General features: G+C 67.0%; 99 protein-coding genes, 1 tRNA gene, 1 pseudogene and 1 riboswitch (2 of these 102 cut by a window edge). Of the genes and pseudogenes, 47 read left to right on the top strand and 54 right to left on the bottom strand.

Going from position 1 to position 115343, the window contains the following annotated elements:
• Window positions 1–694, bottom strand: the 5' portion of a protein-coding gene (gene murA, locus V7S63_RS21845) for a UDP-N-acetylglucosamine 1-carboxyvinyltransferase (RefSeq protein WP_091833963.1). The gene continues 596 nt to the left of window position 1, outside the view; 694 of the gene's 1290 nt are visible here — the first part of the coding sequence; the start codon lies at window positions 692–694; its stop codon lies off the left edge, out of view.
• Between the two features lie 726 nt (window positions 695–1420).
• Here murA and V7S63_RS21840 point away from each other — a divergent pair.
• The 4 genes from V7S63_RS21840 to V7S63_RS21825 all read left to right on the top strand — a co-directional run bounded on the left by V7S63_RS21840 (window position 1421) and on the right by V7S63_RS21825 (window position 8068).
• A complete protein-coding gene (locus V7S63_RS21840; protein WP_336531755.1) occupies window positions 1421–2383 on the top strand; it encodes an enoyl-CoA hydratase-related protein in 963 nt (320 codons plus the stop codon).
• Window positions 2384–2559: 176 nt separating this feature from the next.
• On the top strand, window positions 2560–4911 hold the full coding sequence (locus tag V7S63_RS21835) for a putative bifunctional diguanylate cyclase/phosphodiesterase (protein WP_336531754.1): 2352 nt from the start codon (window positions 2560–2562) through the stop codon (window positions 4909–4911).
• 245 nt (window positions 4912–5156) lie between these two features.
• Window positions 5157–6602 (top strand): dihydrolipoyl dehydrogenase family protein, encoded by a 1446-nt coding sequence (locus V7S63_RS21830; protein ID WP_336531753.1) that lies wholly within the window; start codon window positions 5157–5159, stop codon window positions 6600–6602.
• A gap of 11 nt (window positions 6603–6613) precedes the next feature.
• A complete protein-coding gene (locus V7S63_RS21825; protein WP_100961138.1) occupies window positions 6614–8068 on the top strand; it encodes a sensor histidine kinase in 1455 nt (484 codons plus the stop codon).
• A 163-nt stretch (window positions 8069–8231) separates the two neighbouring features.
• On the opposite strand, the gene V7S63_RS21820 is transcribed toward V7S63_RS21825, so the two are convergent.
• Window positions 8232–8858 (bottom strand): S24 family peptidase, encoded by a 627-nt coding sequence (locus V7S63_RS21820; RefSeq protein WP_091833949.1) that lies wholly within the window; start codon window positions 8856–8858, stop codon window positions 8232–8234.
• A 244-nt stretch (window positions 8859–9102) separates the two neighbouring features.
• On the opposite strand from V7S63_RS21820, the gene V7S63_RS21815 reads away from it, so the two are divergent.
• The gene (locus V7S63_RS21815; protein ID WP_091833946.1) at window positions 9103–9444 is read left to right on the top strand and encodes a DUF952 domain-containing protein; all 342 of its coding nucleotides are present in this window, start codon (window positions 9103–9105) and stop codon (window positions 9442–9444) included.
• Window positions 9441–10529 (top strand): quinone-dependent dihydroorotate dehydrogenase, encoded by a 1089-nt coding sequence (locus V7S63_RS21810; RefSeq protein WP_336531752.1) that lies wholly within the window; start codon window positions 9441–9443, stop codon window positions 10527–10529. Before V7S63_RS21815 ends, V7S63_RS21810 begins: the two co-directional genes overlap by 4 nt.
• A gap of 3 nt (window positions 10530–10532) precedes the next feature.
• Here the strand turns inward: V7S63_RS21810 and V7S63_RS21805 are convergent, their stop codons facing one another.
• From V7S63_RS21805 to V7S63_RS21790, 4 genes are all read right to left on the bottom strand, one after another.
• Window positions 10533–10805 carry a DUF6460 domain-containing protein gene (locus V7S63_RS21805; protein ID WP_100961135.1) on the bottom strand — a complete coding sequence of 91 codons (273 nt, stop codon included), beginning with the start codon at window positions 10803–10805 and terminating at the stop codon, window positions 10533–10535.
• An 83-nt stretch (window positions 10806–10888) separates the two neighbouring features.
• Window positions 10889–11554: a response regulator gene (locus V7S63_RS21800; protein WP_425285432.1), complete on the bottom strand. Its 666-nt coding sequence runs from the start codon at window positions 11552–11554 to the stop codon at window positions 10889–10891.
• 115 nt (window positions 11555–11669) lie between these two features.
• Window positions 11670–13304 (bottom strand): cisplatin damage response ATP-dependent DNA ligase, encoded by a 1635-nt coding sequence (locus V7S63_RS21795; protein ID WP_336531751.1) that lies wholly within the window; start codon window positions 13302–13304, stop codon window positions 11670–11672.
• Window positions 13301–14356 carry a ligase-associated DNA damage response exonuclease gene (locus V7S63_RS21790; protein WP_336531750.1) on the bottom strand — a complete coding sequence of 352 codons (1056 nt, stop codon included), beginning with the start codon at window positions 14354–14356 and terminating at the stop codon, window positions 13301–13303. Before V7S63_RS21790 ends, V7S63_RS21795 begins: the two co-directional genes overlap by 4 nt.
• 60 nt (window positions 14357–14416) lie before the next feature.
• Between V7S63_RS21790 and V7S63_RS21785 the strand changes: the two genes are divergently transcribed.
• Complete coding sequence (locus V7S63_RS21785) at window positions 14417–15355, top strand: methyltransferase domain-containing protein (RefSeq protein ID WP_336531749.1); 939 nt, start codon at window positions 14417–14419, stop codon at window positions 15353–15355.
• Between the two features lie 21 nt (window positions 15356–15376).
• Here the strand turns inward: V7S63_RS21785 and V7S63_RS21780 are convergent, their stop codons facing one another.
• Together V7S63_RS21780 and V7S63_RS21775 are read right to left on the bottom strand one after the other, a co-directional pair.
• Complete coding sequence (locus tag V7S63_RS21780; RefSeq protein ID WP_336531806.1) at window positions 15377–16048, bottom strand: substrate binding domain-containing protein; 672 nt, start codon at window positions 16046–16048, stop codon at window positions 15377–15379.
• Between the two features lie 84 nt (window positions 16049–16132).
• Window positions 16133–16306: pseudogene (locus tag V7S63_RS21775) on the bottom strand (helix-turn-helix domain-containing protein); the annotation flags it as partial.
• Window positions 16307–16469: 163 nt separating this feature from the next.
• Between V7S63_RS21775 and V7S63_RS21770 the strand changes: the two are divergent.
• The 7 genes from V7S63_RS21770 to V7S63_RS21740 all read left to right on the top strand — a co-directional run bounded on the left by V7S63_RS21770 (window position 16470) and on the right by V7S63_RS21740 (window position 24518).
• Window positions 16470–17102, top strand: a complete 633-nt coding sequence (locus V7S63_RS21770; protein WP_442896494.1) for a L,D-transpeptidase — start codon at window positions 16470–16472, stop codon at window positions 17100–17102.
• Window positions 17103–17157: 55 nt separating this feature from the next.
• Entirely contained in the window at window positions 17158–19644 is a 2487-nt protein-coding gene (locus V7S63_RS21765) for a ligase-associated DNA damage response DEXH box helicase (protein WP_336531747.1), read from the top strand.
• A gap of 44 nt (window positions 19645–19688) precedes the next feature.
• Window positions 19689–20351, top strand: a complete 663-nt coding sequence (pdeM, locus tag V7S63_RS21760; RefSeq protein ID WP_336531805.1) for a ligase-associated DNA damage response endonuclease PdeM — start codon at window positions 19689–19691, stop codon at window positions 20349–20351.
• A gap of 195 nt (window positions 20352–20546) precedes the next feature.
• Window positions 20547–20621, top strand: a tRNA-Thr gene (locus tag V7S63_RS21755).
• Between the two features lie 526 nt (window positions 20622–21147).
• Window positions 21148–21816 (top strand): helix-turn-helix domain-containing protein, encoded by a 669-nt coding sequence (locus V7S63_RS21750; RefSeq protein WP_336531746.1) that lies wholly within the window; start codon window positions 21148–21150, stop codon window positions 21814–21816.
• A gap of 223 nt (window positions 21817–22039) precedes the next feature.
• Window positions 22040–23950, top strand: coding sequence for a molecular chaperone DnaK (dnaK, locus tag V7S63_RS21745; protein ID WP_336531745.1), 1911 nt, complete (start codon window positions 22040–22042; stop codon window positions 23948–23950).
• A complete protein-coding gene (locus tag V7S63_RS21740) occupies window positions 23931–24518 on the top strand; it encodes a nucleotide exchange factor GrpE (protein ID WP_336531744.1) in 588 nt (195 codons plus the stop codon). Before dnaK ends, V7S63_RS21740 begins: the two co-directional genes overlap by 20 nt.
• A 3-nt stretch (window positions 24519–24521) precedes the next feature.
• On the opposite strand, the gene V7S63_RS21735 is transcribed toward V7S63_RS21740, so the two are convergent.
• Both V7S63_RS21735 and V7S63_RS21730 read right to left on the bottom strand, forming a co-directional pair.
• Window positions 24522–24875 (bottom strand): chaperone modulator CbpM, encoded by a 354-nt coding sequence (locus V7S63_RS21735; protein WP_336531743.1) that lies wholly within the window; start codon window positions 24873–24875, stop codon window positions 24522–24524.
• Complete coding sequence (locus tag V7S63_RS21730; RefSeq protein ID WP_336531742.1) at window positions 24876–25787, bottom strand: J domain-containing protein; 912 nt, start codon at window positions 25785–25787, stop codon at window positions 24876–24878. It abuts the gene before it with no gap.
• Between the two features lie 190 nt (window positions 25788–25977).
• On the opposite strand from V7S63_RS21730, the gene V7S63_RS21725 reads away from it, so the two are divergent.
• The 9 genes from V7S63_RS21725 to V7S63_RS21685 all read left to right on the top strand — a co-directional run bounded on the left by V7S63_RS21725 (window position 25978) and on the right by V7S63_RS21685 (window position 32615).
• Window positions 25978–26418 (top strand): Hsp20/alpha crystallin family protein, encoded by a 441-nt coding sequence (locus V7S63_RS21725; RefSeq protein WP_091833896.1) that lies wholly within the window; start codon window positions 25978–25980, stop codon window positions 26416–26418.
• Window positions 26419–26431: 13 nt separating this feature from the next.
• Window positions 26432–26815: an Hsp20/alpha crystallin family protein gene (locus V7S63_RS21720; protein ID WP_336531741.1), complete on the top strand. Its 384-nt coding sequence runs from the start codon at window positions 26432–26434 to the stop codon at window positions 26813–26815.
• A 13-nt stretch (window positions 26816–26828) separates the two neighbouring features.
• The gene (locus V7S63_RS21715; RefSeq protein ID WP_091833890.1) at window positions 26829–27332 is read left to right on the top strand and encodes an Hsp20/alpha crystallin family protein; all 504 of its coding nucleotides are present in this window, start codon (window positions 26829–26831) and stop codon (window positions 27330–27332) included.
• Window positions 27333–27550: 218 nt separating this feature from the next.
• Window positions 27551–28204 carry a BON domain-containing protein gene (locus V7S63_RS21710; protein ID WP_091833887.1) on the top strand — a complete coding sequence of 218 codons (654 nt, stop codon included), beginning with the start codon at window positions 27551–27553 and terminating at the stop codon, window positions 28202–28204.
• Window positions 28205–28531: 327 nt separating this feature from the next.
• Window positions 28532–30232, top strand: coding sequence for a cation:proton antiporter domain-containing protein (locus V7S63_RS21705; protein WP_336531740.1), 1701 nt, complete (start codon window positions 28532–28534; stop codon window positions 30230–30232).
• 164 nt (window positions 30233–30396) lie between these two features.
• The gene (locus V7S63_RS21700; protein ID WP_091833880.1) at window positions 30397–31008 is read left to right on the top strand and encodes an HdeD family acid-resistance protein; all 612 of its coding nucleotides are present in this window, start codon (window positions 30397–30399) and stop codon (window positions 31006–31008) included.
• Window positions 31009–31030: 22 nt separating this feature from the next.
• Window positions 31031–31543 carry a redoxin domain-containing protein gene (locus V7S63_RS21695; protein WP_336531739.1) on the top strand — a complete coding sequence of 171 codons (513 nt, stop codon included), beginning with the start codon at window positions 31031–31033 and terminating at the stop codon, window positions 31541–31543.
• Window positions 31509–32051, top strand: coding sequence for a DsbA family protein (locus V7S63_RS21690; RefSeq protein WP_336531738.1), 543 nt, complete (start codon window positions 31509–31511; stop codon window positions 32049–32051). The genes V7S63_RS21695 and V7S63_RS21690 overlap by 35 nt, the downstream gene beginning before the upstream one ends.
• Before the next feature lie 135 nt (window positions 32052–32186).
• Window positions 32187–32615, top strand: coding sequence for a PRC-barrel domain-containing protein (locus V7S63_RS21685; RefSeq protein ID WP_336531737.1), 429 nt, complete (start codon window positions 32187–32189; stop codon window positions 32613–32615).
• A 66-nt stretch (window positions 32616–32681) separates the two neighbouring features.
• Here the strand turns inward: V7S63_RS21685 and V7S63_RS21680 are convergent, their stop codons facing one another.
• The 3 genes from V7S63_RS21680 to V7S63_RS21670 all read right to left on the bottom strand — a co-directional run bounded on the left by V7S63_RS21680 (window position 32682) and on the right by V7S63_RS21670 (window position 35608).
• Complete coding sequence (locus V7S63_RS21680; RefSeq protein ID WP_336531736.1) at window positions 32682–33176, bottom strand: hypothetical protein; 495 nt, start codon at window positions 33174–33176, stop codon at window positions 32682–32684.
• A 103-nt stretch (window positions 33177–33279) separates the two neighbouring features.
• Window positions 33280–33897 carry a response regulator transcription factor gene (locus tag V7S63_RS21675; protein ID WP_091833865.1) on the bottom strand — a complete coding sequence of 206 codons (618 nt, stop codon included), beginning with the start codon at window positions 33895–33897 and terminating at the stop codon, window positions 33280–33282.
• 7 nt (window positions 33898–33904) lie between these two features.
• Window positions 33905–35608 carry a PAS domain-containing sensor histidine kinase gene (locus tag V7S63_RS21670; protein ID WP_336531735.1) on the bottom strand — a complete coding sequence of 568 codons (1704 nt, stop codon included), beginning with the start codon at window positions 35606–35608 and terminating at the stop codon, window positions 33905–33907.
• 523 nt (window positions 35609–36131) lie between these two features.
• Between V7S63_RS21670 and V7S63_RS21665 the strand changes: the two genes are divergently transcribed.
• From V7S63_RS21665 to V7S63_RS21625, 9 genes are all read left to right on the top strand, one after another.
• The gene (locus tag V7S63_RS21665; protein ID WP_336531734.1) at window positions 36132–36710 is read left to right on the top strand and encodes a GAF domain-containing protein; all 579 of its coding nucleotides are present in this window, start codon (window positions 36132–36134) and stop codon (window positions 36708–36710) included.
• A complete protein-coding gene (locus V7S63_RS21660) occupies window positions 36707–37354 on the top strand; it encodes an MEDS domain-containing protein (RefSeq protein WP_336531733.1) in 648 nt (215 codons plus the stop codon). Before V7S63_RS21665 ends, V7S63_RS21660 begins: the two co-directional genes overlap by 4 nt.
• A 464-nt stretch (window positions 37355–37818) precedes the next feature.
• Window positions 37819–38118 carry a putative quinol monooxygenase gene (locus V7S63_RS21655; RefSeq protein WP_091833853.1) on the top strand — a complete coding sequence of 100 codons (300 nt, stop codon included), beginning with the start codon at window positions 37819–37821 and terminating at the stop codon, window positions 38116–38118.
• A 67-nt stretch (window positions 38119–38185) separates the two neighbouring features.
• The gene (locus tag V7S63_RS21650) at window positions 38186–39385 is read left to right on the top strand and encodes an alcohol dehydrogenase catalytic domain-containing protein (RefSeq protein ID WP_091833850.1); all 1200 of its coding nucleotides are present in this window, start codon (window positions 38186–38188) and stop codon (window positions 39383–39385) included.
• A gap of 151 nt (window positions 39386–39536) precedes the next feature.
• The gene (locus V7S63_RS21645) at window positions 39537–40106 is read left to right on the top strand and encodes a type 1 glutamine amidotransferase domain-containing protein (RefSeq protein ID WP_336531732.1); all 570 of its coding nucleotides are present in this window, start codon (window positions 39537–39539) and stop codon (window positions 40104–40106) included.
• A 97-nt stretch (window positions 40107–40203) separates the two neighbouring features.
• Complete coding sequence (locus V7S63_RS21640) at window positions 40204–41199, top strand: zinc-dependent alcohol dehydrogenase family protein (RefSeq protein ID WP_336531731.1); 996 nt, start codon at window positions 40204–40206, stop codon at window positions 41197–41199.
• Between the two features lie 24 nt (window positions 41200–41223).
• Window positions 41224–41937 (top strand): type 1 glutamine amidotransferase domain-containing protein, encoded by a 714-nt coding sequence (locus tag V7S63_RS21635; RefSeq protein ID WP_336531730.1) that lies wholly within the window; start codon window positions 41224–41226, stop codon window positions 41935–41937.
• Window positions 41938–41966: 29 nt separating this feature from the next.
• Window positions 41967–42389 (top strand): GlcG/HbpS family heme-binding protein, encoded by a 423-nt coding sequence (locus V7S63_RS21630; protein ID WP_091833844.1) that lies wholly within the window; start codon window positions 41967–41969, stop codon window positions 42387–42389.
• A 241-nt stretch (window positions 42390–42630) separates the two neighbouring features.
• Window positions 42631–45177 carry an excinuclease ABC subunit UvrA gene (locus V7S63_RS21625; protein WP_336531729.1) on the top strand — a complete coding sequence of 849 codons (2547 nt, stop codon included), beginning with the start codon at window positions 42631–42633 and terminating at the stop codon, window positions 45175–45177.
• 244 nt (window positions 45178–45421) lie between these two features.
• On the opposite strand, the gene V7S63_RS21620 is transcribed toward V7S63_RS21625, so the two are convergent.
• The 3 genes from V7S63_RS21620 to V7S63_RS21610 form a co-directional block, all read right to left on the bottom strand.
• On the bottom strand, window positions 45422–46354 hold the full coding sequence (locus tag V7S63_RS21620; protein WP_100960963.1) for a glycoside hydrolase family 16 protein: 933 nt from the start codon (window positions 46352–46354) through the stop codon (window positions 45422–45424).
• Window positions 46355–46400: 46 nt separating this feature from the next.
• Window positions 46401–47495, bottom strand: a complete 1095-nt coding sequence (locus tag V7S63_RS21615; protein WP_336531728.1) for a glycosyltransferase family 4 protein — start codon at window positions 47493–47495, stop codon at window positions 46401–46403.
• 75 nt (window positions 47496–47570) lie between these two features.
• Window positions 47571–48920 (bottom strand): FAD-dependent oxidoreductase, encoded by a 1350-nt coding sequence (locus V7S63_RS21610; RefSeq protein WP_336531727.1) that lies wholly within the window; start codon window positions 48918–48920, stop codon window positions 47571–47573.
• A 264-nt stretch (window positions 48921–49184) separates the two neighbouring features.
• Between V7S63_RS21610 and V7S63_RS21605 the strand changes: the two genes are divergently transcribed.
• The 3 genes from V7S63_RS21605 (at window position 49185) to V7S63_RS21595 (ending at window position 53876) form a co-directional block, all read left to right on the top strand.
• The gene (locus tag V7S63_RS21605; RefSeq protein WP_336531726.1) at window positions 49185–51161 is read left to right on the top strand and encodes a hydrolase; all 1977 of its coding nucleotides are present in this window, start codon (window positions 49185–49187) and stop codon (window positions 51159–51161) included.
• 94 nt (window positions 51162–51255) lie between these two features.
• Window positions 51256–52737, top strand: coding sequence for an oligosaccharide flippase family protein (locus V7S63_RS21600; protein ID WP_336531725.1), 1482 nt, complete (start codon window positions 51256–51258; stop codon window positions 52735–52737).
• Window positions 52734–53876 carry an acyltransferase family protein gene (locus tag V7S63_RS21595; RefSeq protein ID WP_336531724.1) on the top strand — a complete coding sequence of 381 codons (1143 nt, stop codon included), beginning with the start codon at window positions 52734–52736 and terminating at the stop codon, window positions 53874–53876. The genes V7S63_RS21600 and V7S63_RS21595 overlap by 4 nt, the downstream gene beginning before the upstream one ends.
• Before the next feature lie 5 nt (window positions 53877–53881).
• Here the strand turns inward: V7S63_RS21595 and V7S63_RS21590 are convergent, their stop codons facing one another.
• From V7S63_RS21590 to V7S63_RS21555, 8 genes are all read right to left on the bottom strand, one after another.
• Window positions 53882–55558 (bottom strand): exopolysaccharide biosynthesis protein, encoded by a 1677-nt coding sequence (locus tag V7S63_RS21590; protein ID WP_248307427.1) that lies wholly within the window; start codon window positions 55556–55558, stop codon window positions 53882–53884.
• The gene (locus V7S63_RS21585; protein ID WP_336531723.1) at window positions 55555–57558 is read right to left on the bottom strand and encodes a glycosyltransferase; all 2004 of its coding nucleotides are present in this window, start codon (window positions 57556–57558) and stop codon (window positions 55555–55557) included. The genes V7S63_RS21590 and V7S63_RS21585 overlap by 4 nt, the downstream gene beginning before the upstream one ends.
• The gene (locus V7S63_RS21580; protein ID WP_336531722.1) at window positions 57555–58958 is read right to left on the bottom strand and encodes a hypothetical protein; all 1404 of its coding nucleotides are present in this window, start codon (window positions 58956–58958) and stop codon (window positions 57555–57557) included. The genes V7S63_RS21585 and V7S63_RS21580 overlap by 4 nt, the downstream gene beginning before the upstream one ends.
• Before the next feature lie 64 nt (window positions 58959–59022).
• Window positions 59023–59715, bottom strand: a complete 693-nt coding sequence (locus tag V7S63_RS21575; RefSeq protein ID WP_091833811.1) for a class I SAM-dependent methyltransferase — start codon at window positions 59713–59715, stop codon at window positions 59023–59025.
• Between the two features lie 37 nt (window positions 59716–59752).
• Complete coding sequence (locus V7S63_RS21570) at window positions 59753–60910, bottom strand: glycosyltransferase (protein ID WP_336531721.1); 1158 nt, start codon at window positions 60908–60910, stop codon at window positions 59753–59755.
• 75 nt (window positions 60911–60985) lie between these two features.
• Window positions 60986–61678 carry a sugar transferase gene (locus V7S63_RS21565; RefSeq protein ID WP_091833805.1) on the bottom strand — a complete coding sequence of 231 codons (693 nt, stop codon included), beginning with the start codon at window positions 61676–61678 and terminating at the stop codon, window positions 60986–60988.
• 295 nt (window positions 61679–61973) lie between these two features.
• Window positions 61974–62597 carry a LuxR C-terminal-related transcriptional regulator gene (locus V7S63_RS21560; protein ID WP_091833802.1) on the bottom strand — a complete coding sequence of 208 codons (624 nt, stop codon included), beginning with the start codon at window positions 62595–62597 and terminating at the stop codon, window positions 61974–61976.
• A 71-nt stretch (window positions 62598–62668) separates the two neighbouring features.
• Window positions 62669–64006 (bottom strand): polysaccharide biosynthesis/export family protein, encoded by a 1338-nt coding sequence (locus V7S63_RS21555; protein WP_336531720.1) that lies wholly within the window; start codon window positions 64004–64006, stop codon window positions 62669–62671.
• Window positions 64007–64194: 188 nt separating this feature from the next.
• Between V7S63_RS21555 and V7S63_RS21550 the strand changes: the two genes are divergently transcribed.
• The 3 genes from V7S63_RS21550 to V7S63_RS21540 all read left to right on the top strand — a co-directional run bounded on the left by V7S63_RS21550 (window position 64195) and on the right by V7S63_RS21540 (window position 66763).
• A complete protein-coding gene (locus V7S63_RS21550; RefSeq protein ID WP_336531719.1) occupies window positions 64195–64425 on the top strand; it encodes a hypothetical protein in 231 nt (76 codons plus the stop codon).
• 110 nt (window positions 64426–64535) lie between these two features.
• Entirely contained in the window at window positions 64536–65300 is a 765-nt protein-coding gene (locus tag V7S63_RS21545) for a hypothetical protein (protein ID WP_336531718.1), read from the top strand.
• Window positions 65297–66763 carry a mannose-1-phosphate guanylyltransferase/mannose-6-phosphate isomerase gene (locus tag V7S63_RS21540; protein ID WP_336531717.1) on the top strand — a complete coding sequence of 489 codons (1467 nt, stop codon included), beginning with the start codon at window positions 65297–65299 and terminating at the stop codon, window positions 66761–66763. Before V7S63_RS21545 ends, V7S63_RS21540 begins: the two co-directional genes overlap by 4 nt.
• 18 nt (window positions 66764–66781) lie before the next feature.
• Here V7S63_RS21540 and V7S63_RS21535 read toward each other — a convergent pair whose 3' ends face one another.
• The gene (locus V7S63_RS21535; protein ID WP_336531716.1) at window positions 66782–67951 is read right to left on the bottom strand and encodes a glycosyltransferase; all 1170 of its coding nucleotides are present in this window, start codon (window positions 67949–67951) and stop codon (window positions 66782–66784) included.
• Window positions 67952–68096: 145 nt separating this feature from the next.
• On the opposite strand from V7S63_RS21535, the gene V7S63_RS21530 reads away from it, so the two are divergent.
• The gene (locus V7S63_RS21530) at window positions 68097–69116 is read left to right on the top strand and encodes a glycosyltransferase (RefSeq protein WP_336531715.1); all 1020 of its coding nucleotides are present in this window, start codon (window positions 68097–68099) and stop codon (window positions 69114–69116) included.
• Between the two features lie 70 nt (window positions 69117–69186).
• Here the strand turns inward: V7S63_RS21530 and V7S63_RS21525 are convergent, their stop codons facing one another.
• The 4 genes from V7S63_RS21525 to V7S63_RS21510 are packed head-to-tail and all read right to left on the bottom strand — an operon-like array spanning window position 69187 to window position 73108.
• Entirely contained in the window at window positions 69187–70581 is a 1395-nt protein-coding gene (locus tag V7S63_RS21525; RefSeq protein WP_442896493.1) for an AtzE family amidohydrolase, read from the bottom strand.
• The gene (locus V7S63_RS21520; RefSeq protein ID WP_336531714.1) at window positions 70578–70802 is read right to left on the bottom strand and encodes a DUF4089 domain-containing protein; all 225 of its coding nucleotides are present in this window, start codon (window positions 70800–70802) and stop codon (window positions 70578–70580) included. The genes V7S63_RS21525 and V7S63_RS21520 overlap by 4 nt, the downstream gene beginning before the upstream one ends.
• A complete protein-coding gene (locus tag V7S63_RS21515; RefSeq protein WP_336531713.1) occupies window positions 70799–72406 on the bottom strand; it encodes a regulator in 1608 nt (535 codons plus the stop codon). The genes V7S63_RS21520 and V7S63_RS21515 overlap by 4 nt, the downstream gene beginning before the upstream one ends.
• A gap of 15 nt (window positions 72407–72421) precedes the next feature.
• Window positions 72422–73108, bottom strand: coding sequence for a cysteine hydrolase family protein (locus V7S63_RS21510; protein ID WP_336531712.1), 687 nt, complete (start codon window positions 73106–73108; stop codon window positions 72422–72424).
• A gap of 285 nt (window positions 73109–73393) precedes the next feature.
• On the opposite strand from V7S63_RS21510, the gene atzF reads away from it, so the two are divergent.
• Window positions 73394–75193, top strand: coding sequence for an allophanate hydrolase (gene atzF, locus V7S63_RS21505; RefSeq protein ID WP_336531711.1), 1800 nt, complete (start codon window positions 73394–73396; stop codon window positions 75191–75193).
• Here the strand turns inward: atzF and V7S63_RS21500 are convergent.
• From V7S63_RS21500 to fepB, 9 genes are all read right to left on the bottom strand, one after another.
• Window positions 75190–75882: a GntR family transcriptional regulator gene (locus V7S63_RS21500; protein WP_336531710.1), complete on the bottom strand. Its 693-nt coding sequence runs from the start codon at window positions 75880–75882 to the stop codon at window positions 75190–75192. The two genes, atzF and V7S63_RS21500, sit on opposite strands and share 4 nt — an antisense overlap.
• Before the next feature lie 88 nt (window positions 75883–75970).
• A complete protein-coding gene (hpxZ, locus tag V7S63_RS21495) occupies window positions 75971–76351 on the bottom strand; it encodes an oxalurate catabolism protein HpxZ (protein ID WP_091833773.1) in 381 nt (126 codons plus the stop codon).
• 50 nt (window positions 76352–76401) lie between these two features.
• Window positions 76402–78105 (bottom strand): ABC transporter ATP-binding protein, encoded by a 1704-nt coding sequence (locus tag V7S63_RS21490; RefSeq protein ID WP_336531709.1) that lies wholly within the window; start codon window positions 78103–78105, stop codon window positions 76402–76404.
• A gap of 3 nt (window positions 78106–78108) precedes the next feature.
• The gene (locus V7S63_RS21485; RefSeq protein ID WP_199777424.1) at window positions 78109–78999 is read right to left on the bottom strand and encodes an ABC transporter permease; all 891 of its coding nucleotides are present in this window, start codon (window positions 78997–78999) and stop codon (window positions 78109–78111) included.
• A gap of 13 nt (window positions 79000–79012) precedes the next feature.
• A complete protein-coding gene (locus V7S63_RS21480) occupies window positions 79013–80026 on the bottom strand; it encodes an ABC transporter permease (RefSeq protein ID WP_100960924.1) in 1014 nt (337 codons plus the stop codon).
• A gap of 79 nt (window positions 80027–80105) precedes the next feature.
• Window positions 80106–81710, bottom strand: coding sequence for an ABC transporter substrate-binding protein (locus V7S63_RS21475; protein WP_442896499.1), 1605 nt, complete (start codon window positions 81708–81710; stop codon window positions 80106–80108).
• A 212-nt stretch (window positions 81711–81922) separates the two neighbouring features.
• Window positions 81923–82954 carry a FecCD family ABC transporter permease gene (locus V7S63_RS21470; protein ID WP_336531707.1) on the bottom strand — a complete coding sequence of 344 codons (1032 nt, stop codon included), beginning with the start codon at window positions 82952–82954 and terminating at the stop codon, window positions 81923–81925.
• On the bottom strand, window positions 82951–83955 hold the full coding sequence (locus V7S63_RS21465) for a FecCD family ABC transporter permease (protein ID WP_336531706.1): 1005 nt from the start codon (window positions 83953–83955) through the stop codon (window positions 82951–82953). The genes V7S63_RS21470 and V7S63_RS21465 overlap by 4 nt, the downstream gene beginning before the upstream one ends.
• On the bottom strand, window positions 83952–84917 hold the full coding sequence (gene fepB / locus V7S63_RS21460) for a Fe2+-enterobactin ABC transporter substrate-binding protein (protein WP_336531705.1): 966 nt from the start codon (window positions 84915–84917) through the stop codon (window positions 83952–83954). The genes V7S63_RS21465 and fepB overlap by 4 nt, the downstream gene beginning before the upstream one ends.
• A 239-nt stretch (window positions 84918–85156) precedes the next feature.
• Here fepB and V7S63_RS21455 point away from each other — a divergent pair, with 239 nt between their 5' ends.
• Window positions 85157–85996, top strand: a complete 840-nt coding sequence (locus V7S63_RS21455) for an ABC transporter ATP-binding protein (protein ID WP_442896492.1) — start codon at window positions 85157–85159, stop codon at window positions 85994–85996.
• Window positions 85993–87273, top strand: coding sequence for an NtaA/DmoA family FMN-dependent monooxygenase (locus tag V7S63_RS21450; protein ID WP_336531803.1), 1281 nt, complete (start codon window positions 85993–85995; stop codon window positions 87271–87273). Before V7S63_RS21455 ends, V7S63_RS21450 begins: the two co-directional genes overlap by 4 nt.
• A gap of 6 nt (window positions 87274–87279) precedes the next feature.
• On the opposite strand, the gene V7S63_RS21445 is transcribed toward V7S63_RS21450, so the two are convergent.
• The gene (locus V7S63_RS21445) at window positions 87280–88032 is read right to left on the bottom strand and encodes an IclR family transcriptional regulator (RefSeq protein WP_336531703.1); all 753 of its coding nucleotides are present in this window, start codon (window positions 88030–88032) and stop codon (window positions 87280–87282) included.
• Window positions 88033–88315: 283 nt separating this feature from the next.
• Between V7S63_RS21445 and V7S63_RS21440 the strand changes: the two genes are divergently transcribed.
• Entirely contained in the window at window positions 88316–90397 is a 2082-nt protein-coding gene (locus tag V7S63_RS21440) for a TonB-dependent receptor (protein WP_336531702.1), read from the top strand.
• Between the two features lie 98 nt (window positions 90398–90495).
• Window positions 90496–91533 (top strand): methyltransferase, encoded by a 1038-nt coding sequence (locus V7S63_RS21435; RefSeq protein ID WP_336531701.1) that lies wholly within the window; start codon window positions 90496–90498, stop codon window positions 91531–91533.
• A 22-nt stretch (window positions 91534–91555) separates the two neighbouring features.
• On the opposite strand, the gene V7S63_RS21430 is transcribed toward V7S63_RS21435, so the two are convergent.
• From V7S63_RS21430 to V7S63_RS21415, 4 genes are read right to left on the bottom strand one after another with little or no spacing between them, the layout of a single operon-like run.
• Window positions 91556–92275 (bottom strand): 4'-phosphopantetheinyl transferase family protein, encoded by a 720-nt coding sequence (locus V7S63_RS21430; protein WP_336531700.1) that lies wholly within the window; start codon window positions 92273–92275, stop codon window positions 91556–91558.
• Window positions 92239–93111 (bottom strand): isochorismatase, encoded by an 873-nt coding sequence (locus V7S63_RS21425; RefSeq protein ID WP_336531699.1) that lies wholly within the window; start codon window positions 93109–93111, stop codon window positions 92239–92241. The genes V7S63_RS21430 and V7S63_RS21425 overlap by 37 nt, the downstream gene beginning before the upstream one ends.
• 29 nt (window positions 93112–93140) lie before the next feature.
• Window positions 93141–94745: a (2,3-dihydroxybenzoyl)adenylate synthase gene (locus tag V7S63_RS21420; protein ID WP_336531698.1), complete on the bottom strand. Its 1605-nt coding sequence runs from the start codon at window positions 94743–94745 to the stop codon at window positions 93141–93143.
• 17 nt (window positions 94746–94762) lie between these two features.
• Entirely contained in the window at window positions 94763–95926 is a 1164-nt protein-coding gene (locus V7S63_RS21415) for an isochorismate synthase (protein WP_336531697.1), read from the bottom strand.
• Window positions 95927–96086: 160 nt separating this feature from the next.
• On the opposite strand from V7S63_RS21415, the gene V7S63_RS21410 reads away from it, so the two are divergent.
• The 3 genes from V7S63_RS21410 (at window position 96087) to V7S63_RS21400 (ending at window position 102287) form a co-directional block, all read left to right on the top strand.
• Window positions 96087–97655 carry a condensation domain-containing protein gene (locus V7S63_RS21410; protein ID WP_336531696.1) on the top strand — a complete coding sequence of 523 codons (1569 nt, stop codon included), beginning with the start codon at window positions 96087–96089 and terminating at the stop codon, window positions 97653–97655.
• Window positions 97645–100776, top strand: coding sequence for an amino acid adenylation domain-containing protein (locus tag V7S63_RS21405; protein WP_336531695.1), 3132 nt, complete (start codon window positions 97645–97647; stop codon window positions 100774–100776). The genes V7S63_RS21410 and V7S63_RS21405 overlap by 11 nt, the downstream gene beginning before the upstream one ends.
• Window positions 100777–100919: 143 nt before the next feature.
• Window positions 100920–102287 carry a condensation domain-containing protein gene (locus V7S63_RS21400; protein WP_336531694.1) on the top strand — a complete coding sequence of 456 codons (1368 nt, stop codon included), beginning with the start codon at window positions 100920–100922 and terminating at the stop codon, window positions 102285–102287.
• Window positions 102288–102415: 128 nt separating this feature from the next.
• Here the strand turns inward: V7S63_RS21400 and V7S63_RS21395 are convergent, their stop codons facing one another.
• The 11 genes from V7S63_RS21395 to V7S63_RS21345 all read right to left on the bottom strand — a co-directional run.
• Window positions 102416–105391 carry a condensation domain-containing protein gene (locus V7S63_RS21395; protein ID WP_336531693.1) on the bottom strand — a complete coding sequence of 992 codons (2976 nt, stop codon included), beginning with the start codon at window positions 105389–105391 and terminating at the stop codon, window positions 102416–102418.
• Window positions 105392–105444: 53 nt separating this feature from the next.
• On the bottom strand, window positions 105445–106278 hold the full coding sequence (locus V7S63_RS21390) for a siderophore-interacting protein (RefSeq protein WP_336531692.1): 834 nt from the start codon (window positions 106276–106278) through the stop codon (window positions 105445–105447).
• Window positions 106279–106400: 122 nt separating this feature from the next.
• Window positions 106401–106529, bottom strand: a complete 129-nt coding sequence (hemP, locus tag V7S63_RS21385; RefSeq protein ID WP_336531802.1) for a hemin uptake protein HemP — start codon at window positions 106527–106529, stop codon at window positions 106401–106403.
• Between the two features lie 291 nt (window positions 106530–106820).
• The gene (locus V7S63_RS21380; protein ID WP_336531691.1) at window positions 106821–107477 is read right to left on the bottom strand and encodes a class I SAM-dependent methyltransferase; all 657 of its coding nucleotides are present in this window, start codon (window positions 107475–107477) and stop codon (window positions 106821–106823) included.
• Window positions 107474–108253, bottom strand: a complete 780-nt coding sequence (locus tag V7S63_RS21375; RefSeq protein ID WP_336531690.1) for an ABC transporter ATP-binding protein — start codon at window positions 108251–108253, stop codon at window positions 107474–107476. The genes V7S63_RS21380 and V7S63_RS21375 overlap by 4 nt, the downstream gene beginning before the upstream one ends.
• Window positions 108250–109293, bottom strand: a complete 1044-nt coding sequence (locus V7S63_RS21370; RefSeq protein WP_336531689.1) for a FecCD family ABC transporter permease — start codon at window positions 109291–109293, stop codon at window positions 108250–108252. Before V7S63_RS21370 ends, V7S63_RS21375 begins: the two co-directional genes overlap by 4 nt.
• Window positions 109290–110318, bottom strand: coding sequence for an ABC transporter substrate-binding protein (locus tag V7S63_RS21365; protein WP_442896498.1), 1029 nt, complete (start codon window positions 110316–110318; stop codon window positions 109290–109292). Before V7S63_RS21365 ends, V7S63_RS21370 begins: the two co-directional genes overlap by 4 nt.
• A gap of 216 nt (window positions 110319–110534) precedes the next feature.
• Window positions 110535–110744, bottom strand: a riboswitch (cobalamin riboswitch).
• 40 nt (window positions 110745–110784) lie between these two features.
• Window positions 110785–112491 carry a cis-3-hydroxy-L-proline dehydratase gene (lhpI, locus tag V7S63_RS21360; protein WP_336531687.1) on the bottom strand — a complete coding sequence of 569 codons (1707 nt, stop codon included), beginning with the start codon at window positions 112489–112491 and terminating at the stop codon, window positions 110785–110787.
• A gap of 107 nt (window positions 112492–112598) precedes the next feature.
• The gene (locus tag V7S63_RS21355) at window positions 112599–113780 is read right to left on the bottom strand and encodes an enolase C-terminal domain-like protein (protein WP_336531686.1); all 1182 of its coding nucleotides are present in this window, start codon (window positions 113778–113780) and stop codon (window positions 112599–112601) included.
• 10 nt (window positions 113781–113790) lie between these two features.
• Window positions 113791–115065 (bottom strand): TRAP transporter large permease, encoded by a 1275-nt coding sequence (locus V7S63_RS21350; protein ID WP_336531685.1) that lies wholly within the window; start codon window positions 115063–115065, stop codon window positions 113791–113793.
• A 5-nt stretch (window positions 115066–115070) separates the two neighbouring features.
• Window positions 115071–115343, bottom strand: partial view of a TRAP transporter small permease gene (locus V7S63_RS21345; protein WP_091833701.1) — the 3' portion only. Its footprint extends 240 nt past the window's final position; 273 of the gene's 513 nt are visible here — the last part of the coding sequence; its start codon lies off the right edge, out of view — the gene reads right to left on this strand; its stop codon occupies window positions 115071–115073.

Here is a 115343-nt window from a genome sequence, read left to right as displayed (position 1 = left end):
GGCGCGAGACGCCGCGGATGGTGATGGTGGAGGTGCCGGCGCCCTCGATCTTGGCGCCCATCTTCTCGAGGCAGATGGCGAGATCGACCACCTCGGGCTCACGCGCCGCGTTCTCGATCACCGTGGTGCCATCGGCGAGGACAGCGGCCATCAGCGCGGTATGGGTGCCGCCGACCGTGACCTTCGGGAAGACGATCTCGGCGCCCTTCAGCCCCTTTGGTGCGCGCGCCAGAGCATAGCCGCCCTCGATGGCGATGGTGGCGCCGAGGCGCTCCAGCGCCATCAGCAGGAGATCGACGGGGCGCGTGCCGATGGCGCAGCCGCCGGGCAGCGAGACCTTGGCCTCGCCCATGCGGGCCAGGATCGGCGCGATCACCCAGAAGCTCGCCCGCATGGTCGAGACCAGCTCGTAGGGCGCGCAGGTGTCGACGATCTGGCGCGCGGTCAGCGCGACGGTCTGGCCGGTTTCGGCGCTCTGGCCGATGCGCTTGCCGGCGACCGAGCGGTCGACGCCGTGGTTGGAAAGGATGCGCGAGAGCGCACTGACGTCGGAGAGACGCGGGACATTGGTCAGCGTCAGCGTCTCGTCGGTAAGGAGGCTCGCGATCATCAGCGGCAAGGCCGCGTTCTTCGCGCCCGAGATCGGGATCACGCCATTGAGGCGCTGGCCGCCGGTGATGCGGATACGGTCCATCGGGCTCGTCCTGCAGGACGGCCGGCGGAGGCGCCGGCCGGAAAGAATGGGGATCAGGACCGGGGAGGTTCGGCCTGGGCGGGCGGTGGCGTGTCCTCGGCCGCCGTATCCGAGGCACGCCGGGCCCTTGCCTGCGCCTTGCGGCGCTTCAGGTTTTCGCGGAGGGCGGCGGCGAGGCGCGCCCTTCTCTCATCCTCGGCTTCGGTCTGGCGGCTCAAGGCGTCAGCTCGTCGGAATGCCCACAACCTTGCGGCGGCGGACGTTGGTTCATGGTTAGCCGCTGAACCCGCCCCGGACAAGACCAGCGCGGCGGCACAACATTCCTTGCACGGTCGATTGCGGCACAACTGCGGCGTCGCCGGTCTCCGGATGAAACAGCCCTGCTCCAAGCCCGCCTTCAGCCGCATCGGCCCACCCGATCGGAAAGCTGCGCCGCTCCGGCCGAGAGAGGCCGCAAGGCCCTGCTGCGATTGGTAAAATTTTTATTATCTCGGCAACCCTGACCGACGGGTGTTATGCTGGCACGCCCATTGCGTGCATCGACGGCAGCGACAGCGGCGACGGCAGAACAACCGATGGATGTGCTTCCAGACCGTGAGCCGACTTTGGCATTAACGAACAAAGCCTAACGAAATTAACCATTTCCGGCAGTTTGCGTTTACAGATTATTAACTTTCTCTACCCTCGGCGGCGTCGAGGGGTGCGGGACTAGGCGGAGACGACACGATGTTTCAGAGCTATGCACCGACGGTGGGCGGCCAGGCTGCTGCCGAGATCGCCGACGGAGAGGTGATCGAGACGATCCGCCGTCACGCCGGATTCCTGCCGGAGGTCCAGCTCGCCTATGAGCAGGAGCTGCGCCTGCTCTGGGTCACGATCAAGCCGGAGCTGAAGCCGGTCTTCACGCTGCAGCTGCTCGAAAGCCTCGGCAAGGTGCAGCAGGCGATCATCGACCTCTGGGGCACGCCCGAGCAGTATCATAGCGCGCCGGTGCGCTTCCTCGCCTTCCGCGGTACCGGGCCGTTCTTCACCCTCGGCGGCGATCTCGACTTCTATCTCGACTGCCTCGCCAAGAACGACCGCCCGGCGCTTGCGGAATACGCCCGGCTCTCGGTCGAAGGCGCGCTGCGCAATGCCAGCGGCCTCAACGGCATGGCCGTGACCCTGTCGACGATCCATGCCAAGGCGATCGGCGGCGGCATCGACGCACCGCGCTCATGCAACGTCATGATCGCCGAGGAGCAGGCCTCGTTCGTCTACCCCGAGATCAAGTTCAACCATTTCCCGATCACCGCCGTCGGCGTGCTGTCGCGCCGGATGGGCCCGCGCGCCGCCGAGCACATGCTGCAATCGGGCGAGGAGATGAGCGCGGCCGAGTTCCTGGCGGCGGGCGGGCTGGAGGCGGTGGTGCCGACCGGCACGGGCGAGGACTGGATCCGCAAATACGCCTCCGACTCGCTGCCGATCCACGCAGCCCGCACCGCGCTGTTCTCGGCCTTCAATCGCCGTGCCGGCAATCTGCGCGAAGAGCTCGAATATCTCGGCCAGCTCTGGACCGACTGCATGCTGCGCCTGCACCCGAGCGCGATCTCCAAGCTGCAGCGTATCGCCCAGACGCAGGACCGCATGCTGGCCCGCGTCTACCAGCGCGGCCCGGAGGAGGCACTCGCCAACGTCGGCGCCGCCTGAGTGGACAGCGGAAAGCCCCGGTGCGGTCGGCGTTCGCGCTGATCGCGCGACTCCGCCGCGTAACCCTCATGAAACTTTTACCTTTCCCTCTTAAAGCCGTTAGATGATGCGGCAAAGGAAGGGGTCGTTCACCCGCCTCTCCAGTGACCGTCACAAGGCAGGAGTGGATGGCGGGAGTGGCGAACCGGTTGCATAGCGCCAGCGCCGATAGAGCGATCGCAGAGCAGCCGGCCGGACACGACGGCCGGAGCGCGGTCGATCTCGCCGATTATCGCCTGCTGGTCTCCTCGCTGTTCTCCTCGCCGGGCTCGATCATCCCGGGCGGGATCGCCGGCATTCTCACGCCTTTCCTGTGCTGGATCTCGACCGGTGCCGAGCTGTTCATGGCGTTGACGATCTGCGTCGCGCTGGTCGTCGTCATGCGGATCATCACCGTGGTCCGCTATCGCCGCCTCGACCATGCCGAGGACACGCTCGCCCAGACCACGCGCTGGGACCGGGAGTATTTCTTCGGCGCGACCGTATTTAGCGCCGTGCTCGGCTTCAGCTGCTATGCCGCGCTGGCCTGGACCGACGATCCTGCCGCCCACATCACCTCGGTATCGTCGACGATCGCGCTTGCCTCCGGCTATGTCGCGCGCAATGCTGGGTGGCCGAAATTCGTCGCCGTCCAGTTGCTGACCTTCTGCGTGCCGATGGCGGTCGGCCTGATCCAGGCGCACAATCCCTACTACCAATACATCGGCTATTTCGCCTTCCTTTATGTCGTCGCCAATATCGCGATCACCAACTCGCTGCACCGCAACCTGCTTGCGCTGAGCGACGCGACCAAGCAATCCAAGGCGCTGGCGACAGCACTGCGCTCGCAGAACCTGACGCTCGACGCCGCGCTCAACACGATGATCCACGGCCTGGCGATGTTCGACCGCAAGCTCGACCTTGCGGTCTCGAACGCGCCACATGCAGCCCTTTACGGTATTCCCGAGACACTCGCCTTGCCGGGCACGCCGATCAGCGCGATCGCGCGCTTCCTGGTCGAGCGGCAAGTGATGACGCCAGAGCAGGTCCGCGACATCAAGGCAGCCCTCGACGGCGTCCAGGCGACGCAGCAGGCGGCCATCTACGAATTGCAGTCGCGTAACGGCCGCATGCTCGTCGTCACCATCGCGCCCGCGGCCGAGGGCGGCGTGCTGATGCTGACCGAAGACGCCACCGAGCGGAAGGCGACCGAAGCGCGGATCGAGCAGATGGCGCGCTTCGACGAGCTGACCGGGCTCGCCAACCGCTTCGAGTTCAATACACAGCTCGCCGAGGCTTTCCGCCGGCAGGAGCGGACCGGCGAGACCTTCGCGCTGCTCTATATCGACCTCGACGGTTTCAAGCAGGTCAACGACAATCTCGGCCACGACATCGGGGACCGGGTGCTGGTCCAGACGGCGGCGCGGCTGAAGAGCGCGATCCGCCACAACGACCTGCTCGCCCGCTTCGGCGGCGACGAGTTCGTCCTGATCCTGCCGGCGACCGATGTCGCGACGGTCAGGATGATCGCGCAGCGTATGATCGAGGCGATGGACCGCGCCTTCGAGCTCGACACCAAGACCGTCTACGTCACGGCCAGCATCGGCATCGCGCTCGCCCCAGTGGACGGCGCGATCCCGGCCGACCTGCTGCGCCATGCCGACACCGCGCTCTACAAGGCCAAGGCGGCGGGTCGCAACACTGCGACCTTCTTCGACCCGGCGATGGCCGAGGAGATGCTCGAACGCCACGAGATCGAGGTCGACCTGCGTCAGGCGACCACCGAAGGCGCGCTGGAGCTCTACTATCAGCCGATCATCGACCTGCGCACGCAGGAGATCGTGACGCGCGAGGCGCTGATGCGCTGGCGGCACCCGACCCGCGGCATGGTCCCGCCAGGCGTCTTCATCCCAATCGCCGAGCAATCCGGCCTGATCGCCGGCATGGGCGACTGGGCCATCCGCCAGGCCTGCCGCGACGCAGCGAAATGGCCGGGCGGCATCGGCGTCTCGGTCAACATCTCGCCGTTGCAGTTCCGCGAGCCGGGCCGGATCGTCGAGACCGTCAAGAATGCGCTGCTGCTCGCCCATCTCGCGCCGGGCCGCCTGACGCTCGAAGTGACGGAATCGCTGCTCATCGAGGACAACAAGACGACGCTCGACGTCATCAACGAGTTGCGCGCGATCGGCGTGAAGTTCGCGCTCGACGATTTCGGGACGGGCTATTCCTCCCTCGCCTATCTCTCGACCTACCCGTTCTCGCAGGTGAAGATCGACCAGAGCTTCAGCCGCGACGTCAACAGCGACGAGGCTTCCAAGGCGGTGATCGAGGCGGTCTGCCAGCTTGCCCGGCGCCTGTCGATGAACGTCGTCGTCGAGGGGATCGAGACCGAGGCACAGCGCATGGCGGTGCAACTGCTCGGCGCCCAGCGCGCCCAGGGCTATCTGTTCGGCCGGCCGCAGCCGGTATCGGAATTCAGCAAGGGCGACGAGCCGCGCAAGATCGCCTGAGGGCGGCTGGACCATCGTCCCGCCCGAATTGACTGCTTCCACCCGGTTATCGCAGCAACGAGCTTGATTCCGCCGCAACGGCAACGCATCTGCACGAGCAAGCTAGAGCAGGATGCGAAAAAGTGGGAACCGGTTTTTCGCATTGATCCTGCTCTAACCCTTTGATGAGAGCCGGATGATTTCAGTTGGCATCGCCTTGCGATTCCAACTGAAATCATCCGGCTCTAGCGACCGGGAGATGCGGCGTGAGCCAAACCGCCAGCCCTGCAGCCAGCAAGGAGCCGCTGACGCCGGACATCTGCGTCATCGGCGATACACCCGGCGGGCTCGCAGTCGCGACCGCGGCCGCGCTGTTCGGCGTCCGGACGGTGCTGGTCCGGCAGGGTGGGAATGCGTTTTCCCTCAACGAGGGTGCACGCGGCCAGGCCCTGCGGGCCGTGGCCCAGCACGCGCGGGACATCGCTGATGCCCAGGCCTTCGGCATCGCAGCGGAGACCAGCGAGATCGATTACGGGCGCGTGTGCGCCCATCTCGACCAGGTGTCGGCGAAACTGGCCGCGAACGACTCGGACGAACGCCTCGCCGCCCTGGGCGTGCTCGTGCTCAAGGGCGAGGCGCACTTCCAGAATCGCCGCCAGATCGCCGTGGGCGAGAGCGTGGTCAAGGCGCGCCGCTTCGTCGTCGCAACGGGATCGCTACCGGCGCTGCCCGATATTCCCGGCCTGGCCGAGCTGCCCGTCGTCACCGAGGAGAGCATCTTCGAGTTGGTCAAGCGCCCCGAGCGGCTGATCGTGCTCGGCGGCACGGCGGCTGCGGTCGAGCTGGCGCAAGCGATGCGCGCGCTCGGCAGCGAGGTCGCCCTGATCGCCCGGGACGGGCTCCTGCTGGACGAGGACCCCGAAGCGGCCGGGGTGCTCCGTCGGGCCTTGCTCAGCGACGGCATCGCCTTGCACGAAGGCCGGCCGATCCTGCGGGCCGAGAGCCATCGCCAGCGCCCTCGCCTCGTTCTCGACGGCGAGATCAGGGTCGACGGCACACATCTACTCGTCGCGAATGGGCGCAAACCCAATATCGCAGGCCTGGAACTCGACCTCGCCGGCGTGCGCAGCGACGAAGCCGGCATCGTCGTCGATGCCTCGCTGAGGACCGCCAATCGCAACATCTACGCCGTCGGCGATTGCGCCGGGGGCGCGGCCGCCGGAACGACGTCCAGCCAGGCTGCGCAGCATCAGGCCGGCCTCGTGCTCCGCAACGCCCTGTTCCGCCAGCCGACCCGCTTCAGGCGTGAATGGATCCCCCGCACGGTCCATGGCCGGCCCGAACTGGCATGCATTGGCCTGAGCGAGGCGCAGGCGCGCGCGCTGGGCGAAATCCGGGTGCTGCGCTTCCCCTATGCCGAGAGCGGACGCGCCCAGGCCGAGCGACAAACGGAAGGGCTGGTCAAGCTGATGACCGACCGCAAGGGCGGTATTCTCGGTGTCGTCATCGCCGGGGCGCAGGCGTCCGAATTGATCGTGCCCTGGGGGCTCGCCATCCAGAAGCGGATGAACGTCAAGGAGATGGCCGGATTGATCGTGCCATCTCAAAGCCTGTCGGAGCTGTCGCAGAAAGCGGCGCTCTCCTTCCAGGCGCCGCTCGCGGCAAAGCCGGGCATCCGCCGCCTCATCGGCTTCCTCAGCCGTTTCGGATAGACTGGCTGTTGATGTCAGTAAGACGGTTCGATCCCAACACCCTGTCGATCAGCGTAGCGCGCGGGCCGACGCAGCTCGGCCTCTCGGCCAAGCTGCTCGTGCTCACCATCCTGTTCGTGATGCTGGCCGAGGTGCTGATCTACCTGCCTTCGGTCGCGAACTTCCGGCGCAACTGGCTGAACGATCGGCTCGCAGCGGCGCAGATCGCCGTGCTGGTGCTCGAAAACGCCCCCGCGGAGGGCCTGCCAGAGGGCAGCGAAGAGCGGCTGCTGGCCGGCGTCGGCGCCTCCGCCATCGCGGCACGCGTCGGCGGTGCGCGCCGGCTGCTCAGCCTCGATTCGATGCCGCACGAAGTCGCCAGGACCGTCGACCTGCGCGACCAGAGCTGGATGCAGTCGATCGTCGAATCGGTGGCGACGCTGGTCAGCCCCTCGCATGAGATGCCGATCCGGGTGGTCGGACAGGCGGTCGGCGCCGCCGACTTCGTCGAGATCGTCATCGACGAGCGGCCGCTGCACCGGGCCATGCTGAAATTCTCGGTCAACCTGACGCTGGTCACGCTGATCATCTCGATCCTGACCGCCGGGCTGGTCTATCTCTCGCTGAACTGGCTTATCGTGCAGCCGATCCGGCATCTCGCCGCCAATGTGATGGAGTTCGAGCACGACCCGGAGAATCCGCGCCGTATCATCGAACCGACTGAACGCGCCGACGAGATCGGCGAGGCGCAGCGGGCGCTGGCACGCATGCAGGCGACGCTCGCCGACGACCTCAGAGCCAAGAAGCATCTCGCCGAGCTCGGGTTGGCCGTCAGCAAGATCAACCACGACCTGCGCAACATGCTGGCCGCGGCGCAATTGATGTCGGACCGGCTGACCGAGACGCGCGACCCGAAGATCCGGCGCTTCGCACCACGGCTGATCGCGACGCTCGGGCGCGCCATCGATTTCTGCCAGGCGACGCTCGCCTATGGCCGTGCCACCGAGGCGACGCCGGCGCTGCGCGATGTGGCGCTGCGACAGCTCGTCGCCGAACAGGCCGAGCTGCTCGGCCTCGGCGAGAACGGCGCGATCGGCTTCGTCAACGAGGTCCCGGCCGAGGTGGTCGCCCCCTGCGATCCCGACCAGATGGCACGGGTGCTCTCCAACCTGATGCGCAATGCGATCCAGGCGCTCGACAGCATCATGGAAGCCGGCGAGCGCAGCCCGATGCTCCGGATCAGCGCCGGCCGGCGTCATGAGGAGATCGTCCTGCGCATTGCCGACAACGGGCCCGGCGTGCCGCCGCGGGCGCGCGAGAATCTGTTCCAGGCCTTCCGCGGCTCGGTCAATCCTGGCGGCACCGGGCTCGGCCTCGCCATCGCCGCCGAGCTGGTGCGGCTGCATGGCGGCATGATCGCGCTGGAGCCGTCCGAGGTCGGCGCGGTGTTCACGGTGTCACTGCCGGCGCAGCGCATAGCTGCCTGATTTTCAACCCTCTCCGATCATCCCGGACGAGCGGCGAAGCGCCGATCCAGGATCCATTCCGGAGCCTATCCGAAAGAGGTTCCGGAACAGGTCCCTGAGCCTTCGCTTCGCTATGCTCGGGACGACCCACGCCGTTTCGGTGAGGAAGCGCCCTCGGCTGCGCCTACTGGCTCGCCCAGATCACCCGCGCCATGAAGGCGATCTCGGCGAGCGCGAGCACGCGATCTGCGTGCTCGGGATTGAGCGAGGCAAGCTCGACCGTCTTGGCGGTCTGGCGCCTGAGCTGCTTGGCCAGCACCTCGCCCTCGACGGTCTTGACCACGACCCGGTCGCCGCGGCGGATCGCAGCGCCGGGCGAGACGATGATGGTGTCGCCGTCGCGATAGAGCGGCAGCATCGAATCGCCGGCGATCTCGAGCGCATAGGCCTTCTCGTCCTGCAGGCCGGGAAAGGCGACCTCGTCCCAACCGGAGCCGACCGGAAAGCCGCCATCGTCGAAGAAGCCGCCGGAGCCGGCCTGGGCGAAGCCGATCAGCGGAATCGTATGGGCCGGCGGCATGCCGCGGCGCAGCACGTTCATGAACTCATCGAACGAGGCGCCGGTGGCGGAGAGAATCTTGGCGATCGATTCGGTCGAAGGCCAGCGCTCGCGCCCGTCAGCACTGAGCCGCTTCGAGCGGTTGAAGGTGGTGGCGTCGAGCCCGGCCTTGCGGGCGAGGCCCGACGGCGTCAGGCCATAACGCTGGGCGAGCGTGTCGATCGCACTCCAGATCTGGTCATGGGACAGCATCGCGGGGAGGCCTCGTTCCTGATGGTGCCGGCAGCGCAAAGCGGGGATTGAAATAGGAAATATCCCCTATCCTATAAGAATTCAATCTGATTTATCGCTCTGATTGGCGCGGCATGCCGCTTTTTCACTTTCAGACAGAGCGCCGACGGGCGCGGGCCGGCACCCGGCAAAGAAAACGGCGAACCGGTCCGGCGCGACACGCTTTCCCCTTTTGCCGACGGCCGTCAGGCGATATGTCCGCAACATGCCGCTCATCTACAAGATCTGTCCCGAGGCGCTCTGGCGCGAAGCCGAGGCCGTAGGCCTTTTCCAAGGAGCGCCGGTCGACCTCGCCGACGGCTTCATCCATTTCTCGACCGGCGCGCAGGCCCGCGAAACCGCTGCCAGGCATTTCGCCGGCCAGGACGGGCTGCTGCTGATCGCCATCGACGATGCCGTGCTCGGCGCGGCCCTGCGCTACGAGCCATCGCGAGGCGGGGCGCTGTTCCCGCATCTCTACGCCACGCTCGCCCCCAAGCAGGCGCGCTGGATCGCGCCGCTGCCGTTGGGCGAAGCCGGCCATGTGTTTCCGGAGGATGTCGCGTGATCGGAGCGCTGTTCGGCCTGGCGCGGCCGCTGATCCACAAGCTCGACGCGGAGCAGGCTCACCGGCTGACGATCGCGGCGCTGTCGGCCGCGCCTCCGCTGCGGCCGGCGGCCGATCCGCCGTCGCTGGCGGTCGAGGCCTTCGGACTGCGCTTTGCCAATCCGGTCGGTCTCGCCGCCGGCTTCGACAAGCATGCCGAAGCTGTCGACGGCGCGCTGGGCCTCGGCTTCGGCTTCGTCGAGGTCGGCGGGGTGACGCCGCTGCCGCAGCCGGGCAATCCACGCCCGCGCGTCTTCCGCTTGCCGGAGGACGAGGCCGTGATCAACCGCTACGGCCTCAACAGCGACGGCATGGAGGCGGTCGCGGCAAGGCTTCAAGCCCGCCGCAAGAAGAGCGGCCTCGTCGGCGTCAACCTCGGTGCCAACAAGGACTCGGTTGATCGCAGCGCCGACTACGCGGCGCTGGCCGGCCGGCTCGCCCCGCTCGCCGATTTCCTCACCGTCAACGTCTCTTCGCCGAACACGCCTGGGCTGCGCGACCTGCAGGCCGAGGACGCGCTCGACGACCTGATCGCGCGCACCCTCGCCGCCCGCGACGAGGCCGCCGCCGGGGGCAAGCCGACGCCCGTGCTGATCAAGATCGCGCCCGACCTCTCCCTGCCCGAGCTCGACGGCATGGTCGCGGTCGCCCGCCGCCGCCAGGTCGACGGCATGATCGTCTCGAACACGACGATCGCGCGGCCGGACAGCCTGCGCAGCGGCAACAAGGCCGAGACCGGCGGCCTCTCGGGCAAGCCGCTCTTTGTAGCCTCGACGCGCATCCTCGCCGAGACCTTCCTGCGCGTGGAGCGGCAATTCCCGCTGATCGGCGTCGGCGGCATCGATTCCGCGCAGACGGCCTTCGCCAAGATCCGTGCCGGGGCGAGCCTGGTGCAGTTCTATTCGGCGATGGTGTTCAAGGGCCCGGGCCTGGTCGGCGAGGTCAAGCGCGGGCTCGACATGCAAGTGCGCAAGGCCGGGCTGCCGCGCCTAGACGCGCTGATCGGGCGCGACGCGGAAGCGATCGCGCGGGGCGATGGGCTGTAGGGGCTAGCGCTTCGAGGCGAACAGCCGGCTGATCAGCCAGAGCGGCACGACGACTAGCGCACCGGCGAGCGCCCAGCCGCCGACCTCGCGGACCGCGTCGAAGCCCATATCGGTGAGCGAGCGGACGAAGCGCAGCGCCGAGTCGAAGAGGCCGCGCGGTGACAGGCCGAGGAAGGCCATCGCCGCGCCGACCAGCAGCGAGATGAAGAACAGGCGCACGAGGACGCTGAGGACGGAACCGCCCAGGAAACGCTCGGTGCCACCGCCATTGGCCATGGGAATCCCCTTCGGATCGACCGCGAGAGACAAATCAGACCCCGCTTGAACCGGGCCTGAACGCCGCCGTCAACCGCGGCGTCTCAGCTCGTCGCCGAAGCACCCTGCGCCGCCCAGCCGGCGCCGGCGATCTTGGCGGCGGCGATCACGGCCTGGGTGCGGCTGTCGACGTTGAGCTTGGTCAGGATCGCCGAGACATGCGCCTTGACCGTCGCCTCGGAGACGCCGAGCTCATAGGCGATCTGCTTGTTGAGCAGCCCTTCCGACAGCATCATCAGCACGCGCACCTGCTGCGGCGTCAGCGTCGCGAGGCGACGGACCATGTCGGCGGTCTCATGGTCGACCGGGGCGGAGAGATCGACGCCGGGCGGGGTCCAGACGCCGCCGTCGAGCACGGCCTGGATCGCCTCCCCCATCTGCGCGACCTCGGCGGTCTTGGGCAGGAAGCCGAGCGCGCCGAACTCGATGCAGCGGCGGATCACGGCGGGATCGTCATTGGCCGAGACGACGATGACCGGGATCTCGGGATAGGAGGCGCGCAGGAAGAGCAGGCCGGAAAAGCCCTGCACGCCCGGCATGGAGAGATCGAGCAGGATGAGGTCGATGTCCGAGGCTTCGGCGAGCGCCTGGCCGAGCGCCTCGAGCGAGCCGACCTCGCTGACCTCGGAGCCGGCCAGCGCATGCGAGACCGCCTGGCGCAGGGCGCCGCGGAAGAGCGGATGATCGTCCGCGATCACGATCCGTGTCATCATGCCCTCCGCGCGCCGAAGCCCGGCAAGATGCCGCGCGATTCCCCCTTGAACGTTCAAGCGCCCCCCATCTTACCCTGTCAATGCTCCAATCGCAGGGAGACACAGCGGATCGCTAATTGGCGGGGAGCAGCGCCTCCAATGTCTCGATCCGGTCGGCCTCGCCCGGCGGCTTGTCCCAGCGGATTCGGTTGATGCGGGGAAAGCGCATGGCGACGCCGGATTTGTGCCGCGTCGAGCGCTGCAGCCCCTCGAACGCCACTTCGAAGACGAGACCGCTCGCGAGCGTATGCGTGACCTCGCGCACCGGGCCGAAGCGGTTCAGCGTGTTCTTGCGGACATAGCGGTCGATCTCGATCAGTTCCTCGTCGGTGAACCCGAAATAGGCCTTGCCGACCGGCACCAGCTCGTCCGCGCCCGCCTCCCCAACCCGCCAGACGCCAAAGGTGTAGTCGGAATAGAAGGAGGAGCGTTTGCCGTGGCCGCGCTGGGCGTACATCAGCACGCAATCGACCAGCCGGGCATCGCGCTTCCATTTGTACCAGTAGCCCTTGGGGCGGCCCGGCAAGTAAGGCGAATCGAGCCGCTTCAGCATGCAGCCCTCGACCGCCTCGGCATCTGCGCCCGCCCCGGCGGAAGCCGGATCGGCACGCGCCTCGGTCAGTTCCTCCCAGCTTGCGAAGGTAATGCGCGGCGAGAGGTCGAAGCGGGCGTTGTCGAGCCTGCCGAGAAAGGCCTCGAGCCGGGTCCGCCGCTCCGTGTAGGGAAGGGCACGCAGATCATCGTCGGCTTCGGCCAGGAGATCGTAGGCGCGGATATGGGCCGGGAATTCGGCCAGCATCTTCGGCGTCACCTGCTTGCGGTTGAGCCGTTGCTGCAGCGTGTTGAAGCTCTGGACGATGCCGTCGCGCATCACCAGCAGTTCGCCGTCGATCGCGCCATCCTCGGTCAGCGCCTCGGTGAGATCGGGAAAAGCTCCGCCGATCTCCTCGCCGGTGCGGGAATAGAGGCGCACGACGCGGCTGCCATCGGGGCGCGTGCCGGCGACGGCCTGGACACGGATGCCGTCCCATTTCCATTCGGCGGCGAATTCGTCGGCGTTCAGCTTGCCGAAATCGCCGTCCTCGATCGCATGCGAGAGCATGACCGGGCGGAATGGCGCCGGATCGGTCGCCTCCGGCCGCGGCGCCCTGTCCTCCAGCCAGGCGAAGAGCGCGGTGTAGGGCGGCTCCAGCCCATGCCAGACCTGCTCGACCTCGTCGGCTGGTATGCCGCCGAGGCTCGCGGCGGCGGTCTTGGCGAGGCGGGCGGAGACGCCGATGCGGAGCGATCCGGTGATCAGCTTGAGCAGGGCCCAGCGGCCGGTCTCGTCAAGCGCGTCGAGCCAGGAGGCGATCAGGCGCGGCAGCTCGGTCTTGCCGGAGCTGCGCAGGCCGGCGACGACGTCGGGCAGATGCGGCACGTCGTTCGCACCATGCCGGGCCGGCCACATCAGCGCGACCGTCTCGGAGAGGTCGCCGACATAGTCATAGGACAGTGCGAACAGGACAGGATCGACGCGCTCGGCGATCAAGGCGCGGATCAGGCCGGGCTTGGCGTTCTGGAAGACCAGCCCGCCAGTCATCGCCGCCAGGGCACAGCCGCGATCGGGGTCGGGCGTCGTGCGCAGGTAATCGGCGATAAGCGCGAGCTTGCCGTTGCGGCGCGGCTCATAGGCGAGGCGGTCGAGCAGCCAGGCGAAGCGGTTCATGCGGACGCCTCCGCAGGCTTGGCCTCGGGTTCGGCCTCGCCCTCGTCGCCATAGCCGACGAGATGGAGCGGCATGCCCTTGAGGCCGACCGTGCCGCACCAATGCGCCAGCGCCTCGGCCTCGCCATGGGTGATCCAGATCTCGTTCGCCTGGACCTCGCGGATCGTCGCCTGCAGGTCGTCCCAATCGGCATGGTCGGAGATGATCAGCGGCAGCTCGACGCCCTTCTGGCGCGCTCGTGCCCTGACCCGCATCCAGCCCGAGGCGAAGGCAGTGACCGGATCGGGGAAGCGGCGCGACCAGAGGTCCTGGATCGCGCTCGGCGGGCAGATGACGATCTCGCCGGCGAACGCCTTGCGTCCCTCGGCCTTGCGCCCGCTCGGCTCGACCTTGCGGATTTCGCCGAGCGGGATGCCCTGCGTCTGGTAGAACTCGGTGATCTTCTCGACCGCGCCATGGATGAAGATCGGCCGCTCATAGCCGGCCTCGCGGATCAGCGCCATCAGCCGCTGCGCCTTGCCCAGCGAATAGGCTCCGACGATGTGCGTGCGATCGGGGAAGAGCCGGACGGAATCGAGCAGCTTGGCCGCCTCGGCATGGGCCGGCGGGTGGCGAAACACCGGCAGGCCGAAGGTCGCCTCGGTGATGAAGACGTCACACGGAACGGGCTCGAAGGGCGCGCAGGTCGGATCGCGCTCGCGCTTGTAGTCGCCGGAGACGACGATGCGCGGGCCCTTGTGCTCGACCACGATCTGGGCGGAGCCGAGGACATGGCCGGCCGGGACGAAGCGGAAATCGACCGCGCCGATGCGGGTTGTCTCGCCGGGAGCGGCCACCTGCTGCGAGCCGGTGAAAGCCTCGCCATAGCGCAGCGCCATGATCGCCAGCGTCTCACGCGTCGCCAGGACCGCGCCATGGCCGGCGCGGGCATGATCGGAATGGCCATGGGTGATCAGCGCCCGCGCCACCGGGCGGACCGGATCGATGTAGATATCGGCCGCCGGGCAATAGAGCCCGGCCGGCGTCGGCGTCAGCAGATCGGAAGGCTTCATCGTCTGGCCAGTGTCATCTGCCTTCGGTAAACCCGCAGCATGATCGAAAAGGGCAGCAGCGTGTACTCCGCCAGTTCCGGGGATGAACGTCTCGACCGTCGTTATGCCTGGGCCGAGGCGGCGTTGAAGGATGGCGACCCGCAGGCGGCGATCGACATCCTCGATCAAACGCTCGCCGAGAACTACGGTTTCACCGCCGCCTGGCATCTTTACGGGCTGGCCCAGGAAACGCTCGGGCACAATGAGGAGGCTGCGACCGCCTGGCGGCAATGCCTCGAACTCGACCCCAACGACCATGTCGGCGCCAAGCTCGACCTCGCCCGCATCGGCGCGCTGCCGGCCGAGCAGGCGACCTCGGAGAATTTTTCAGGCGCACTGTTCGATGCTTATGCCGAGCGCTTCGACAGCCACCTCGTCGGTGCCTTGCACTATCAGGCGCCGGCGCTGCTGAAGGAGGCGCTGGCGAGGCATTGCGTGCAGGCGGACCATCCTCTTCATTTTGGGACGGTCCTCGATCTCGGCTGCGGCACCGGGTTGATGGGCGAAGCGATCCGCGCCGAAACCGAATTCCTCGCCGGCTGCGATCTGTCGCCCCGGATGATCGCCAAGGCGCAGGCCAAGACGCGCGAGGATGGCGGAACGCTCTACGACAAGCTCGCGACCGCCGGCCTCACGGCCTTTCTGGCGAGCCGGCCCGACGCCTGCGCCGATCTCGTCATCGCCGCCGACGTCTTCGTCTATCTCGGCGATCTCGCCTCGTGCTTCCATCAGAGCGCGCGGGTGCTCAAGACAGGCGGGCTCCTCGCCTTCACCGTGCAGAGCCATGACGGCGAGGGCATCACCGTTGGGCACGACCGGCGCTTCGCCCATGCCGAGAGCTGGATCAGGGAGGCGCTTGCCGAAGCCGGGCTGAGGCCCGTATTGGTCGAGCCACGTAGCACGAGGATCGATCGCGGCCAGCCGGTGCCGGGGCTGCTGGTCATCGCCGAGCGCCACTGAGGGCACGAGGCCGGCGCCAGTCTAGGCCGCCTCCGACCGCATATCCCCGGCATCGACGCCCTCGACGGCGCGCAGGGCCGGGATGGCGAAATCAGTGAAGGCGCGCACGACCGGGCGCATGAAGCGCACCGAAGGAAAGGTCCAGAAGGCCTCGGTCGGCTTGACCTCGTAATCCGGCAGGATTCTGACGAGGTTTCCTGCCGCGAGTTCTTCCGTGACGAGCAGATGCTGGACGGGGCCGGCAGCCCGGCCGGACAGCAGGGTCGCGGTGACAGCGTCGGCGTGGTTGACACGCATGATCGGCCGCACCGGTACGTTGATGCTCTCTCCTCCTCGCTGCAGCGGGAGGCTATCGCGGGGCGATAGCAGCGTCGCAGAAGTCACGACATCGATCTCAGACAGCTGCGCCGGCGTCCCAATCGGCCCCGATCGGGCCAGGAACTGTGGGGAAGCGACAAGGATGCGGCGCACCAGGCCAAGGCGCCTGACGATCAGTTCCTGGCCATCCGGCCGGCCGTAGCGCAGCGCGAGATCGAACCCCTCATAAACCAGATCGACCGCGCGATTCTCCAGAACCAGATCGATGGTTACGCTGGGATGGCGCTCCTGAAAGGCCAGCGCGATCGGGTGGAGATGCTTGGCGCCGATGCAGGACGGCGCATGCACGCGCAACAGCCCTTCGATCGCGCCCATCTCGTGGCGAACGCCTTCCAACGCCGCATCGATTGTCGCGAGGGCGCTCCGACTGGCCTCATAGAGCGTTATGCCCTGTGCGGTCGGCCGGACCATGCGGGCTGAGCGCTCCAACAGGCGCGCTCCGACATGCCGTTCGAGATTGCGCAGCTGCTTGGTGACGGCCGGTTGCGACACCGACAGATCGCGCGCTGCGGCGGTGACCGAGCCACGTTCCACGACGTGCACGAAAGCTCTCAGGGCGGAAGCGATATCCATGCATAGCCATTGGTTATGATATCCATGACCTCATAACGGATCGACGCTGCCGCGGCAAATTGCTCTATCGCCGCACCGATCCCGTCACGCGAGCCGATAGCCTGAAATGCCCATCGACCGACGCCGCTTGCTGCTCGGCAGCCCATTCCTTTTGTCCGGCTGCGTGACGAGACCCGCGCCCGAACTTTCCAGCCAATCGCCCGCCGGACGCCTCGACACGTTCGATGCCGACTATGCCTCGATCTATGCAGCCGTCGACGGCGAGCCTTTTCCGGTGCCGGCCATCGACCTCAGCGAAATCGAGCCCGAATTCCTGCGGCGGGAGGTCAGCTATCGCACGGCCGAGCGGCCTGGAACCGTGGTCGTCGATCCTGGCGAACGCTACGCCTACCTCGTCGGCGAAGGCGGACGCGCGATCCGCTACGGCATCGGCGTCGGCAAGGAAGAAGGCTTCAATTTCCGCGGCGCCGCGACGATCGCGCGCAAGGCGCAATGGCCGCGCTGGACGCCGACGCAGGATATGATCCGCCGCGAACCGCAGCGCTATGGCCGCTATGCCGGCGGCCTGGCAGGCGGCGCCGGCAACCCGCTCGGCCCGCGCGCGCTCTACCTCTATCGCGACGGTCGCGACACGCTCTACCGGCTGCACGGCACCGTCGAGCCGTGGACGATCGGGGCGATGGTTTCGTCCGGCTGCATCCGGCTGCTGAACCAGGACATCATGGATCTTTATCGGCGCGTGCCGGTCGGCAGCAGGGTCGTCGTATTGGGATCAAGCGGCAACCCGGCCGTCTGAAAGGCGAGAGACCACCGTTCCCTTTTCGTTCGGCAGAGCCTATCTCTGTCGCTCGATGGATGCGCCCTCGCCTCTCCCGCCCGCCTTCTCCGCCTGGTTCGCCAGCCGCGGCTGGAGCGTCAGGGCGCATCAGCTCGCTCTGCTGGAGGAAGCGCGGGCGGGGCGCTCGACCCTGCTGGTGGCACCGACCGGCGCCGGCAAGACGCTCGCCGGTTTCCTGCCCTCGCTGGTCGAACTGACCCAGCGCGGCGGCGAACGCGACGGCCTGCACACGCTCTATGTCTCGCCGCTGAAGGCGCTCGCGGTCGACATCGCCCGCAATCTCGAGATGCCGATCCGCGAGATGGGGCTGTCGGTGAAGGTCGAGACGCGTACCGGCGACACCTCGCCGGCCAAGCGCGCCCGTCAGATCGAGCGGCCGCCGGATATCCTCCTGACGACGCCGGAACAGCTCGCGCTCCTGGTCTCTCACCGCGACGCCAAGCCGTTCTTCGCGAACCTACGCCGCGTCGTGCTCGACGAGTTGCATGCGCTGGTCACCTCCAAGCGCGGCGACCTGCTCTCGCTCGACCTCGCCCGTCTGCGCATGCTGGCGCCGCAGATGAGCGCCGTGGGCCTGTCGGCGACGGTGCGCGAGCCGGCGGACCTGCAAGCCTATCTGGGCGGCGCCGGCACTCCGTCCGGCCTCGTCACCGTCAAGGGCGGCGCACAAGCGCAGATCGGCATCATGCATACGAGCCGGCGGCTGCCGCTGGCGGGCCATGTCACCGCCCATGCAGTCGGCGACATCTATGCGGCGATCCAAGCGCATAAGCTGACGCTGGTCTTCGTCAACACGCGCATGCAGGCCGAGTTCATGTTCCAGGCGCTGTGGAGCGTGAACGAGGAGACGCTGCCGATCGCATTGCATCACGGCTCGCTCGATGTCGGCCAGCGCCGCAAGGTCGAGGCGGCGATGGCGGCGGGCAAGCTGAAAGCCGTCGTCTGCACCGCGACGCTCGATCTCGGCATCGACTGGGGCGATGTCGACCTCGTCGTCAATGTCGGCGCGCCGAAGGGGGCCAGCCGCCTGATGCAGCGCATCGGCCGCTCCAACCACCGCATGGACGAGCCTTCGCAGGCGCTTCTCGTGCCCTCGAACCGCTTCGAACTGCTCGAATGCTGTGCTGCGCTCGATGCCGTGGCGGAGGCGGCGCAGGATACGCCGCCGCCGCGGTTAGGGGCGCTCGACGTGCTCGCCCAGCATGTGCTGGGGGTGGCCTGCTCCGACGGTTTCGAGCCCGACGCGCTCTATCGGGAGATCCTCACAGCTTCGCCCTATGCCGGTCTCGACCGCGCCGATTTCGACGCGGTGGTCGATTTCGTCGCGACCGGCGGCTATGCGCTGAAGAGCTATGAACGCTTCGCCAAGCTGCGGCGGAGCAAGGACGGGCTCTATCGCGCCAGCAACGCCCGCGTGATCCAGCAATACCGCATGAACATCGGCACCATCGTCGAGTCGACCATGCTCAAGGTCCGGCTCGGTCGCTCCAGGCCGGCTCGTCCCGGCGGCCAGAAGATGCTCAGCCGCGGCGGGCGCGTGCTCGGCGAGCTCGAAGAGTATTTCGCCGAGACGATGACGCCGGGCGACACTTTCGTCTTCGCCGGCGAGGTGCTGCGCTTCGAGGGCATCGTCGAGAACGAGGTGGTCTGTTCGCGCACCAGCGCCGGAACCGACCCGAAGATCCCGTCCTATGCCGGCGGCAAGTTCCCGCTCTCGACCTTCCTCGCGGCGCGGGTCCGCGCCATCCTGGCGACACCGAAGGAATGGGCGAAGCTCCCCGACGAGGTCTCGTCCTGGCTGCATGCGCAAAGGCTGAAATCGCGCCTGCCCAAGCCCGGCGAACTGCTGGTCGAGACCTTCCCGCGCGCCGGGCGCTTCTTCCTCGTCGCCTACCCGTTCGAGGGCCGCCTCGCCCACCAGACGCTCGGCATGCTGCTGACGCGACGGCTGGAGCGGGCCCGGCTGAAGCCGCTGGGCTTTGTCTGCAACGACTATGGCATCGCCGTCTGGACGCTCGGCGACATGGGCGCGGCGATCGCGCGCGGGGCGCTTTCGCTCGACGATCTCTTCGCGCAGGACATGCTCGGCGACGATCTCGAGGAGTGGCTGGCCGAATCGGCGCTGATGAAGCGCACCTTCCGCTCCTGCGCCGTGATCGGCGGCCTGATCGAGCGTCGTTTCCCCGGCCAGGAGAAGAGCGGGCGGCAGGTGACAATATCGACCGACCTCGTCTACGACGTGCTGCGGCGGCACCAGCCCGACCATGTGCTCCTGCGCGCCGCGCGCGCCGACGCGGCGACGGGCTTGCTCGACATCGGCCGCCTGGGTCAGATGCTGACACGGATCAGCGGGCGAATCGTGCATCAGCCGCTCGATCACGTCTCGCCGCTCTCGGTCTCGGTCATGCTCGAGATCGGGCGCGAGGCGGTCCACGGCGAAGCGGCCGACGAGATCCTGGCGGAGGCGGAAGCGCAGATGCTCGAAGAGGCGATGGCGTGAACCTGGCGGCGAAGGAAACCGGAGAGGTGGCAGCCGAGGCGTTCATGCTCGGCCGGCTGGCTGTCGTGCCCGACCTGTCCGGCGCGCTCTATCTGCCGGACGAGCGCACGCTCGTCGTCGCCGACCTGCATCTGGAGAAGGGCTCGGCCTATGCGGCGCGCGGCGTGCTGCTGCCGCCCTATGATTCCGCCGCGACATTGCGGCTGCTCGGCGCCGCGATCCTGCGCTACCAGCCGGCACGCGTGATCGCCCTCGGCGATTCCTTCCATGACCGCGGCGCCGAGGCACGGATCGACGAAAGCTGCCTTGCGAGCTTGCGCGCCTGCCAGGCCGGCCGCGACTGGCTCTGGATGAGCGGCAACCACGACCCGATGATCTCGGCGGCGATGGGCGGCACGGTAGCCGGTGAGCTCGAGCTTCGCGGCGTCATGCTGCGGCACGAGCCAAGCCCCGCCGGTGCGCTGCCGGAGATCGCCGGGCATCTGCACCCCGCCGCCAAGGTCCGCATGCGCGGCCGGGCGCTGCGCCGGCGCTGCTTTGCGATCTCGCCGAGCCGCTGCGTCATGCCGGCGATGGGCGCCTATGCCGGCGGTCTCAATGTCCGGGACATCGCCTTCCGGCCGCTGTTCAGCCTGGGCTTTTGCGCCCATCTTCTCGGCGACGGCAGGCTCTTCCGCATCGACCCGCGCCTGCTGCTGCCGGACTGAAAACAGACCGGGGCAGCGATGTCGGGCACTCCATTGGTGATGGCATGCTCCGGCGCCCTTCATTTTCATGTGCAGGGATATGTGCGGAACAGGTTGCGTCGGGGCGGGGCTTGTGGCATCAGGACGCCGCTTCGGAACGGCGCGGCGCTTTCCAGGTCCTCGATCGACCCGAAACGCCTGCATAAGCACGGTCCTGCTGCGGTAGCTCAGTGGTAGAGCACTCCATTGGTAATGGAGAGGTCGAGAGTTCAATCCTCTCTCGCAGCACCAGCCCCACCCCCCTTATTTTGCGGAATAAGGCTGCACCAGCAAGGGTTTGGCAACCACCGAGTGGTATACTTGGTACTCTGCGTGGCCAATCCTTGGAAACATCCGAAGACCACCGCAAACGCGTCCCCAAGGACCTTGTGGACGCGGTCGTGGGCCGCACAACGTCAACGGACGTGCGCCTGACTTTCGTCCCTGGGGAAGGTATCGGCCAGTGGGTCGCTCGCGGAGTTCGTGCGCGCCGTCGTCTATCAGCCCATTGACCTCCTGGTGCCGAGGCGACTGACGCTGGCCAAGCATGGCCCTTTCCGGCCTGGGGCCGGGTGCATACAGGCTTGCGTCGTCGCGACACCCGCGAAGGACCAGGCGCGTCTTACCCCCATGACCGCCAGCCATATCGAAGGAAACGCCCCGATCAGCGGGATGCGGGATTCTACGATACGGACAGACCCCCAATTCCCCTTCGACGAAGGCTGACGAATGGTGCATGGCAAGCCTTCGCGCGCTGGCGGAGGATGGGGAGGCCACCATGCTCGACGCATCCGCGACGTCCGCGACCCTGCAACGCCTGCCAAGCGCGCCGACCGCCGAGCCGACACGGCTGCGGTCGCTGGCGCACCTGCGTCGCTTCGATCGCGAGCAGGACATCTACGGCCAGGAGGAGCGCAGCGACACCTGGTATCGTGTCATGTCCGGCTCGGCGCGCAAATTTCTGATGCGCGCCGACGGGCGCAGGCAACTGGTCGACATCTATCTGCCGGGAGATCTGTTCGGCTTCACCTCCCGCCTGCGCCATCGGTTTGCCGTCCAGGCCGTGACTGAGGGAACAGTGATCGCCTGTTACCCGCGCCAACGTGTCGAGGCGCTGGCCAGGGAAGACTCCGAGACCGCCCTCGAAATCAGAATGCAGATCCTCGAGGCATTGGAACGGCTGCAGGAGCAGCTCCTGGTGATCGGCACGATGACGGCCCAGGAAAAGGTCCGGGAATTTCTGTTCTACTTTCACCGGAGGCTTTCGGCCGACAGGGACGAGGGCATGGCGCTGCCGATCTCGCGCTACGACATCGCCGACATGCTCGGTATCTCGCCCGAAACGGTCTGCCGCGCCATTACCGATCTGCAGGCGCGCGGCGTCATCTCGCTGGAGGGTCCGCGCCGCATCAGGATCACCCGGAGGCGAGGCGGCCAGAACGGCTGAGGGCGGATGACGCGGCGCCGAACGACCTGCCATCCGTAACGTCGCCTCTCCCTTCTCCTCGAGAAAACCCGGCTCGACGGCGAGCCGCCGTCGCAGTGCAAAATCGTCAACAGGCTCGAAACTGACGACCGTCAAGGCCGGCGGCCTGGTCATCGGCAAGGCTTCGGATGCGGGCGCAGTCGCACCGGCCGCATCAGGCGCCCAATTTCGATGGAGATGGAAGATGGCAACGAAGGTGATCGGCATCGATCTGGGCACGACCAACTCCTGCGTCGCGGTGATGGAGGGGGCGCAGGCCAAGATCATCGAAAACGCGGAAGGCGGCCGCACCACCCCCTCCATCGTCGCGTTCACCAAGGATGGCGAGATTCTGGTCGGCCAGCCGGCCAAGCGGCAGGCCGTGACCAACCCGGAGAACACGATCTTCGCCGTGAAGCGCCTGATCGGGCGCCGCTACGACGATCCGGTGGTGGAGAAGGACAAGACGCTGGTCCCCTACAAGATCGTCAAGGGCGACAATGGCGATGCGTGGATCGAGGTGGCGGGAAAGAAACACAGCCCAAGCCAGATCAGCTCCCACATCCTGGTGAAGATGAAGGAGACGGCGGAGGCCTATCTCGGCGCGAAGGTGACCCAGGCCGTCATCACCGTACCGGCCTATTTCAACGACAGCCAGCGGCAGGCGACGAAGGATGCCGGCAGGATTGCAGGGCTCGACGTACTGCGCATCATCAACGAGCCGACGGCCGCCGCGCTTGCCTACGGGCTGGACAAGAAGACGGCAGGCAAGATCGCGGTCTACGATCTCGGCGGCGGCACGTTCGACATCTCGCTGCTCGATATCGGCGACGGTGTGTTCGAGGTGAAGGCCACCAATGGCGACACCTTCCTCGGCGGCGAAGACTTCGACAAGCGCGTCGTCGACTGGCTGGCGACCGAGTTCCAGAAGGACCAGGGCATCGACTTGCGACAAGACCGGCTGGCGATCCAGCGGCTGCGCGAAGCCGCCGAGAAGGCCAAGATCGAGCTTTCTTCGACCTTGGAGACAACCGTCAGCCTGCCTTTCATCACAGCCGACCAGAACGGCCCCAAGCATCTCGAGATCAAGCTCAGGCGGGCGAAGCTGGAAGATCTGGTCGACGATCTCATCCAGCGGACCGAGAGCCCCTGCCGGGCGGCGATGAAGGACGCCAAGGTTAAGACGTCGGACATTGACGAGGCTGTTCTCGTCGGCGGCATGACGCGCATGCCCAAGGTGCAGGATGTGGTCTCCGACATTTTTGGCAAGGAGCCGAACAAGAGTGTCAATCCGGACGAGGTGGTGGCGATCGGCGCCGCGATCCAGGCCGGTGTGCTGCAGGGCGACGTCAAGGACGTGCTGCTGCTCGACGTGACCCCGCTCTCGCTCGGCATCGAGACACTCGGCGGCGTATTCACGCGGCTGATCGACCGGAACACGACCATCCCGGCGACGAAGAGCCAGACCTTCTCGACGGCCGAGGATAACCAGAATGCGGTCACGATCCGCGTCTTCCAGGGCGAGCGCGAGATGGCGGCAGACAACAAGCTGCTCGGCCAGTTCGATCTCGTCGGCATTGCCCCGGCGCCGCGCGGCGTGCCGCAGATCGAGGTCACCTTCGACATCGACGCCAACGGCATCGTCCACGTCACGGCCAAGGACAAGGCCACCGGCCAGGAGCAGCAGATCAAGATCGAGGCCTCCGGCGGCCTCACGCAGTCCGATATCGACCGCATGGTGCGGGAGGCGGAGGCCAATGCGGAGGCCGACAAGCAGAGGCGTGCTCTGGTCGAAGCGCGCAACCAGGCGGATGCGCAGATCGGAACCAGCCAGAAGGCTCTGGACGAGGCGAAGGACAAGGCGCCCTCGGTGGACCGGACGACCGTCGAGAAGGCCATCCAGGAGGTCAAGTCGGCCATCGCCGGGGCCTCGGCCGACGATATCGAGACCAAGGCCAAGGCCTTGCAGGTCGCCTCGGCGGAGTTCGGCACCAAGGTGCAGGAGTCCGCAGGTGCCCCGGGCTCCGGTTCCGGCGAAGCGTCGGCCGCGGGAGACGATGTCGTCGACGCGGATTTCGAGGAGGTGAACGACAAGAATGGTCAGCGCCATGGTTGAGGCTCCCCACGGACAGAAAACTGCGGAGCCGATGCCCCAGTCACCGGACACGCCCTCCGCGCAATCTGCCGCCCCGGCCTCGCAGGCGGCGCTCGAGTTCGAGCTCGCCGATGTGAAGGACAAGCTGCTGCGCGCCCTGGCCGAGCAGCAGAACATCCGCCAGCAGATGCAGCGCCAGCGCGAGGAGGCGGTGAAGTTCGCCGCCTCGCAACTCGCTGGCGACCTCGTGGACACGCTCGACAATCTGCGCCGCGCCATCGAGAGCATGCCGCCAGGCGCAGCCGATCACGCGTCGATCGGACCGCTCCTGAAAGGCGTCGAGACCACCGAGAGCAACCTGCTGGCGACGCTGGCGCGGCATGGCATGCGACGCATCGATCCGCTCGGCGCGGCCTTCGATCCGCATATCCATCACGCCATTTTCCAGCGACCGGACGAGACAGCCGCGGACGGCACCGTCGTCGAGGTCCTGCAGCCAGGCTATACGCTTCACGACCGGGTGCTTCGCCCGGCGATGGTTGGCGTGGCGGTTCGCGAACCGCACGATGGCAGCCCGGCCGCCGGCTAGGAGTCAGCGGACAGCCGGCGATCGGCGGTAGCTCAGCGTGTAAAGCCGCCTCGGGTCGCTCACGAGGCGAGCCCGAACGCCATCAGGCTGCACCGCCAGCGTATCGATCAGATGGCCGAGGGCGGAACGCAGGCCATAGAGCTGGTCGATCAGATCCAGCACCAGATCGACGCCTTCCTCGTTCAGACCCATCCCATCGGTCAGATCCACGATCAGGGCCGCACGCGCGACATCGACGTCGCGGATCACGCGCTGACCTTCGCGAACGGGCGGCAAGATCCAGCCCCTGTCGACGAAGGCCTGCAGCGTGTCATCGTCGACAGGACGATGTCTCTTGGGTTCGAAGTGATCGAGCATCTAGACCCCCATTGCCTGCCGCGGATTGAAGTCCTTGCCGGCTGACCAGCCAACGACGAATGCCTTCAGCTCGGGATCCTGCTGTTCCGGAAGGACGATCTTGAGTGTTGCGTAGACGTCGCCCCGGCTCCCGTCCCGCCGGGCGACACCCTGTCCCTTCAGCCGCAGCGTGCGCCCGCTGGATGAATTCATCGGCACGGATACCGCTACCGTGCCTGCCGGCGTCGGCACCTTGACCTTGCCGCCGAGCACGGCCTCGCGGAGCGAGATCGGGAGATCAAGCCGGATGTCGTCGCCCTCGCGCCGATAGAAGGGATGGGCGCGCACATGGAGCTCGATCAGCGCGTCACCGGCTTTCACTCCGACGTCGCCGGCGCTGCCCTTGCCCCGCAGCCGAAGGGTCTGCCCATCGCGCGCACCGGGTGGGATCCTGACGTCCAGCGTCTGGCCTCCGGGCAGCGTCACCTGATGCGTGCCGCCGTTGACCGCCTCAAGGAAATCGATCTCCATGGAATAGCGGATGTCGCCGCCGCGCTTGCCGAACGGTCCACTCCTCTGGCGCGAGAAGAACTCGGCAAAGAGGTCGTCGCCGCCGAAATCCGCGAAGCCTTCGCCATAGGACCCTGCGCCCGCATCCGCGCCGGCAAAGTCGCGATAGTAGCGTCGTTCGGCCTTTTCGGCTCCCGTCGCTTCGATTTCGCCGCGATCGAAGCGCCCGCGCTTCGCCTCGTCGCGCAGAATCTCGTAGGCCGCCGACAGAGCCTTGAAGTCCTGCTCGGCCTTCTTGTTTCCGGGATTGAGGTCCGGGTGCAGCTTCTTGGCCCTCCGGCGATAGGCAGCCTGGATATCGCTCTGCGAGGCGTCGCGTTTGACGCCGAGGGTCTCATAGGGATCGCCGCTGCTCGTCGGCATGATCGCGGACCTGTCCTTCGCGGGCGCGGCCCCGGCGTGATGACCGCCGTTGGCGGCGTGCGTCGGGATGCTGGCAAGACCTAGCCGGAATTCAGTGCTCCCAAACTGACGGTCATCAATGCCGCCCGCGTCCAGCCGAGGCACGGTGTCCGGGACATCGGTGTCTCACGCGCGCAGAAGGACGATCGGCATGCTGCACAATCTCGACAATACGGGGCGCGGGTTTGACCCGGTACGCCAGATGCGCTTCGCCCAGAGGGATATGAGCCGGCTTTTCGACAATCTCCGTGTCGCCGCGCCTCCCGAATTTCCGCCGATGAATGTGTGGGCCGGAAGCGACGGCGCCGTGGTCACGGCCGAGATTCCCGGCGTTGTGCCCGAGGAACTCGATATCGCCGTCCATCAGAACACGGTGACGCTGCGCGGCCGCCGCACGGCCCAGCCGCCGGCGGACGACGCGGTCGTCCACCGCCAGGAACGTATCACCGGGGCTTTCGCCCGCAATCTCGTCCTGCCTTTCCGCGTCGACGGGGACCGCGTCAAGGCAACATTCCGGAACGGTGTGCTGCGGCTCGATCTGCCCAGACCCGAGGCGGACAAGCCGCACAAGATCACCGTCAGCCGCATCTGAGGACGAAGCCGCCATGAGCGACCAGCAGCCCAATGGCCTCCAACCGGCCGAAGCCACGCGCAGCGAGCCTGCTTTCACCCCGCCGACCGACATCGTCGAGACCACGGCCGGCGTCCAGGTGGTCCTCGACATGCCGGGCGCGGATCCCGACACCCTCGACGTCACCCTCGACAACCGCGTTCTGCGGATTTCGGCGCGATCCCAATCGAGCGCGCCGGACGGCTACGCCCTGGTCCATGCCGAGTATCGGGACGGCAGTTACGAGCGCAGCTTCACCGTCTCCGAGCCGATCGACGTCGGGAGGATCGAGGCGGTGCTGAAGGATGGCGTGCTCCGGTTGACCCTTCCGAAGGCCGCGCCGTCCCCAGCCGCCAAGATCAATGTCAAAGCCGACTGAGGGAGCAAGCCCGATGAAGATCACGGACCTCGTCCCATGGCGTGGCGCGGGCCGCCACGTCGCCGCCGGAACCGACGCGACGGACCCCGTCCGTGCACTGCAGCTCGATGTCGACCGCGCCTTCGACCGGTTCTGGCGCATGGTGCTGAGCCCGTTCGCCCCGGTCGGCGCCTTGGCACCAACGCAGCCTGTCAGCGTTGATGTCGCCGACAACGGCAAAGAGATCACGGTCACCGCGGAGCTGCCCGGCTTGAGCGATACGGATGTCGAGCTGTCGGTCGGTAATGGCCAGTTGACGATCCGCGGCGAGAAGAAGTCCGAGCGTGAAGCCGAGGAAAGCGGCGTTCTCGTCAGGGAGCGGGTTTACGGCGCCATCGAGCGGATCGTTCCCCTGCCAGCGGGTATCGACGCCGGCGCCGCCAAGGCCAGCTTCGACAACGGCGTGCTGACGATCGTGATTCCGAAGTCCGCAGAGGCGCAGGCCGAAACGAAACGCATTCCAGTCCAGGCGGGTTGACCTCCCTCCCCATTGCCCCGCGACCCGCCTCACTGTCCGCGACCGCCCGACGGTTGCGGACTGTTCTTGTGCAGCACCGGCGGACGGGGAGGACACGCCCTGCCTCAAAACTGATGGCCGTCAAGGCTGGCGGCGGTACGCAGACGCTAGCCTCCCATCGCTGTGCGGGGATGTCTTCGCCCAGCCCAGGCCAATCACCCGCCACGGAGGATTGCATCATGAGAGCAGACAGCGACATCAAGCGCGACGTGGAAAGCGAACTGAAATGGGATCCGGACATCGACGCTTCCGACATCGGCGTCGCGGCCAAGGATGGGGTCGTCACGCTGAGCGGCTTCGTCCGCAGCTACAGCCAGAAGTATGAGGCCGAGAAGGCGGCGAAGCGGGTCAAGGGAGTGCTCGGCATCGCCAACGACATCGAGGTCCGTCTCCCGCTGGTCCACGAAAAGCCCGATCCCGAGGTCGCCCGCGCCGTCGTCGAGGCGATCAAGAACGAGCTTCCCTATTCCCACGAGAACATCAAGGTCGTGGTCAAGAGCGGCTGGGTGACCCTCGAGGGCACGGCGGAGTGGGAGTATCAGCGCAACCGCGCGGAGGCGGCGGCGCGAAAGGTCAGGAGCGTCAAGGGCATATCGAACCTGGTGACGCTCAAGCCGCGCATCGCGCCTTCGGAGATCAAGTCCAAGATCGAGGAGGCTTTGACGCGGATGGCGGAGGTGGACGCGAAGCGCGTGACGGTCGCCACCGACGGCGGGGTCGTGACCCTCTCGGGAACGGTCCGGTCCTGGGCGGAGCGCCAGGAGGCCGAGCGCGCAGCCTGGCGGGCGCCGGGCGTCACCAAGGTCGAGAACCGCATCATCATTTCTCCGTGATGCAGCAGAGGAGGGACCAGCCGGACCTTTGGCCGGTCCGGCCGGTCACTGTCGCAGAGGAGCTTTCGACGTGAACCACACGTGGGCGCGCAAACCTGATCTGCCCGAGACCGTAGGTCCCGACCCGGTCGAGCAAGCCAGTCTGGACTCGTTTCCTGCGAGCGACCCGCCTTCGTGGGCGCCCTTGCATGTCGGCCGCCGCTCGACAGCGCAGCCGTCGGACACTGCCACGGCGCCTGGTGTCGACGAGACCCGTCGCCAGGCTGACGAAACGTCTCCAGCTGATCCTGCCGTGATGACACAGGTCCGTCGCGGATCGTCGAGGGCATGATGGACGATCTCCTGGCCCGCACACTCATTCTCCTCGCCGCGTCGGGCCTCGCGGTCGGGCTTCTCACCATGCTGCGAATGCCCGCGGTGATGGGCTACCTCGTCGTGGGCGCGGTGCTCGGGCCGCATGCGCTCAACCTGATCGACAATGCCGAGCACACGAAGTTTCTTGCGGAGCTCGGCCTGATCTTCCTCATGTTCATGGTCGGGCTCGAATTCTCGATGCCGACAATTCTGCGCGCGGGGCGGGACGTGCTCGTCGCCGGCAGCGTGCATGTCGGCCTCATGATGACGCTTGTGACGGCGGGACTTGTCCTGACGGGCGTGCCGGTGCAGCCGGCCGTCATCATGGGCGGCGCCATCGCCATGTCGTCGACCGCCGTCACGCTGAAGCAACTCGCCGAGCAGGGCGAAATCAGCAGCCGCCACGGACGGCTCGCGCTCGGGATACTGCTATTCCAGGATCTGGCGACGCTGCCTCTCATCATTCTGGTCGGCGCCTGGGCGCAGAACGGATCGCTGGCGCCGATGGAGATTCTCAAGCAGATCGCGGTTGCGACCGGGGCTCTCGTCGCCGCCGCCGTCATCGCGCGGCCTCTGATCCGTCTCGGCTTCTCTTGGGTGCTCAAGTCGCGCTCCGCCGACCTCTTCCTGCTGTGGGCGCTGATGACTGCGCTTGGCACCGCCTATGTCGTCCATCTGGCGGGGCTGCCTGCGCCGATCGGAGCCTTCGTCGCGGGCATGGTCATCGGCGAGAGCGAATTCCGTCATCGGGTTGAGGAAGACATCCGGCCATTCCGTGACGTGCTCGTAGGCCTCTTCTTCATCACGGTTGGCATGGGCATCGACACGTCGGCTGCAGCGAGCTTTCCCGGCATGATCGTTGTCTGGCTGCTCGTGCTCGTTCTGGCGAAGCCGCTCGTGGCCTTCGTGACCGGCCTGATTGCCGGGGCGCCACGTGAGGCCTCCGCGCGGACCGCCGTTATCGTGGCGCATGGCGGCGAGTTCGGGCTGCTGCTGACATCGCTCGCCCTCCAGTCCGGCCTGGTGTCGGCGGCGCTGGGCCAACCGGCGCTGATCGCGCTTGCCCTGACGATGGGGTTCGCCCCCCTCCTGATCCAGCGCAACCATTGGGCCGCATGGCTATTCGACCGTCGCGAACGTCGCATCGCCGCCACGGAGGCATCGATTCGCATGCAAAGCGGCAGCCTGCATGATCACGTCATCCTGTGTGGCTGTGGTCGCGTGGGCCGGCTCGTAGCGACCGTCCTGGAAGCCGCGGGGATTGCGTATATTGCCATCGAGACGGATCTGCCCCGATTCCGGACGGCTCGCCGCCAAGGTCACGAGGTCGTCTTCGGCGATGCGAGACATCACCGCATTCTCGAGGCGGCGGGTCTGGACCGGGCCCTTCTGGTCGCGATCACCTTCGATCATCTGAACACGGTGGAAAGCATCCTGCACCGGGTCAGAGCGATCGAGCCAGGGCCGGCATCCCTGGTGTCAACCGCCGACGATCTCGACATGGCGCACTTCGCGCGCCTCGAGGCGACCGCGGTCTTTCCCGAAAACCTCGCAGCCGGCCTCGCGCTTGCGGACCGGGCGCTGTTGCTGTGCGGGAAGTCGCAGGACGACGCAGCTCGCATCGTGAACGGGGTCAGGGCGGAGCTCGTCGAGGTCAACGGGCTTGCGGCCTGACTGCCGAGGACCGGCGCGGGCGACCGAGCTCAGCCGATCGTCCTTCCCGGCGCGGCGCCCGGGCGATCCGAAAGGTCGAGCCGTTGCGGCAAAACTGACGGCCATCAAGGTTCCACCGGGCCTGGCGGAGTAGGTTTCGGCCACGGATCTGAACGGAGAGCACGATGACGGATCTCCCTGTGAATGACGGCGCGAAAACCCAGGCGATGAACGACATGCTCGCCGATAACTGGTGGGCCGTCGCGCTGCGCGGCGCGGTCGCGATCCTGTTCGGCATCACCGCCTTTGCGATGCCGGTCGTCACGATGCTGTCGCTGGTCTTCGTCTTCGCCGCCTTCAGCATCGTCGACGGCGTCTTCGGGATCGTCATGTCGGTGCGGGGAGCGCGAAAGGGCGAGCGCTGGGTCTGGCTGCTGCTGAGCGGCATCTTCGGTATCGCCGCCGGCGTCGTCGCGGCGCTGTGGCCCGGGCTGACGGTGCTGGCCTTCGTCCTCCTGATGGCGGCATGGGCGCTGATATCGGGCACGCTCATGCTGATCTCGGCTTTCCGGCTCAAGATCGACCATGGCCGTGTCTGGCTGGTGATCGGCGGCATCGCCAGCATCGTGCTCGGGGTTCTCCTCGTCATATCGCCGTTCATCGGCGCATTGGTGCTCACCTTCTGGACCGGCGCGCATGCGCTCGTGCTGGGCGGCACGCTTCTGGTGCTGGCGTACAGGCTGCGATCCCACCGAACCGGATTGCCGGGCAATCTCGCCGCCTCCGGCGCGGCCTGAGCGATCGGGAAAGGATCTAGACATGGCCACAATTCTCGCATCCGGCACGAAGGCGCCCGCCTTCACGCTTCGCGTCACGCCCGACCAGACCTTGTCCCTGTCCGAATTCGCCGGGCGGCGCCTGATCCTGGCCTTCTACCCGGCGGACTGGAGCCCGGTCTGCGGCGACCAGATGACGCTCTACAACCACGTGCTGACGGAGTTTCGCAAGAAAGGCGCGGACCTCGTGGGCATCTCCGTGGACGGCCCGTGGTGCCATCAGGCCTTCGCCCGCGACCGGAACCTGCATTTTCCGCTGCTGGCCGATTTCCATCCGAAGGGAGAGGTTTCGCGCGCCTACGGCGCCTACCGCGAAGATGTCGGCGAGAGCGCCCGCGCTCTCTTCATCATCGATCAGCACGGCATGATCGCATGGAGCCACCTGTCTCCGGTCGCGGTCAATCCCGGCGCGGACGGCATTCTCGACGCCCTCGACCAGATGCCAAACCTGGAGCAGAACCATGTCGACGCTCAAAGTTCCCGTCAGCCCGCGTGACCACCGCCGCGGCGGGCCCAACGCGGCCGTCACGCTGGTCGAATACGGCGACTACCAATGCCCCTATTGCGCGGCCGCCCATCCGGTCGTCCGCTTCCTGGAGAGCCGGTTCGGCCCGGCCCTGTCGGTCGTCTTCCGGCATTTTCCGCTGATCGAGGTCCATCCGCTCGCGGCGCCGGCGGCGGAGGCTGCGGAATATGCCGGCGATCACGGCCGGTTCTGGGAGATGCATGATGCGATCTTCTCCAACAACAACCGGCTGAGCACGCAGTTGCTGTTCGCCCTGGCCGGGACGTTGCAGTTGTCGCAGATGGGCCTTCGGGATTCGATCGCCCGCTCGTTGCACGCGGACAGGATCCGCGAGGATTTCATCGGCGGCATTCGCAGCGGCGTCAACGGAACGCCGACCTTCTTCGTCAACGGCGTGCGTCATCAGGGCGGGTTCTCGGCGCCGGAGCTCGCCGCCTCGATCCAGAACGAGATGGGTGTGCTGGCGCCGGCGCGCTGAGTGCGCGCTGGCGCGAAAAACTGACACCCGTCACGGCGGTCGCGACGGTCCCAGTTCACCTTGTCGGCACCCTCGACGCCGCGCAAAGCCACTGCTCCCGCGCGCAGGCATCGTTCAAGAACCGGAGGTCTCGTGATGCAGCCCAACAGCGACGCCCTACGCCGCCGACTCCACTGCGCGCTCGCAGCCGCCTCGATCACGATGCTGACGGCCGCGGTCCTGATGCCATACGGCACAGGACCGGCATTCTCGCAGAGCGTCGTGGTGCTCGACGTCGATGTAAAGGAGGTCGCCAAGGGTTACCGCGCCTCGAAGCTGTCCGGCTCCAATGTCCAAAACGGAGCCGGGGAGCGCATCGGCTCGATCAGCGATCTGATCGTCGACCGGGAGAAGGTTCTGTTCGCCATCCTTCAGATCGGCGGATTTCTCGGTCTCGGCGCGCACCTCGTCGCGATCCCCTACCCCGCCCTGGAGATCAGCGCGGATGGCTCAAAGATCGTCCTCGCACAGGGCAGCAAGGAACGACTGCAGAAATTGCCGGAATTCAAGTATCCGCAGCAGTAGGGCATGACGCCGTCGCTCGCCTTGAACGCTCGGCTCCGGCGCATCGGCGCCGGACCGGTCGACCCGTCAGTGCAGACGTTTCCTGTCTGCCACCGATTGTGCGTCGAGCGATCTGTAGAGCAGGGCAAATCCCTGCATGACCCGCCCATAGTCGCGTTGACGCGAGGCAAAACCATGCGCCATCTGCATCAGCTCGGGGTTGCTGCGTTCGAGCTCTCCAATCGCCGTGATCGTGAAGGCATCGGGGCCCGACTCGTCGATCTCTCGCACCAGAGCGTCGCGCGTCTCGGCCGTGACGCTCGGCAGGGCGTGCATGACCGGCCTGCCGGCGGCATCGGCCGATGCCGTGATCAGCAGCTGGTAGAACATGCCGAAGCCGACCATGATCCTCGGCGCATCGCCGATATCGGCGGCGCATTTGCGGGCCATCTCCAGAAGTTCTGGATTTTCGCGCCTCAGGACGTCGGTGATGTCTCCCATGCAGGCCTCTGGACCCAGCTCGTCGAATTGCCTCGACACGCATTCCCGGGTCAGCTCGCTCACGCGGGGAAGAAGGCTCATAAGCCGCATGTCCTCTTGCCATTCGTTTCAGCCACGAAGGTAGGTGACCGCCGGCCGGTTTCAACCTCGCGAATGCGTCATGGCCGGGCGCTAAAAAGCGGGCTCACACCGCTTTGGCAAGGCTCGCGAGAACCGAAAGGCGGACGGCCTGGCCGAGCTGACGCACGCCCAGACGGTCCATCATGCGCGAGCGGTGAACCTCGACCGTGCGCACGCTGATGCCGAGACTGAAGGCGATGATCTTGTTCGGTTGCCCCGCCACCAGCGCCTCGAGCACCTCCCGCTCACGCGGACTGAGCGAATCGACCAGGAGGGACGCCGCCACGACGTCATCGGCTCGCCCCTTCGTCGCACCCGTGTTCAGCGCGGCCTCGATCGCCGCGATCAATGCGTCGTCGCCGTAGGGCTTCTCGATGAAGTCGACCGCTCCCGCCTTCATCGTCCGGACAGCGGTCTGGACGTCGCCCTGTGCCGTTATCACGATGACCGGCAAGTCCGGGTTCAGCTGCAGGAGGCGAGCGAGGACCTCGAAGCCGTCCATCTTCGGCATGCGCAGATCCAGCATCACGCAGCCCATGGCCAGGTCGTCCGCAACGCCGAGGAAGGCCGCCGGCGTGGCGAAGGACGTCACGCGGAAGCCGGCGGCATCCAGGAGTCGCTCCAGCGACCGGCGGATGGCCGGATCGTCATCGACGACATAAACGAACCTGGCATCGGCCATCTTGCGCTCATCGCTCCGGGGGGACAGGCAGCGTCACGCGAAAGATCGCGCCACCGCCCTGGTTCGGCTCGTATCGCAGCTTGCCGCCATGGGCCTCGACGATCGTCCGGCAGATCGAGAGGCCCAAACCCATGCCATTGCTCTTCGTGGTGTGGAACGGCTCGAACAAGTGCTCGACGATATCGTCCGACAGCCCCGAGCCACGATCCGCGACCGCGATCTCGATCAACCCGTCGTCGAGCCGCGCCGTAACCACATCCAACTCGCGCCGCTCGCTATCCGCCATTGCATCATGCGCGTTGCGGATCAGGTTGAGCACGACCTGCTGCAGCTGGATCCGGTCTCCCGACACGGCCTCGGCGCGCGGATCGAAACTCAGCCGGACCTGCACGCCATGCGCACCGGTGCCCGCCGCGGCGAGATCGCTGGCTTCGCGGATCAAATCAGGCAGTCGTTCGATGCGCATGTCCGTCTCGCCGCGCGTGGCGAACTCGCGCAGACGCCGGATGATCTCGCCGGCGCGAAGCGCCTGGCCAGCCGCTTCGTCGAGCACGTCGCGTATGGTCTCGACCCTGTGTGCGCCGTTGGCCATCATCCGGCGCCCGGCGTTGACGGAATTGGTGAATGCCGTCAGCGGCTGGTTCAATTCATGCGCCAAGGCGCCGGCCATCTGCCCGGCGGCACTCAGCCGGGAGGCATGAAGCAGCGCCACCTGCAGCTCCTGCGCGCGTACATCGGCGCGCTGGCGCTCCTTGGCCTCGAGCGTCAGCCGTTCGAGCGCCTCCGCCAGCTCCGATGTCCGGTCCGATACGCGCTGCTCCAGCGATTCGTTCAGGCGTCGCAGATTCTCCTCGAGTTCTCTCTGACCTCTCAGGTCGCGGCTGACGGTCGCCATGTTCATCGGGCGGCCCGTGCGAAAGTCGTCGATGCGGAACCAGTCGACCAGGAAGGGAATGTCCTCCCCCGTCTTGAAGTGGCGGAAATTGAGCTCGCCGAGCCAGCGGCCGCTCGCCTCCACCAGCGGCATCAGCTCCTGATGCGCGCGCACCCAATCCGGCGGCGAGAGAAACTCGAAAATCGACAGCCGCTGCGCTTCCTCGATGCCGGAGAGCCCGAGGAGTTCGCAGCCGGCCGTGTTCAGATATTGCACCCGGCCTTCAAGACCGGCGAAGCCGACGAACTCCGACGATCGCTCGATCAGGGTCACCATGCGCCGCCGCTGACCTTCCACGTGCCAGCGCTGGATCGCGAGCGTCGCATGGCTTGCCGCGATGCCGATCAGCAGGCGATGCGTCTCGCTCGGAAATCGCGAATCGAGCGATCCGGCCATGATCCCGGCATCGCCATCAAAGCCCATCGGCACCGCCGCGATGTGCAGCGTTCCCTCCGCGAACGGACTGCCGATCATCAATGTCTGCTCGCGGGTGCCACGCCACGCGTCGCGCAGGCTGCGTTCGACATCGCTCAGCGATCCGGCGGGCACTCGCAGCCCCGTTCGGACGACATCGACCGCGGCTTCGTCGCGCAGCGCCGGCACGGAAATATAGACGACGTCCGCATCGAGCATCGACATCAACGCGGCGGCGACGCTGTCGGCGATCTGCCGCGCGCTGTAGTCCTTCCAGATCGCCGGCAGCGTCGAAAGCGCGACGAGATCGCGAATGCAGTGCCTGAGCTCCAGCGGCTCGAACAGCTCATCGACCCGGAGCATTCCTTCTGATCCAACTGCAGGACGCACATCGGATCTTCAGCGCCTGTCCAGAACGCCGAAGTCGTGCGGCAGAGATCCACATCCGGACTTGCCGAGTGGAGACGCGCCATCCGCGTTTGCGAACTAAATGATTACGCAAGGACCGGGAGCGTCATTGTCGGTGTCCGTCGACGCCATCGAAGGCTACGGAAAGGCCGGTCGCGCGCAAAACGCATCCTGAATCGACTATACACCTCCCGCGTCGATTGCCCAAGGGCTTGATCGCAAAGGCACGGGCCGTGGGCTTGGCAAGGGGGTTGTCGTCACTCGCGAGCCTCTCGTCGGAACCATCGGTGCACCTGCTTCGAACCACGCGTGCAGATATCTGCTCGCATGGCGATGAATGTTCATTCCGACAATCTCCTACGGGCGTGCCGAAGACGGCCATTACGCAAAATTGCTTAATGGCCGCGGTCGCCGTCCTCGATCACATTTTCCGTGCGCGCGGCCGCAGGCGCAGGATCGCCCGCCTCAGGGACGACGAATGGCAAAGTTCACCGAGCCGCTCGCAGCCGAGACCGGCCGACGGGTCGCCCCCGCTCTGGCACGGCTGAGAAACGCCGATGATCCCGGTTCGGACCTGATGCCGGTCCTCGACATCGCGATCGGGATGACGGGCGCCGACATGGGCACACTGCAGCGCTTCGACGAAAAGAACGACTGTATCGAACTCGCCGCCAGCCCTGGATTTTCGCAACAGTCCTTGAGCTTTTTCGGCACCGTGCGCCGCGACACCAATACGAGCTGTGCTGCCGCCCTCACGCGTCGCATGCGCGTCTTCGTCGAGGACATCCCGACGAGCTATCCGTTCGTGGGCACGCGCGAGCTCGCCATGTTGAGCGCCGGCGGCGTTGCCGCCGTGCAGTCAACGCCATTGATCAGCAGCAATAGCCGTCTCTGGGGTGTGCTTTCGACGCATTTTCGCGCCACGCAGAAGGAGAGCGCGTTCGATCCCGCTCCGCTCGACCGGCTCGCCGTCCAGATCGCCGACCGCCTCGTACAGAGCGAAATATCGGCGCCACACCGGACTATGTTGGAAGATCGCATCGGGAGACTGACATGAGTTCGACGGCCCAGCCCATTGCTTTCGCAGGAAGCATGCTGCGCGAGCACCGGCATGTCTGCACGTTCTTCAGTTCGGCGGTGGAAGAATACGAGACATTGCTCCCGTTCATCTGCGACGGCATCAACTGCGGCCATCGCGCCTATCACGTCCTGCCTAGCCAGCATCAGGGAGACCACATCAAGCAGTTGCGCAATGCGGGTATCGACGTCGACGAATTGATCAGAACCCGACAGCTCGAAGTCGCGCCGTTGGAGACCACCTATCTCAAGACCGGGCGCTTCAACATGGACGCCATGCTCGTCCTCATTCAGGAGGCCCTGAAGGCCAGCGCCGAGCTCGGCTTCCCCATGACGCGGATGATCGCCCACGCAGAAACGGCGGTGGACGACTGGGAGAGCGGCAACAAATGGGTCGAATACGAGATGCGCCTCAACGAGGTACTGCCGAATTTCGATGATCCCGTCATCTGTGCCTATGATATCAATCTGCTGACCACATCGCTGGCCGTCGATATTCTGCGAACGCACCCGATGGTCGTCATCGGCGGCGTGCTGGTCGAGAACAGCTTCTTCACGCGCCCGCAGGATTTCATTCGGGAGGTCCAGTCGCGCACCGGACCGAGCCGTTCTTATCGCGGATAGTCCGCAGACCGCGCCGGTCGCGCCTGCAGCCGAGGCCGACCGGCCGGGTCCCTGAGCCAGGCCGCGAGGCCGCCGCGGCGAGGTGAAGCCCTCGATCCACAAGCACCGTAACGTGGCCACCAGGCGCGACCGCTGCCGCGACAGCGGCCTGCGATCAGCGCGCTTGGTCGAGCGAGCGGTCGATTCCGGCTCAGCTCGTCTGACAAAGCAGCGGTGGCGGAGCCTCGCTCCGACGACGACCGCTTTCCGGCTGCGGTCGCCGGATGAAGAACCATGCTCCGTTGCCGCCCGGATCGACCGGCGTCGCGAGAATTCTGCAAAGCTGACGATCGTCAGCGCGGCCCGCTCGCGCCTGAGGCTCGATAGCCGTGAGGCTGCATACCGGCCTTGATCCGACGAATGCGCCGGCCTCCGACGCAATCGAGGACGTGGCTCCGCCGAAACTCCCCGGAAGGACTGAGCGAATGGTCAAGTTTGCGCTTCTCGTCACCATGGACGCCAAGCCCGGGAAGGAGGCGGAGGTCGAGGCATTTCTGCGAAGCGGCCAGCCGCTCGTCGAGAACGAGCCCGGAACCATAGCGTGGTTCGGCGTCCGCATGGGTCCCTCGACTTTCGGGATCTTCGACGTGTTTCGCGATGAGGCGGGACGCGACGCGCATCTCTCCGGCCTCGTCGCGGCGGCCCTGATGGAGAAGGCGCCCGATCTTTTCGCCTCGTCCCCCCGCATCGACAAGCTCGACGTGCTCGCGGCGAAGCTGCCCTGAGACCGGTCGACCAAAAGTCAACGAACCCCGCCGGACCGATCCGGAAACAACCGCTGGAGACACTGCCATGGCCTCAGGTAATCGTGCGGTCACCTATATGGGACCGAGGACTGTCAAAGTCGAAACCTACGACTATCCCAAGCTCGTCGATCCCAGGGGCAACAAGACGCCCCACGGGGCGATCCTGAAGATCGTCACCACCAATATCTGCGGCAGCGACCAGCACATCTACCGCGGCCGTTTTCCCTCGCCCTCGGGCATGGTGCTCGGCCACGAGATGACGGGTGAGGTGATCGAGACCGGCCCCGATGTGCACTTCATCAAGAAGGGCGACCTCTGCTCGGTCCCGTTCAATGTCTCGTGCGGGCGCTGCCGCAACTGCAAGGAAGGCCATACCGACACCTGCATGAACGTGAACGACGAGGCCGATTGCGGCGCCTACGGGTTCAATCTCGGCGGCTGGCAGGGCGGCCAGTCCGACTACCTGATGGTTCCGTTCGCGGACTGGAACCTGCTTCGCTTCCCCGACAAGGATCAGGCCATGGCGAAGATCAAGGACCTGACCCTGCTCTCCGACATTCTGCCGACCGGCTTCCACGGCTGCATCCAGGCCGGCGTCAAGCCCGGGTCGACCGTCTACATCGCCGGCGCCGGCCCGGTCGGCCGTTGCGCCGCGGCCTCCGCCCATCTCCTCGGCGCCTCCTGCATCATCGTGGGGGACACCAACAACGAACGTCTCGCCCTGGTCAGGAGCGCGGGGTACGAGACCGTGAACGTGTCCTCTTCGACGCCGCTCGCCGACCAGATCGAGGCCATTCTCGGCCAGCGGCAAGTGGATTGCGGCGTCGACGCTGTCGGCTTCGAAGCCCATGGAAACGGCCCCGGCGCTGGCGAGGATCCGGCCGCAGTGCTCAATTCGCTGATCGAGGTCGTTCGCGCCAACGGCGCGATAGGCGCGCCCGGCATCTACACGGCGGGAGACAGCGAGGCGATCGACGAGGATGCCAAGGCCGGGCGGTATCGCATCGACTTCGGCAAGGCCTGGATCAAGTCGCCGCATATCTCGGCCGGACAGGCTCCGATCATGCACTATAACCGCGACCTGATGATGGCGATCCTCTGGGACCGGATGCCGTATCTCGGCAAGCTCGCGAACGTCGAGGTCATCCCCCTCGAAAAGGCGCCAGAAGCCTACCGCATCTTCGACCAGGGCTCGCCCAAGAAGTTCGTCATCGATCCGCACAACACCACGAAACTGGTAGCCTGAGTGGTCGGCGGATGCCTCCCGCGCCCGTGCCCCTGGGCGCTTCATTCCGCCGAAACAGCGGGCGCGCACGCCAAGCCCCTCGGTGCGCGCGTCCGCGACCTCTCCCGATGGCGACCTGCCCCAGCCGCGCCCGGCTCGAAGGAGATCATCAATGGCAAGCGACACGCTCAAGGGAATGCACGTCGCGATCCTCGTCACCGACGGTTTCGAGGAAGTCGAAATGACCGAGCCCCGCAAGGCGCTCGACGAAGCCGGCGCCCAGACCAGCCTGATTTCGCCGAAGCCCAACAAGGTCCTCGCCTGGGACTTCACCGACTGGAGCCGCAGCTATCCGGTCGATGTCCCGCTCGCTTCCGCCAATCCCCAGGATTACGACGCGCTCCTGCTGCCCGGTGGCGTCATCAACCCGGACACACTGCGCGAGGACGTCAAGGCCGTGGCCTTCGCCAAATCGTTCTTCGACGCCAAGAAGCCTGTCGCGTCGATCTGCCATGGCCCGTGGACGATCATCGAGACCGGCGCGGCGCACGGCCGCCGCATGACATCGTGGCCTTCGCTCAAGACCGATCTGAAGAACGCCGGGGCCAACTGGGTCGACGAGGAGGTCGTCGTCGACCAGGGCCTCGTCACCAGCCGCAGCCCCGACGACATGCCCGCTTTCAACCGTGAGACCATCAAGCTGTTCGCGGACGCGCGAGGGCATGTAGCGCCGGCGGCCTGAAGCGGCGGTCATGCTGCTCCCGCCAGATGGCGAGCGGCCTGGCGAGAGTGAGGCACACGTATTTCTCGCTTCGTTCCGACTGAAGGGGCGCATCGCCATGACACGCATGGTCAGGTTTCATCGCACCGGCGGACCGGATGTGATGCAGTTTGATGACCTCCCGGTCGGCGATCCGCGACCAGGCGAGATGCGCGTTCGCGTCGAGGCAATCGGTCTCAACCGCGCCGAAGCGATGTTCCGGTCGGGCGCCTACCTGGAAGCGCCGCGTTTGCCGGCACGTCTCGGTTACGAAGCCTCTGCCACGGTCGAATCTCTTGGAGACGGCGTCACCGGCTTCGCGCCAGGCGATCCGGTCAGCGTCATCCCGGCCTTCTCCATGAACGACTACGGTGTCTATGCCGACAAGGCCATCGTGCCGGCCTACGCCGTCATGCGGCGCCCAAGCGGCGCATCGGCAATAGAGGCAGCGGCGATATGGATGGCCTACCTCACGGCATGGGGTGCGCTGATCGACATCGGTCATCTCGGAGAAGGCGACGCGGTCGTCGTTACGGCGGCGTCATCGAGCGTCGGACTCGCTGCCATCCAGATCGCGAACAGCGTCGGCGCGATCTCGATCGCGACGACCCGCACGCGCGCCAAGGCTGCGGCGTTGGAAGACTTGGGCGCCGCGCATGTTGTCGTCACCTCCGAGCAGGATCTGGTGGCCGGGATCAACCGCGCGACAGGCGGCAAGGGGGCGCGCCTCGTGTTCGACCCGGTCGGCGGACCGCAGGTGGAAAGGCTGGCCGAGGCGATGAGCCGCGATGGCGTCCTCTTCATTTACGGTGCGCTCGCCGCCGCGCCCACGCCGTTCCCGATCATCGCGGCCATGCAGAAGGCACTGACGCTGCGCGGCTATACCCTGTTCGAATTCGTCCGTGACAAGGAGCGGCTGGCCCGAGCGTCAGCTTTCATCGAAAATGGGTTCGCCGGAGGCCGCCTGAAGCCGGTCGTCGCGAAGACGTTCACGCTCGACGAGATCGTCAAGGCGCACGTCTACATGGAATCCAACGAGCAGTTTGGGAAGATCGTTGTCACCGTCGCGCACTGAGTGCTGGCCGAGGAGGAAACTGACGTGAAGATACTGATGGTACTCACCTCGCACGACCGCCTCGGCGACACCGGCCGCAAGACCGGCTTCTGGCTCGAGGAGTTGGCGGCACCTTACTATGCCTTCAAGGACGCGGGCGCGGAGATCACTCTGGCTTCGCCCAAGGGCGGCCAGCCGCCGCTCGATCCCAAAAGCGCCGAGCCTGATTCCCAGACCGACGACACGAGGCGTTTCGAGGCCGACGCTGCGGCCAAGGCCGCGCTGGCGGCGACAGAGCGGCTCGCCACGGTCTCGCACGATGCTTTCGATGCCGTGTTCTATCCCGGCGGCCATGGGCCCCTCTGGGACCTGGCGGAAGACCACAGCTCGATCGCGCTGATCGAGGCGACGATAGCCGCAGGCAAGCCCGTCGCGCTCGTCTGCCACGCGCCCGGCGTTCTCCGTCATGTGAGGGCCGCAGACGGCAAGCCGCTTGTCCAGGGCCGCAACGTCACCGGTTTCACCAACACGGAGGAGGAGGCCGTGGGGCTGACCGCGATCGTTCCGTTCCTGGTCGAGGACGAGCTCAAGCGAAACGGCGGGCTGTTCTCGAGGGGCGCCGACTGGCAGCCCTACGTCGTCGTCGACGGCAATCTGATCACCGGCCAGAACCCGGCTTCGTCGGAGGCTGGTGCGAAGGCCCTCCTTGATCGACTGACGGCGCGTGACGGAGCGGCCAGCCCGCTTCAATCGGCGTGAATCACATCCCTCAAAAGGCGGAGCAGCCTATGATCACGCTCGAGCAGGCACGCTCGATCATTGCCGCGGCCGAGGCGAAGGCAGATGAGATCGGCCAGCCCATGAACATCGCGGTGGCCGATTGGGGCGGGCATCTGATCACGCATATTCGGATGGATGGAGCGTGGTTGGGCAGCATCGACATTGCGATCAAGAAGGCGTTTACGGCGCGCGCCTTCGACATCTCGACGCGTGATCTTGCGAAGCTCGCGCCGGACGGCGGAGAGTTCTTCGGCATCAACACGTCCAACCAGGGCCGCGTGATGATCTTCGCCGGCGGCATTCCTCTTTACCGGGAAGGCCGTGTGGTTGGCGCGATCGGGGTGAGTGGCGGCTCGGGCGTCCAGGATCAGGCGGTCGCAGAAGCGGGCGCTGCGGACTTCGCCGCACGCGAACTAGCCGCGTCCGACTGACCCCGCGCGTCTGGCGCAGAAGAATGCAGTGATGACGACGCCCGGATAAGGCAAGACATACCATGGCTCGCCGTGGCGCGGTCCGGCTCCAGGCAGCGTGGGAAGGCGCAGTCGAGCTGCGCGGGGCCCGTTATCGCACCGGCTTCCAAGGCCTTGGGTTTTGAACGACCGCCTGTCGCGGGTACGCAATGCGCAAATGCCGGGGCATAACTCTCCGGTGTCCTAAGGCCTGGAGGGTCGCGTGCGAGACATCAAGGCCTCGGGCTTCGTCCGCGTTCGCGGCGCCCGCGAGCACAATCTCAAGAATGTCGATGTCGACATTCCGCGCGACGCCTTGGTCGTTTTCACCGGCGTGTCGGGATCGGGCAAGTCGTCGCTGGCTTTCTCCACCCTCTATGCCGAGGCGCAGCGCCGCTATCTGGAGTCGGTCTCACCCTATGCCCGGCGCCTGTTTCACCAGATGGAAGTGCCCGAGGTCGACGAGATCGAGGGCCTGCCTCCAGCGGTGGCGCTGCAGCAGCAGCGCGGATCGCCCACCACCCGCTCCTCGGTCGGCAGCGTCACCACGCTCTCGAACCTGCTGCGCATGCTCTACTCGCGCGCCGGCGACTATCCGCCGGGCCAGGCTCATCTCGACGCCGAATCCTTCTCGCCCAACACGCCCGAAGGCGCCTGCCCGCGCTGCCACGGCCTTGGCCGCATCCACGAGGTCACCGAGGCCTCGATGGTGCCCGATCCGTCCAAGACGATCCGCGAGCGCGCTATCGCCGCCTGGCCGACGGCCTGGGGCGGCCAGAACCTGCGCGACATCCTGATCAGCCTCGGCATCGACGTCGACACGCCGTGGCGCGACCTGCCGAAGAAGGTCCGGAACTGGATCCTGTTCACCGAGGAGCAGCCCCAGGTCCCGGTCTATCCCGGCTGGGACCATGACCGGATCCAGCGCGCGATCCGGCAAAAGATCGAGCCTGCCTATATGGGCACCTTCGCGAGCGCCAAGCGCCATGTCACCCACAGCTATGCGACGACCCAGAGCGCGATGATGAAGAAGCGCGCCGCACGCTTCATGATCGCCCGGCCTTGCCCGGTCTGCGACGGCAAGAGGCTGCGCCGGGAAGCGCTGTCCGTCCGTTTCGAGGGGCTCGATCTCGCCGAGATGAGCCGCTTGCCGATGGCGCGGTTTTCGACGATCTTCGCGCCCTATGCCGAGGCTAACGCCCCCAAGCTCAAAGCCCTGCGCAAGACCCATCCGGAAAAGGCCCTGGTCGTCGCGCGCATCGCAGGCGATCTGTGCCGCCGGCTGTCGGTGCTGCTCGACCTCGGCCTCGGCTATCTGACGCTGGAACGGGGCACGCCGACCCTGTCGCCAGGCGAGCTGCAGCGCCTGCGGCTCGCCACCCAGGTCGTCTCCAACCTGTTCGGCGTCGTCTATGTGATGGACGAGCCGTCCGCCGGTCTCCATCCCGCCGATACCGAAGCGCTGATCCGGGCGCTCGACGGCCTGAAGACGGTCGGCAATTCGCTGTTCGTGGTCGAGCATGAGATGGACGTCGTCCGCCGTGCCGACTGGATCGTCGATGTCGGGCCCGCCGCCGGCGAACATGGCGGCGAGATTCTCTATAGCGGCCCGATCGAGGGGCTGCGCGGGGTCGGGGCGTCGGAGACGAGGCGCCATCTGTTCGACGAAGGCGGCGGGATGCCGAGCCGAGGCCGCGAGCCCGCCGGGTGGCTGCGACTTGAGGGAGTCTCGCGCAACAATCTCAAGCAGGTCGACTGCGCGATCCCGCTCGGCGTGATGACGACCGTCACTGGAATCTCCGGCTCGGGGAAATCGAGCCTGGTCAGCCAGGCGCTGGTGGAGCTGGTCGCCGGTGCCCTCGGCGCCCCGGTCGCGGCCGGGGAAGAGAGGGATGCCGAAGCCGCGCTCGAGGACCGCCCCGCCGGCGCGACTGAGGGTCGGATCGTCGGTGGGCTCGAAGGGATCAGGCGGCTGATCGAGGTCGACCAAAAGCCGATCGGCCGCACCCCGCGCTCCAACCTCGCGACCTATACCGGCCTGTTCGACCATGTCCGTGCCTTGTTCGCGGCGACCCCCGAAGCCAGGAAACGCCGCTACGACGCCGGCCGCTTCTCCTTCAATGTCGCCAAGGGCCGCTGCCCACGCTGCGAGGGCGAGGGTTTCGTGATGGTCGAATTGCTGTTCCTGCCGAGCGTCTACGCCCCCTGCCCGACATGTCACGGTACCCGCTACAACCCCAAGACGCTCGAGATCCGCTATCGCGGCAAGACGATCGCAGAGGTGCTCGCGCTCACCGTCGAGGGCGCCTGGGCATTCTTCGACGACGCGCCCCATGTCTGCCGGTCGCTCAAGGTGCTGCGCGAGGTCGGGCTCAACTATCTGCGCCTCGGACAACCCGCGACCGAGTTCTCAGGCGGCGAGGCGCAACGCGTGAAGCTCGCCACGGAATTGCAGCGCGCCCAGCGCGGCGGCGCTCTCTATGTGCTCGACGAGCCGACGACCGGTCTTCACCCGACCGATGTCGAGCGCCTGCTCGGCCAGCTCCATGCCCTGGTCGATGCCGGCAACAGCGTGGTTCTGGTCGATCACGACATGAAGGTGGCGGCGGCGAGCGACTGGGTGATCGACATCGGGCCCGGCGCCGGCGACGAGGGCGGCGGGATCGTCGCGAGCGGCCCGCCGGCGAAGGTCGCGGCCTGCCGGGCGAGCCGCACCGCGCCTTATCTCGCTCGCGCGCTCGGCAAAGGCGTGGTCGCCACGACCATCTGACGGTCAGCGGCGATACGGCCTGCAAGACCAGCCGCCGCGGCGATCACCAGTCCGCTGCCCATGAAATGACGGATGCTCAGGAGAGCATTGGCCGCATCGACCCCCGTCTAGGAGGCTCCGTGCGCGGTCGAGACATCACCGGCCGAACAAATTTCGTCCGTGAAAAAGACGCGCTCGTGCCATGGCCGCGCCAGGGTCGCCCGAGCTGCGGCGCAGCCCGGAAGCGCATGGCACCGAACTTCGGTCAGCTGCCGTAGACGCGGACATAATCGACCCGCAGCCGCGCCTCGCGATCCTCCGGCCTGAGCGGCTGCGGAAAGGGCACGTCGGATCGCAGGGCGAGCGTAATCAGCGGCCAGAAGACGTCGTTCTGGGCGTCGAGTTCGCTCGCGCGCCCGATGCGCCAGTCGATCGCGCGGCCGGTCTTTGGATCGTGGATCGGCCGGCGCTCGAAATAGAGCACGCAGCGATCGCCCTCGATCAGCCCGCCATAGCGGAAATAGCCGCTGGTCAGGTCGACATCCGTTGGAACGCCGATGCCCTCGTGGCGCTCGCCCGGCTGTCCCCATTCGTGCAGATACGCGCCGTAGAGCCGATGCTCCCAGCCCTTGTGCTCGACGATGTCGATCTCGACGCTGGTCCTGGGGAACAGGATGCTGCGGCCGTTCATCAGCCAGAAGGCCGGAAAGCTCAGCGGATGGGCAGGGAACCGCATCCGTGCCTCGAAATAGCCGCTGCGCCAGCCCTTCAGGATCGTGCCGTCCCGGCGCGCCGTCTGCAGATTGCCGGAGACCCACTGGAACTCCGGGAGCGCATTGCCGTAATAGGCGGGCACGTTCATCTGCCGGCCGAGATAGCGGGCCGAAATCTCGAGCGCGTGACCGCCCGAGGCCAGCGGGTCGGCGACAATGGCGTAGGGGTCGAACCCCTCTTCGCCGCCGCGGCGGCTGAAGGCCGAGCGCCCATAGAAGCCAGGCTCATGGGTGGTCGCCTTCGGACCGGCCTGCCAGATCGCCGGATCGATGCTTGCGAAGGATTCGTCGAAGACGAGCCTGCGGCCGAGCGTCGGGTCTCCCGGGTCCTGCTGTGCGCCTGCTGGTGTCGGGCGCGCGCTCGCCGCTGTCGCGAGGGCCGCTGCCGCACGCAGCAGCGCCCGGCGGGATGGCATGGTCGGCATGGCTCATCTCCGTCTGGTGGGAAGCGCCGAGGCGGCTCCGGCGTGTTCAGCCGGTACGCGGCAGAACCGATCCGACCTTGCGGCCCAGTTGCAGGGCCGCCTCGTCGTAGAGATCGAGCGTTTCGCGAGCGACGCGCGCGATCCTGAGATGGTCGACCCGGTACTGGCTGCGCCCCCGCCAATGGCTGATCGCATCTGGCTCCGCGATCAGCCTGGACAGAGCGGCGGCAAGCGCATCGGGGTCGCGGGGCGGGACCAGCACGCCGGCCTCGCCACCTTCGAGCAGTTCGGGAATGCCGTCGACACGCGTCGCGACGACGGCGCAGCCCGCTTCCCGCGCCTCCGGCAGGACGAGCGGCGCAGGGTCTGCATGGGAGGGCAGGACGAAGATGTCGGCGCCGCGCATCCAGGGAAAGGGGTCCGCCTTGCTGCCTTCGAAGCGCACGGCCTCATGGCAGGAGAGGCCCGCGACCATCTCGCGATAGGTCTGGGCGAAGGGCCCGTCGCCGACGATATGCAGGCGCGCCTGCGGGTGCTGGCGATGGACCAGATCGAAGGCTGCGAAGAGATCGGCCAGGCCCTTGCGGGGATGCAGGCCGCCGACGAAGAGGATGCTCGGCGAGGCGAGCGTGACGGGCGTGGTCTCGCGGTTCGCCAGGCGGGCCGAGCCGATGGTGCCATTGAGGATCACGCGGAGCTTGGCGGCCGGGACGCCGCGCCGGCGCATCGAGGCGCCCACCGCGGCGCTGACAGCGATGACGCGCGTGCCGAGGCCCATCAGAATGGCGCTCTTCTCGAACTCGTTGTGAACGGTGGTGATCAGCGGGATGCCGGCGAGCTTGCAGATCGGCCAGGCCAGTACCGCGCTGGTCATCATATGGGCATGGACGATGTCGGCGCCGAAACTGCCCACCGCCTGCCGCAGGGCCCAGGCCGACCCCAACAGCGTCCTTGCCTTTCGCCGATGGTCGATCGTGAAGAGCTTGATGCCGTTGCGGACGAGCAGCGCATCGAAATCGCCCCCACCGCTGGCGACGGCGACGACATGGCCGAGACGGCTCTGCTCGCAGGCGAGATCGACGGCGGCATGGACATGGCCGTTCGACTGCGTCGTGTGATTCAGCAAATGGAGGATACGCATGGCCCATCACGCTGCTCGGACCGCATCTCGCCTGCGCTCGCGCCTCTGCGCCGCTGGGCACTACGAGCCTTGCATTTACCGTGCCGGGATCGCTGCGGCGCTCCGTAATGCCGCCTCGGCCTCGATCGTCGAGACCCGCGCCGTCGGCTGGTAATTGAAGCCGCCCTGCCGCCCGAAGGACTCGATGCCGAAGGCCTTCAGCGCCTTGACCGCCTCGGCGGCGCTCTCGTCGGCGCCGTCGCGATAGATCGGATAGGCATTGTCGAGGAGCTGGCCACCCTCGAGCCTGAGATCGCCGCGGAACAATCCATTCGCCGCGACATGGGCACGGAAATCCGCCTCGGCCTGGGCGATGGACTTGCCGATATGGTTGGCGATCACCTCGACACCGAAATATTCGCGCCCCTGCGCCCGGCCGTAGAAATCGGAATACATGGTCAGGCGCTTCCAGGCGCCGTCATAGGAAAAATTGTAGATGATCTCCTCATCGAAGCCGCGTGCGCCGTCAAAGCTGAAATAGAGCGCCAGCAGCGTGATCGTCTCCAGTTCCTGCGAGACCGGCAGATTGCAGAGCGCCTGCAGGCGCCGGATTGGAATGGTCGAGACGATCCGATCGGCGACGATCGCCCTTCCCTCGCGGAAAAGGACGAAGCGATTGTCGAGTTTCTCGATCCGGTCGATCTTTGCCCCCAGCAGGAAACTGGCGCCGCGCGCCGTCAGCGATGCAGCGGCGGCAGCGTAAAGCGTGGCGAAGCCTTCGCGCGGTCGCGCCATCTGCCGGTTGGCCGGGCCCTGCGGCTTCGCCCGGCGCAGGCGGCCGAGAAGGCCGCGCAGCGAAGCGTGCTCACTGATCCATTGCATGCGCTTGCGGGCCAGTTCGATGCCGATCTGGTCGGAGGCGATGCCGTAGAACCGGGTCATGTAGGCATCGAGGCCCGAGCGGTGCAGCAGCCTCGCTCCGATCCAGTGACGGGCGAATTCGCGGGCGTTGCGCATACGCCGCTTGAACAGGCGGGCATAGGCCGCCGACATCAGAATCCGGGCGACCTCGGCCGGCCCGGCGCGCAGGATGTCGTCCTTCACCGAGATCGGATAAGCGGTGATCAACCCTTGCGGGTTCAGCCTGGCCCAGCGCGGCTCGATCGGCACGTAGAGCGGCAGCAGCTCGGGGAAATGCTGCAGCAGCGGCGAGTCGTCCTGGAAGATCAGGCTGCCAATGTCGAAGGTGTACTCGCCGGACGACCAGTCGATATGGTTCCCGCCGAGATGCGCGTATTCGTCGACGACGACGATCCGCCTGCAACCTTGCTGGGCGAGGACCGAGGCCGCGACCAGGCCCGAAACGCCCGCGCCGAGGACGATCGCATCGCAGTGCTGGGCAGCCATGCTGTCGGCATCGTCGATTCGCTGGACAGTCTCTTCCATCCCCGAGCCCCATCGATCGGACATGCAACAAGGCTAGTCGCCTGCAAGATCAGCTGAAAGCAAGACTCGTCACCATGGCGATCCTTTTCCTGCTCATTCGCGCAGCGATTGCGATTCGAATGAGCAATTGCCCCCGCGATTGAAAAAGATGGCCAGGCTGGACTGGCACGGTCCCTGCTTTCATCTGCGTAACGCATGCCTTTGTGCATGCAGCCGTCGTTGTCGCGACGGTCTCGACCATTGCGTCTGAGCACGGAGCGTATGATGCCGGGCTGGCCACATCCTGACGAAACGGCTCTGCTGGACGGGGTCGAGCTGATCTCGACCGACCTGTTCGACACACTGCTGCTGCGCACAGTCCGCTCGGAGCGCGCACGGATTATCGCCGGCGAACGCCGCTTTGCTCGCAAACTGGTCGAACAAGGCCTGACAGTGGCGGAAAGCTCGCTGGTCGAAGCGCGCCTCGCAGCGCAGCGCCTTGCCTATCGCGCACTCGACATGGCCGATCAGGACGGCGAGGTCGTGCTGCGCGACATCATCCGGCGTCAGCTCCTCATGCTCGGAGTACCGAAGGCGGGGGTGGAGGAGCTGTGCGAGATCCGTCTCGCGATCGAGCTCGCCATCGAAAAGGACTCGTTGCGGCCAAACCGAGAGCTGGCGGCGCTGCTGCGCCGCTGCCGTGGCGAAGGCCGCCGCGTCGTCGCGATCAGTGACATCGCGCTGCCGACCGCGACGCTCGAGGCGTTGGTTGCGCATGTCCACGGCCCCGACCTGCTAGACAGGATCTATTCCAGCGCCGATCTCGGCCTGACCAAGCGGCGCGGCGACCTCTTCCATGCCGTCCTCGCCACGGAAAGGATCGACGCCCGGCGGACCCTGCATGTCGGCGACGATCGGCTCGCCGACCACGTCGTGCCCTCGGCGCTCGGCTTGCGGACCCTCCATCTCCCGCGCCCCAAGCTGCGCCGCCGCCTGTCGCGCCTGCACGGCGCGGCGAGCGAACTCGGCCGGGTGCTTCGCCGGCCAACGGCCCCTGGTCGCATGCCGGCGGGACATGTCAGCGACCCCCACGGCTTCGGACGCGAGGTGCTCGGGCCGATCGTGGCCGAGTTCTGCCTGGCGATCTGGCTCTACGCCGACGAAGCAGGCAAGCGCGGAGATGCCGCGCTGCTATTCTGTGCCCGCGGCGGCCTTGGCATCCGGGCGGCATTCGAGCGCCTTGCAGAGCGCCTGAGCCTGCCGCTCGCGCTGCCGCGCGAGAACCTCATGATTTCTCGGCTGGTTGCGGCCCGCGCCGCCATCATGGCCCGTAGCGGCGCAGCGCTGGACGAGCTCGGACGCGAATTCAGTGGCGCCAGCTTCGCCGACGTCGCAGCCGCGCTCGGCGGCAAACGCTACGAGCTTCTCCAGTCATGGGACGAGCCGTTCGTGCCCGAGCGCTTCTTCTCGATGCTCGAGCGGCCTGCCGGCGAAGACATCCTTGCCGACATCGATCGGCAGAACGCGCTCTTCCGGCGCCATCTCGCCTCGGTCGGCACTGGCGCGAAACGGATCATCCTGTGCGATACGGGCCTCTACGGCAGCACGCAGCGCCTGCTCGCAGCCGGCCTGCCCGATCTGAGCTTCGAGACCATCCAGTTCGCGCGCTGCAACTACAAGGGTCTCAGCGAAGACCATTTTCCGCGGGTGGTCGGGCTCGCGGTGGAACGCAACCGCTACAGTCCTTTCGCAGTCCGCTCCACGGTGCTGCGCTATTGGCAACTGATCGAAAGCCTGTTCGAGCCGGCGATCCCGTCGGTGCGCTCGTTCACGGAAGACGAGAACGGCGAAGTCATCTGCAATGCCGGCGACATCGCCTTCGGCGCGGTCGATCCCAGCATCGGCAATCCGCTGCTGGCCGGCGCACTCGCCTATATCGACGGCGTTGGCAGCGGCGCGGCAGTCATGGCCGATGCGGCTCGTGCCTGGCCCTGGCTTAGGCGGGCGGTCACTCGCCCGGTCGAGGCCGATCTCGCGGCATTGGCAATCGGCGAGCGGTCCGTCGATTTCGGCCGGGCCGGCGTCGTCGGCGATGGCGAGACGTTGTCCGGCGGCATGCTGTCCCGCATCGCATCGATCCGCAGCCAGCTCTGGCGGGAGGGCGCCATCGCGCGCGCCTTCCCCCGCACGCGCCTGCCGCTGCTCACGGCACTCGAAGCCTTTCATGCCCTGCGCGGGCTCTCCGCCGGCTTCCATCGCTGATGCGGAATGGGGTGATCGAGGCCAAGTCGATAGCTGCGGTGGTAGCGCGCGCCCGGCATCTGCGCTTGCCCGCTCTGCTCGAGAAGGGATCGCCATGCTGGCTATGAAAGCCCTCCGGGGCGCCGGTTGGCTGGTCGCCTCGCGCTTCCTCGGCCGGTTCATCGATTTCTTCACGCTGCTGATCATGGCGCGGATGCTGACGCCGGCCGATTTCGGCCTGACGGCGCTGGCCATGTCCTGCGTCGCGATCGTCGACATGGTGCTCGAGATCCCGGTGACGCAGGCGCTGGTTCGCCTGCCCCATGTCGACAAGGCCCATCTCGACACCGGCTTCACTCTCGGCGCCTTGCGCGGCCTTGCCATCGCGCTGCTGCTGCTCGCCGTCGCCTGGCCGTTCTCCTGGATCAACGGCGACCCACAACTCGTACCGGTGATCCTCGCGCTCGCCTTCGCGCCGATCGCGCGAGGCCTCGCCAGTCCCGGCCTCATCCTGTTCATCCGCGAGCTCGGCTTCCTGCGGAACTTCCTGCTGGAGACCGGCGGCAAGCTCGCTGCCTTTTGCCTGGCCATCGCGACGCTCCTGCTCGGCGGCGGCTACTGGGCGCTCGTCGTCAACTTCGTCGCCGCCCCCGTCTTCGGCTGCGCCATCTCCTATCGTCTCGCGCCCTATCGCCCGGCACTGTCGCTGTCCCGCCTGTCGGATTTCGCCAGCTTCGTCGGCTGGTTCACCTGCGCGCAGCTCGTCTCGGCGGTGAACTGGCAGTTCGATCGCATCCTGCTCGGGCTCGGCGGCAGCAAGGAAGTGCTCGGGCGCTATGCGGTCGCGGCCGATCTCTCGGTCATGCCGACCCAGAGCCTGATCGGCCCGGCGCTGCAGCCGATCATGGCCGCCTTCGCCCGGATCAAGGGAGAGGATCAGCGGCTGCGGCTCGCCTTCCTCAAGGCGGCGCGCTTCAGCATGCTGGCGTCGGTGCCGTGCAGCCTGGGCATCGCCCTGACCTCGGACCTGATCGTCGAGGTCCTGCTCGGCCCGAAATGGCATGGTGCCGACTGGCTGCTCAGCCTGCTCTCGCTCTCGGTGATGGCGACGCCCTATTTCCAGACTCTGTATTCGCTGAGCCTGGCGCTGGGCCGTCCCGAGGTGATCTTCCGGCTCAATCTCTACGACCTCGCCATTCGCGTACCCGCCGTCACCATCGGCTTCCTGCAATGGGGGGCCGTCGGCATGGCGGCCGGCCGGCTGGTCGCGGCCGCGGTCATGGCAGCCTTCTTCCTGCGCTGGCTTCGCAGCCTGCTCGCGATCGGCATCGCCGAGCAGTTGCTCAATCTCTGGAAGGTCGCCTTCGCTGGCGCCATCATGACGGCCGGGGTGCTCGCCCTGCGCGGCCCGATCGCCGCCTGGCAGCTGCCAGCCCTGGCCGAGCTCATCGCCATCGCGGCCCTTGGAGCTCTGCTCTACGGGCTGGGGCTTCTCGCCTGCGGCATGCGGCTCGCGATCGGCGCCGGGCGCCTTGATCTTTCCGACCGCTGGTGGCGACCACGGAGCGGATCTGCCAAGATCGGGGAAGGCTGGTGAGCCCGAGACTCGACCACCTCGACGGACTGCGCGGCGTCGCTGCGGTCGCGGTCGTGATCTTCCACCTGATGTCGGCGCTGATGCCAGGGCTCGTGGCGGAACAGCAGCCCGGCGCGCACTGGCTCGCCTATACGCCCTTCGCCGTGCTCTGGAATGGCACCTTCGCCGTCTCGGTGTTCTTCGTGCTGAGCGGCTTCGTCGTGACCAATGCAACGCTGCGCAAATCCGATCCGATCTGGATCGACGTCGTCATCCGCTATCTGCGGCTGGCGATCCCGGCGACCGCCAGCACGCTCGTGGCCTGGTTGCTGCTGAGCCTGTTTCCGACCTCCGCCACCGACCTCGCGGCGCTCACCGGCAGCCGCTGGCTCGGCTGGACCTATCAGGAGACCATCCCCGGTCCGGCAGCCGCGATCTACAACGGCATGGCCGGCATCTTCCTGACCGGCGGCTCGTTCTTCAACAACGTCCTGTGGACGATGCGGCCCGAGTTGCTCGGTTCGATTCTATGCTTTGCCGCCTGCGCTTTCACAAGCTCCCGATCCCGGCTGGCGATCGCGATCGGCAGCGCCGTGATCTTCATCGCCCTGCGACGCTACGACTATGTCTGCTTCCCGCTCGGCATCGTCCTGCGCGAGGCCTGGGCGGCCGGCCGACTCCCATCAGCCCTGCCGATCTCCGCGCTGCTCCTGGGTCTCCTGATCGGCTCCCAAAGCGGCGATGCGGCGCGCCAGCTCGGTCTCGACTGGCTGCCGGAGCCGCTGAATCCGGAGAAGAAGGGCGGCCTGCTCTATCCGCTCGGCGCGATGCTCGTGGTCTATGGCTGCCTGCGCTCCGGTCTGCTTGTCACCTGGCTCTCGGGCCGGAGCGGGCGCCTCCTCGGCGCGATCTCGTTCCCGCTTTATCTCATCCACGTCCCGCTCATCTACACGGTCGTGGCAGAAGCCGCCCTGCGCGCAGGCCGACACGCGCCGCTGCTCGCCTGCCTCGTCGCCGGGAGCCTGCTGCTCATGGTCGCCATCGCCTACGCCGCCGAGCGCTGGCTCGAGCGGCCCTTCCTTGGACTGCTCGGTCGCTTGCGCCGGCTACTTCGCATAATCCCGATCGGGCGCCGCGACATGCGCGGCGCAGCCGGCTGAGACAATCAGGATCGACTGCGATTGATCACGGCGCCGATGACGGTGATGCCGGCGCGCCGCAGAGAACCCAGTGCCTCGTTGAGCTCGTCATGGCTCGTCACGCCTTCAGCCGCGACGAGGACGACGATGTCGGCATGGGTCGCGAGGGCGACCGCATCGGAGGATTCGCCGAGCGGCGGCAGGTCGATCAGCACCTCGCCGCGTTGTCTCGCCTGAGCGACGACCAGGGCAGCGCGCGGATCCCGAAAGTCGACGAACCGGTTGAGCTGCGGCGTCGCCGAGCGGATCGGCAGCAGATGAACCCCCTCGACGTTGGCATAGGCGGCCGGCGCCGCGCTGCCCGAGGCGATCACGTCGGTCAGCGATGCCCCCTCCTTGCCGTGGTCGGCCTGCGTGCGGGCGGCATCAGGGCTGATGACGCTGACCTGCCGGCCGCGATGGTTGATCAGCTGCGCGAGATTCATCGTCAGCAGCGTCGCGCCGGCACCTGCCCGCCACGCTCCGATCGCGACGACCGGGCTGCCCTGGGAGCGGCCCGCGCCCCAGGCGATCTCGATCGCCGTCTGCAGATCACGGATCGCCGCGGCAAAGGGACCGGCGTCCTCGCGCGTCACCAGCAGGGACTTGTCCGGGCCCGAGGCTCGCACTTGCCCACCCCAGCTCCCGACCTGGGGCACAACGCCGAGGCAGGGCAGGCCCGTTTCGCGTACGAGGTCCTGCGGGAGGCGGACGCGGCGGTCGAAGACCGAAGCGAGCACGGCGACGAACAGGCCGCTGAGCAGGCTGAAGACGCCGGCGAACGCCATGATCAGGCTGCCGCGCGGTGCCGACGGGCCGAGCGGCATCTGGGCGGCACCGATGATCCTGGCATCCGCATCGGGGATCGGCTGCGCCGGCAGCGTGCCGCTGCGGACAGCCGCTTCCGCGGTCCGGACCTGGGTCGCGAGCGTGTCCAGCCTGCCTTGCAGGAACTCCGCGCCGCTACGCGCGGCGTCGGCCTTGAAGGAGACGGATTGGAGCAGATAGGCGGAGGCGGCCGCGTTGGCGACGCGCGCCGGAAGCTCCGGATCGGCTGAGGAATAGGCGATCTCCAGCACATAGGACTGGCCGACACGGCGCGCCGAGAAACGCCGCACAAAATTCTCGAAGGCGTTGCGGCGCGGATCGACACGCAGCGACGCTTCCGCGCTCCGGCTCGGCGGCTGGGACAGTCCCAATGCCACCAAGGCACCGCGAAGCGCGCCCGTGATGCGACCGCTCAATGCCTGCAACGGACCTGGCGACTGTGGTCCGAGCTCAGGATGATCGCTCAGGGCCAGCGCGTCGAAAACGGTGCTGAGCAAGCGCTCCGAGCGGATCACCTGCAGTTCGCTGTCGGCGGCATTCAGGTCCAGCGAACTCGGTGCCGCGATCTCGCGCGCCGAACTCGGAGCCTGCCGCCGCGGCTCCAGCAGCACGGTCGCCGCCGCGCTATAGGTCGGCGGCGTGGTTCGGACATAGAAGAAGCCTGCCGCCAGGCAGAGCGCGACCCAGACGGCCAGCTTGCCCTTGTGCCGCAGGCCGGCGGCACCGATCGTCCGCAGCAGGGCGACCGGGCCATCGCTTACCGGCGCCATGGCCGGGTCCGGCAGCGGCAGGATACGGAATGGCGCGCCGGATGCGCCCGGTTTTCCCAGCATCATCTGAACTTACCCCTCGGCTGCAAGGCGGCGGCGCGCTCGGGCTGCATGCGCCCGCGCAGGATGTCGGCGATCCCGAGCAGATTGCCCAGGAGACGGCCGCGTCGATCGATGAACGGCTCGGGGCGCAGCGAGCGGCCGAGATTGGCGGACATGTTGCGGAAGAGGTGGTCGGCGACCTGGCCGAGCGTCATCGTGCCCTTGCGCAGCATGTAGAGCGGATTGACGATCTGCGAATAGCCGAAGCGCTCGCCGGCCATGCGCCCACCCTTGACGCCCATATGGACGCCGATCGCATCGGCGGATTTGACCAAGCGGCCGCCACGGCGGGCCAACCCTGCCGCAAAGTCGCGATCCTCCAGCCAGCCATAGAGTACGAGCCGCTCGTCGAAGCGCAGGTCGCCGATGCTGGCGAGGCGAAAGGCCATGTTGCAGCCATAGGGGCTGTAGGGCTCGACCCAGGACCAGTCGCTCGCCGGCGGAGCCGCGACCAGCCTCATCGCCTCCGCAAGCTCGATACCGGGGCCCCCCACCCCGTCGGCCAGGACCCGGCCGGTGAAGGCGACGACGCTGGCCTCGTCGCGGAAAGTGCGGGCGGCCGTCGCCAGCCAATCCTCATGGGCGACGAAATCGTCGTCGAAGAAGGCGACGATCTCGGTGCCGGGCGGCAGGTTCGCGAGCGCGGTGTTGCGCTGCGCAGCGAGCCCGGCCGGCCCGGTCAGCACCACGACGTCGTTTCGCCCCTGCAACTCGCCGGCATCGGCCGGATCGATACAGGAGACGATGACGCTGTCGGGCTTCAAGCTCTGCCGGGCGAGCAAATGCAGGACGGTCTGCGTCACCACCTCCGGCCGGCCGCGAGTGGCGATCACGGCGGCGATGCGCGGGGCCTGGATCGTCGGCGCGGGCGGCGTGGCGCGATGTGCCTTCGGCGATTGCGCCAGCTCGAGGTAGCCCTCGGCGCTGCTGCGCCAGGAGAACAGCGGCAGACGCTCGCGGCCGCGCCCGCTCAGCTCCTGCCGCAGCGCCGCCGACCCCAGCAGTGTTCTGACATGCTCGACCCACGCTTCCGGATCCGCGGGCGATGCCAGCAACGCGGCGTCGCCGCAGACCTCAGGCATGCTGGCGCAGTTCGAGGAGACGACCGGGCAGCCCCGCGCCATCGCCTCGACGATCGGCAGGCCGAACCCTTCGGTCCAGGATGGGAAAGCCAGGCAAAGCGCCCGCTCGAGCAGGAAGGCAAGATCGTCGTCGCTGACTCGCCCCGGAAGCTTGAGGTTGGCGGCTTGCGCGCGCTCTTCCGGCGCGAAGATGCCGCTGCCGCCGCCGACGACGATGATATCGACGCCGAGTTCGGCCAGGGCCGGCGCGATCGTGGCGAGAAGCGCGAGGTTCTTGTGGCGGGCCTGCGAGCCCAAAGCCAGGACGAAAGGCCGCTCAGTAACCTCCGGCGCCGCCAACAGCGCCCGAGCCCGATCCGCCTTGGCCGGGTCCCAGGCCAGGGCATGCTCATGGCCGTTCGGGAGAACCGCTATCTCGGCGGCGCGAAGCGGCAGGTGGCGCGCGAGTTGCCGGGCGGAGGCGTGCGAGACGGTGGCGATCCTGGCGCTGCGGCGTGCCAGCAGCGGCTGCAGCGTGGTGTAAGCGGCGCGGAAGCCACGGCTGTAGCTCTCGGGTGCCGTGAAGACATTGGCGTCGTGGATGCAGACGATCTGGTCGCCCTTCATGGCCGGCGCCGTGTTGCAGAGGTTGAGGAGGCGCCCTCCCCAAAGGCGCGGCAGCTCGATCTGCTCCCAGGCGTGCCCCTTCAATCGCCCGCCCCGGATCGTATCGAGCGCCTGCAGCGCAGGGGTGTCGGTACCCTGCGGTGCAACGAGGACGGCTTTCTGGCCGGCGGCCGCCAGGCTCTCGTCAAGCGCGGCGACGACGTTGTGCGCATAGCGCTGCACGCCGGTCATTGCCTGCGCCATGAAGCGGCCGTTCACCGCGAAGGTCTCGGTCATATTCTCGCTCCGGTGAACGAAGGGACAGGCCTGGGGACGCTGGAGGTTCGCGGCCTGATCGCGGCCGCGAGCCCGGCCAGCATGCAGAAGAAGAAGCCCTGATCGATGATCGGGCCGACGAGCAGATCGCCGATCAGCAAGCCGGCATAGCCGTTGCGCGCGGCGACGGCGATGTCGGCCTCGAGGCTCCCCGGCTGGCCGCGCGGGCGCAGGAAGCATTCGAAGACGAAGACCGCATAGAAGAGCGCACCGGGAACGCCGACGCTCGCGAGCAAAGCGACCGCAAAGCTCGAGGCGCGCGCGGTGCCGACCCCGACGCCGAGCCCCCAGCTGTCGAGGAAATTCTGGAAGGAGATCACGTTCCAGGAGCTGCGCTCGATGCCGGAATCGGAACTCGCCTTGTTCAGCACGACGAGGTCGACATAGCCGTAGATCTTCGCGATCGCTTCGGCATCGAGCAGAAGCAGCAGGACGACTGCCAGTCCGATGACCGGAGCGCCGAGGGCGAAGAAGGCCGCCTGCCGCGCCGCATTGCCCAGCACGAGCCGGGTCATGGCGAAGGCATGGAGCAGGAGCAACATCACAGGAGCGCCGGCCAGCCCGGTCGAGGAGGTCGAGAGGACGATCAGGACGAGCGAAAGCCCGGCGATCGAGCCGGTGAGCCCCGGTCGCACGCCGCAGAGCCACAAGGTGCCGGTGAAGCCGAGCACGCCGAGGGTCGAGCGTGCGAAGACCGAGGCCTCCGTATAGGAGCCGACGATCCGTTTCATGCCGGCGATCTCGGTGTCGGTGTGCAGCGTGTAGCGGGCGTTCCGGATGAAGCCGAGCAACTCCTGCGTGCCGGTCGCATAGGTCGCGATGTCGAGGACGGCGAAGACCGTATTGGCGATGCAGCAGGCGAGCAGCGCATTGAAGACGGCCGAGAAGCCCTGACGCGTCCCAGCGATCGCGGTCAGTGTGACCAGGCAGAGCAGAGTGGTCGAAAGATAGAGGCTCTGGGTGACGTTGCTCGAGACGGGTGCCAGCGGCACGGTCGAGCCGGTATCGTCGAAGGCCGTGGTGCCGAGTGGGACGATCTCGGTGATGCCGGCGAACAGGCGCGGCATCAGGAAGGCGGTGGCGACACCATAGATGACGAGGCAGGCGAACCAGAAGCCGGGCTCGTTCGGATGCAGCGCGCGGATGGCGGCTGCGGCCTCGCGGCGGCGGCTCAGCGCGCCGAAGGCGAGGAACACCAGCATCACATGCCCCGGCTGAATGTTGGCGGCACCGATCAGCATGGCCGCGGCTGCCCCCAGGACCGCCAGGATCGCGAGCCCATGGACGAGCGCGCCCGTGCCGAGCGTCAGGCAGATCAGGCCGATCAGAATAGTCAGCACGCCGATCGGCTCCATGCTCATGGCAGCCGAGCCTTCCGCGGTGGCGCCAGCCCGCCTCCGCCCTGACCGTATCCGCGCGCCATGGTCATTCGGCGAGCACCATCAGCGAGTAGCCGCCCAGCACGCGGACCGTCAGGTCCGGATTGAGCGAGAAGCAGAGCCGGCGCGGCAGGCGCATCAATCGGCTGCTCAGCGCCTGGTTCGGCAGCTCCAGCCGGCTCGCGGTGTAGGCGTGATCGATGACGCGGTAGCCGCAGTCCGCGAGGGTCGCGAGGGCGGTCTCCTTGAAGAAGTAATGCAGGTGGCCGACGTTCTCGCGCAGCTTGGTGATCGGCCAGCCGCGCAGCAGCGACTGGACGGACAGATCCAGCGGAATGTGGAAGACCTTGTAGCGGCCCTTGCCGCGCAAGGCCTTGATGAAGGCGATGTAGTCCTCGACATGCTCGATCACGTCGGCGATCACGAGCAGGTCGTAATCCGATGGGCCCTCGGTCGTGAAATCGCCGAGCGAGAAGTTGACCTTGTCGGTCTCCTTGTACTTGGCGCGCTGAAAAGCGTGCGGCGAGATCTCGTAGCCATCGAAACGTGCCTGCGGGAACGCCTTCGCCAGGTTGAACAGGATCTCGCCAGTGCCGCAGCCGACCTCGCAGGCCTTGTCGAAGGCGATCGCGTTCTTGCGCAGGATCGCCTCGATCTGCCGCGCCTTCCACGGCGAGTCTTCCTCGTGCCAGGTCGGGTTCAGGTCGGCATAGACGTCGCTCTGGTAGATCGTCTGCATCGGGTTCTTCCTCGGTATCGCGAAGGGCCGGTCTCGTTCACGCCAGGCTCTGGACCAGGGCAGGGCGTGGCTGCACCGGCGGCATGGCCATCGAGATCGTCCCGGCGAGCGGCTTGAGCAGCTGGTTGATGTGCAGCGCCATCTGCTTCTCGAAGACGGCGGTCGAGAAACTGCGGGCATAGTCCGCGATCTCCCGCGGCTGCCAGGCGATCGCCCTGGCCCGCTCCTCGGCAGCGATGAGCGCATCGACACTCTGCTCGTCGAAGAAGACGCCGCTCATGCCGTCGACCACCGTCTCGGTGGCGCCGCCGCGGCGGAAGGCGATCACCGGCCGCCCGCTCGCCATGGCTTCGACCGGCACGATCCCGAAATCTTCCTCGCCGGGGAAGATCAGGGCGCGGCAGCGCGAATAATGGTAGCGCAGGACGCTGAAGGGCTGGGGCCCAAGCACCTGGACATTCGGCTTGGCGATGCGGCGGAGCTCGACGAGCATCTCGCCGCCGCCGATCACGACGAGGCGTCGGCCGGTGCGATTGAACGCTTCGACTGCGAGCTCCGGCCGCTTGTAGCCGACGAGCTCGCCGACCATGAGGCAGTAATCCTCGACGAGGCCGTTGGGCAGCACCTCGAAGGCGTCGACATCGACGGGCGGATGGATCACCGTCGAGGCGCGGCGATAGTAGCGATGCAGCCGGGTGGCCACCGTCTCGGAGTTGGCGACGAAGTGATCGACACGATTGGCCGAGACACTATCCCAATTGCGGATGTAATGGGCCAATGTCGGCATGAGCAGGCGAGTGATCGGTCCGGAGCGCTCCCTGTATTCGTGGAACATGTTCCAGATATAGCGCATCGGCGAATGGCAATAGCAGATGTGCATCGCACCCGGTGGCGGCACAATGCCCTTGGCCGGACCGGACTCGCTGGAAATGATCAGGTCGTAGCCGCGCAGGTCGAGCTGCTCGAGAGCCAGCGGCATCAGCGGCAGGTAGCGCTGGTAGAGCTTCGCGGCCCGCGGCAGCCTGCCGATGAAGCTCGTCGTCACCTTGTGTCGCCGGATCTCGTCGGAGACCGCCTCGGGAACGTAGACATGGGTGAAGACGTCCGCGTCCGGATACATCCGGCACAGCGCCTCGATCACCTTCTCGCCACCGCGCATGCCGACGAGCCAGTAGTGGACGATCGCGATTTTCATGGGCCGAGGAACTCCATGGAACCCATCTGAGCTGGGCGTGAACTTGCGGATCAGGCTCGCCGACTTCAGCGGGCCTTATCGACTCCCCCGCTGCATCAGCACTGCCGGGACCGTCTTCACCAGAATCTTGGCGTCGAGCATGAGGTGCCATTCCGACGCGTACTGGCTGTCGAGCGAGATTCGGGTGGCGTAGGAGCAATCGCTGCGGCCACTGATCTGCCAAAGACCGGTGAGCCCGGGCGGGACCGAAAAGCAGTGATTGAAGGCCTCGCCATAGCGTTCGCGCTCGGCTGCTACGATAGGGCGCGGCCCTACGAAGCTCATCTCGCCGGCGATGATGTTGAAGAGCTGAGGCAGTTCGTCGAGGCTCGAGCGCCGCAGGAAGGCGCCGACCGGCGTGATCCGCGGATCGCGTGTGAGCTTTTGACTCTCGGCCCATTCTTTGGCGGCAGCGGGATCGGTGGCGAGCAGATGCTGCAACGCCTCATCGGCGTTGCAGGCCATGGTGCGGAACTTCCAGCAGCGAAAGCTTTTCCCGCCGCGGCCAACCCGCGGCTGCTTGAAGAGGGCTGGACCGCCATCGCCGGCCCTGACCAGGGCAGCTATGAGCAGCATAAGGGGCGCGAGCAGAAAGAGAAGGAGGATTCCCGCCGTAAGGTCGAACCCTCTCTTTACTACGCCCCTGGCGAATCTGTACTCCCCTTGCGATACACGCATGGGTAGAGAGAAGGACGCCGACAAATTTTGCGAGTCCGGAAATCGGCTCATTGCAGCACCCTACGCATAAACCGCATCTTAATAGATTATTAACGCGCAACGAATACATAACAATAGGCTTTTGTGCGATGCAGCATATTTGTTCAGCAATGCAGCTGCCTGACTGCAAGCTAAGCTTTGTCAGTAAAATTCCTGACAGATTTGACGGAAATTCGCTTCTTTCGGGAGCATATCGGCGAACTGCGCCCAGCCGCGCACCAGCCCTCCGCTGCGTCGCGGTGACGCAGCGGGAGATCCGAATAAAACAAATGGATGAACCGACCGCGATCTAAATTCTTTAGAAGCGCTACTCAAACCATCCGCGCGTGATGGCGTATTGCACGATCTGCTGCCGGCTATCGATGCTCAGCTTGGCACTGGCGCGCATCTTATAGGTTTCCGCGGACTTTGCGGTGATTCCGATGCGTTCGGCTGCCTCGCGAATACTGAATCCCAGCGCGATCAAGCGCAGAACCTCCTGCTCGCGCTCGGTCAGGACAGCTGCCCGCCGGCCCCCTGCCTGAAGCGGAACGGGCTCCACTGAATCGAGGAAGCAGCCGCCGCGGAGAACTGTCGCGATCGCCTTGCACATGATCGAGCCAGGCGATTGCTTCAGAACATAGCCGCGTACGCCGAACGCAAGCAGGCGATGGGCGCGGGCATTGTCGCGCTCCTCGGCAACGACGAGAATCCGCAGGGCTGGAAGGTCGTTCAGCAGGCTTTCGACGACCGAAACACCGTTGAAATGCTCGCCGACGACGGCGACATCGGGAGCTGCCTTCTCGACCACCCGTGCGAGGTCTGCGGATGAATGGACCTCGCCGACGACGATCATGTTCGATTGGTCGGCCAGGCAAAAGCGCAGTCCTGCCAGGAAGATCGGATGTTCGTCTGCAAGAAAAATGCGAGCAGGTCGCGAGAATGACAACATAGGCCTACCTCCGCATGGACGGGAGCCTGCTTTCAGCGGCCGCAAATCGACCCGGGGGTTTCCTGCGATATCTAGTTCTGCGCCCCGGCCGTGCTGGTGGAGGGCAGCGACGAGATGATCGATTGCAGTGAGGCTCGCTCGACCCTGACGATATCTCCGGGCAGGATCGGCGAGCTTTCCTCGATCGCGATCTCGTTCACCGCGTCGCCTTGGCGGCGCTGTACACTCAAGCGCATGCGCGCGAGCTGCTTCTCCTGCTGGCTCTGCAGCCTTGGCGCTAGTGCGGTCGATTCGTGGATGAGCGCGCGTAGCGCCGCGATCCGGTCCTCGGACTGCTTGAGCGAAAGCTGGGTCTCGCGCAGTTCGCGCCTGGTATCGATCTCGCGCTGGTTCTCCAGATCGGCCAGCGTGCGGTCGATGCGGCTGATCTCCTGCTTGGCGCGCGCCGTTGCGAGCATCAGGTCGAGCGCCTGGCTCTCGGATTGCGCGAGATTCTGCTCGACCGCGAGCTGGCGGGGGCTCACGGCCAATCCCTTGCTGATCAAGCTGTTGATATTGTTCAGCTCGCGCCGGATCAGATCCTGCTGACGCTGCTGGGTCACCGCCTTGGCGCCGAGCGTGCGCAATTCCTCCTCAAGCAGCCCGCGCGATTGCTGCAGGAGATCGAGTTGCGAGCGAACCGCCTTGCGACGCGAGGCGAACAATGCGTTCTCCTCGCGCATCGCCTGAGCGGCGCTGTCATCGAGGCTCCTGCGGATATCCTCCGAGAAGGTGATCGCTTCCGCCTGGCGCGTTTCCGCCAGCAGCCTGTCGCGGCGCACCTGCAGGGCGAGCAACTGCGTCTGCTGAACGCGAATTTCGCCCTCGGCGACGATCGTCTCGCGCTCGAAACGGCCCAGCGCCAGCTCCATGCGCTGGAATCCGCCGGCAATCGCGACCGCCTGCAATGCGGTCATCGTCGGCCTGAACGCGTACTCGCCGGGTTTCTCGACGGTGCCCACGACATAGATCGGCCGATACTGGGCAATTTCGACGGCGGCTGCAGGCGCGTTGACGAGCCCGGCCGTTCCCTTCAGCCGCTCCGAGATCAGTGCGGCGATCTCGGCCGGGGCCTTGCCATCGACCGAGAACGTGCCGACCACCGGCAGCGAAAGCATGCCGGTCGAGCTGACGGCGAACTCTCCGCTGAGCGCCGACCATTCGAAGAGTTCGCGCGAGTTCGGCCGCCACTCGGACACCTTGATCTTAAGCCGATCCTGCGCGGCGACACGGTATTCGAAGTCATTCGCCCAGGCCTGCCCAGCGCCGGCAAGCGTCAGAGACAACACCGTCAGCAAGGGGGCGAGTGCCCAGGCACAAGCGTGCATACGCATTGGGAAAAGATGGTCGAGGAGGGTGAGACGTCTCACGAAACTCTCCGCTGCGGACTGATCCGGCAGCTCCCAAGCAAATCCGTTGCCAGCCCCTTCGAGCGCCGTTAGCGCGCCCTTAACCACGACGGCTCACGCTGGTGGATAGTCCGCGCGCCCGTGAAGCCTTTCTCGAACCGGCGAGCAAAGCTATAGTCACTGGCCGATAGCGAGCCGCGAAAGCACGAGTGATGCTGATCGTCTTCTTCCTGGCTGCCCTTGCCAGCGGCGCGTTGACCCTCTGGCTCATGTGGCCGCATGGGCTGCTGGTCGCGTTGATCGCCACCGCCGTGGTCGCCAGCACAACCGTCGGCGTCTTCGCCGCGCTCGTCATGGTCCTCAGGTCGCGGACCGCGACCGGCAAAGAACCGCGCTCGCGCGGCGTCCTCGACATCCTTGGGCCGCGTCAGCCTCGCTGACGCTTCGCTGCGCCGGCCTTCTGGCACATGAATTGCTGATCATCCCCGCAACAGCGGTTGGCGCGATCGCGCGTCGTTCCGCTACCCGCATTGCGAGGGGAGACAGGGCAATGACGCTGCCTGCCCGGTTTCGTAGCCTGGATCGAGATCGCGAAACCGATCTCGACAGGCTCGGACCGCTCTACCGCCACCTCGAGCAGGCGCTTGCGGGGATCGAGCGCGAAAGCGCCGGGTTGTCGCGGCGGCTCGACGAGGCCCGCACCCGCGCCGCAGCACTGCTCGGGAACGAGGACGGCATCTATTTCGAGCGCGAGCCGGCCGACGAGGCCAGGCTGGTCGAGGCGGAGGCGCAGATGATGGCCGCATTCCGCCGCCTCGAACAGCTGCGGGCGCAAAGGTCGATGCTGGCAGCCTGGCGAACAGAGATCGAGGACACCGGCATCGGCGGCGCGCTGCGTGGCGGAACCAGAGCGAGCAGGTGGCTCTCCCGCCTCGTGCGGCTGGTGCGGGCGCGGATGGCGGCCATCCGCCGCCTCTCACGCTTCTCCGGCTGGGCGCTGATGCTCGTCATCGTCTATGCGACGCTGTCCGGCATCGAGCAGCGGCCCTCCGTCTCCTGGCTGATCCCGGATCTCGAACGCGGACTCGCCTTTCTCGCCGCGGCCGCCGCCTTCGCGATCGGCTATCCGCGCCAGCGCTTTCTCATCTTCGCTGTCGGTCTTGCTGCGGTGATCTCGCTCGAACTCGCCCAGAACTGGTCGCCGACGCGGCACGGCACCATCCACGACGTCTGGATCAAGGCCATCGGCCTTGGGCTGGGCTTTGCGCTCGTCTCCGGCGTCGAGCGGCTCAAACCATCTGCGAGGAGCTCGTGAAGATCGATCCTATCACCCAGGCTTCTGCGACCGCGGTCGAGCCACCTCTCGTCGCTCGCGCCGGCACGATCGTGCCGATCGTGCTGTGCGGCGGCGCTGGATCACGGCTGTGGCCGGCATCGCGCGAAGCGTTCCCGAAGCAGTTCATCTCGCTGCTCGGCGAGGAGTCGATGTTCCAGCAGACGCTGGGCCGGATCAGGCACCCGCTATTCGGCGCCCCCGTGATCGTGACCCACGAGGATTTCCGCTTCCTCGTGCTAAGCCAGATGAAGCAGGTCCAGATGGCGGGCGAGATCCTGCTCGAGCCGGCGCGCCGTGATTCCGCACCGGCCATCGCCGCCGCCGTGAGCTTCATCCAGAAGCGCGATCCCCAGGCGCTCGTCCTCGTGCTCGCCTCCGACCATCTGATCGGCGACCTGCCAGCCTTCCGCAGCGCGGTCGAGGTCGCGGCCGCTGCCGCGATCCAAAACCAGCTCGTCACCTTCGGCATGGTCCCGGACAAGCCCGCGACAGGCTATGGCTACATCCGACCCGAACCAGGCGATGCCGGCGCCCGCAAGGTGCTGAGCTTCGTCGAGAAGCCAGATGCGCCGACCGCGGCCCGCTATCTCGACGAGGGCTATCTCTGGAACAGCGGCATGTTCCTGTTCCGCGCCGACAGCTTCATGGCCGAACTCGGCCGGCACGAGCCGGCGATCGCGAGCGCCGCGACGGCGGCCGTGGCGCATGCCAAGGAGGATATCGGCTTCCATCGCCTGGACGCCGGACATTTTGCCAGCGCGCCCCGCAAATCGATCGACTATGCCGTGATGGAGCGAACCGAACTCGCCAGCGTCGTTCCCGCCTCCTTCGGTTGGTCTGACGTCGGCAGCTGGTCGAGCGTGTGGGAGGCTTCGGCACGGGACGAGGCCGGCAATGCCGGCGGCGACAATGTCGAGTTCGTCGACAGCCGCAACTGCTATGTCCAGAGCAGCGGCCCGCTCACCGTGCTCGTCGGCATGGAGGATGCCGTGGTCGTGGTCGAGAACGACGCGGTGATGGTGACGAAGCGCGAGCGCGCCGAGGAGGTCAAGGGCGCCTTCGAGCGGCTCAAGGCCGACGGCCATCCGGCGGTGGTGAGCTCCCGCCGTGTCGATCGGCCCTGGGGGTACTATCAGACGCTCGACCTCGCCGCGCGCTTCCAGGTCAAGCGCATCGTCGTCGATCCCGGCCAGAAGCTGTCCCTGCAGAGCCACTATCACCGCGCCGAGCACTGGGTGGTGGTTCGCGGCACGGCCGAAGTGACGCGCGATGCCGAAACCATCCTCGTGCATGAGAACGAGTCGATCTATCTGCCGATCGGCTGCGTTCACCGCATGGCGAATCCGGGCAAGATCCTGCTCGAGATCATCGAAGTCCAGTCCGGCTCCTATCTGGGCGAGGACGACATTGTCCGCTACGAGGACGTTTACCGCCGGGTATGAGCGGAGCAGCCCCCGGACTCAGGACGCTTCGGCTGGCTCAGCTCTCAGGCTGTCCGCAGCGGCACTGGTCCGTGTCTCGACACGTCCGTCGGCGGCGAGCAAGGCTCGCGCATGGGCGTGCACCACCTTGTCGAGGCTGAAACGATCGATGTAGTCGATGCGGTACTGCGCATGGCGGCGCTCCGACACGACATGGTCGTGGTAATGCACCATCGCCTTGACGAAACCGGCAGTATCGCCCAGCGGGACGAGCCGGCCGAGCCGGTCATCGACGATGATGTCGCTCGGTCCGAATTCGCAGTCGAAGGCGACCACCGGCAGGCCGAAGCGAAGCGCCTCGCAAATGGCGAGCGACCAGCCTTCCCAGCGCGCGCCCGACAAATAGACGTCGCTGTTCGACAATGGAATGGCGGGGCTATCGGGGAAGTGCTGGATCGTGACCCGGCCGGCGAGGCCGAGCTCGTCGATCAAGCTGCGGATCGCGGGCTCCTCCTCGCCATAGCCGACGAGCGCGAGCTCGGCATCCCCGCGCTTCTCGCAGAAGGCCGCGAAGGCGCGCAGAAGGATGTCGTAGCCCTTCTGATAGGCGAAGCGACCGACTGTGACGAAGCGGACCGGGCGGCCGATGGCGGGTGCCGGCACAGGGACGGGCGCATCGAAGGAGCGCACGGGATTGGCCACCCAGACATGTTCGACCTTGCTGGGATAGTCGCTTCGGAACGCGTCGAGTTGGCGCGGCGACGTCCCGAAGACGCGCGCCAGCCGCGGCAAGACCAGAAGCCGCATCACCTCGAACAGCGCGCTCGCCTTGAATGAGCGTCGCTCGAGCCGGGGATTGCCGTGAAGATAGAGGATGAAGCGGCGCCTGATGCCGAGACAAGCGAGCCAGAAAACGGCGGTCGCTTCGACCTGCGGCACCACGACGAGGTCGAACCGGCCGCCGGCGATCGTCTTCCGGACCCGCCGCAGCAGATCAAGCCGCCCGTCGGAGAAGCTGAGAATGACGTGGTATGGCCGCGGTTGGCCGACGATCTGCTCGAAGGGCGACGTGTAGAGGACTGAAACGTCGAGGTCGCTCTGGTATTCGGTCGCCAGCGCCGAACAGATCGAATCCGTGACACGCTCTATGCCGGCAAAGGAGCGCGTCGGCGGCACGATATAGAGAACCCTAGTCTTCCTGTCCGGCATTGCGTGCTCGACAATCGTTCCAGCGCCGTCGATCGGCCCGGTACGGCTCTTGCAATGTCTGCGCCAAGGGGGCGCCTCGTCGCCGATGGCACAGACCAGTCGCCATGCGAGCGCCGCCCGGGTCCAGGCTTCAGCGGAGCGGCGCATGATCGGTTCGACCTCAAAGCTCGCGGTGATCGTGAACTGCTACAACTATGCGGACTATGTCGAGCGCGCGATCCGCAGCGTGCTCGCGCAGGGTCGCGACGACTTCGAACTGATCGTCGTCGACGATGGCTCGACCGACTCTTCCTGGGAGGTCATCGGCAGGACGGGGGTCACAGCCTACCGGATCGAGAACGGCGGCCAGCGTCGGGCCTGCGTCTTCGGCCTCGACCGGACGACGGCGCCCTTCGTGCTGTTCCTCGATGCCGACGACGAACTCGCTCCCGGCGCACTCGATGCGATCATCCCGCGGCTCGAGCCATCGATCGCCAAGCTGCAATTCTGCCTCAGCCGCATCGACGGAGACGGCAACAAGCTGGGCTCGGCCGTTCCCGAACCCGATCAGATCCGCGTGACGGGAGACCTCAGCGAACGTGTCCGCCGAACCGGCGTCTATATCAGCCCGCCAACCTCCGGAAACGTCTTCAGGCGCGACCTCTGCGAATTGCTGCGCGATGCCGATTATGACGACGCAGTCGACGGAATCATCGTCCTCGCGGCCCCCTTCTTCGGCGAGGTCGTCTCCCTGCCGAAGGAACTCGGGCTCTACCGCGTCCACGATCGCAACATCTCCGGTGTCGGGCGGGCGATCGACACCGGCAGGATCGAGCAGCACATGCAGCGCTTCAAAAGCCTCATTGCCCATCTCAATCGAGCCGTGCCCGCGGGCAGCAGGCCGCCGCAACTCGATGTCGAACGAACCTTCTTTTACCTGGAGAAGCGGTCGATTCTTGCCTCCATCGATCGCCGGATGGATCGCTTTCGGCAGCTTCCGAACCTCATCAAGGTCATCAGCGCCGATGATTTCTCTCCGAAGCGGAAGCTCGCCCTCTCGCTGTTCCACATCCTGATCGCACTCCTGCCCGTCGGGATGTCACGTCGTCTCATCGAGATTCGCTATCGCCCGGAACGCCGATCCGCCGGCGCGCTCGCGCGGACGCTGATCGGTACCGGGAACTGAGGCCAGGCAGGCCCGGGACCAGGCTCCGAGCCGACTGCTCGATCGCCCAGCGGGCCATCATCTCGAGGAATCAGATCCCTTTCGGCGGCTCGGCGCTGCAGATCTTCATCTCTTGCAAAGCGCGAGCGGCTCTCAGGCAGATGTCCTCTCGCCAGGGCGCAGCGATGAGTTGGACCCCGATCGGCAGCCCCCCGCCCGCGACCGGCACCGCCGCGACCGGCAGGCCGATGCAGGAAATCGGCTGGGTGAAGAGGCCGAGACTGGGGCGCAGCGGCAGCGTCTGGCCCCTGATCTCAAGCACCTTCTGGCCGATCGGCGGCGCCGGACAGGGCGTCGCTGGCGCAATGATCAGGTCGACCTCCTCGAAGCTCCGCATCATCTGGTCGTGAAACCAGCGCCGCGCCCGCTGCGCCTGGATGTACCAGGCAGCCGGCAGCATGGCCCCGGCGAGGAAGCGATCGCGCGTATCAGGGTCGAAATCGTCCGCTCGCAGCTGCAGACGGCCGAGATGCAGGGCAGCGCTCTCGGCATTGGTGACGAGGAAGGCCGCCGCCCCCGCGATCTCAGCACCATCGAGCGCGACCGTCCGTGTTGCGCCAAGCGCCTGCGCCACGGCACCGACCGCAGCCGCAGCCTCCGGCAGGCCGTCGGTGGCGAAATATCCGCCCGCCACGGCGATCCGCAGGCCCGAGACACCTTTCGTCAGCTGCGCCGAGACTGGTTCGACCGGCCGCTGCGCGCAGGCCGGATCATGCGGGTCCGGGCCTTGCAGCAGGTCATAGGCCAAGGCGAGATCGGTGACATCCCGTGCAAATGGGCCGAGATGATCGAGCGAGTCGCAGAACGGAAAGCTGCGCGTGCGCGGCAAGCGGCCATAGGTCGGCTTCAGGCCGAACACGCCGCACAGCGAGGACGGCACGCGGATCGAGCCGTTGGTGTCGGAGCCCAGTGAGATCGGCGCCATGCCGGCGGCCGTCGCCGCACCGGAGCCCGAGGAGGAGCCCCCTGCCATGCGCGAGAGGTCATGGGGATTGCGGCAAGGCCCGTCATGGACGTTCTCGCCGGTGAAGTCATAGGCGTATTCGCCCATGTTGAGCCCGCCGATCAGCACGGCGCCGGCCGCCGTCAGGCGCTCGATCAGCACGGCGTCGCGCCGGGCTGGTGCCCGCTCGCGGTTGATCTTCGAGCCTGCCCGTGTCGCCAGGCCCTCGATGTCGAACAGGTTCTTGGCGGCGAAGGGGACGCCAGCGAGCGGGCCGAGCGGCTCGCCCGCCGCGCGGGCCCTGTCGATCGCGGCCGCTTGCGCCAGCGCGCGTGCCGCCGTCACATCGGTGAAGGCGTTGATCTTGCCGTCGATCCTGCCGATCCGGTCGAGGAAGGCGCGGGCCACGACCTCGGCGCCGACCTCTCCTGATCTGACCTGGGCTGCGATTCGATGCGCCGGTGCGAAGACATCGACGCTCACGCCTCTTCCTCCACCCCCACCCGCGCTGGCCGGAAGACCGGCGCAAGCTCGAGCGTGTCCTCGCCGACCGGTGCCGCCTGCACGATCCTCGCCATCGCTTCCGCGGTCGCCAGGAAGCGGATCACGCCTGGCCGCTGCGCCGCCGTGATCGCAAGCCCCAGCGAAGTTGCCATGGCATCGAGATGCGCAGCCGGATCGAACTCGCGCGTCGCCTCGCTCATTCCGCCGGCTCCAGCCGCGCATGCGGCTCGCTCATCGTCTTCGTGGCCCTCTCGCCCGCGAGCTGGCGCGCGCAGAGCCAGAGGAAGCCCGCGACCATCGCATAGCCCAGGCTGATCGCGGGCGTGACGCCGAACCCCTTGCCGATCCCGATCGCCTCGCCGTGCATCAGGCCGAAATAGGTCAGCACCGCGCCGGCGGCGGCGAAGGCGGCAGCGTTCAGGAACTGTCTCTCGATCACGAAGACGGCGATCGCGCCCAGCACGAGACCGGAGAGGATGGCGCCGCCGCCCATCAGCTCGAGGCCATGGTAGAGCACACCCATATTGGCCATCTTGTCGATACCAACCGCCGCCGCAGTGGTGCCGGCCGCGCCGAGTGCGCCGTCGATCAGCACCTTGGCCCAGGCGGCGAGATGCGGCGTCAGTGCGAGCACGATTGCGGGGGCATGGCTCGCCGGCGTGGTCTGGAAGGCCTGCGCCCCGATCAGCATGCCGATATAGAGCAGGATCGGCGAGATCGCGACGATCGGCACCAGCGCCAGCAGCAGCGCGACGACGCCGAACCAGCACAGGGCCGCGACGATCACGCCGGTCGCGGCCGAATAGCCGATGCGTCCGCCCATCGCCTTCCAGCCGGGATGGCCGATATACACCGCGTTGATGAAGGGGTTGCCCATCAGGCAGCCGATCAGCGAGACGACGCCGTCGGCGGTCAGCACCCGCGTCGTCGGATAATGGTCGCCCGCCGCTTCGGCGCTCTCGACATTGTCCATCGCCTCGACGAGGTCGTAGATGCCGAAGGGAATGGCCGTCACCAGGATGATGCCGAGATAGGTGAAGCCCGAGAAGACGTGGTCGACCGCCGGCAGCGGCAGCGAGAAGCCGAAATTGGCGAAGGCGGCGCCGAGCTTGCTGAGGCTCAGGCCGCCGACATCAAGCCCGAACAACGCCGCGCCCCATGCGATCGCCATGCCGAAAACGATGGCGACAAGCCCGGCCGGGATGCCGCGCGGATAGCGCACGCCGCCGAACCAGCTCACCAGGATAATGGCGAGGCAGGTGAGGCCAATCGCCGGCGTCAGGAAGATCTCCAGAGCCGGCCGCATCGAGATGAAGGCGATCGAGACGCCGGCCAGCGTGCCGAGCAAGGCAGCGCGCGGCGTGATCCTGCGGACGAGCGGGGCGATGAAGCCGCCGATCATCAGGATGAAGCTCTGGAAGAAGACCCAGACGAGGCCGGCCTCCCAGCCCTTGACGGGGTCGCCGGTCATACTCGCGATCGGCAGCATGATCACGAAGGTGACGACGAACATGTGCGGCACGCTGATGCCGGACGGCAGCGCGCAGACATCGTCGCGGCCGGTCTCCTTCGCCAGCTTCCAGGCGAGCCAGGCGTAGTAGCCGGTCGAGAGCAGCATCATCAGCCCGAGCGCCGGCAGGATGCGGCCGAAGACGATCTGGCTCGGCATCTTCAGGACGAACTGCAGCAGGCCGGTCAGGACCAACAGGTTGACCAGGATGTTGGTGCCGAAGCCGAACAGGGCGTTCCAGTCGCCCGGCGTCCAGAGCTTCGGCGAGGCTGTCGTCGCGGTGGTCGTCGCCATCTCCCCCTCCCGTTCCTAAGCTGCCTGGTCCTGCGCGGCGAGCGCCGCAAGCACGGTGTCCGTCGTCGAGACCCAGCCGAAGATCCCGCCCTGGGCCGCGATCATGCGCAGGCCGACCTCGTGGAACTCCGGGAAGTAGGATGCGCAGGCGTCCGCCAGCACGAGGCAGCGATAGCCTCGGTCATTGGCCTCGCGCACGGTGGTGTGGACGCAGACCTCGGTGGTGACGCCGCAGACCAGCAGCGTCTCGATGCCGCGATTGCGCAGCATCAGGTCGAGATCGGTCTGGTAGAAGGCGCCCTTGCCGGGCTTGTCGATCACCGGCTCCTCGGCAAGCGGCGCCAGAGCCGGAACGATGTCGTGGCCGGCCTCGCCGCGGATCAGGATGCGCCCCATCGGGCCGGGCGCGCCGATGCGCTTCTCGGGCGCGCCGCGCTCGACCTTGGCGCGCGGCGCATCGGAGAGATCGGGCCGGTGGCCCTCGCGGGTGTGGATCACGAGCAGGCCGGCGGCACGCGCGCCGGCGAGCATGCGCCGGCAGGGCTCGACTGCCGCCATCAGCAGCGAGACGTCGTTGCCGAGCGCCGCGCCGAAGCCCCCGGGCTCGAGGAAGTCGCGCTGCATGTCGATGATGACGAGTGCGGCGCGCGCCAGATCGACGCTGAGCGGGAACGGCTTGGCTGCGATCTCGGAGCGACTCATGGCGGCCTCCGTCGGGGCTGACGGAACGGGCTTTGCAAGGGCTGTGCCCGCCGGCCTCCTCATCCGGCCAGCAGGGCGCGAGACGTCAGGGAGTAGCGGCCATGGCTTTGAAACGTCGACGAATCCCGCTGGCATTTGCGGCCGCGGCCCTTGCCGAAGAGGCCGGGACGGACCGCGTGGCGAGCGCGCTCGCCAGCCTTCCGCCGGAGAGATGCATAATCTTTGCATGCAATGATCGAGAAATTGCCTAACAGATAGGCTGACTCAAGACATGGACATGATCTCGTGCCGACGCTGACCAGCATCCTTTCCCGCCATCATGACGGCAGCCGCACGATCGCCGAGACGGTCGCTGCCGCCTATGCCCGTCTGCGCGCCCATGCCGACGAGGCCCTATTCATCAGCCTCAAGCCGGAAGCGGAGGCGCTGGCCGAGGCGGAACGTCTTCAGGCGGAGGGGCCGCAAGGGCGCCCGCTCTGGGGCGTGCCTGTCGCGGTGAAGGACAATATCGACGTCGCCGGGCTGGCGACCACCGCCGCCTGCCCGGCCTATGGCTATGAGCCACGGAGGGACGCCAGCGCTGTCGCGCGCCTGAAGGCTGCCGGCGCGATCATCCTTGGCAAGACCAATCTCGACCAGTTCGCGACCGGCCTCAACGGCACCCGTTCGCCTTATGGGACGCCTCGCAACACGTTGCGTGCCGATCTCGTTCCCGGCGGATCGAGCTCGGGGTCGGCGAGCGCAGTCGCCGCCGGCATCGTCCCGATCGCGCTCGGCACGGACACGGCGGGCTCGGGCCGCGTCCCGGCCGGATTGCAGAATCTCGTCGGACTGAAGCCAAGCCTCGGCCTTGTCCCGACTGCCGGCGTCGTGCCGGCCTGCCGCACGCTCGATTGCGTCTCCATCTTCGCCCTGACGGTCGAGGATGCCTGGCTCGTCCTTCAGGCCATGGCCGGGCCGGATGCGAGCGATCCGTTCTCCCGGACCGTTCCGATGGGACGGCTCGGCGCCTGCCCGCCGAGGCTGCGGCTCGGCGTGCCGCGCGAGCAGGATATGGACTTCGCCGGAGATGAAGAGGCGCGAGCAGGTTTCGAGCAGGCGCTTGTTCGTGCACAAGGCCTCGGCGCCGAGATCGTGCCGATCGACATGACACCGTTCTACCAGACGGCGCAGCTTCTCTATGATGGTCCCTGGGTCGCCGAGCGCTGGCTCGCGATCCGCGATCTGCATGAGCGCGAGCCGGAGGCGATCCTGCCGGTGATCCGCGCGGTCATCGCCGGCAAGCCCTTGCCCGATGCGGCCGCGACCTTCGCCGCCCGCTATCGCCTCGCCGAGCTTTCGCTCTCCGCTCGCGCCGCGCTGAAGGGGCTCGGTGCCCTGATGGTGCCGACGGCGCCGCGTCCGGTGACCCTGGCAGAGATGAAAGCCGACCCGATCGGCGCCAATTCGATGCTCGGCCGCTATACCAATTTCGTCAACCTGCTCGATCTCTGCGCCCTCGCCGTTCCGGCCAGCCTCGCTGACGATGGGACGGCGGGAGGTGTCACCTTCATCGCGCCGAGCGGGCACGACGCTGCGCTGGCGTCGATCGGCGCAGCTTTCCACGCCGCATCCGGCTTGCCGCTCGGCGCGACCGGCGTGCCGCATCCGCCCTTGGCGGAGCTGCCTGTCGGCGCTGCACCCGATACGGTCGAGATCGCTGTTGTCGGTGCCCATCTCTCCGGCATGCCGCTCAACGGCGAACTGACGGCACTCGGCGGCAGCTTCCTGCGCGCCACGACGACGACCGCGGATTATCGTCTCTTCGCCTTGCCCGGTGGGCCGCCGGCCCGGCCCGGACTGCTGCGGTTAGGCCCCGGCGAGGGCGCGCCGATCGCGCTCGAAGTCTGGTCGCTGCCGGTCGCGGGCTTCGGTGCCTTCGTCGCCGGCATACCCGCACCGCTCGGCATCGGGACGCTCGCGCTCGCCGACGGATCGCGGGTCAAGGGCTTCCTCTGCGAGGCGGCGGCGACGGACGGCGCTCGCGACATCAGCAATTTCGGCGGCTGGCGCGCTTTCGTCGCGGCTCAGGCGAGCACGGCCTAGCTGTTGGCCGCCTCCGCATAGCTCCGGAACGCATCGCGTACGATGCCGATATGGGCGCGCATCGCCGCCGCTGCCCCGGCCTGATCGCCGCGCAGGATCGCCTGCACGATCAGATCGTGCTCGGAATAGGAGCCGCCGAGCCTGCCGGCGGCGCGGAACTGGGCACGGCGGAAAGGCGCGACGCGAGCGCGCGTCATCAGGGTCAGCTCGGCAAGATAGCTGTTGTGCGAGCCGGCATAGATCGCCGCGTGGAAGGCCTCGTTCTTGTCGTGATAACTGGCGGGATCGCCCTTGTGCACCAGCACGCGCAGATCCTGGTGCAGCGTCTCGAGGGCCCGCCGTTCGACCACGGTCATGCTGCGCGCGGCGAGACCGGCGCAAAGCGCCTCCAGCTCGGCCATCACCTCGAACATATCGTTGAGCTCGCGTGGCGTCGGCAGGGCGACAACGGCGCCGCGATGAGGGCGGACGCGGACCAGGCCGGACGCGGAAAGCTGACGGATCGCTTCGCGGACCGGCGTGCGCGAGACCCCGAAACGGTTGGCGAGTTCATGCTCGTCCAGCGGCGTGCCGGGCTCCAGGACGCCCGATACGATCTCGTCGGCGAGCCTGGCGCGCAGCGTCTCCGTTCTGGTACGAGGCTGAGAGGCCGGTTTCGGCTTGTCGGAAAGAACGGCTTGGGGCGGCATCGATTGCGTCCGGGGCGGCGGATTCGCCTCGCCGTTCTTAGCAGGCGGAAACCGCAGCGTCATGACGCGGGGCGGTGGCGGACGGACGTCATTCGGCGATGACGCTGACATGGGCGGCGACCACCCGCCAGCCTTCCTCAAACTTCACCCAGGTCTGGCTCTGGCGGCCGACCTTTCCGACCATCGAGTCGCGGCGGAACAGCGTGTTCGCCGTCGCCATGGCCTCACCATAGCTGGTGATGACAGTTCGTTCCAATGCGCGTTCCAGGCCGACCGGCGAGCGCGCCGAGCGGAAGGCTGCGATCTCGGCATAGCCATAGAGATTTTCGGCGACGCCGTAACGCAGCGTGGCCGGACTGTCCTTGAACAGCCGGTCGAGCGTCGCGACGTCGTTGGTCGTCAGCGCGCGCTCGTACTCGGCGAAGGCCGCCTCGACTTCGGCCAGCACGGCCGGGTCGTTGATCTTCATCGGGGTTTCCTCATCCGGTCATCGTCTTCTTGCGCCAGCCGTGCTCCCGCTCACAGGGGCGGATGCGGGATCGCGGTCAGCAATTCCTTGGTGTAGTCCGCCTGCGGCGCGCCCAATACCGCCTCGGCCGTGCCTTCCTCGACGATCCGGCCGCTTCGCATCACGATCACGCGGTCGCAGAGCAGACGGACGACGTTCAGATCGTGCGAGACGAAGATGTAGCTCATGCGAAGGCGCTGCCTCAGCTCCTCGAGCAGGTTCAGCACCACCGCCTGCACGGAGACGTCGAGCGCCGCCGTCGGCTCGTCGAGGATGACGAGATCGGGATTGAGCGCGATCGCTCGTGCGATACCGACGCGTGCCTTCTGCCCGCCCGAAAGCTGGTGAGGGAAGCGGTCGATCAGCTCGACCGGCAGTCCGACTAGCCCGGCCAGTTCCTCGCAGCGGGCGCGCAGGGCCTCACGGCCACGGATCGTGCCCATACGCAGAACGGGATCGAGGATGGCGCGCTCGGCGGTGAAGCGCGGATTCAGGCTGTCGGTCGGATCCTGGAACACCATCTGGATACGCCGGCGCAGCGGCGTCAACGCGAACTGCCTGGCCGGGATCGACCCGATATCCTGCCCGTCGAAGACGATCCGACCCGCCGTCGGGTCGAGCAATCGGTTGACCATCATCGAGGTCGTCGACTTGCCGCAGCCGGATTCGCCAACGAGGCCGAGCGTCTCGCCGCGCCGGACCGAAAAGCCGATGCCGTCGACGGCCCGGAAGGCGGGCTTTTCCGGCTCGGCCTTGCCAGTCAGCTTCGCAAGGAGCGAGCCCGCCGCCGGGCGCGGATACTCCTTGACCAGGTTCTCGACGAGGAGCAGCGGAGCGCCGCCCTGATCCAGGTTTGGAACGCTGGTCCTGGAGGCCGTCATTGCTTCGGGCGGAGCGTCCGGCAGGAGGTCACGCAGTTGCATGCCGACGCGTGGCGTCGCCTTCATAAGCCGCCGCGTATATGGGTGCTGCGGATTGCGGAAGATCTCGGCTGCGGCCGCGGTCTCGACGACGCGGCCCTTCTCCATCACCACGACCTTGTCGCAATAGGCGGCGGCAAGGCCGAGATCATGGGTGATCAGGATGGTCGACATGCCGCGCTCGCGGGTGAGCTCGACGATCAGGTCCATCACCGCCTTCTGCGTGGTGACGTCGAGACCGGTCGTCGGCTCGTCTGCGATCAGCAGCTGCGGCTGGCAGGCGAGCGCCAGCGCGATCACGATGCGCTGGCACATGCCGCCCGAGAGCTCGAAGGGATAGGCGTCATAGCGCTCCTGCGGACGCGCGATCCGCACCTTCTCCAACGCCGCGATGGCCTTCTCGCGCGCCGTCGCCCGGGTCGCCTGGACATGCTGGAGCAGCACGTCCTCGATCTGCTTGCCGACCTTGCGGATCGGGTTCAGCGCGGCGCGCGGATTCTGGAAGATCATCGAGATCTCGCGGCCGCGCAGGTCGCGCATCTGCGCTTCGCTCGCGCCGACGAGATCGATGCCCGAGAAGCCGATCGAGCCTTCGGCGACGCGGCCGGCGCGGTCGAGGATACGCACCACCGCATAGGAGGTGACGGACTTGCCCGAGCCGGATTCGCCGACGATCGCGACCGTCTCACCCTTGCCGACGCTGATGTCGATCGACTTCACCGCCTGCACCTTGCCGCGGCGGGTCGCGAACTCGACGGTGAGGTTCCTGACTTCGAGGAGCGGACTGGCTGCCATCGCTCAGTTCCTCCGCTGCGGGTCGACGAGGTCGCGAACGCCGTCGCCGAGCAGGTTGAAGCAGAATACCGCCGTCATCAGGGCCAGGCCCGGAAAGAAGGCGATCCACCATTCGCCCGAGACGATGAAGCTCGCGCCCTCCGCGACCATGATCCCCCATTCCGGCGTCGGTGGGCGGACGCCAAGACCGATGAAGGACAGGCCGGCGGCGTTGAGGATGGCATAGCCCATGGTCAGCGACATCTGCACGGCCATGATCGGCATGATGTTCGGCACGATCTGGGTCAGCAGAAGCCGCCATTCCGAATTGCCGGAGAGCCGCGCCGCCTGGACGAAGCCGGCCTCGCGCCGGACATTCGCCTCGGCGCGCGCCACCCTGGCGTAGAGCGGGAAATTGATGATCGCGGTGGCGATCACGATGTTGGTCACGGAATTGCCGAGTGCGGCTACGATGCCCATGGCGAGCACGAAGAGCGGAAAGGCCATGATCGTGTCGGCGACGCGCCCGATGATCGTGTCGACCCAGCCGCCGAAGAAGCCCGCGGCGACGCCGGCAAGCCCGCCGAGCAGGAAGACGAGCGCGACCGAGGCGACCGCGATGGTGAAGTCGAGCCGCGTCGCGGCGATCACCCGGCTGAAGATGTCGCGCCCGAGCTGGTCGGTGCCGAACCAGTGGGCGGCGCTCGGCGGCTTGAGCGCCGAACTGGTGTTCGAGGCGAGTGGATCGTAAGGCACGACCAGCGGCCCGAAGATCGCGGCGAACAGGATCAGGGCGAACAGGCCGAAGGCGAGCCCGGTGACCGGGTTCTCGGAGACGATGTGCCGGGCATGAGCCAGCAGCGAAGTCGAGGGCGGGGCTTCGAAGCGCAGCGGCGGCGGCTCGACCTTGCTCATGTCGTTCATCGGCTCAGGCCTCCAGCCGGACGCGGGGGTCGATCACGCCGTAGAGGATGTCGATCGCGAGGTTGAGGGCGACGTAGAGGATCGCCATGGTGAGCACGAAGCCCTGGATCGGCGCGTAGTCGGAGGCGATCAGCGCCTCGACCGCATAGGAGCCGACCCCCGGCCAGGCGAAGACCTTCTCGACGAGCACATTGGCGCCGAGCAGGAACGAGAAGACCATGCCGAGCGTGGTGACCACCGGCAGCATGGCGTTGCGGAAGGCATAGGTGCCGATCACCGCCCGCGTGGACAGGCCGCTGGCGCGCGCGGTGCGGACGAAATCGGCGCCGAGCACGGCGAGCATCGAGGCGCGGGTCATGCGTGTGATCGGCGCCAGCGAGAAGATCGCGAGGGTCAGCGCCGGCAGCGCGATCTGGGAGAGTGCGGCGCGGAAGGTTTCAGGATCGCGCGCGACCAGGCTGTCGATCAGCAGGAAGCCGGTGACGCGGGGCGGCTCGGAGGCGAAGGCGTCGAGCCGCCCCAGTGGTGCCGGCGCCCAGCCGAGGATGAAATAGAACACGTAGACCAGCAGCAGGCCGGTGAAGAAGACGGGCAGGGAAACCCCGGCCGTCGCGACGATGCGGCAGAGATGATCGATCCAGGAGCCCTGCCTGACCGCCGCGAGCACGCCGAGCGGCAAGGCGATCGCCATCGAGATCAGCAGGCCGAACAGCGTCAGCTCGGCCGAGGCCGGCAGGCGCTGGGCCAGATCGGCCGTCACCGGCTGCCCAGTCGTCAGCGACTGGCCGAGATCGCCTTTCAGCAGCGCCGTCACATAGGACACGAACTGCACCGGCAACGGCTGGTCGAGCCCGAGCTTGCTGCGGATCTCGGCGATGGCCTGCGGCGTCGCCGCAGGCCCGGCGAAATAGGCTGCTGTGTCGCCGGGCAGCACGCGCGTCAGCAGGAAGGTGACGATGATGACGCCGAGGATCGACGGGATCGTCGTCTTCAGCCGGGCGATGATCAGGCCGAGCATGGGGAAGCCTCCGCTGCTGCCGTCATGCCGGGTTCGCGCGGGCGGCGCGCCCCGGCATGACGGGCTGTTTCCTGCGTCGTCACGCCTTGGTCAGGTAGCGGAAGTCCGGCTCGCGGCAGGGCTGGAACTGGTAGCCGCCGATCGACTTCTGCAATGCGACGTCATGGGTCGGCTGGTTGATCGGCACCATCGGCACCTCGGCGTTCACCAGCTTGATGAAGTCGACGACATTGGCGTCGTAGGCGGCCTTGTCGGGCGCGAAGCGGGCAGCGTCGACGAGCTTGTCCAGCGCCGGGTTCTGGTAGGCGGCGATGTTGAAGATCGAATTGTTGCCGTGCATCGTCCAGAACAGGTAGTAGTCGGGATAGTCGAGCCAGCCGGCGAAGCGGTTCAGCACCATCGGATTGGTCTTCTTGGCGATCTCGGTGCGGAAATTCGCGCCTGGGACCTTGTTGATCTCGACGGTGATCCCGACCGAAGCCAGCGCCTCCTTGATCAGCACAGCCATTGGCTCGGCAACGGTGGCGTTGCCGGCGTCGAAATACAGCGTCGTCGTGAACGGGCCGCCGGCGGCGTCGACCAGCGCCTTGGCCTTGGCCACGTCGGTCTTGTAGGGGAAGGGCTGCGGCCAGGCGACCTTGGTCGTCGTGCCGCCCGACATGTCGACGCCGCGCCCGAATAGCGAAGCCTGCAGGATCTTCTCATAGGGCATCACCCAGGCGACCGCCTGGCGCAGCCGCACATCCTTGAACGGGCCGACCTGCGTGTTGAGGTAGCAGCCCCAGACGCCGTTGGGGATCGGCACGCCGACGACATTGACCTTGCCGCCATCGAGCAGATCCTTGAAATCCTTCGGCGGCAGACCGTAGGACACGTCGGCGTCGCCGCGCTCCATCAGGGCCCGTCGCGTCGCGGGCGAGGCGATGTCGCGCGCGATGATGCGGCGCAGCTGCGGCAGCTTCCCACAAGCCCAGGCGTCATTGCGGACATAGATCGTCTCGACACCCGGCTTCCAGCTCTCGACCTTGTAGGCGCCCGAGCCGGCGATGTTGTTCTTGAGATACTCCTTGGCGTGCGGGTCACCGCCGCCGTTCTTTATGGCGAGCTCGGAATCGAAGACGAAGGGGATCGTCACGGCGAGGTTGGGCAGCGTCATCTTGTCCTTGCGGACGAAGTCGACGCGGAAGGTCTTGTCGTCGACGACGACGAACTGCTCGGGCTTCTCCAGCGAGCCGGCATTCATCTGGGTGGTCGCGAAGCCGCCGATCGTGCAGGCCCGATCCAGCGACCATTTCACGTCCGTCGCGGTCACCGGACGGCCGGAATGGAATTTCGCGTCGCGCAGCTTGAAGGTGCAGCTCATGCCGTCGGAGGCGAGCTGCCAGCTCTCGGCCAGCTCGCCCTCGAGCTCGCCCATCGAGACCTGGTTGCCGCCGCCGCCGGGGATCGGCACAGGCTTGAAGCGCAGCAGGCGATCATAGCAGTTCAACGCGACGCCATTCACCGGCTGCGACGAGCCGATGCCCTGCATGTCCAGGCTGTTGGGTCCGTATTCCTGCACGAGCAGCAATGTCTCGCTGCGGCTCGGCGCCTGTGCATGCGCGCCCTGCCTCATGACGAAGGGAGCTGCCAAACCTCCAGCTATAGCCGCCCGACGCGTGATACCCATTGTGCTCTCCCCGATTGCTGCCGGAGCCGTCAAAGGCCCGAACGCTTCACCTCGGAGAAGCCGATGCAGTTACCGTGCCGGTTCACACCCCCTTGATAACAATGGGCTTATCTCTATCAGCGAGCTTTCGCTCTCGTCGTTGCATACATTTGGCAAAATTCTGCTCAATTAATTTGCAATTGATTGTCAGCCACTATGGCAGCCATCTTGGCAGGCCCGATCGCAGCTCAGACCTTCTCGTCGCGGACCAGCCGCCAGAGCAGATAGATTCCGCCCAGGAGCCCGGTCGTCAGGCCGATCGGCAGATTGAGGCCGGACGGAACGCGCTGGCTGACCAGGTCCGCCGCCAGCAGCAGGACGGCGCCCATAGCGGCCCCAGGCAGCAGCGGCACCTCCGGCGAGCGGCACAGGCGCCGCGCGAGCTGCGGGCCGGCCAAGGCGATGAAGGCGATCGGCCCGGCCGCCGCCGTCGCCATCGCCGTCAGGCCGACGGCCGTCATCACCATGGCGAGCCGCGTGCGCTCGACCGGAACACCGAGCTGGCTGGCAGCATCGTCGCCCATCTCGAGCAGAGCGAGGCGCCGGGCATTCAGGAGCGCGACCGGCACGATCAGCACCAGGCCGAGAGCGGCCGGGACGGCATGGGACCAGCTGCGCGCCGTCAGCGAACCCGCCAGCCAGATCTGCGCGGAGATCGAGCGGTCAAGGTCGCTCGCCACAAGCAGGATCGTATTGACGCCGGACAGCGTCGCGCCGACACCGATGCCGACCAGCACGAGCCGGTAACCGCCGGTGACGCGCCCCTTCAGCGCCAGCATGAAGACGAGCGCTGCGGTCGCCATGCCCGACAGCACCGCTGCCAGCGCGACGGCGAGGGGATCGGCGCCGAACAGGATGATCTGCACGATCGCGCCGGTCGCCGCTCCGGTGGTGAAGCCGATGATATCGGGCGAGCCCAGCGCGTTGCGCGAGACCGACTGGAAGATCGCCCCGGCCATGCCGAGCGCCGCCCCGACGCAGGCCGCCGTGACCACGCGCGGCAGGCGCAGGCTCCAGATGACGCGTTCGGCCAGCGGATTTCCTGCCTTGCCGAACAAGGCGGCGACGACTTCGGCCGGCGTGAAGGCGAGCGTGCCCGTACCCAGCAGGACGACGGCGAGGGCAAGGGCTGCCCCGGCGAGCGCCGCGCAGACCAGCGCAGTGCGCGGCCGCCAGCGCAGCGAGAACGAACCTATCCTGAGCGTTGCGGGCGCACTCATGGCCGGATCACCCGGAAGCGGCGCACGGCCGTAATGAAGAAGGGGCCGCCAAGCAGCGCCGCGACGATGCCGGCGGCGACCTCGGAGGGCGCCGCGACCACGCGCCCGATCACATCGGCACCGAGCAGGATCAGTCCGGCAAACAGCGCCGAGCCGGGCAGGATCCAGCGATGGTCCGGGCCGACAAGCGCCCGCGCCAGATGCGGGGCGATCAGGCCGACGAAGCCGATCGGCCCGGCTGCGGCGGTGGCGGCGCCCGCCAGCAGCATCACCGCAAGGCAGGCCGACAGCCAGATCGTGCGCGGCGTGGCTCCGAGCGCCTGGCCGAGTTCCTGCCCTAGCGCCAGCACGTTGAGACCACCGACGATCGACAAGGCCACGCCGAAGCCCGCCGCAACGCCGACTGCCAGTATGAGGGCGACTTCGAAGCTCGCTCCCTCCACCGATCCAGCGGCCCAATGACGGAAATTATCGAAGGCGATGGGCGAGGCGTTGAGCACCATGATGCCGGTGATCGCGCCCAGCACGATCGAGAGGCCGGCGCCGGCGAGCACCAGCCGAACGGGATTGGTCCCGGTCTCGTGCGCCCGCCCGAGCAGGAACACGACGGCGCCGGCAAGGCCCGCTCCGAGCGCGGCGAGCCCGGCATAGTGGACGGGCCGGGTCAGGCCGAGCAGAGTCACTCCGAGCACGACGGCGACCGCCGCGCCGGCATTGATGCCGAGCAGGCCTGGCTCGGCCAAGGGATTGCGGGTGATCGCCTGCATGATCGCCCCGGCAAGGCCAAGCGCCGCACCGGCGAGAACGGCCGTGATCAATCGGGGCACCCGCAACTGCCAGACGACCAGATGCAGATCGTTGCCGGGATCATAGGCGCGCAGCGCAGCGACGACCGTGGCCAGCGGGATCGGCCGCGAGCCGACCGCGAGGCTCGCCAGCGCCAGCAAAGCGAGCGCGATGATGCCGATGGCGAGCCACCACCGGCGCCTATGCCATCTCATCGCCTGGCGAAGCTCTCGCGCAGCCGTTCGATGACCTGGCGCCCGGAATAGGGATCGATGCGGAAGGAGGTCAGCCCGAGCGGATAGACCCGCTTGGCGATGACCGCCGGGTGATTGACGAGCACCGGCTCGGCCAGGAAGCCCTCGACGTCCTTTTCGGTCGCGCGCAGGAGGAAGACGGTGTCGGCAGCGATCGCGGCCGAGAGATTCTCGCGGGAGAAGAACTCGAAATCCGAGGGACGCGCCGAATTCGGCTTCAGCTCCGCCGGCAGGCCGACGATCTCGAAGCCCAAAGCCGAGACGAGCTTGGACACCGGGCTCGCTGTCCGCGCTACCGAATAGCTGCCGGCGATGTTGTAGCCGACGATGCTGGCCTTCGCGCCCCTTGCTGGAATGGCGCCCGCCGCGGCGGCGAGATCGGTGTCGAAGTGCGCGATCGCGGCGGCAGCCTCCTTTTCGAGGCCGATCGCCTTGCCGAGGTCGGTTGCCAGCTCCTGCCAGCTCCGGCTCGAATAATCGACCACGAGAGTCGGGACGCCGAGCGCTTCCAGCTCGGCCCGGTGCTGGAGGATGCTGTCGGCGCCGGTGGTCGAAGCGATCACCAGGTCCGGCTTCCAGCCGAGCACCGCCTCGATGTCGAATTTCAGGTTGGGATAGAGCACCTTGACGCCGCGCTTGTCGGCGTCGCCGGCCCATTGCGAGAAGAAACCCTTGGCGTCGGTGAGCGGGCTCGGCGTCGTCGCCGCACTCGCGAGCAGGGGCGCCTCGATCGCCAGCAGGATGCCGGTGACGCTCGGCGTGGTCGAGACGATGCGCAGAGGCTTCCTGGCCAGCGTCAACTCGCCGGCGGCGTGCCTGATGGTACGGGGCCAGCCGGCCTCCTGGCCATAAGCCGGCCGGCCATTCCCATTCAGGGCAGCCGCGATGGTGATGATGGCGATGAAGAGCTTGATCAGGGGCATCGTCGATCTGTCTGGCCGGTGTCGTCCTGCGGGTCGGGAGCTTGGCTCCGACCACCGCCCTGCTCCATCGAGCCCAGGCGCGTCATTCCTCATGACGGATCATATTCCGCGATGCAATATGGACGCAGGACAGAGAGTCAGTTATCGAACGTAAATCCACCGACGGTGACTGCTTTACCACAACTAGAGCCGAAAGGGATGCCGTCGAAAGCCTCGAGCCCGACGACATCGACTGTAGATTGGAAGAATTGAAAAGTACTTCGCGACCCGATTCCCGTCTCCACGCCGATGCGCTGACGCTCCGCTACGAGGCGCGCACGATCTCGACCGGCCTCTCGCTCTCGATCGCCGACGGCTCGTTCACCGCGATCGTCGGACCCAATGCCTGCGGCAAGTCGACCCTGCTGCGGGCCCTGTCGCGCTTGCTCACGCCAGCCGCCGGCCAGGTGGTCCTCGACGGCAGGCAGATCGGCGAGCGCCCGGCCAAGGAGGTCGCGCGGCGCCTCGGCCTCCTGCCGCAGAGCGCGATCGCGCCGGACGGCATCACGGTCGCCGACCTCGTCGCCCGCGGCCGTTACCCGCACCAATCCTTCCTGCGGCAATGGTCGAAGGCGGATGAAGCGGCGGTCGCCGCTGCGATGCGGGCGACGCGCGTCGACACGCTTTCGACACGCCCGGTCGACGAGCTTTCCGGGGGCCAGCGCCAGCGGGTCTGGATCGCGCTGGTGCTCGCGCAGGAAACGCCGATCCTGCTGCTCGACGAGCCGACGACCTTCCTCGACATCGCCCATCAGATCGAGCTGCTCGACCTGCTGGCCGAGCTCAATGCGCAGGGGCGGACGGTCGTCGCGGTGCTGCACGATCTCAACCAGGCCTGCCGCTACGCCTCGCATCTCGTCGCGATGAAGGACGGCGCGATCGTCGCCGAGGGCCCTCCGGCAGGCATCGTCACGGCCGCGCTGATCGAAGAGGTCTTCGGCCTGCCCTGCATCGTCATCCCCGATCCGATCGCGAAAACCCCGCTCGTCGTACCCAGGGGACAAAAGCAGGCAGCGGGTTCCAGCGACCGGTCCAACTGACCATGACCAGACAGCTCCACATCGGTTTGAGCCTGACGCCGACCTGGCTGAAGAGCAGAGCAGCGGATGATCCGGACCCTCTGCCGGCCCGCGATCCCGTCGCGTTCAACCTCGCGCTGACCCGGATGGCCGAGCAGGCCAAGCTCGATTTCGTCTTCAAGCCCGACTATCTCCTGCTGCATCCGGCCGCTTCCGGCAGCGGCTTCGTCGGCCTCGACCCGACGCTGCTGCTGACCGCACTCGCCTGCCAAACGGACAGGATCGGGCTCGTCACCACCGTCTCGACCAGCTTCAACCCGCCCTTCGTGGTGGCGCGCCAGATCCAGTCGCTGCACTGGATCAGCCGGGGGCGCGTCGGCCTCAACATCGTCACCTCGATCGAGGGCGCGGAGAATTTCGGCGAGGAGCCGATGCCGCCGCCGGAGGTCCGCTATCGCAAGGCGGCCGAGTTCACTGACGTCATGTGCAAGCTGTGGCGGAGCTATCCGCATGAGGCGCTGACGGGCACGACGCCGAGCGCCGCGATCGAGCATCGCGGCGAATTCTTCAGCGTGAGGGGACCGCTCAACGTGCCCGGCCATCCGGCGGGCCCGCCGCCGCTGTTCCAGGCCGGCGCATCCGATATCGGGCGCGATTTCGCCTCCTCCATCGCCGACGCGACCTTCGCCGCCATGCCCGACCGCGAGGCCGGCATCGAACTGCGCGGCGACCTGCGCCGGCGCGCGAAGGGGCATGGCCGCAGCCCGGATTCGGTACGCGTGCTGCCGGGCCTGCATTTCTTCCTCGCCGAGACGCGTGAAGAGGCCTGGGCGCTACATGCGCGGGCGCACGCTCACCTCACCGCCGAACAGCGCCGCAAGATGGTGAAGTCGGTCCTCGGGCTCGATCTCGGCGACCTTGCGCCCGAAGCGCGCGTGACGGCGCCGATGCTGCCGCCGCTCGATACGCCGGTGCGCAGCCGCACCCATGCCGAGCTGCTGCGGCGCTTCATCGCGGCGAACGAGCCTACTGTAGCTGAAGTGTTGGCGCGGCCGGAGGTCGTCGGCTCGGCCCATTGGGTCTGCGTCGGAACCGTCGACGACGTCCTCGCAGAGATCACCGCCTGGTTCGAGGCCGGGGCGATCGACGGCGTCATCGCGATCCCCGGCGGCTCCATGGAATCGCTGCGCCTGTTCCTGGAGGAGCTGGTTCCGGCTCTGGCGCGGCGGGGCCTGTTCCGCAGCGACTATGAAGGCACGACGCTGCGCCAACACCTGGGGATCGACGAAGAGCAGTGATGCAGCTCAGGTGCCACCCGAGTCCCGCGTCGCCGCCTGCGCCGCGGCAAAAAGGGCGGCGCGATGGCTCTCGGCCTCGGCGGTCTTGACGAAGGAGACGGTGGTGACGACGCAGGCGATCTCGCCGAGCGCGTTGAAGACCGGTGCGGCCTTACCGGTCAGCAGCGAAAACAGGTGTTCGTTCAGCTCCGCGCCCGCGTCGCGCCGGACGGCGTCTAGCATCTCGGCCGGCGGGCGGCTGCCGCGGAAGGAGGCCGGCTGCAGCTTGCGTGCGGCGGCGATCGCCTCCTTCGGCAGATGCGCCTGGAAGACGAAGCCGCAGGCGGTGTTGTCGACAGGCAGGACGTCGCCCAGCGTCACCGTGCTGAGCGCGAAATCGGTGTTGCGGTACCAGCGCACGATGGTCGGCCCCCGCTCGGTCCAGATCGCCACGCCGCAGCTGGCGGCGATAGCGGACGCCAGCCTCTTCATCGCCCGGGCCGCGACCTCGACCGCATCGATGCGCCGAAGTGCGCGCACCCCGATGCTGAGGGCGACCGGGCCGAGATCGTAATGGCCTGTGACGTCGTCCTGCGCCGCCAGCCCCTCCCGCACCAGGCTCTGCATGTAGCGATGGGCGGTGGACGAACCGGTGCGCGCCCGCCGGGCGATCTCGCCCAGCACCAAGGGCCCGTCCGCCTTGGCCAGGATGTCGAGGAAGCGGGCGGCGATCGAGACCGACTGGATCGTCGGCGAGCGTTTGGTGCTGAGGCTGGTCATGCGAATCGCGGCAGGAAAGCGCGGCAGATGCCGGCCCGCGCTTTGTGACACCGGGAGCCTGCCGGCGACAAGCACCGCCTCATTCGAGCGCTTCCAAACACCGCGCGGCGCAGCCCGAGAACTGCGACCGGAAAAGCACAGCGGGACGGCAATACGGCGATCCTGTGCTCGCTTCATGTTGACATGCGGAATGCATCCCACACTGTAGGATCATTCAGTGTGACCTCGCGAGCCACGGCCTCGTCCCCAGCCAGCGAGATTTGATAGGGTGGTGGGGAACCTCATGTCGTCCAAGCTTGTCCTGATGCGCAGCGTGAGCTTCGCATCGCTCATCGCCGTCGCTGCCGCGACGCCGGCCTTCGCGCAGAGCAATCCGGCCCCGACCGCCGGGACGATCGAGCTCGATGCGATCACGGTCACCGGCGAGAAGGTCGAGCGCGATCTGAAGAACACGGCATCGTCGGTTTCGGTCATTACCGATAAGGACATCGCCCGGGCGAACACCGGCAACGCCACCGTGTCCGAGATCCTCGTCGGCACGCCGAACGTGACCTATAGCGATACGGTCAGCGCTCCGATCATCCGCGGCCTGGACACGCAAGGCCCGCTCACCGGCCAGAACTCGTTCTGGGGCGGCACGGTGCCGCGCGCGACCATCAATGTCGACGGCCACTATCTCAGCTACAACGAGTTCTATTTCGGCGCGACGTCGCCCTGGGACGTGAAGAGCATCGAGGTCTTCCGCGGGCCGCAGACGACCTCGCAGGGCGCCAACGCGATCGCCGGCGCGATCATCGTCAACACCAAGGACCCGACCTTCACCCGCGAAGCAGCCTTCCTGACCGAGTTCGGGAGCTATGCGACGCGGCGCGCCGCGCTGATGCTGTCGGGACCGATCATCAAGGACCAGCTCGCCGGGCGCATCACGCTCGATTATTCCGGCCGCGACACCTTCATCGACTATATCAGTCCGAACTTCCAGACGCGCTATGCCGACCAGGATTTCCGGAACCTGAACCTGCGGGCCAAGCTGCTCTGGCGCCCGAGCGAGTTGCCCGGCTTCGAGGCGAAGCTCACCTATTCGCGCAACGAGAGCAACCGGCCGAGCCAGGAGGCGGCGTCGGCTCCGTTCGACCGGCTGAAGCACGTCACCACGACGATGCCGAGCTTCAAGCAGAACAGCAACACCGGCGTCCTCGACCTCAGCTATGATTTCGGCAACCGCCTCAAACTGTCCAACCAGACGCAGTTCACCGACCTCTCGGTGAGCCGCAAGACCGGCCTGCTCGGCAATGGCGATGCCTATATCACCCAGCGGAACATCTCGAACGAGCTCCGGCTGAACTATGGCGAGCAGAGCGATGTCATCAGTGGCGTCGCCGGGGTCTACTATGCCCACACCAAGACGGACGAGCTGCTCTATCTCACCGGCCGGTCGACCTTCGATGACACCAAGCGCAATCTCGGCATCTTCGGCGAGGCCAGCTATCGCCTGACCGATCGCTGGACCTTCACCGGCTCGCTGCGCTTCCAGCAGGACCAGATCGAGCGTGTCGGCCGCACGGTCTTTGCTGCGCAAGGCGTCAATTTCGACAAGACCTTCCAGGCCGTGCTGCCCAAGGCCTCGATCGCCTATGCGGTGACGCCGGACTGGACCGTCGGTGCGCTGGTCAATCGCGGCTACAATCCCGGCGGCGTCTCGCTCAACCTCACCGCCGGCCGGTGGCAGCCGTTCCAGGAAGAGACGTCGTGGAATTATGAGCTGTTCACCCGCGCCAGCCTGCTGAACAACCGGCTGAACGTCAGCGGAAACCTGTTCTACACCGACTTCCAGAACGCCCAGTACTTCATCCCGGTCGTGCTCACGACGGGCGTGGTGCAGTCCTATGCGATCAATGCCGAGAAGGCCCATACCTACGGGCTCGAGGTCAACGCCGATTACCGCCTGCTCGACAACCTGATGCTGAAGGCCGGTGCCGGCCTGCTGCGCACCGAGATCGACAAGATCTCCGCCAATGCCGGCTACAAGGGCAACGAATTCGCGAAATCCCCGGGCTACATGATGAGCTTCGGCGTGAGCTGGGACGTCACCAGCAAGCTCAACCTCACCGCCCAGCTCCGCCACACAGACGGCTATTATTCCGACGTCGCCAATACGCGCCTTTATCTGATCAAGCCCTATACGATCGCCGACATGCGCGCGAGCTATCAGATCACGGACAATCTGCAGGTCTATGGCTACGTCAAGAACATCTTCGACGAGCGCAAGCCGACCTATATGCAGCAGAATCGCGGCATCGGCGGCACCGAGGCGAGCATGACCGAGCCGCGCATGTTCGGCGCCGGCATCAAGGGCACGTTCTGAACGAGCGCTCTTGGCGCGCCTGACAAGACGGCGCGGCGGCGAGCGATTGCGCCGCCGCTCCTCTGCCTGCTCCCAACTGTCTTGCAAGGAGGTTCGCAATGAACAACCTGTCGCGCCCGGCCGCGCCACCGCCCGCCCCGCCTTTGCGCCTGCTCCAGCAGATCGCCGCCTATCGCACCTCCCATTGCATCCGCACCGCGGTCGAGCTCGGCATCCCCGCTGCGCTGCAGGAGGGGCCTCGGACCGCCGGCGAGCTCGCCGAACGCATCAGCGGCAAGGCCGAGTTGCTGGCAAGGCTGCTCGGCCATCTCGTCAACGAAGAGATCATCGGTCGCGACGATGCAGGCCGCTACATCGCCGTGCCGACGACGCGCGCCCTCGTTCCCGGCCATCCCCATTCGCTGGTGCCCTGGGTCCGCTTCGAGCTCGATCCGCTGCACGGGCGCGCCTGGGAGCGGCTCGGCGAGCAGATCAAAAGCGGCACGCCTGCGTTCGAGCTCGCCCATGGCAGCCCGTTCTTCAGCTGGCTCGGCCAGGACGAGGCGGCGCAGGGGCGCTTCGACATCCAGATGCGCGCGATCGCGACGGCGCTGATCGGCGTCGCGGTGCGCCACATCCAGTTCTCGGCCGGCGAGACGATCGTCGATGTCGGCGGCGGCGACGGCTCGCTGCTGGCGGAGCTGCTCAGCCGTAATCCCTGCACCAGCGGCGTGCTCTATGAGCTGCCGCGGGCGACCGAGGCGCTCAATCCGCACTTCGCCGAGCTGGTGCAGGCGGGGCGAGCCCGGGTGCAGCACGGCTCGTTCTTCGACGAGATCCCCTCAGGCGGCGACGCCTATGTCTTCAGCCGTATCCTGCACGACTTCGACGACAAGGCCGCCGGCCGCATCCTCGCCAACGCGAAAGCCGCGACCCGGGGGCCGGAGCGCTTCATCGTGGTCGACATCATGGTCGATCCCGCCCGCGGCAGGCCGAACGAGACCTCGCAGGACCTGCTGATGATGGTGCTGATGGGCGGGCAGGAGCGCAGCGCCGGCGAGTTCTCGCAGCTGCTGGCCGCAAGCGGCTTCGAGACCGCCTCGGTCACGCCGACCGCCTCACCATTCCATATCCTGGAATTCCGCCACCCACGCTGAGGCAGGTGGCACGCCGACTCCGTCAAGCCGGGATCAGCACGCGCGTCAGCAGCAGGTCGCCGAAGCGCGCGAAGCGGACTTCGATCTCGCGACCGGCCGGAAACTCCGACGACAACCCCTCGACGAGGCGCAGGCGCGCCGTGCCCTGCCCGTTCCAAGCCACCAGTTCGGAGAGCTGGAAAGACATCGTGCGGCGCAGCAGTGGATGCAGCGCCTTGAACAGGCTCTCCTTGGCCGAGAAGGCGAGCGTCACCGAGAAGGGGTCATTCCCGAGACGACGGCGTTCCCGGGGCGTCAGTGCCTCGGATGCGACCTCGCTCGCCCCCTGCCCGTCCATGAGCCGCTCGATGTCGACGCCGATGCCGCGGCAGGCGCCGGCACGCGCGGCGATGGCGATCGCGACATCGCCGCTATGCGAGATCGAGCCGACGATACCGTCAGGCCAGAGCGGCGAGCGATCGGACGCCATGCCGGGACAGGCGCCCTGCCCGGTCAGCAACCGCAGGGCCTCGCTGGCGCAGCGCCGGCCCGCCAGCCATTCGGCTCGGCGCCGGGGCGCGGCCCGCGCGATACGATCCGGCAGGACGACGCCGGGGGCTGCCTGACCGGGCTCGCGCGAGAACCGCATCGCGGCGCAGCGATAGTCGATGGGCTCGTCCTGCCAGGGATGGAGCAGCTTTGGCCCGCTCTCCACCAGCACCCGGCTCAGGCCGCCAGGCGGCGCTGCTCGATCAGCGACCACCAGCCGTTCAGCGTCGGCACGCGGGCGAGATCGTCGAAGCCGACGATGACGCCGCGCTCCTTCAGCTCGCTGGCGAGCACCATGACCTGCACCGAATCGAGCCCGTAGAAGATCAGGTTCTCGTCGGGGTCGAGCTCGGTCTCGTCCTCGACCAGTTCGAGCACGCGCGCCTGCAGCCATTCGCGCGTCGCCTGCGGACGCTCCGCCACGCCCGCAAGACCGTCAGTCGAAACCAGTGCGCCACAGCGCGTCGCGACATAGCGCAGCGCCATCAGATGCTCGGCCTCGGAGAAATCGGCGACGGCGTCGCCGACCAGGAAGGGCTGGATGTCGCTCATGAACGCGTCGACGGCCGTCACCATGCAGCCGATATGGGCGTAGACGCCGCCGATCACGAGCTGATCGCGGCCAAGCCCGCGCATCCGCTCCAGCAGGTCGGAGCGCTTGAAGGCGCTGTAGCGCCATTTGGTGAGGACGATATCGTCCGGGCCTGGCGTCAACTCGGCGACGACCTCCTGCAGATCGGGCGCGGCGACGGTAAGACCCGGCCCCCACATGTCGTTGAGCAGAGCGCGGTCTCCTTGCGGCTGCTCATGCGGCTGGGCGGTGTAGACGACCGGCACGCCATTGGCCCGCGCCCAGTCGCGCAGGCGCACGAGATTGCCGATCAGCTGCGGCAGCAGCGCGCCCTTCGCATCGTAGAAGCGCAGGAAATAGCGCTGCATGTCATGGATCAGCAGCACGGCGCGCTTGGGATCGGGCCGCCATTGCGTGCGGTTGGCCGGAAAGGCGCTCGCCGCCGGCATCGAATAGTCGGTGATCTGCGGAATGGTCATGGAATCTCTCGTGAACTGGATGAGGAGGATCAGGCGAGCTCGGCGCGCAGGCGCTTCTTGTCGATCTTGCCGACAGGGGTGAGCGGCATCGTCTCGATGAAGCGGACGCGGTCCGGCAGCTTGTATTCGGCGACGCCGAGCTCCAGCAGGTGGCGCCTCAGAACCGGCCCGCGCAGGGCCGCGTCGCGGGCGACGATGAAGGCGCAGCTCTTCTCGCCGAGCAGCGCGTCCTGCATGGCGACGAGCGCCGCATGCGTCACCTCGGGATGGCGCAGCAGGAGATTCTCTATCTCCTCGGCCGCGACCTTCTCGCCGCCGCGGTTGATCTGGTCCTTGACCCGGCCGACCACGCGCAAATAACCGCCGCGAACACGCTGGACGACGTCGCCGGAGTAGTAGAACCCGTCCGCGTCGAAAACCTTGGCACTGTGCTCGGGCGCGCGGTAATAGCCGCGGAAGGTGTAGGGACCCCGCGTCGCCAGCTCGCCGCTCTCTCCCTCCGGAACGGGGTCGCCGTCCTCGTCGACGATCTTGACCTCGTCATCCGGGCTGATCGGCCGCCCCTGGGTGGTGAAGACGATCTCGTCGTCATCGCCGAAGCGGGTGTAGTTCACCAGCCCCTCGGCCATGCCGAAGACCTGCTGCAGCGCGCAGCCGAATACCCCGGGCACCTGCCGCGCCAGCGCCTCGGCGAAGCTGGCGCCGCCCACCTGCATCAACCTGAGCGAGTCGAGCTTCGGCTTCTCTCTCCCCGCCGCCTCCAGCCAGAGCGCCACCGCCGTCGGCACCAGCGCGACCATGTCGACCTGGTGCTGCTCGATCAAAGCAAAGCAGACGAGCGGCTCGGGGCTCGCCGCCAGCACGACGCAGCCGCCGGCATGGAAGACGCCGAGCGCGCCTGGGGACGAGAGCAGGAAATTGTGCCCGGCCGGCAGCGCACAGAGGAACCGCGTCTGCGGCGACAGCCCGCAGATCTCGGCGCTCGCCCGGACGCTGTAGTCATAGTCGTTATGGGTGCGCGGGATCAGCTTCGGCGTGCCGGTGCTGCCGCCCGAGAGCTGGAAGAACGCAACCTCGTCGGCGGGCGATGGCGAGCCTGCCGGGGCGGCGCTGGTCTCGGACGCCAGCCAGCGCTCGAGATCGTTGTAGGCGCGCTTGCCGCCGAGCAGCAGCACCAGCGACAGACGCGGCGAGAGCGTCCTCAGCTCGGTCGTGAAGTCGTCATCGGCGAAGAGCTCATGCGACCGTGCTCCAATCACCAGCCGCGGCTCGATCTGCTGGGCATAGGAGGTCATCTCCAGCTTGCGATGGCTAAAGAGCGCATTGACCGGCGCGACACCGATCTTCAGCAGCGCGAAGAAGACGATGTAGAACTCGGCACAGTTCGGCAGCTGCACGAGCGCCGTATCGCCTTGCCCGAGCCCGGCTTCGCTCAATCGGAAGGCCAGGTTCGAGGCTTTCCGGTCGAGCTCGGCATAGCTGATCTGCCTGTCACCGCAGATGATCGCTATCGCGTCGGGGCGCTCCTGCCGCTGGGTGTCGAGGATGCGCGTCAGGGGCTGGTCGAGCCAGTAGCCTCGTGCGCGATAGCGCGCGGCGAAATCCGCCGGCCAGCGCTGGAAGTCGATGGTCATGCCATGATCCTTCGATGTCAGGCGGCGAGGCCGCAGGCGCTGAGCATGGTGCCGAGCTTGGCCTGCACCTCCTCCCATTCGGAGGCGGGATTGGAGGCCTCGACGATGCCCGCGCCGGCGAAGAGCCGCAGCGTATCGTGCCGGGCGATGCCGCAGCGGATGGTGATCGCCCATTCGCCGTTGCCCTGCGCATCGCACCAGCCAACCAGGCCGGTGAACAGCCCGCGCTCGAACGGCTCGACATAGCGGATCAGCTTATGGGCGCTCTCGGTCGGGAAGCCGCAGACCGCCGGCGTCGGATGGATGATGCAGGCGAGCTGGAGCGCGGTCATCGCCGGGTCCTTCAGCGCGCCCTCGATCCGCGTCGAGAGATGCCACATCGCCGCCGTGCTCATCAGCGAGGGGGCGGCAGGAACATCGAGCCTGGCGCAGAGCGGCGCCAGGATCGAGCGGATGTTCTCGATCACCAGCCGGTGCTCGTACTGGTCCTTCTGCGAGCGATCCAATTGCTCCGCCGCGGCGCGGTCGGCCCGCGGATCGGGCTGCCGCTTGGCCGAGCCCGCCAGCGGGTTCGAGACGATCCGGCCGCCCTCCTTGCGGATCAGCAGCTCGGGGCTGACCCCGACCAGCTCACCCTCGTCGGGCAGGGGGATCCTGAACAGATAACCCTGGCTGTTCTGCGCGCGCAGGCCGGCGAGCAGCCGGCCGACATCCATGCTTTCGGCGAAGCGCAGTTCGCGGATCACCGACAGCACCGCCTTGCGGACATCGCTATGACGGAAATTGACGATGGCGTGCTCGACCGCCTTCTTGAAACCGTCCTCGTCCGGAAGGCTGCGTTGGTCGAGCAGGTCGGGAACGCCAGAAGGCTCGCCCACAACTTCCGCCACGGCCGCCTGTTCGCGCCATTCATAGGCCGCCGGGACATAGAGGCAGGAAGGCTCGCGCACATCGAAGGGGATGGCGCCGACGAGGATCGGATTGGCCTGCCCGGCCCGCCTCGCCCGCTCGAAAGCAGCTTCAACTGCCGCGTGCAGACCCTGTCCGCGATCCTGCCCACCGCGGGCCGGCACGGAGATCCATTCATGGATTCCCGATGACAACAACTCTCGGCCATTTGATGCGAATAAAGCACCAAATTCGAAATTAAGATTCTGTTTCAAGGCTAAATTTTCCAGCATTGAAGTTACTCTACTTCTAAAGAGGCTTCATTCGTGATGCTGATTACAAGCATTGACAGCTTCTTGCTTTCGTAAGAAGCAATGTCAACCGAAAACGATTTCTCGTAATCGATTATAGAACTTCAAAACAAATGCTATGAACACAAGACAATTGACGCCCATGCAGGCGGCCTATTGGGTTGGCCGCCAGTCTTCCGACGCTCTCGGCGGGGTGGCGGCACATCTTTATGGCGAATTCGACGGTGCTGACCTCGAACCCGAGCGGCTTCGCGATGCCGTCAGCGGGCTATGCCGGCTGCATCCGATGCTGCGGTTGCGAGTCGATGCTGAAGGCTGCCAGCATCTCGATCCGACAGCCGGTCCACTCCCGCTCGATATCGAGGACATGCGGCAGCTTCCGGCGGAGGCGGTGGAAGCGCGCCTGCTCGCCAAGCGCCGGAGCTGGAGCCATCGCCGGCTCGATCTCGGCCGTGGCGAGGCGGCGGCGTTCGGCCTCAGCCTGCTGCCTGACGGCGCCTGCCGGCTGCATGTCGACACCGACATGATCGCGGTCGATCCGAACAGCTTTCGCATCGTCATCGAGGACCTCGCCCGGCTCTACGAGCATCCCGGCTGGCCGCAAGCCCCCGCCTCTCACGGCTTCTTCGACTGGCTGGACCAGGCAGGTGCCGGATCAGAAGGCGCGAAACGGCGCGAGCGCGACCGGGTCTGGTGGCGCGCCCGTCTCGCTGACGTTCCCCCGGCACCCGATCTGCCCGCAGCCGCTCATGCTTCGGCAGAACCGGCCAGCGAGCGCCTGGCTGCCCGGCTTTCGCCCGACGAGCGCCACGCGCTGGAAAGACGTGCTCGTGATCTGCGGGTGACGCCGTCCGTGCTGGCGCTCGGTCTCTTCGCAGCTGCGCTGGGCCGGGCGACGGGGCAGGCCCGCTTCCGCCTGAACGTGCCGAGCTTCTGGCGCGCGCCGCTCGTTCCCGAAGTCGAGCGGATCGTCGGCGAATTCTCGAACGTGCTGATCCTCGGCGTCGATCTCGCGGCCGCAGCGACATTGGCCGAGCTGTGCCGCGCCATTGGCCGCCAGATGATCGAACTCATTGCGCATGACGCCTATCCGGGCGTCAGCGTGATGCGCGACCTGTCGCGACTATCCGCCTCGGTGCAGACCGCGCCGGTCGTCTTCACAGCCGGCCTCGGGCTCTCCGGCGGCGAGCTCTTCAGCGAAGCCGTCAGGCGCGTCTTCGGCCCGATGAACTGGGTGATCTCGCAGGGGCCGCAAGTGGCTGTCGATGCCCAGGTCGCGGCCAGTGACGGGGGCATCCTGATCAACTGGGACATCCGTCTCGACGCTCTGCCGGAGGCCTGGGTCCGCGAGACCTTCGAAGCCTATGTCGCACTGCTGCGCGAGGTCGCGGCGCGGCCGGAAGCGCTCGACGCCGCGCCGAACGCACCGCCACGTCGCCAGCTCGCCGACCCGACCGAAGACATGCTGGTCCGCCTGCTCGGGCGCCTGTCACCGGGTCAAGTCGTGCATGAGGGCAGCGTAATCAACGCGGCCGCCCAGACCGAAATCACCCGCTTCCTCGTCCGCTATTGCTCCATCGGCGCGCCATCGCGTTCGGATTTCGACGAGGTGGTGACGCCTCGCAGCCTCGCCCGTCTCGTCCGCGCCCGCTCCGGCGGCGCCTCCGACGAGATCGCGCGCATCTTCCTGGAGACGATCGATGCGGGATGATTTTTCCGATGCCGCTCAGGGCGGAGCCTTCGGCCGCGACGAGACAAAGCTGACCGACCTGCAGCAGGCCTATCTGCTCGGCCGCGAGCGGCATCTGCCCTTGGGCGGCATCGCGATGCAGGAATTCCGCGAGTATCGCGGGGCGATCGACATCGAGGCGCTGCCACGACGCCTCCTTGCCATGGTCGCGCGGCACCCTGCCCTGCGGACGCATATCGACGCGCAGCGCCGGGTTTCATGGGTCTCGACCAATCCGGCCGTCAACTATGACGAGGTCGACCTGCGCGGCCTGCCGCAGGCAGAGGCGCTGGCCTGGATCGACGGGCAGCGTGAGGACTATGCCCATCGCCTGTTCGATCTCGCGCGCTCGCCCTGGAATGTGACGGCGTTCCGCTTGCCGGAACCGGAAGCGGATGATTCCGATCAGACAACCTGCGTGCTGTTCGCCCGCTTCGATGCGCTCATCCTCGACGGACGCGCCATCGCCTCGCTGCTGGTCGAACTGCTGGGCGGCGAGGCACCGAGCCTCGAGGCTGCGGCCCTGCCGCCGCCGGCCGACGAGGCGAAGCGGCGCGAGGATGCCGCCTACTGGGCCCGGAAGCTCCAGCCGGTGGAAGGCCTGCCGCAACTGCCCTGGACGAAGCCGCTGGAGGCGCTTCCCGCCTCGCGCTACGAGCGCGCGAGCCTGGCGATTCCCCGCGAGCGTTTCACCACGCTCTGCCGTCTCGCCGCCAGGGAGCGGCTGTTCAAGAACACGGCGGTGACGGCAGTCATCCTCGAGACCCTGTCGCATTGGCTGAACGACGGCGCGCTCTGCGTCGGGATTCCCGTCGCCCCCGCCGCCTCGGCGGAGCTCGCAAATCGGTCGAGCTTCATCGCCGTCAACTGGGATGCCCGGCAGGGCAGCTTCCACGAGCGCGCGCAATCCTTGCAGGGCGATGTCCTGGAGGGGCTGGAGCACCTCTCGCAATCCGGCGTCCAAATCAGCCGGCTCCTGATGAATGCCCATCCGGGCGGGCCGGCCCTGCCTGTCGTCGTCACCAATGGCCTCGGCTGGCCGAAGCTGGCGACGGAGGCTGGCATCCGCCGCCATGACGGCCTGACCCAGACGCCGCAGGTCGCCGTCGACATCCGCTTCCGGGACGACGAGGAGGGCAATCTCGTCGTTGAGATCGACTACGCCCGCGAGGCGATCGACGCGCGGAGCGTGCGCGACATCCTCGCCGCGCTCGACCGGCAAGTCGCCACGATCTGCGAACGGGGCGCCTTTGAGATCGTTCGGGGCGAGATGCTCGACCTCGGCCATTACCGACTCAACGGCTCGGAGGACGAGTTCGCCTGCAGCCGCCTCCTGCAACGCATCGCCGACAATCTCTTCGCCGGAGAGAAGGACAAGATCGCCCTGATCTCCGGCGCGCGCCGGATCTCCTATCGCGAGCTCGGCGCTAATGTCGGCAAAGTGCTGGCAGCGCTGCCGCAGCGCGGCGTCGGCAAGGGCGATGTCGTCGCGATCTGCCTGCCGCGTGGCCCTGAGCACACAGCGATCACGCTCGCCTGCGCGCTCCTAGGGGCGATATGGGTGCCGATCGATGCAGCCTCGCCCCCGGAACGGCTGAACTATCTCCTCGCCGATTGCCGCCCGGCACTGGTTGTGTCGGCAGCTTCGATTTCCGGGCATGAAGCGGCGACGCCCGAGGCGCTGCTGGCAGGCAAGGCGCCGGCCGATCCACTGGCGTTGCTGCCGGCGCTCGCCGCGCTCTCGGCCAGCGACGCCCCCGCCTATTACCTCTACACCTCCGGCACCACCGGCCGGCCGAAATGCGTCGTGCTCTCGAACCGGGCGACCTCGAACGTGATCGGTCGGACGCTGGAGAGCTGGCAGGCGACGGCAAGCGACGTCTTCATTTCGGTGACGCCGCTGCATCACGACATGTCGGTCTTCGACGTGTTGGGCTGCCTGACGGCGGGCGCGACCCTGGTGCAGCCGGCGTCGGGCGAGGAGAAGGATGCGATCGCCTGGAACCGGCTCGTCGCCGAGCACAAGGTCACGCTCTGGTGCTCGGTGCCGGCGATCCTCGAGATGCTGCTCTCCTGCCGGCGCGGCGACGAGTTGCGCTCGCTCCGCCTGATCGCCCAGGGCGGCGACTACATCAAGCCGGCCGTGATCGCCGAACTGCGCCAGCTCGATCCGGCGCTGCGGCTGGTCTCGCTCGGCGGGCCGACCGAGACGACGATCTGGAGCATCTGGCACGAGATCGGCCCCGAGGACACCGGGCAGGTCCCCTATGGCAAGCCACTGCCGGGCAATCGCTATTTCATCCTGAACGAGCGTGGCGAGCATTGTCCGCCCGGGGTCGTCGGGCGCATCCACACCGCCGGCGTCAATGTCGCGCTGGGTTATCTCCAGGATGGTGTCCTCGGGCAGAGCGATTTCGTCACTGTCGCCGACGAAGCCGGCAAGCCGGTGCGCGCCTTCCGCACCGGCGATCGCGGCCGCTATCGCCATGATGGCAACATCCTCTTCGCCAGCCGGGTCGACGGCTATGTCAAGGTCCGCGGCGTGCGCGTCTCCTTGCCCGATATCGAGGCGGAGCTCGGCGCCCATCCCGATATCCGACAGTTGATGGTGGTCGATTGCGGCGCCGAGCAGCGCGGCGAGGCCGAGATCGGCGTCGTCTACGTGCCGGTGCAGGCGGGCAAGCCGAGCTCCACCGACTTGCGCGCCCTAGCCCGGCGGGCTCTGCCAGATTCACATGTCCCGACCCGCTTCGTCGAAGTCGAGGCCCTGCCGCTCTCGGCCAACGGCAAGCCCGATCGGCGCAAGGCCCGCGAGCTGCTGGCTGCCGCCGCCGAGCGCCGCGAACCGATCGCGGCTGCACCACTAGCCAACTCGCGCAGCCGCAGGATTCTCGACCTCTACCTAGTCGTGCTCAGCCAGCCGGCCTCTTCGGAGATCGACGAGACCACGGATTTCATCCGCCTTGGCCTACGGCCCTCCCACCTCAAAACAGTGGCTAGCCGAATCCGCGACGAGCTCAACGTCGATCTGACGCCGCATCAGCTACTGCGCTGCCGCAATGCAGGGCAGGTCGCGCTGCTGCTCCACGACCAGGAGCGGTGAGGCAACGAGCTGCCACCAGCATAGATCATCGCGCATCCAAGCGGATGCAGTAACGATGATCTATCACATTGTTATCGCATCGGATTCTTCCGAAAAATGGATTCCACTTTTCGGCCCGATGCTAGTCCGAACAGGAGATTCCCATGTCGCAGGCCGATTCGCGCCGCGCCCTGATGCCGCTCACTCTGCCGCAGCTCGATTTCTGGGAGGAATTCACCTTCCACCCCGACGAGCCGATCGCAACCGTCGCGCATTGCCTCGACATCGACGGCGTGACCGACGAACCCGCATTGGTCGCGGCCATCACCCAGACCATCGCCGAATCCGATGTGCTCTGCGTGCGTTTCCATGTCGAAGAGAGCCGCGAGACGCCGCTCCAGAGCTGTGATCCGCAACTGCGGCCTATTCTGCAGCAGATCGATCTGACGGGCATCGCCGATCCTCTGCAGGAGGCAAGAGCACGGATGGAAGCGGACGTCGCGGCGCCGCTCGACCTGCGCGGCGCCGGCCTCGCGGCAACCTGGCTGCTGCACCTCGGCAAACAACGCTATCTCTGGTACATCCGCGCCCACCATATCGTCCTCGACGGCTACGGCTTCACGCTGATCGAGCAGCGCTGCGGCCAGCTCTATTCGCAGCGCCTCACAGGAAGCGACCCCGGTCCGGCCTTCCACCCCTTCGCCAGCTTCATCGCGGAAGAGGAGGCCTATCGCGCCAGCCGCCGCCATGAGAGCGACCGCGCCTATTGGCGGGACGAGTTCGCCGCGCACGCGCCGCTGCCGATCCTGCATCGTGGCGACAAGCAGGCTGGCGAAGCGCCGCACGAAGTCTATGGCGTACTGCCGGCGGATGTAAGCGCCGGCTTACGCCGGATCTCGCAGGAGACCGGCATCGGCTGGCCCGACCTGTTGGTGCTGCTCTCCGGGCTCTATCTTGCGCTCCACCTGCCGCGACAGCAGATCGACGGACGGGACGTACTAGCCTTCTGGCTGCCCTTCATGAGCCGCTGGGGCAGTCTCGCTGCCCACACGCCCGCCATGGTCGTCAACATCCTGCCGTTCCATCTGTCCTTCGGGTTGCAGGAGAGCTTGGAAGACGTCCTGCGTGAGAACGCGCCGACGCTGAGGATGCAGCGCCGTCACGGCCGTTATCGGATCGAGCAGATCGCGATGGACAAGGGCATGCCCGCGGGCAGCCGCTATTTCTTCTCGCCGCTGATCAATGTCCTGCCGTTCAGCGCCCCGAGCTTCCATGGCTGCAAGGTGACGCGGGAGATCATGGGCAGCGGGCAGGGCGAAGGCATCGACCTGACGTTCCGCGGCGAGGACGACGGCAGCGAACTGTCATTCGCGATGTCGGCCGACCCGGCGATGTTCGCGAGGGAGCCGTTTGAGCGGCATCGCGATGAATTGCCGGCCTTCCTGGCGCGAGCTCTCGCTCCGGAGGCGCTGGCTCGTCCGGTTGAAGAGCTTCTGGCAGAGCTGCGAGAGGATGCGCTCGGGTTGGTGTGACCATAATGACGTCGTCATGCTCGCCCTCGTGGCGAGCATCCACGTCTTGAACACGGCCCTGCGCGAAGGAAGACGTGGATGGTCGGGACAAGCCCGACCATGACGACAATGGCGGCGCTGGCGGACGTTCACCCCTCCGGCAAATGCGCGCCCAGCTCGGCCAGCTTCACCTGCGCCCCGCCGGCCCGGCCCATCAGCGTTAAGACGGCGCTGGTCGTCGCACTGATCTTCTCGACCTCCTGCGGCCCGTAATGCTCGGAGCGATAGCTCATCAGCACGCGGATCGAGCGCTCGCCGGAAAGATCGGCTTCCTCCATCACCTCGAAATGCAGGCCGAGCATGGACTCGTGCCGCTCGGGATCGACCTGCCGGAAGGCGATGCCGCGCCCGTCCGGCAGCGCCAGCTCGCCGTTCAGCTTGTTCTTGGCGTGGATCTGGATGAAGACCTCGAAGAGATGGTCGCGGCCGGGTGTCATGCCGAGTGCTTCCTCTACCAGGTCGATCGGGATCTCGCTCGCCGGCATCGATTCGTTGATCACGTTCCTGACCAGGCCGACCAGCCCGCCGAGGCTCATCGTCTCGGCGAACCGGATGCGGTGGGCGACGACGGTGGTGAAATAGCCGACCGTATCGAAGAAGACGGCGTCGCTGCGGCCCGAAGCCGAGGTGCCGACCACCAGCTCCGCGAGCGAGCCAAGCTGGCGCAGCGAAGCGGCGATGCCGGCATAGACCACGTTGAACAGCGAGGCGCTGCTCTGCCTGGCGAGGGCATAGAGCCCCTCCGTCGCCTCCCGGTCGAGCTTGAACTCGACCCAGCCGCCGGCGGCGGACGCCTCCTCACCGGCGGGCTCGGCTCGGTCCTGACGCCGGAGGATCGGCTGCGGCAGCGGCGCCCCGCGCAACATGTGCGTCCAGTAGCCGAGATGCGCCTGGTCGACACCGGCGGCGGCCTGGAGGCGGGCGAATTCGTGGAAGGGCGCCGGCACGTCCGACCAGACCGGCATGCCGCCGGCCGCGCGCACGCGGTAGCAATAGGCGATCTCGTCCATCATCAGGTTGACCGACCATTCGTCGAGCACGACATGATGGAACAGGAAGGACAGCACCTGCCGGCCCGTCGCCGGGTCGATCAGGAAGCGCAGGCGGAAGGGCAGTTCCTTCGCCAGGTCGAAATGGTGCAGTGCCTCGTCGCGGCGAGTGACGCCTGCGCTCTCGGCGCTCGTCCAGAACCACTTGTACTGCGACAGCTCGGCCGTCGGCACGACCTGCTGGGCCATGTCCTCACCTTCCTGCCGGAACAGGCTGCGCAGGCCGGGATGGCGCTCGAGGACGTCAGTGAAGGCGCGCCCGTAGAGCGCTTCGTCGACAGGTTCGAGGAAATCGAGCGCGAAGGGCAGGTTGAAGATCTCGTTGAAGCCGAAGGCGGCATAGGCCTTCCAGAGCGAGGCCTGCGCCAGTGACAATGGCGCGCTCGGCGCCTCCTCGATCACTGCCGCACGCACTGGCTCCAGGCTCGTCTGGCTGGTGCGGCGGGCTTTGAGCGCTAGCGCGGCGGCACTCGGATAGCTGAACAGGTCGTTGAAGTGCAGCTCGATGCCGTGCTGACTGAGCAGGCGCCCGATGATGCGCGTCGCGATCAGCGAATGGCCGCCATGGTCGAAGAAGTCGTCGTCCGGCCCCAGCTCCGGCGCGTTGAGGGCGGCGCGGAACTCGGCCAGGATGAGGGCGGTCACCGCTTCGGTCGCAGGCTCGGCGGCCGATGCCGGAGACGCGGCCCCGGTCAGTTCGACGGGGGCAGACGAGACACGAGGCAAGGCAGCCTCCCCTTCCGTCAGCCAGGCCAGGAAGCGCTCCAGGAGAACAGGGCCGATCTGCGGCGACAGCCCCTGCCCCGTGACGAGTTCGACCGCGACGCGGCCCTGCCCGCCGCGCCCGACGGCGAAGGCGAGATCGGGGCGCGTCTCCAGGGTCGGCAGCGGCAACCGTTCGATCGATACGCCCGGAATCCTTAAGCAGCCTGCGGGATCGCCGAGCCAGCTGACGAACAGTATCGGCCGCTCGGCCGTAGCCGTGCGACGCGTCGGCGATACAGCAGCGTTCGCCGTCCGGCCGAGCCGGTCCTGAATCGCACGAACTATGATCTCCGCCGGCGCCTGTCCGTCCACCGTCAGGACGACAGCGTCTCCGCCGGTGACGGATGATGGGGGGTCGCCGACCTGCGCGCGCCACCCGGCCGGGATCAGCAGGTCGATCTCGCGTTTGCCGGACAGAGCGGAGAGGTAGCGGGCGAAGAGCGCGGCGAGATGGTCGAGAGCCGCCTGATCCGACGCATCCGGTGCGAGGCCGTTCAGGGCTTCCGGCCCGATCATGGCGCCGTATCGGCCGGCCAGAGCCCCTTCGGGCCTCGCAACACGGATCGTAGCGAAATCGACGATCTCCGAGGCTGCGATCCCGGTCCGGCGCATCCAGCCAGGCAGCATCGACGAGGCTTCGCCGGCCGCGAGCAGCGGCATGCCGGGATCCCGCTCCATCATGGAGGCGGGCAGGATCGGCTCGCCCGCATGGGCCTTGGCAAGCGCCCGCAGAAGTTCGGCGGCGGGGTGAGCCGCGTCGAGGACGCGGTGCAGGACCAGCGCAAGAACGGTATCCTGCTGGCAGCTGATCACAAGCGCCTCGAAAGGCGGCTCGCGATCGCTGTCCCAGCTTGCCGCCTGCCGATCGAGGATCGCTGCGGTCGCCTGCTCCAGCGTATCGGCCCGGATCAGGCTGACGGTGCGGCCTTCTTCTCCGGCGAAGCGCTTGTGCAGTTCGCCATCCTCGCCGAAGCGGAAACGGGCGTTCAGGCCAGGCCAGGCGCGCACGACATCGCGGATTGCGCCGACGAGGCGCGCCAGATCGGGCTCGCCAGTCAGCCGGCACGCCACGACATGCTTGAGCACGGCCTCGGGCACCTGCTGCTGCGCCAGCCAGACATGTTCCTCGTATTCGGTCGGGCCCGGTGCTGCAGCCTCGCTTCGCGTCGCTCGCCCCGAGAGCGTCTGGAAGGCAGCGTCGAGCCGCCGCTGCTCCTCGCGCGTCAGCACATGGTCGAAGTCGGCAGCCATTGCTGGTCTCCTGTGGGCTTCGGCAGATGTCGGTGGATGGCGGGCCGGCGGCCTCACTCGTCGAAATCGTCGTGCACGGCGACGGCGCCGCGGCGCCAGTAGCCATGGGCGCGGACCCATTTGCGATTGGCGCCCCGCTCGTCGACGAGGACGCTGCGCAACTGCTTGGCGGCGCTGGATTCACAGGCGAGCCAGGCGAAGTAGTCGCCATCGGGGAAAGCCAGGGCTGGCAAGGCAGCGAGCAGCGCCGCACCCGGTTGCGCCCCGGCGGCACGATGAACCCAGATCACCTCGATGCCGTCGGACCGATGCAGGGGCAGTTCGTCCTCCGCTCTACCGACCTCGACCAAAGCGAGCGCTCGGCTGCCCGGCGGCAGCTCCTCCAGGCGCCGCGCCAGAGCAGGCAGCCCGGTCTCGTCGGTGACCAGCAAATGCCAGTCGAAATCGAAGGGTACGACGAAGGAACCGCGCGGGCCGGCGATCCAGGCGGCATCACCGGGCTTGACCTGCACCGCCCAATTGCTGGCCGGCCCGTCATGCAGCAGGGCGAAGTCGATATCGAGCTCGCCCGCCTGCGGATCATGGCGCCGCGGCGTGAAGTCGCGCGCCAGCGGCCGCGGGCCGCTCTCGGGGAAGGCGAGCCCGTCCGGACCGACGATTGGCAGGACCGGTTGCGTTTCGCCGGGCGCTGCGAAGAACATCTTCACATGATCGTCGAAACCGAGGCTGACAAAGCCATCGAGCTCAGGGCCGCCGAGCGTCACCCGGCGCATCGACGGGCTGAGATCGGCCACGCGCAGGACGTCGAGGCGGCGCAGAGCCACCTTGTGACGCTGGCGCTTCGGCAAGCGCCCGTCCGGCACGCCCGTTTCAGCGGCATGGGTCATGGTCTGGATTCCTTGCGGTTGCCGGCCCGTTCGCGACAGGGCCGCTCGAGCCTTTGCGGCCGCGCGAGGCGGCCAGGTGATCTGCGACAATGCGATCTGCGGCGGTGCCCCGAGGACAGCCGTCATTTGGTCAGGATCAGCTTTCCCTGCCGCGTGATCCTGAGACGATAGAGCTCGCCGCGATGCTCGATGCCGATCTCCGTCTCGCCCTTGAAGACCGCCGCGCTGGCCATCGTCCTCGCCGGTCGCATCGCCGCCGGATGAGGCAGGCTACGGACCCGATCGAGGCATCCGGGACCGGTCAGGGCTGAAAAGAGTGGCTGGCTGTTCATGAAAATGGCTCGGAACGATAAGCTGCGGCGAATACGCGACCAGCCTAGCCGAGATCAAAAATACAAGCAATTACAATAGTTTACATGTATAATCATTCAAAACTCGGGATGAGGCGAGTAGGCCGAAGGTGGGAGATGGCGCGGGACCGCATGCCTATGGCCGCCAAGGCCGGACGATAGCCTGGTGCTCAAGGCTGCCGACGGCGAGCGTCAGCCCTTCCTCGCCGTCAGCACGAACATCGGCACGTCGCCGGGATAGGGCGAGGCCGGGAACAGATGCTGCCAGCTTCGGGCCGCGCCGAAACCGGCTTCGCTCAGCATCGTGCGCGCTTCATCCTCGGTCAGCCCGTCATGGCGCGGCAGGCTCGCGGCGAGCGTTTCGGGATAGGTCGAGCGATATTGCGGCGCGATCGACCAGAGCCCGTCCGAGACGAAGACCACCCCGCCCCGGCGCAGGAGGAGGTGAGCCTTGCGCAGGGCCGCCATCGGATCTGGCAGCGTCCAGAGCACATTGCGCAGCGTCACGATGTCGGCCGAGCCCGGCTCGAACGAGGCCTCCTCGATCAGGGCAGGTTCGAAAGCGACGTCGAGCCCAGCTGCCGCGGCAGCCTGCCGGGCCACGGCAAGCATGCCCTCCGAGCCGTCGCAGGCCCGCACGCGGTGTCCGAGCGATGCGGCGATCAGCGCACAGGCGCCGGTCCCGGTGCCGAGATCGACGACATCCTTTACGCCGTGCGCTTCGAAGGCGGCCGCGAGCACGTCACGCCATAGCGCAGCCTGCGCGACATGCGAGGCGACGCCGTCGAAGGCCGGCGCGCGCCGGGTCCAGTAGTCGGAAACCTCTGCTTGCGCCTCGGCCGCTTTCATGACTGCCTCCGTTCCGGTTCGATCAGATATTCGATGTGCCGGCGCCCCGACGCTCCCTCGCTGATCGAAACGGCGACGCCGAAGATGCGCTGGATCGCCTCGGCGGTCAGAACCTTGTCCGGCGCCCCCGCCGCCTGCAGCCGCCCCTCATGCAGCAATGCGATCTCGTCGCAGAACATCGCCGCGAGGTTGAGGTCGTGCAGCGCCATGATGCAGGTGATGCCGAGGCGGCGGACCAGGCTCAGGATCGAAAGCTGGTGCTGGATGTCGAGATGGTTGGTCGGCTCGTCGAGGATGAGCTCGCTCGGTTCCTGCGCCAGCGCGCGGGCGATATGGACCCGCTGGCGCTCGCCGCCCGACAGGGTGTGCCAGAACTGGTCGTGCCGCTCGGTCAGCCCGACCCGCGCCAGCGCCTCGTTCACCGCCGCCTCGTCGGCGTCGTTCCAGGAGGCCAGTGCGGCGCGATGCGGCGTGCGGCCGAGCCGGACAACGTCGCAGACGGAGAGCTGGATCTCGGTCGTCGCCTGCTGCTCGACAAAGGCGAGGCGGCGGGCGAGCTCGCGCCGGGGCACGGCGGCGATATCGCGCTCGTCGAGCGTGACGACGCCGCTCGCGACATTGCGCAGCCGGCAGAGCAGCCTGAGCAGGCTCGACTTGCCCGAGCCGTTCGGGCCGATCAGCCCGAGCACGCGGCCGGGCGCCGCCTGCAGCGTCACGCCGTCGACGATCATCTTGCCGGCGACGCCCCAGCGTACCTCACGGGCCGCGAGCGTCATGCCGGCCGCCTCGCACGGTAGAGGATCAGCGCGAAGACCGGCGCGCCGAACAGCGCTGTCACCACCCCGATCGGCAGGATCTGCTGCGGGATCAGCACGCGCGAGAGGATGTCCGCGAGGATCATGAAGATCGCGCCTACGACGAGGCAGGCCGGCAGCAGACGGGCATGGCCGGAGCCGACGAGGAAGCGGGCGGCATGGGGAATGATCAAACCGACGAAGCCGACCGTGCCGACGATCGAGACCATCACCGCGGTCATCACTGCCGTCGTGGCGAGGAGCACGACCTTCACCCTCGTCACGGCGACGCCGAGCGAGGCGGCGGCATCGACACCGAAGGCGAAGGCATCGAGAACCTTCGCGTGCAGCATGCAGATGGCGAAGCCGATAAAGGCGACCGGCGCGGCGATCCAGAGGTCAGGCCAGCGCACGCCGCCGAAATTCCCTAGCAGCCAGAACATCACACCGCGCGCCTGCTCGGCGCTGGCCATGGTCGTGACGATCGTCGCGGTCGCTGCGTTGAAGAGCTGCGAGGTCGCGACGCCGGCAAGAATGACGCGATCGCTCGCCCCGCCCGCCCCTGTCGCCAGCAGCGCGACCACGGTGAGTGCAGCGCAGGAGCCGATGAAGGCGCCGGCCGAGACGCTCAGCGCCGTGCCGCCGATGCCGACGCCGAGGATCAGCACCGCGACGGCGCCGGTCGAGGCGCCGGCGGAAATGCCGAGCACGTAAGGCTCGGCCAGCGGATTGCGCAGCAGCGCCTGCAGGATCGCTCCGGAGAGTGCCAGCGCCCCGCCACAGAGGCCTGCCATCAGCGCCCGGCTCAGGCGGTAGTCGAAGATCACGCCCTGCTGGATCGCGCTGACGGGAAAGTCGAGGCTGAACAGCCCGTTGCCGAGCGCCCGCAGCGCCGTGTCGAACGGGATGCGCATCTCGCCGATCGTCACCGCCAGCGCCACCGAGATGGTCAGCGCAGCGAGCGAGGCAACCGCGATGACGATCCGCGCGGGCCAGTTCGGGCCATGGGCAGCGTGGCTCAAGGGGAGAGGCCGAAGCCGGAGATCGCCTTGGCGAGCGCCTCGATGCCGTCGACCGTATCGAGCCCGGCCCGGGTCGCGCCGACATCCAGGATCACGATGTGCTGGTTCCTCACCGCATCGAGCTTGCTGGCGACGGGATCGGTCTTCAGAAAATCGAGCTTCTTCTCGATGTCGTCGGCCGGGAAGCGGCGGCGATCCATCTTCACCGCGACGATCACCGCGGGGTTGGCGCCAGCGATGCTCTCCCAGCCGACCAGCGGCCATTCCTCATTGGTGGTGATGATGTTGCGGGCGCCGAGCTTCGAAAGGATATAGGCCGGCACGCCGTTCTTGCCGGCCATGAAGCCGTCGCCCTTGATGTCGCGGCTGGAGAACCAGACCACGACCGGCACGTCCCTGGCCTTGAGGCTGGCGACGGCCGCGACCGCCTTGTCCTCGCGTGCCTTCAGTTCGGCGACGAGGGCTTCAGCCCGGTCGGAGACATCGAAGATCTGCCCGAACTCGCGGATGTTGCGATAGACCAGCTCCATCGTGAACATCTGGGTGCGTACGCCGTCGCCGGCGCCGGAATTGTCCTTGCCGACGCAATCGGCCGGCGAGACGTAAGTCGGCACCTTGACCCCGGCGAACTGGGCGCGCTTGCCGACGATGCCGTTGGGTCCGACATGCCATTCGAACATCGCGGTGACGAGATCGGGCTCCTGGGCCAGCACCGCCTCGAAGCTCGGATCGTTGTCGGCGAGACGCTTCACCTTGGCGTTGACCGCCTCATAGGGCTTGGCAACCGGCGAGAACCAGACGGCGGTGCCGACGACGCGGTCGCCGAGGCCGAGTGCGTAGAGGATCTCGGTCTGCGTCTGGCCGATCGCCACGACGCGCTTGGGCGGCGCGGCGAAGGTCACACTCTCCCGACAATTCTCGAGGGTCAGCGGATATTGCGTCGGCGCAGCGAAGGCCGACCCTGCGAACAGAGTGCCGATGAGCGCCGCGGCGGCACCTTGCAGCAAACGGGTGACATGGCGAATGGCCGGCACAGCGGAAGCCTCAAATGTAACAATGTTGCATTTCTGATAGAAGGGTCGGCGCGCAGCCGTCAAGCTCTGCGCAACGGCGCAGACGGTGTTCATGACCATGGGTCTCATCGCTCCCCGAGATGGCAGGCGGGGAACTGCGCAGGGGCGTGGATGGATGGAGGGCAGCGCCGCCATCGACACACAGCTCCGGAACACCCCGTCCGAAAGACGTCTTCGACGACCGGGGCAGGTCTCCTGGCTCGCGGGTCGATGCCGATCCCGCCCGGCCTTCCCAGCGCTGTCGGCGCCAGTGGACGATGGACGGAGAGCTCGCCGCTTACAGTTGCGGGGGCAGCCTCGGCTTTGGCGGAATACGCCTCACCGAATTCCCTCTTAGCTCCGGATGCGATCCGGAGAACCTCGATCGCGGCCACCCTATAAGGCCGCGCCGCACCGTCAAGCCTGTTCGCCGAAGCAGCTAGGAGAGCCAGGCGGGGAGCCGCGCGGGAGCGGCCCCCGTCAAGGCCGCCTCGATGCAGTCGTCGAGCGTGCCCAGCCTGACGGCGCAGCCGGAGAGCCCCGGCCCGTAATGGGCGTATTTGCCGGAGTTGGTCAGGACCACCTTCGCCTGCTCCGGGAAGACCGGGCGGGTGATCGAGCACCAGCAGAGATCGGGGATGATCGCGACGCCGCTCCGCGCAAGCCTGGCCAGTGTGCCATCGACTTCAGCCGCGGCGACGACCTCCCGCCCGGCCGTGATGATGACAGAGAGCGTCTCCGCGACGGAACGGCCGTCGAGGCGCGCAGCGAACTCGCGGCACTCGTCAAGCGAGGCGTGTGGGCTGCCGATGGCAACGAGATCGACGCTGGACGGCCCCTCGCTCAGCTTGCGCCAGCCCGCGGCGAGGTCCCCGCGGGTGATGACGACTTCGTCCTCGGGGACGCCGCCGAGGCTGTCCGCTTCCGGCGTGATGCCTTCGATATGGAGCATCGCCGCCGCCGAGGTCGTGCCGAAGGCGGCGCAGAGTGCCTTGAGGTCGTCCCGCGTCGGTTGCGTCTTCGCCAGGCCCTTGATCAACGGGATCCGATCAGGCGAAGCCAGGCCGGCAAGGTAGCCGATCAAGGGCCAGGCCACGCTGTCCGCGCCCTCCGGCAACTCGACCCGGACGGTACAGCGCGCCCGGCGCCCCTCGTCGAGAAAGGCGCCAGCGAGCGGCGCGCGGCCGGTGACGGCGATGCAGAAGTCCAGGAAGTCCGGATGCTTGGCGGTCCGGGCGCCGAGCACGGAATTGGCGAAGATCACCGCGTTCGATTCCGACCATCCGATCGGCTCGCCGAAGCGTGGCGGCTCCCGCAGCGTATAGGGCGCGCAGGTGAAGCTCGCCTGGCAGCCCATGCGGACATAGGTCTCGGCGAGGCGCGCCGCCGGTTCGCCGAATTCGGGCGCAACGCCCTGGCGGCGCCAGTTCGCATGGTCGACGGAGATCGCGTTCATCGTCGTCGGGATGCGGACGCGTGCGCCGAGCTCCTCCATCTTCTCGGCGAAGACCAGATTGGCCGGGCCGGCATAGATGCAGCCATCGACATGAGCCCGCGTCACATCGAGGAGTTCGGTCGCTCCTTGCTGGCTCGCCATGGCGACGAGGATGCGCATGGCCTGCTGGGCAGCGATCCCGACCTTGCCGTCGAGCATGCCGCGATCGGAAGAGGACAACCGCAGTCCTGCATCCGCCGCCGCGGCAAGAGGGATATGCACCTGCCCGCCATCGGCCGATACGCCATCCGGCGTGATCGTCGCGTGCCGCGCGGAGGAAAGGGTGGCGAAGGCCTCCGCGGACAGGCGCGCGACCGGGATGCGGCGCCCGAACATCTCGGAGGCGACGATCGCGCCGAGCGTCAGCGTGTCCTCGGGGCCAGCGAAGATCAGCGCGGCGGGGTTCTTGCCGGAGAGCGCCAGCTCCAGCAACACGCCGGAGCCCGAACAGGAGCCCCGACTGGTCGGCATCAACACGACCGCGCCGGCGAGCGAGACGCCATGGGCGGGATGATGCACGTCAATCACCGTACCCGTGGCGGGATCGACGCCGCCCCAGAAGCTCAAGGGCTCGGCGAGGACGACGACCGGCCCGGCTGCCTCGCCCGAGGCGACGATGGTGCCATGGTCCTGTCCGGGGGTGACGTTCATGGCGCGGGTCGACGAAACTGGATGCGGAACGAGCGGGCCGCGAAGCCCTGCTCCACTGCAGTGATATCATCGAATCCCCGGTGCGAAAGACCGCGCCGATGCGCGGTCTACAGCTTGAACACCTCCCGCGCCGTCTCGTGGGCGCGGATATAGTCCCAGTCATAGGTGACGCCGAGCCCGGGGCCGGTCGGGACCGGGAAGCAGCCATCCTTGTCGACGCCATCAAGCTGGTCGCTGTAGCCGCAGGCATAGACCGGCGGCACCGCGTTCGGGCAATCGGGTCCGACCAGCGCGAGCTCGTAGAAATTGGTGTTGCGGGTCGCGGCCATGCAGTGGCGGTGGGCCGGGCCACAGGCATGGATCTCGACATCGACGCCGAAGGCCTCGGCGAGATGGGCGATCTTCATCGCGCCGGTGATGCCAAGATCGTATTCCGGATCGGAGCGCAGCGCGTCGGTGCCGCCATTGATCAGGAAATCGGCCTTGGGCTCGAAGCCGCGCAGATACTCGGTCTGGAGGATCGGCGTCTTCAGCATCTCGCGCAACTTCTTGTGGGCGAAGGCCGAGACGCCGCAATCGCGCATCGGGTCCTCGTACCAGAAGTAATTGCCCTCGTCGCAGGCGCGCCCGACATAGAGCGCGTCGGCGAAGGTCCTGAGCTCGTTGGCCGGGTCGAGCATCAGGGTCATGCGGTCGCCGACGGCTTTTGCGACATGCAGGACGTTGGCGGCCTCCTCGCGCGCATCGCCATCATGCCAACCATGGACCTTGAAGGCGCGATAGCCGAGATCGTAGCAGGCCTCGGCGAAGTCGACGAAGGCCTCCTTGCTGTCGAGCCCACCATTGCGGTCGCCGTGATAGGTCGAAGCATAGGTCTTGAGCTTGCTGCGGAAGCCGCCGAGGAGCTGCGAGACCGAGGCACCGAAGCGCTTGCCGGCGAGGTCCCAGAGCGCGATGTCGATCGGCCCGATGCCCATGCCGTCATGCTGGCGCAGTTCCCGCTTCATGTCGTTCCAGATCTCCTCGCGGTGATCGGGATCGCGGCCGAGGATGTTGGGCGCCAGCGAGAGCGTCTGCGCCATGGTGGCGCGGGTGCCGCCCCAATGCATGACATATTGCCCCTCGGCTCCGTCCTCGCTGCGGATGACGACGGCGAACTTGGTCAATTCCAGCTCGGAATTGGGCTTGTAGCCGATATTGTAGACGGCGCGCGCGTTCTCGGCCGAGCGGCCGAGATTCCTGCTCTTGAACGAGAACTCGACGATCTCGACTTCGCTGATCCTGGTCATCGGAATTCCCTTAGAAGCCGGCGACACGCGGCAACCAGAGGCTGAGCGCGGGCACGTAGGTGATGATGGCGAGCGCCACGACAAGCGCGATCAGGAAGGGCCAGAGCTCGCGGAAGAGCGGCCCTAGCCTGACTTTCGTGATCGCCATGGCGACGAAGCAGAGCACCCCGACCGGCGGCGTCACCTGGCCGATGACGAGGTTGACCAGGAGCACGATGCCGAAATGCACGAGGTCGATCTGCAACGAGGTCAGCAGCGGCAAGAGGATCGGCACCAGGATGATCATGATGGCGATCGTCTCCATGAACATGCCGGCGATCAGCAAGGCGATGTTCAGGATCAGCAGCACAACCAGCGGGTCGGTCGAGATCGACTTCATGAAGTCGGTGACGAGCTGGGGCGCCTGGTCGACGGCGAGGATCCAGCTGAAGGGCGAGGCCGCCGCGACGATGGCGAGGATGACCGCCGTCTCGCGCGCCGTGCCGACCAGGATCGCCGGCAGATCGGCGAGCCTGATCGAGCGGTAGACCAGCATGCCGACGACCAGCGAATAGGCGGCGGCGACGCCGGCGATCTCGGTCGCGGTGAAGAGCCCGGCGCGGAAGCCGACGATGATCAGCACCGGCATCAGCAGCGCCAGCGAAGCGTATTTGAACTCCGTCCAGAGATTGCCGAGCGAGAAGGCGCCAGCCGCGCGGAAATCGCGCTTTAAGGCCAGTATGGCGATGGTCGCCATGATGCAGGCGGCCATGACGAGGCCGGGGATGATGCCGGCGACGAACAGGCTGCCCAGCGAGATATTGGCCTGCCAGGCGTAGACCACCATCAGGATCGAGGGCGGGATGATCGGCCCGAGCGTGCCGGCTACGGCCGAAAGCGCCGCGCCGAAGGCCCGCGGATAGCCCATCTTCTCGAGTTGGGGCACGAAGACCCGCGCCGCCGCGGCGGTATCGGCGACCGAGGAACCTGAGATGCCGGAGAGGAAGACCTCGCCGACGACCAGCGTATGCGCCGGGCCGCCGCGGATATGGCCGACCAGCGCCTTGGTGAAGCTGAAGAGGCGCTCGGAGATGCCGGACGCATTCATCAATGAGCCGGCGAGTGTGAACAGCGGGATCGCCAGCAGCGGGAAGGACTGCACGCCGGCGACGATGCGCTGCGCGGCGACCGTGAGCGGGATACCCTCAATGAAGATCACCAGCAGGGCCGAGCCGGCCATGGCGATCCAGATCGGCGTGCCGACGACGATGAGCAGCGCGAAGGCGCCCAAGAGCAAGGTCACCATGGCCGCTACTCGCGCGTCGTGATGTCGGACCAGAGCGCCCCGGCGGGCCCCTCATCCAGCAGGTTGCGCAAGAGATGCAGCAGCGAGAGCGCACTGCCCACGAAGAGCGGCGCGATCATCCAGCCGGCCGAGATGCCGAGCATCGGCGTCAGATTCGGCAGCTCGCGCTGGAGATAGCGCCAGGAGAACAAGGTCAGCGTGCCCAGCACCGCCGCCGTCGCCAGGAAGGCGAGGAGGCCGAAGGCGCGGGCGAGCCAACGCGGCGCGAACATCACGAT

The sequence above is a fragment of the Allobosea sp. CCNWLY174 genome (assembly GCF_037120455.1).
GTDB classification, from domain to species: Bacteria; Pseudomonadota; Alphaproteobacteria; order Rhizobiales; family Beijerinckiaceae; genus Allobosea; species Allobosea lupini.
Note: the sequence above shows the minus strand (reverse complement) of the source record. Positions and strands in the feature narration are given on the sequence as shown.

Bases quoted from the DNA above. Each gene is read 5' to 3' on its own strand.
- hpxZ (WP_091833773.1), bottom strand. From the start codon at position 76,351: ATGAAGATCAACGACCCGGCCGTGCTGGCCGAAGTCGAGGCGGCCTTC.
- V7S63_RS21610 (WP_336531727.1), bottom strand. From the start codon at position 48,920: ATGGAAGAGACTGTCCAGCGAATCGACGATGCCGACAGCATGGCTGCC.
- lhpI (WP_336531687.1), bottom strand. From the start codon at position 112,491: ATGAACGTCACCCCCGGACAGGACCATGGCACCATCGTCGCCTCGGGC.
- V7S63_RS21820 (WP_091833949.1), bottom strand. From the start codon at position 8,858: ATGCTGTCCCATGACCAGATCTGGAGTGCGATCGACACGCTCGCCCAG.
- V7S63_RS21700 (WP_091833880.1), top strand. From the start codon at position 30,397: ATGACGGATCTCCCTGTGAATGACGGCGCGAAAACCCAGGCGATGAAC.
- V7S63_RS21795 (WP_336531751.1), bottom strand. From the start codon at position 13,304: ATGAACCGCTTCGCCTGGCTGCTCGACCGCCTCGCCTATGAGCCGCGC.
- V7S63_RS21585 (WP_336531723.1), bottom strand. From the start codon at position 57,558: ATGACCGAGACCTTCGCGGTGAACGGCCGCTTCATGGCGCAGGCAATG.
- V7S63_RS21715 (WP_091833890.1), top strand. From the start codon at position 26,829: ATGAAGATCACGGACCTCGTCCCATGGCGTGGCGCGGGCCGCCACGTC.
- V7S63_RS21730 (WP_336531742.1), bottom strand. From the start codon at position 25,787: ATGCCGACGAGCAGCGGCGATCCCTATGAGACCCTCGGCGTCAAACGC.
- V7S63_RS21695 (WP_336531739.1), top strand. From the start codon at position 31,031: ATGGCCACAATTCTCGCATCCGGCACGAAGGCGCCCGCCTTCACGCTT.
- V7S63_RS21620 (WP_100960963.1), bottom strand. From the start codon at position 46,354: ATGCCGACCATGCCATCCCGCCGGGCGCTGCTGCGTGCGGCAGCGGCC.
- pdeM (WP_336531805.1), top strand. From the start codon at position 19,689: ATGCTCGGCCGGCTGGCTGTCGTGCCCGACCTGTCCGGCGCGCTCTAT.
- V7S63_RS21425 (WP_336531699.1), bottom strand. From the start codon at position 93,111: ATGACCATTCCGCAGATCACCGACTATTCGATGCCGGCGGCGAGCGCC.
- V7S63_RS21435 (WP_336531701.1), top strand. From the start codon at position 90,496: ATGAACAACCTGTCGCGCCCGGCCGCGCCACCGCCCGCCCCGCCTTTG.
- V7S63_RS21765 (WP_336531747.1), top strand. From the start codon at position 17,158: ATGGATGCGCCCTCGCCTCTCCCGCCCGCCTTCTCCGCCTGGTTCGCC.
- V7S63_RS21800 (WP_425285432.1), bottom strand. From the start codon at position 11,554: ATGACACGGATCGTGATCGCGGACGATCATCCGCTCTTCCGCGGCGCC.
- V7S63_RS21465 (WP_336531706.1), bottom strand. From the start codon at position 83,955: ATGAGATGGCATAGGCGCCGGTGGTGGCTCGCCATCGGCATCATCGCG.
- V7S63_RS21630 (WP_091833844.1), top strand. From the start codon at position 41,967: ATGATCACGCTCGAGCAGGCACGCTCGATCATTGCCGCGGCCGAGGCG.
- V7S63_RS21575 (WP_091833811.1), bottom strand. From the start codon at position 59,715: ATGCAGACGATCTACCAGAGCGACGTCTATGCCGACCTGAACCCGACC.
- V7S63_RS21675 (WP_091833865.1), bottom strand. From the start codon at position 33,897: ATGGCCGATGCCAGGTTCGTTTATGTCGTCGATGACGATCCGGCCATC.
- V7S63_RS21350 (WP_336531685.1), bottom strand. From the start codon at position 115,065: ATGGTGACCTTGCTCTTGGGCGCCTTCGCGCTGCTCATCGTCGTCGGC.
- V7S63_RS21640 (WP_336531731.1), top strand. From the start codon at position 40,204: ATGACACGCATGGTCAGGTTTCATCGCACCGGCGGACCGGATGTGATG.
- V7S63_RS21355 (WP_336531686.1), bottom strand. From the start codon at position 113,780: ATGACCAGGATCAGCGAAGTCGAGATCGTCGAGTTCTCGTTCAAGAGC.
- V7S63_RS21530 (WP_336531715.1), top strand. From the start codon at position 68,097: ATGATCGGTTCGACCTCAAAGCTCGCGGTGATCGTGAACTGCTACAAC.
- V7S63_RS21395 (WP_336531693.1), bottom strand. From the start codon at position 105,391: ATGGCTGCCGACTTCGACCATGTGCTGACGCGCGAGGAGCAGCGGCGG.
- V7S63_RS21840 (WP_336531755.1), top strand. From the start codon at position 1,421: ATGTTTCAGAGCTATGCACCGACGGTGGGCGGCCAGGCTGCTGCCGAG.
- fepB (WP_336531705.1), bottom strand. From the start codon at position 84,917: ATGCCCCTGATCAAGCTCTTCATCGCCATCATCACCATCGCGGCTGCC.
- V7S63_RS21565 (WP_091833805.1), bottom strand. From the start codon at position 61,678: ATGAGCCGATTTCCGGACTCGCAAAATTTGTCGGCGTCCTTCTCTCTA.
- V7S63_RS21705 (WP_336531740.1), top strand. From the start codon at position 28,532: ATGATGGACGATCTCCTGGCCCGCACACTCATTCTCCTCGCCGCGTCG.
- V7S63_RS21660 (WP_336531733.1), top strand. From the start codon at position 36,707: ATGAGTTCGACGGCCCAGCCCATTGCTTTCGCAGGAAGCATGCTGCGC.
- V7S63_RS21415 (WP_336531697.1), bottom strand. From the start codon at position 95,926: ATGCTGGAAAATTTAGCCTTGAAACAGAATCTTAATTTCGAATTTGGT.
- V7S63_RS21535 (WP_336531716.1), bottom strand. From the start codon at position 67,951: ATGCCGGACAGGAAGACTAGGGTTCTCTATATCGTGCCGCCGACGCGC.
- V7S63_RS21725 (WP_091833896.1), top strand. From the start codon at position 25,978: ATGCTGCACAATCTCGACAATACGGGGCGCGGGTTTGACCCGGTACGC.
- hemP (WP_336531802.1), bottom strand. From the start codon at position 106,529: ATGCGACCGGCGAGGACGATGGCCAGCGCGGCGGTCTTCAAGGGCGAG.
- V7S63_RS21750 (WP_336531746.1), top strand. From the start codon at position 21,148: ATGCTCGACGCATCCGCGACGTCCGCGACCCTGCAACGCCTGCCAAGC.
- V7S63_RS21590 (WP_248307427.1), bottom strand. From the start codon at position 55,558: ATGATGCTGGGAAAACCGGGCGCATCCGGCGCGCCATTCCGTATCCTG.
- V7S63_RS21420 (WP_336531698.1), bottom strand. From the start codon at position 94,745: ATGACCATCGACTTCCAGCGCTGGCCGGCGGATTTCGCCGCGCGCTAT.
- V7S63_RS21815 (WP_091833946.1), top strand. From the start codon at position 9,103: ATGCCGCTCATCTACAAGATCTGTCCCGAGGCGCTCTGGCGCGAAGCC.
- V7S63_RS21500 (WP_336531710.1), bottom strand. From the start codon at position 75,882: ATGCCGCCCCAAGCCGTTCTTTCCGACAAGCCGAAACCGGCCTCTCAG.
- V7S63_RS21600 (WP_336531725.1), top strand. From the start codon at position 51,256: ATGCTGGCTATGAAAGCCCTCCGGGGCGCCGGTTGGCTGGTCGCCTCG.
- V7S63_RS21440 (WP_336531702.1), top strand. From the start codon at position 88,316: ATGTCGTCCAAGCTTGTCCTGATGCGCAGCGTGAGCTTCGCATCGCTC.
- V7S63_RS21570 (WP_336531721.1), bottom strand. From the start codon at position 60,910: ATGAAAATCGCGATCGTCCACTACTGGCTCGTCGGCATGCGCGGTGGC.
- V7S63_RS21685 (WP_336531737.1), top strand. From the start codon at position 32,187: ATGCAGCCCAACAGCGACGCCCTACGCCGCCGACTCCACTGCGCGCTC.
- V7S63_RS21560 (WP_091833802.1), bottom strand. From the start codon at position 62,597: ATGTTGTCATTCTCGCGACCTGCTCGCATTTTTCTTGCAGACGAACAT.
- V7S63_RS21375 (WP_336531690.1), bottom strand. From the start codon at position 108,253: ATGACGCTCGCGGCCCGTGAGGTACGCTGGGGCGTCGCCGGCAAGATG.
- V7S63_RS21690 (WP_336531738.1), top strand. From the start codon at position 31,509: ATGTCGACGCTCAAAGTTCCCGTCAGCCCGCGTGACCACCGCCGCGGC.
- V7S63_RS21645 (WP_336531732.1), top strand. From the start codon at position 39,537: ATGGCAAGCGACACGCTCAAGGGAATGCACGTCGCGATCCTCGTCACC.
- V7S63_RS21720 (WP_336531741.1), top strand. From the start codon at position 26,432: ATGAGCGACCAGCAGCCCAATGGCCTCCAACCGGCCGAAGCCACGCGC.
- dnaK (WP_336531745.1), top strand. From the start codon at position 22,040: ATGGCAACGAAGGTGATCGGCATCGATCTGGGCACGACCAACTCCTGC.
- V7S63_RS21410 (WP_336531696.1), top strand. From the start codon at position 96,087: ATGCAGGCGGCCTATTGGGTTGGCCGCCAGTCTTCCGACGCTCTCGGC.
- V7S63_RS21470 (WP_336531707.1), bottom strand. From the start codon at position 82,954: ATGAGTGCGCCCGCAACGCTCAGGATAGGTTCGTTCTCGCTGCGCTGG.
- V7S63_RS21405 (WP_336531695.1), top strand. From the start codon at position 97,645: ATGCGGGATGATTTTTCCGATGCCGCTCAGGGCGGAGCCTTCGGCCGC.
- V7S63_RS21680 (WP_336531736.1), bottom strand. From the start codon at position 33,176: ATGAGCCTTCTTCCCCGCGTGAGCGAGCTGACCCGGGAATGCGTGTCG.
- V7S63_RS21735 (WP_336531743.1), bottom strand. From the start codon at position 24,875: ATGCTCGATCACTTCGAACCCAAGAGACATCGTCCTGTCGACGATGAC.
- V7S63_RS21485 (WP_199777424.1), bottom strand. From the start codon at position 78,999: ATGAGCAAGGTCGAGCCGCCGCCGCTGCGCTTCGAAGCCCCGCCCTCG.
- V7S63_RS21390 (WP_336531692.1), bottom strand. From the start codon at position 106,278: ATGACCCATGCCGCTGAAACGGGCGTGCCGGACGGGCGCTTGCCGAAG.
- V7S63_RS21825 (WP_100961138.1), top strand. From the start codon at position 6,614: ATGTCAGTAAGACGGTTCGATCCCAACACCCTGTCGATCAGCGTAGCG.
- V7S63_RS21605 (WP_336531726.1), top strand. From the start codon at position 49,185: ATGCCGGGCTGGCCACATCCTGACGAAACGGCTCTGCTGGACGGGGTC.
- V7S63_RS21545 (WP_336531718.1), top strand. From the start codon at position 64,536: ATGACGCTGCCTGCCCGGTTTCGTAGCCTGGATCGAGATCGCGAAACC.
- V7S63_RS21380 (WP_336531691.1), bottom strand. From the start codon at position 107,477: ATGAAAGCGGCCGAGGCGCAAGCAGAGGTTTCCGACTACTGGACCCGG.
- V7S63_RS21790 (WP_336531750.1), bottom strand. From the start codon at position 14,356: ATGAAGCCTTCCGATCTGCTGACGCCGACGCCGGCCGGGCTCTATTGC.
- V7S63_RS21510 (WP_336531712.1), bottom strand. From the start codon at position 73,108: ATGAGTCGCTCCGAGATCGCAGCCAAGCCGTTCCCGCTCAGCGTCGAT.
- V7S63_RS21520 (WP_336531714.1), bottom strand. From the start codon at position 70,802: ATGAGCGAGGCGACGCGCGAGTTCGATCCGGCTGCGCATCTCGATGCC.
- V7S63_RS21670 (WP_336531735.1), bottom strand. From the start codon at position 35,608: ATGCTCCGGGTCGATGAGCTGTTCGAGCCGCTGGAGCTCAGGCACTGC.
- V7S63_RS21710 (WP_091833887.1), top strand. From the start codon at position 27,551: ATGAGAGCAGACAGCGACATCAAGCGCGACGTGGAAAGCGAACTGAAA.
- V7S63_RS21655 (WP_091833853.1), top strand. From the start codon at position 37,819: ATGGTCAAGTTTGCGCTTCTCGTCACCATGGACGCCAAGCCCGGGAAG.
- V7S63_RS21490 (WP_336531709.1), bottom strand. From the start codon at position 78,105: ATGGCAGCCAGTCCGCTCCTCGAAGTCAGGAACCTCACCGTCGAGTTC.
- V7S63_RS21400 (WP_336531694.1), top strand. From the start codon at position 100,920: ATGTCGCAGGCCGATTCGCGCCGCGCCCTGATGCCGCTCACTCTGCCG.
- V7S63_RS21615 (WP_336531728.1), bottom strand. From the start codon at position 47,495: ATGCGTATCCTCCATTTGCTGAATCACACGACGCAGTCGAACGGCCAT.
- V7S63_RS21740 (WP_336531744.1), top strand. From the start codon at position 23,931: ATGGTCAGCGCCATGGTTGAGGCTCCCCACGGACAGAAAACTGCGGAG.
- V7S63_RS21580 (WP_336531722.1), bottom strand. From the start codon at position 58,958: ATGAGCATGGAGCCGATCGGCGTGCTGACTATTCTGATCGGCCTGATC.
- V7S63_RS21805 (WP_100961135.1), bottom strand. From the start codon at position 10,805: ATGGCCAATGGCGGTGGCACCGAGCGTTTCCTGGGCGGTTCCGTCCTC.
- V7S63_RS21480 (WP_100960924.1), bottom strand. From the start codon at position 80,026: ATGCTCGGCCTGATCATCGCCCGGCTGAAGACGACGATCCCGTCGATC.
- V7S63_RS21665 (WP_336531734.1), top strand. From the start codon at position 36,132: ATGGCAAAGTTCACCGAGCCGCTCGCAGCCGAGACCGGCCGACGGGTC.
- V7S63_RS21445 (WP_336531703.1), bottom strand. From the start codon at position 88,032: ATGACCAGCCTCAGCACCAAACGCTCGCCGACGATCCAGTCGGTCTCG.
- V7S63_RS21650 (WP_091833850.1), top strand. From the start codon at position 38,186: ATGGCCTCAGGTAATCGTGCGGTCACCTATATGGGACCGAGGACTGTC.
- V7S63_RS21780 (WP_336531806.1), bottom strand. From the start codon at position 16,048: ATGGGCGCGATCGAAGGGCTGTTGCGCGTGCATGCGCCGTCCTGCATC.
- V7S63_RS21515 (WP_336531713.1), bottom strand. From the start codon at position 72,406: ATGGCGACGACCACCGCGACGACAGCCTCGCCGAAGCTCTGGACGCCG.